Source organism: Streptomyces mayteni, assembly GCF_054783955.1.
This window is the reverse complement of record NZ_BAAGPR010000007.1, coordinates 57,543-140,260: the sequence shown is the minus strand read 5'-3', so window position 1 is coordinate 140,260 and position 82,718 is coordinate 57,543. Positions and strand designations below refer to the sequence as shown.

75 protein-coding genes, 1 tRNA gene, 1 pseudogene and 1 riboswitch (1 of these 78 only partly in view) are annotated in these 82,718 nt (G+C 73.7%); of the genes and pseudogenes, 39 read left to right on the top strand and 38 right to left on the bottom strand.

Translation table 11 applies throughout. From position 1 onward, the window contains the following. Nucleotides 1-443: 443 nt before the first annotated feature. Nucleotides 444-560: riboswitch (SAM riboswitch) on the top strand. 163 nt (nt 561-723) lie between these two features. After that, the gene (locus ACYVPE_RS05810) at nt 724-2,001 is read left to right on the top strand and encodes an aminotransferase class V-fold PLP-dependent enzyme (protein ID WP_461032307.1); all 1,278 of its coding nucleotides are present in this window, start codon (nt 724-726) and stop codon (nt 1,999-2,001) included. A 24-nt stretch (nt 2,002-2,025) separates the two neighbouring features. Here ACYVPE_RS05810 and ACYVPE_RS05805 read toward each other — a convergent pair whose 3' ends face one another. Then, nucleotides 2,026-3,216, bottom strand: a complete 1,191-nt coding sequence (locus ACYVPE_RS05805; protein ID WP_461032306.1) for a glycosyltransferase — start codon at nt 3,214-3,216, stop codon at nt 2,026-2,028. 325 nt (nt 3,217-3,541) lie between these two features. Beyond that, nucleotides 3,542-5,011 carry a helix-turn-helix domain-containing protein gene (locus tag ACYVPE_RS05800; RefSeq protein WP_461032305.1) on the bottom strand — a complete coding sequence of 490 codons (1,470 nt, stop codon included), beginning with the start codon at nt 5,009-5,011 and terminating at the stop codon, nt 3,542-3,544. A gap of 120 nt (nt 5,012-5,131) precedes the next feature. On the opposite strand from ACYVPE_RS05800, the gene ACYVPE_RS05795 reads away from it, so the two are divergent. Together ACYVPE_RS05795 and ACYVPE_RS05790 are read left to right on the top strand one after the other, a co-directional pair. Continuing rightward, nucleotides 5,132-6,535 (top strand): TIR domain-containing protein, encoded by a 1,404-nt coding sequence (locus tag ACYVPE_RS05795; RefSeq protein WP_461032304.1) that lies wholly within the window; start codon nt 5,132-5,134, stop codon nt 6,533-6,535. Next, nucleotides 6,535-8,322 carry an SPFH domain-containing protein gene (locus ACYVPE_RS05790; RefSeq protein ID WP_461032303.1) on the top strand — a complete coding sequence of 596 codons (1,788 nt, stop codon included), beginning with the start codon at nt 6,535-6,537 and terminating at the stop codon, nt 8,320-8,322. Before ACYVPE_RS05795 ends, ACYVPE_RS05790 begins: the two co-directional genes overlap by 1 nt. Here ACYVPE_RS05790 and ACYVPE_RS05785 read toward each other — a convergent pair. The 4 genes from ACYVPE_RS05785 to ACYVPE_RS05770 form a co-directional block, all read right to left on the bottom strand. After that, nucleotides 8,317-8,856 carry a toll/interleukin-1 receptor domain-containing protein gene (locus ACYVPE_RS05785; RefSeq protein WP_461032302.1) on the bottom strand — a complete coding sequence of 180 codons (540 nt, stop codon included), beginning with the start codon at nt 8,854-8,856 and terminating at the stop codon, nt 8,317-8,319. The two genes, ACYVPE_RS05790 and ACYVPE_RS05785, sit on opposite strands and share 6 nt — an antisense overlap. A gap of 9 nt (nt 8,857-8,865) precedes the next feature. Continuing rightward, on the bottom strand, nt 8,866-9,957 hold the full coding sequence (locus ACYVPE_RS05780) for a methyltransferase domain-containing protein (RefSeq protein WP_461032301.1): 1,092 nt from the start codon (nt 9,955-9,957) through the stop codon (nt 8,866-8,868). A 256-nt stretch (nt 9,958-10,213) separates the two neighbouring features. Further along, complete coding sequence (locus tag ACYVPE_RS05775) at nt 10,214-10,999, bottom strand: Fpg/Nei family DNA glycosylase (RefSeq protein ID WP_461032300.1); 786 nt, start codon at nt 10,997-10,999, stop codon at nt 10,214-10,216. A gap of 9 nt (nt 11,000-11,008) precedes the next feature. Further along, entirely contained in the window at nt 11,009-11,917 is a 909-nt protein-coding gene (locus ACYVPE_RS05770; RefSeq protein ID WP_461032299.1) for a S1 family peptidase, read from the bottom strand. A gap of 168 nt (nt 11,918-12,085) precedes the next feature. Between ACYVPE_RS05770 and ACYVPE_RS05765 the strand changes: the two genes are divergently transcribed. Then, entirely contained in the window at nt 12,086-14,269 is a 2,184-nt protein-coding gene (locus ACYVPE_RS05765) for an MMPL family transporter (RefSeq protein WP_461032298.1), read from the top strand. Here the strand turns inward: ACYVPE_RS05765 and ACYVPE_RS05760 are convergent. Continuing rightward, the gene (locus tag ACYVPE_RS05760) at nt 14,266-14,856 is read right to left on the bottom strand and encodes a helix-turn-helix domain-containing protein (protein WP_461032297.1); all 591 of its coding nucleotides are present in this window, start codon (nt 14,854-14,856) and stop codon (nt 14,266-14,268) included. The genes ACYVPE_RS05765 and ACYVPE_RS05760 overlap by 4 nt on opposite strands. A 92-nt stretch (nt 14,857-14,948) precedes the next feature. Between ACYVPE_RS05760 and ACYVPE_RS05755 the strand changes: the two genes are divergently transcribed. Both ACYVPE_RS05755 and ACYVPE_RS05750 read left to right on the top strand, forming a co-directional pair. Then, nucleotides 14,949-15,575 carry an SAM-dependent methyltransferase gene (locus tag ACYVPE_RS05755; RefSeq protein ID WP_461032296.1) on the top strand — a complete coding sequence of 209 codons (627 nt, stop codon included), beginning with the start codon at nt 14,949-14,951 and terminating at the stop codon, nt 15,573-15,575. After that, nucleotides 15,575-16,051 (top strand): DinB family protein, encoded by a 477-nt coding sequence (locus tag ACYVPE_RS05750; RefSeq protein WP_461032295.1) that lies wholly within the window; start codon nt 15,575-15,577, stop codon nt 16,049-16,051. The genes ACYVPE_RS05755 and ACYVPE_RS05750 overlap by 1 nt, the downstream gene beginning before the upstream one ends. Nucleotides 16,052-16,078: 27 nt before the next feature. On the opposite strand, the gene ACYVPE_RS05745 is transcribed toward ACYVPE_RS05750, so the two are convergent. The 7 genes from ACYVPE_RS05745 to ACYVPE_RS05715 form a co-directional block, all read right to left on the bottom strand. Beyond that, entirely contained in the window at nt 16,079-17,149 is a 1,071-nt protein-coding gene (locus ACYVPE_RS05745; RefSeq protein WP_461032294.1) for a serine hydrolase domain-containing protein, read from the bottom strand. After that, nucleotides 17,146-18,075 (bottom strand): DUF6895 family protein, encoded by a 930-nt coding sequence (locus ACYVPE_RS05740; protein ID WP_461032293.1) that lies wholly within the window; start codon nt 18,073-18,075, stop codon nt 17,146-17,148. Before ACYVPE_RS05740 ends, ACYVPE_RS05745 begins: the two co-directional genes overlap by 4 nt. An 11-nt stretch (nt 18,076-18,086) precedes the next feature. Next, nucleotides 18,087-18,785: a hypothetical protein gene (locus tag ACYVPE_RS05735; RefSeq protein ID WP_461032292.1), complete on the bottom strand. Its 699-nt coding sequence runs from the start codon at nt 18,783-18,785 to the stop codon at nt 18,087-18,089. Between the two features lie 13 nt (nt 18,786-18,798). Continuing rightward, nucleotides 18,799-18,996 (bottom strand): hypothetical protein, encoded by a 198-nt coding sequence (locus tag ACYVPE_RS05730; RefSeq protein WP_461032291.1) that lies wholly within the window; start codon nt 18,994-18,996, stop codon nt 18,799-18,801. Nucleotides 18,997-19,200: 204 nt separating this feature from the next. Continuing rightward, nucleotides 19,201-20,208 (bottom strand): sugar phosphate isomerase/epimerase family protein, encoded by a 1,008-nt coding sequence (locus ACYVPE_RS05725; RefSeq protein ID WP_461032290.1) that lies wholly within the window; start codon nt 20,206-20,208, stop codon nt 19,201-19,203. 14 nt (nt 20,209-20,222) lie between these two features. Then, the gene (locus ACYVPE_RS05720) at nt 20,223-21,389 is read right to left on the bottom strand and encodes a Gfo/Idh/MocA family protein (RefSeq protein ID WP_461032289.1); all 1,167 of its coding nucleotides are present in this window, start codon (nt 21,387-21,389) and stop codon (nt 20,223-20,225) included. 27 nt (nt 21,390-21,416) lie between these two features. Continuing rightward, a complete protein-coding gene (locus ACYVPE_RS05715) occupies nt 21,417-22,613 on the bottom strand; it encodes an ROK family transcriptional regulator (protein ID WP_461032288.1) in 1,197 nt (398 codons plus the stop codon). A 191-nt stretch (nt 22,614-22,804) separates the two neighbouring features. On the opposite strand from ACYVPE_RS05715, the gene ACYVPE_RS05710 reads away from it, so the two are divergent. From ACYVPE_RS05710 to ACYVPE_RS05700, 3 genes are read left to right on the top strand one after another with little or no spacing between them, the layout of a single operon-like run. Then, nucleotides 22,805-23,596 carry a VOC family protein gene (locus tag ACYVPE_RS05710; RefSeq protein ID WP_461032287.1) on the top strand — a complete coding sequence of 264 codons (792 nt, stop codon included), beginning with the start codon at nt 22,805-22,807 and terminating at the stop codon, nt 23,594-23,596. Between the two features lie 48 nt (nt 23,597-23,644). Next, a complete protein-coding gene (locus ACYVPE_RS05705) occupies nt 23,645-24,517 on the top strand; it encodes an aldo/keto reductase (RefSeq protein ID WP_461032286.1) in 873 nt (290 codons plus the stop codon). Between the two features lie 44 nt (nt 24,518-24,561). Continuing rightward, nucleotides 24,562-25,110 (top strand): snapalysin family zinc-dependent metalloprotease, encoded by a 549-nt coding sequence (locus ACYVPE_RS05700; RefSeq protein WP_461032310.1) that lies wholly within the window; start codon nt 24,562-24,564, stop codon nt 25,108-25,110. Between the two features lie 7 nt (nt 25,111-25,117). Here the strand turns inward: ACYVPE_RS05700 and ACYVPE_RS05695 are convergent, their stop codons facing one another. Both ACYVPE_RS05695 and ACYVPE_RS05690 read right to left on the bottom strand, forming a co-directional pair. Continuing rightward, nucleotides 25,118-25,372, bottom strand: coding sequence for a DUF397 domain-containing protein (locus tag ACYVPE_RS05695; RefSeq protein ID WP_461032285.1), 255 nt, complete (start codon nt 25,370-25,372; stop codon nt 25,118-25,120). Between the two features lie 11 nt (nt 25,373-25,383). After that, on the bottom strand, nt 25,384-26,238 hold the full coding sequence (locus ACYVPE_RS05690; RefSeq protein ID WP_461032284.1) for a helix-turn-helix domain-containing protein: 855 nt from the start codon (nt 26,236-26,238) through the stop codon (nt 25,384-25,386). Nucleotides 26,239-26,385: 147 nt separating this feature from the next. Here ACYVPE_RS05690 and ACYVPE_RS05685 point away from each other — a divergent pair, with 147 nt between their 5' ends. Then, a complete protein-coding gene (locus ACYVPE_RS05685) occupies nt 26,386-26,670 on the top strand; it encodes a hypothetical protein (RefSeq protein ID WP_461032283.1) in 285 nt (94 codons plus the stop codon). A 150-nt stretch (nt 26,671-26,820) separates the two neighbouring features. On the opposite strand, the gene ACYVPE_RS05680 is transcribed toward ACYVPE_RS05685, so the two are convergent. Beyond that, entirely contained in the window at nt 26,821-27,906 is a 1,086-nt protein-coding gene (locus ACYVPE_RS05680; RefSeq protein ID WP_461032282.1) for an S-(hydroxymethyl)mycothiol dehydrogenase, read from the bottom strand. A gap of 258 nt (nt 27,907-28,164) precedes the next feature. On the opposite strand from ACYVPE_RS05680, the gene ACYVPE_RS05675 reads away from it, so the two are divergent. Together ACYVPE_RS05675 and ACYVPE_RS05670 are read left to right on the top strand one after the other, a co-directional pair. Continuing rightward, nucleotides 28,165-28,983 carry an SAM-dependent methyltransferase gene (locus tag ACYVPE_RS05675; protein ID WP_461032281.1) on the top strand — a complete coding sequence of 273 codons (819 nt, stop codon included), beginning with the start codon at nt 28,165-28,167 and terminating at the stop codon, nt 28,981-28,983. A gap of 40 nt (nt 28,984-29,023) precedes the next feature. After that, complete coding sequence (locus ACYVPE_RS05670) at nt 29,024-29,593, top strand: GNAT family N-acetyltransferase (protein WP_461032280.1); 570 nt, start codon at nt 29,024-29,026, stop codon at nt 29,591-29,593. A 96-nt stretch (nt 29,594-29,689) separates the two neighbouring features. Here ACYVPE_RS05670 and ACYVPE_RS05665 read toward each other — a convergent pair whose 3' ends face one another. The 3 genes from ACYVPE_RS05665 to ACYVPE_RS05655 all read right to left on the bottom strand — a co-directional run bounded on the left by ACYVPE_RS05665 (nt 29,690) and on the right by ACYVPE_RS05655 (nt 32,928). Beyond that, a complete protein-coding gene (locus tag ACYVPE_RS05665; RefSeq protein WP_461032279.1) occupies nt 29,690-30,634 on the bottom strand; it encodes an HpcH/HpaI aldolase/citrate lyase family protein in 945 nt (314 codons plus the stop codon). Continuing rightward, nucleotides 30,624-31,862 (bottom strand): CaiB/BaiF CoA transferase family protein, encoded by a 1,239-nt coding sequence (locus ACYVPE_RS05660; RefSeq protein ID WP_461032278.1) that lies wholly within the window; start codon nt 31,860-31,862, stop codon nt 30,624-30,626. Before ACYVPE_RS05660 ends, ACYVPE_RS05665 begins: the two co-directional genes overlap by 11 nt. Nucleotides 31,863-32,004: 142 nt before the next feature. Continuing rightward, nucleotides 32,005-32,928: a LysR substrate-binding domain-containing protein gene (locus ACYVPE_RS05655; RefSeq protein WP_461032277.1), complete on the bottom strand. Its 924-nt coding sequence runs from the start codon at nt 32,926-32,928 to the stop codon at nt 32,005-32,007. 183 nt (nt 32,929-33,111) lie between these two features. Between ACYVPE_RS05655 and ACYVPE_RS05650 the strand changes: the two genes are divergently transcribed. The 8 genes and pseudogenes from ACYVPE_RS05650 to ACYVPE_RS05615 all read left to right on the top strand — a co-directional run bounded on the left by ACYVPE_RS05650 (nt 33,112) and on the right by ACYVPE_RS05615 (nt 45,754). After that, on the top strand, nt 33,112-34,461 hold the full coding sequence (locus ACYVPE_RS05650; protein ID WP_461032276.1) for a CitMHS family transporter: 1,350 nt from the start codon (nt 33,112-33,114) through the stop codon (nt 34,459-34,461). Between the two features lie 13 nt (nt 34,462-34,474). After that, nucleotides 34,475-36,601: a 3-hydroxybutyrate oligomer hydrolase family protein gene (locus ACYVPE_RS05645; protein WP_461032275.1), complete on the top strand. Its 2,127-nt coding sequence runs from the start codon at nt 34,475-34,477 to the stop codon at nt 36,599-36,601. A 166-nt stretch (nt 36,602-36,767) separates the two neighbouring features. Then, nucleotides 36,768-38,021 carry a formyl-CoA transferase gene (frc, locus tag ACYVPE_RS05640; RefSeq protein WP_461032274.1) on the top strand — a complete coding sequence of 418 codons (1,254 nt, stop codon included), beginning with the start codon at nt 36,768-36,770 and terminating at the stop codon, nt 38,019-38,021. A gap of 130 nt (nt 38,022-38,151) precedes the next feature. Next, nucleotides 38,152-39,117: pseudogene (locus ACYVPE_RS05635) on the top strand (2-dehydropantoate 2-reductase); the annotation flags it as partial. A gap of 89 nt (nt 39,118-39,206) precedes the next feature. Further along, the gene (locus tag ACYVPE_RS05630; RefSeq protein ID WP_461032273.1) at nt 39,207-41,162 is read left to right on the top strand and encodes a molybdopterin oxidoreductase family protein; all 1,956 of its coding nucleotides are present in this window, start codon (nt 39,207-39,209) and stop codon (nt 41,160-41,162) included. Nucleotides 41,163-41,373: 211 nt separating this feature from the next. Then, nucleotides 41,374-43,230, top strand: a complete 1,857-nt coding sequence (locus ACYVPE_RS05625; protein ID WP_461032272.1) for an NAD(P)H-dependent oxidoreductase subunit E — start codon at nt 41,374-41,376, stop codon at nt 43,228-43,230. Beyond that, nucleotides 43,227-44,213, top strand: coding sequence for a 2Fe-2S iron-sulfur cluster-binding protein (locus tag ACYVPE_RS05620; protein WP_461032271.1), 987 nt, complete (start codon nt 43,227-43,229; stop codon nt 44,211-44,213). The genes ACYVPE_RS05625 and ACYVPE_RS05620 overlap by 4 nt, the downstream gene beginning before the upstream one ends. After that, a complete protein-coding gene (locus tag ACYVPE_RS05615; protein ID WP_461032270.1) occupies nt 44,210-45,754 on the top strand; it encodes an aldehyde dehydrogenase family protein in 1,545 nt (514 codons plus the stop codon). Before ACYVPE_RS05620 ends, ACYVPE_RS05615 begins: the two co-directional genes overlap by 4 nt. 29 nt (nt 45,755-45,783) lie before the next feature. Here ACYVPE_RS05615 and ACYVPE_RS05610 read toward each other — a convergent pair whose 3' ends face one another. From ACYVPE_RS05610 to ACYVPE_RS05575, 8 genes are all read right to left on the bottom strand, one after another. After that, the gene (locus tag ACYVPE_RS05610) at nt 45,784-47,601 is read right to left on the bottom strand and encodes a glycoside hydrolase family 15 protein (protein WP_461032269.1); all 1,818 of its coding nucleotides are present in this window, start codon (nt 47,599-47,601) and stop codon (nt 45,784-45,786) included. A gap of 69 nt (nt 47,602-47,670) precedes the next feature. After that, nucleotides 47,671-48,222 (bottom strand): GNAT family N-acetyltransferase, encoded by a 552-nt coding sequence (locus tag ACYVPE_RS05605; protein ID WP_461032268.1) that lies wholly within the window; start codon nt 48,220-48,222, stop codon nt 47,671-47,673. Between the two features lie 173 nt (nt 48,223-48,395). Next, the gene (locus ACYVPE_RS05600; RefSeq protein ID WP_461032267.1) at nt 48,396-49,739 is read right to left on the bottom strand and encodes a S28 family serine protease; all 1,344 of its coding nucleotides are present in this window, start codon (nt 49,737-49,739) and stop codon (nt 48,396-48,398) included. 77 nt (nt 49,740-49,816) lie between these two features. Continuing rightward, nucleotides 49,817-50,254 (bottom strand): hypothetical protein, encoded by a 438-nt coding sequence (locus ACYVPE_RS05595; RefSeq protein ID WP_461032266.1) that lies wholly within the window; start codon nt 50,252-50,254, stop codon nt 49,817-49,819. Nucleotides 50,255-50,259: 5 nt separating this feature from the next. Then, complete coding sequence (locus ACYVPE_RS05590) at nt 50,260-50,649, bottom strand: hypothetical protein (protein ID WP_461032265.1); 390 nt, start codon at nt 50,647-50,649, stop codon at nt 50,260-50,262. Further along, entirely contained in the window at nt 50,603-51,115 is a 513-nt protein-coding gene (locus tag ACYVPE_RS05585) for an NADH-quinone oxidoreductase subunit A (protein WP_461032264.1), read from the bottom strand. The genes ACYVPE_RS05590 and ACYVPE_RS05585 overlap by 47 nt, the downstream gene beginning before the upstream one ends. Before the next feature lie 100 nt (nt 51,116-51,215). Continuing rightward, entirely contained in the window at nt 51,216-53,099 is a 1,884-nt protein-coding gene (locus ACYVPE_RS05580; protein WP_461032263.1) for a multicopper oxidase family protein, read from the bottom strand. A 235-nt stretch (nt 53,100-53,334) separates the two neighbouring features. Further along, nucleotides 53,335-53,769, bottom strand: a complete 435-nt coding sequence (locus ACYVPE_RS05575) for a hypothetical protein (RefSeq protein WP_461032262.1) — start codon at nt 53,767-53,769, stop codon at nt 53,335-53,337. Between ACYVPE_RS05575 and ACYVPE_RS05570 the strand changes: the two genes are divergently transcribed. The 8 genes from ACYVPE_RS05570 to ACYVPE_RS05535 all read left to right on the top strand — a co-directional run bounded on the left by ACYVPE_RS05570 (nt 53,738) and on the right by ACYVPE_RS05535 (nt 63,318). Beyond that, the gene (locus ACYVPE_RS05570) at nt 53,738-54,235 is read left to right on the top strand and encodes a tetratricopeptide repeat protein (RefSeq protein WP_461032261.1); all 498 of its coding nucleotides are present in this window, start codon (nt 53,738-53,740) and stop codon (nt 54,233-54,235) included. The genes ACYVPE_RS05575 and ACYVPE_RS05570 overlap by 32 nt on opposite strands. A gap of 58 nt (nt 54,236-54,293) precedes the next feature. Beyond that, complete coding sequence (locus ACYVPE_RS05565; protein WP_461032260.1) at nt 54,294-54,644, top strand: small secreted hydrophilic protein; 351 nt, start codon at nt 54,294-54,296, stop codon at nt 54,642-54,644. Beyond that, nucleotides 54,535-56,097: a sensor histidine kinase gene (locus ACYVPE_RS05560; protein ID WP_461032259.1), complete on the top strand. Its 1,563-nt coding sequence runs from the start codon at nt 54,535-54,537 to the stop codon at nt 56,095-56,097. Before ACYVPE_RS05565 ends, ACYVPE_RS05560 begins: the two co-directional genes overlap by 110 nt. Beyond that, a complete protein-coding gene (locus tag ACYVPE_RS05555; protein ID WP_461032258.1) occupies nt 56,094-56,762 on the top strand; it encodes a response regulator transcription factor in 669 nt (222 codons plus the stop codon). The genes ACYVPE_RS05560 and ACYVPE_RS05555 overlap by 4 nt, the downstream gene beginning before the upstream one ends. Nucleotides 56,763-56,847: 85 nt before the next feature. Next, complete coding sequence (locus ACYVPE_RS05550; protein WP_461032257.1) at nt 56,848-58,263, top strand: SLC13 family permease; 1,416 nt, start codon at nt 56,848-56,850, stop codon at nt 58,261-58,263. Nucleotides 58,264-58,308: 45 nt separating this feature from the next. After that, a complete protein-coding gene (locus ACYVPE_RS05545; RefSeq protein WP_461032256.1) occupies nt 58,309-59,520 on the top strand; it encodes a glycerate kinase family protein in 1,212 nt (403 codons plus the stop codon). 86 nt (nt 59,521-59,606) lie between these two features. Further along, nucleotides 59,607-61,991 carry a beta-L-arabinofuranosidase domain-containing protein gene (locus ACYVPE_RS05540; RefSeq protein ID WP_461032255.1) on the top strand — a complete coding sequence of 795 codons (2,385 nt, stop codon included), beginning with the start codon at nt 59,607-59,609 and terminating at the stop codon, nt 61,989-61,991. A 160-nt stretch (nt 61,992-62,151) separates the two neighbouring features. Then, the gene (locus tag ACYVPE_RS05535) at nt 62,152-63,318 is read left to right on the top strand and encodes an N-acetylmuramoyl-L-alanine amidase (protein WP_461032254.1); all 1,167 of its coding nucleotides are present in this window, start codon (nt 62,152-62,154) and stop codon (nt 63,316-63,318) included. A 13-nt stretch (nt 63,319-63,331) separates the two neighbouring features. On the opposite strand, the gene ACYVPE_RS05530 is transcribed toward ACYVPE_RS05535, so the two are convergent. The 4 genes from ACYVPE_RS05530 to ACYVPE_RS05515 all read right to left on the bottom strand — a co-directional run bounded on the left by ACYVPE_RS05530 (nt 63,332) and on the right by ACYVPE_RS05515 (nt 68,427). Further along, complete coding sequence (locus ACYVPE_RS05530; protein ID WP_461032253.1) at nt 63,332-64,861, bottom strand: fused MFS/spermidine synthase; 1,530 nt, start codon at nt 64,859-64,861, stop codon at nt 63,332-63,334. A 115-nt stretch (nt 64,862-64,976) separates the two neighbouring features. Continuing rightward, nucleotides 64,977-66,326 carry a flavin monoamine oxidase family protein gene (locus tag ACYVPE_RS05525; RefSeq protein WP_461032252.1) on the bottom strand — a complete coding sequence of 450 codons (1,350 nt, stop codon included), beginning with the start codon at nt 66,324-66,326 and terminating at the stop codon, nt 64,977-64,979. A gap of 63 nt (nt 66,327-66,389) precedes the next feature. Beyond that, a complete protein-coding gene (locus ACYVPE_RS05520) occupies nt 66,390-67,202 on the bottom strand; it encodes an IclR family transcriptional regulator (protein WP_461032251.1) in 813 nt (270 codons plus the stop codon). Further along, nucleotides 67,183-68,427 carry a flavin-dependent oxidoreductase gene (locus tag ACYVPE_RS05515; protein ID WP_461032250.1) on the bottom strand — a complete coding sequence of 415 codons (1,245 nt, stop codon included), beginning with the start codon at nt 68,425-68,427 and terminating at the stop codon, nt 67,183-67,185. The genes ACYVPE_RS05520 and ACYVPE_RS05515 overlap by 20 nt, the downstream gene beginning before the upstream one ends. A gap of 203 nt (nt 68,428-68,630) precedes the next feature. Here ACYVPE_RS05515 and ACYVPE_RS05510 point away from each other — a divergent pair, with 203 nt between their 5' ends. From ACYVPE_RS05510 to ACYVPE_RS05495, 4 genes are read left to right on the top strand one after another with little or no spacing between them, the layout of a single operon-like run. Next, nucleotides 68,631-69,653, top strand: coding sequence for an ABC transporter substrate-binding protein (locus ACYVPE_RS05510; protein ID WP_461032249.1), 1,023 nt, complete (start codon nt 68,631-68,633; stop codon nt 69,651-69,653). Next, complete coding sequence (locus tag ACYVPE_RS05505; protein ID WP_461032248.1) at nt 69,653-70,420, top strand: ABC transporter permease; 768 nt, start codon at nt 69,653-69,655, stop codon at nt 70,418-70,420. Before ACYVPE_RS05510 ends, ACYVPE_RS05505 begins: the two co-directional genes overlap by 1 nt. Continuing rightward, complete coding sequence (locus ACYVPE_RS05500) at nt 70,417-71,262, top strand: ABC transporter permease (protein WP_461032247.1); 846 nt, start codon at nt 70,417-70,419, stop codon at nt 71,260-71,262. The genes ACYVPE_RS05505 and ACYVPE_RS05500 overlap by 4 nt, the downstream gene beginning before the upstream one ends. Further along, nucleotides 71,259-72,077 carry an ABC transporter ATP-binding protein gene (locus ACYVPE_RS05495; protein WP_461032246.1) on the top strand — a complete coding sequence of 273 codons (819 nt, stop codon included), beginning with the start codon at nt 71,259-71,261 and terminating at the stop codon, nt 72,075-72,077. Before ACYVPE_RS05500 ends, ACYVPE_RS05495 begins: the two co-directional genes overlap by 4 nt. Before the next feature lie 8 nt (nt 72,078-72,085). On the opposite strand, the gene ACYVPE_RS05490 is transcribed toward ACYVPE_RS05495, so the two are convergent. Continuing rightward, nucleotides 72,086-72,754 carry a TetR/AcrR family transcriptional regulator gene (locus ACYVPE_RS05490; protein ID WP_461032245.1) on the bottom strand — a complete coding sequence of 223 codons (669 nt, stop codon included), beginning with the start codon at nt 72,752-72,754 and terminating at the stop codon, nt 72,086-72,088. Between the two features lie 58 nt (nt 72,755-72,812). Here ACYVPE_RS05490 and ACYVPE_RS05485 point away from each other — a divergent pair, with 58 nt between their 5' ends. Beyond that, a complete protein-coding gene (locus ACYVPE_RS05485) occupies nt 72,813-74,390 on the top strand; it encodes an MFS transporter (protein ID WP_461032244.1) in 1,578 nt (525 codons plus the stop codon). A gap of 64 nt (nt 74,391-74,454) precedes the next feature. Here ACYVPE_RS05485 and ACYVPE_RS05480 read toward each other — a convergent pair whose 3' ends face one another. Together ACYVPE_RS05480 and ACYVPE_RS05475 are read right to left on the bottom strand one after the other, a co-directional pair. Further along, nucleotides 74,455-75,129: a response regulator transcription factor gene (locus ACYVPE_RS05480; protein WP_461032243.1), complete on the bottom strand. Its 675-nt coding sequence runs from the start codon at nt 75,127-75,129 to the stop codon at nt 74,455-74,457. Then, a complete protein-coding gene (locus ACYVPE_RS05475; protein ID WP_461032242.1) occupies nt 75,130-76,314 on the bottom strand; it encodes a sensor histidine kinase in 1,185 nt (394 codons plus the stop codon). A 200-nt stretch (nt 76,315-76,514) separates the two neighbouring features. Between ACYVPE_RS05475 and ACYVPE_RS05470 the strand changes: the two genes are divergently transcribed. Beyond that, nucleotides 76,515-78,005, top strand: a complete 1,491-nt coding sequence (locus ACYVPE_RS05470; RefSeq protein ID WP_461032241.1) for an alpha/beta hydrolase — start codon at nt 76,515-76,517, stop codon at nt 78,003-78,005. A 21-nt stretch (nt 78,006-78,026) separates the two neighbouring features. After that, complete coding sequence (locus ACYVPE_RS05465; protein WP_461032240.1) at nt 78,027-78,245, top strand: hypothetical protein; 219 nt, start codon at nt 78,027-78,029, stop codon at nt 78,243-78,245. Between the two features lie 95 nt (nt 78,246-78,340). Here the strand turns inward: ACYVPE_RS05465 and ACYVPE_RS05460 are convergent. Continuing rightward, nucleotides 78,341-78,425 (bottom strand) — tRNA-Leu (locus tag ACYVPE_RS05460). A gap of 129 nt (nt 78,426-78,554) precedes the next feature. Between ACYVPE_RS05460 and ACYVPE_RS05455 the strand changes: the two genes are divergently transcribed. The 3 genes from ACYVPE_RS05455 to ACYVPE_RS05445 all read left to right on the top strand — a co-directional run bounded on the left by ACYVPE_RS05455 (nt 78,555) and on the right by ACYVPE_RS05445 (nt 81,259). Next, nucleotides 78,555-79,925, top strand: a complete 1,371-nt coding sequence (locus ACYVPE_RS05455; RefSeq protein WP_461032239.1) for a M20/M25/M40 family metallo-hydrolase — start codon at nt 78,555-78,557, stop codon at nt 79,923-79,925. A 150-nt stretch (nt 79,926-80,075) separates the two neighbouring features. After that, nucleotides 80,076-80,309 (top strand): chaplin, encoded by a 234-nt coding sequence (locus tag ACYVPE_RS05450; protein WP_461032238.1) that lies wholly within the window; start codon nt 80,076-80,078, stop codon nt 80,307-80,309. Nucleotides 80,310-80,458: 149 nt separating this feature from the next. Then, nucleotides 80,459-81,259, top strand: a complete 801-nt coding sequence (locus tag ACYVPE_RS05445; protein ID WP_461032237.1) for a chaplin — start codon at nt 80,459-80,461, stop codon at nt 81,257-81,259. A 118-nt stretch (nt 81,260-81,377) separates the two neighbouring features. Here ACYVPE_RS05445 and ACYVPE_RS05440 read toward each other — a convergent pair whose 3' ends face one another. Next, nucleotides 81,378-81,566, bottom strand: a complete 189-nt coding sequence (locus ACYVPE_RS05440) for a DUF5703 family protein (RefSeq protein ID WP_132816844.1) — start codon at nt 81,564-81,566, stop codon at nt 81,378-81,380. Nucleotides 81,567-81,613: 47 nt separating this feature from the next. On the opposite strand from ACYVPE_RS05440, the gene ACYVPE_RS05435 reads away from it, so the two are divergent. Continuing rightward, a complete protein-coding gene (locus tag ACYVPE_RS05435; RefSeq protein WP_461032236.1) occupies nt 81,614-82,270 on the top strand; it encodes a hypothetical protein in 657 nt (218 codons plus the stop codon). Between the two features lie 7 nt (nt 82,271-82,277). Here the strand turns inward: ACYVPE_RS05435 and ACYVPE_RS05430 are convergent, their stop codons facing one another. Beyond that, nucleotides 82,278-82,718, bottom strand: the 3' portion of a protein-coding gene (locus ACYVPE_RS05430; RefSeq protein ID WP_461032309.1) for a helix-hairpin-helix domain-containing protein. Its footprint extends 1,488 nt past the window's final position; 441 of the gene's 1,929 nt are visible here — the last part of the coding sequence; the start codon falls outside the window, past its right edge; it ends in the stop codon at nt 82,278-82,280.

Genomic DNA, 82,718 nt, shown 5'->3' with positions numbered 1-82,718 from the left:
GCTCGGCAGCGGCGGCCGGCGCCGCGGCGGTGAGGCCGGTGGCGGTTCCGGCGGCGGTCACCGCGCCGGCCGCCTGGAGGAAGCGGCGGCGGCCGAGGGCGGCGATCAGGGTGTCACGGGCGGCGGCCGGGTCCGTGGCGTGGCCTTCGGGGCTGTGCATGGTGGGGCTCCTGTTCTGCCACGGAACGAGCGGCCGTGCCGCGGCGGTGGTCACCCTAGGTGAGGATCGGGCCCCGGCCGGGTGCTGAGCGTGATTGACCCACGGTTCTCACTCGCGCGAAACATCCGGCGGTCCGCGCGCCGGGGCCCGACACACCGCGGAAACGAGGACAGGCTTGCCGCGGGCCCATCGCCGCCCATGTCGCGCCACCACGCCGAGCCCACGTCCGAGGAGTGAGACACCCCGGGTGAACCGCTGACCGCTGTGCCAGACTCCTCGGCGAGGTCACGAGTGACAGCGACAACGGCCCCGGCCCGCTGTCCGGCAACCCTCCGTCGTGGCGGGGTGCCCCGGGTGATGACCGGGCCGCGAGCAGCAGGGCTCGCGGCAAGTGCGGCCCAGGAGGAGTCCCTCGTGCGAATGCGAATGCGGTAGAGCGTCACGCTCCCCCCTCGCCCTTTCACCCCTCACCCCCTTTCCTTTCCCGATTCCCTTTCCTCGCCTTCTCGCGCCGCCGGCCGCCCGCCCGGCCCACGGTCGCGCCTGCCCAGGGAGACGTCGTCATGACCACCAGCTGTGCCCCCACCACCCCCGCCACCCTCGACGTGCTCAGCGCCGGCGTGCGCGCCCCGCTCGCCACCGGCGGCGACATCGAGTACGCGGCGCTCGACTACGCGGCCAGCGCCCCCGTGCTGCGCCGGGTGTGGGAGGAGGTCGCCGAGTACGCGCCCTACTACGGCAGCGTGCACCGGGGCACGGGGCACCTCTCCCGGCTCTCCACCGAGCTGTTCGAGCGCAGCCGCGAGACCGTCGCCCGCTTCCTCGACTGCCGCCCGGCCGACCAGGTCGTCTTCACCCGCTCCACCACCGACTCGCTCAACCTGCTCGCCGCCGCGCTGCCCGCCGGCAGCCGGGTGTTCGTCTTCGAGACCGAGCACCACGCCGCGCTGCTGCCCTGGGCCCACCACGGCCACCACGTCACCTACCTCGACGCGCCTGAATCGCCGGAACACGCCGTCGCCCTCGCCGAGTCGGCCCTGGCGACGCTCAGCGGCGGCCCCGCGCTGCTCTGCGTCACTGGCGCCTCCAACGTCACGGGCGAGCTCTGGCCGATCGCCGAACTCGCCGCCGCCGCCCACCGGCACGGCGCCCGGATCGTGCTCGACGCCGCCCAGCTCGCCCCGCACCGCCCGGTCAGCGTCCGCGAACTCGACGTGGACTGGGTGGCGTTCTCCGGCCACAAGCTCTACGCGCCCTTCGGCGCCGGCGTGTTGGCCGGCCGCGCCGACTGGCTGGCCGGCGGCGAGCCCTACCTGGCCGGCGGCGGCGCCACCCGGGTCGTCAACCGGCGCGCCGACGGCGGCCTCGCCGTGCGGTGGGCCACCGACGAGGCCAGGCACGAGGCCGGCTCGCCCAACGTCATCGGCGCCTTCGCCATCGCCGCCGCCTGCCGGGCGCTGACCGAGGCCGGCCACCAGACCCTGGTCGCCCACGAGCAGTGGCTCCTCGCCCGGCTGCGCGACGGCCTGGCCGCCGTCCCCGGCGTCACCGAACTCTCCCTCTTCGGGCCCGCCGCCGACCGCGTCGCCGTCGCCTCGTTCACCGTCGCCGGCCGCGACAACGGGCAGCTCGCCGTCGAACTCTCCGAGCGCCACGGCATCGGCGTCCGCTCCGGGATGTTCTGCGCCCAGCCGCTGGTCCGCAGGCTGCTCGGCGCCTCAGCCGACTCCGTCGAGGACTGCGACGGGCCGCTCCAGGCGCTCCGGGTCAGCTTCGGCGCCGGTACCCCCGAGGAGCACATCACCCGGCTCGTCGACGCGGTCGCCGAACTGGCCGCCTGAGAACGCGGCCCGGAGTCGACGACGTCACGCCGCCGCGCCGGCCACCAGCTCGGCCAGGTCGTCGGCGGCCGCCTCGACCGGGGGCAGGGCCAGGGAGGCGAGCCGCGCCCGCCTGGCCCGCCGCCGGACGGCCGGATCGGCGAGCAGCCGCCGGCAGTGGTCGGCGATCGTGTCCGGGGTCGGCGCCTCCACCCGGGAGCCGAGGCCGAGTTCCACGGCGCGCCGCGCGTTGTGCGGCTGGTCCCCGAACTGCGGCAGCACGGCCACCGGGGTGCCGGTGCGGATCGACTCCCGGATGCTGTTGTACCCGCCGTGCGTGACGAACAGGTCCACCTCCTCCAACAGCAGGGGCTGCGGCACCCGTTCGACGAGGTGCACATGGGGTGCCGGCCGCAGCCCGCCGACCGGAACCCCGCTGGTGGACACCACCGCCGTGCACTCCACCTCGGCCAGCCCGTCCACGATGGCCCGCAGCGTGGTCGCCGGATCCGCCACCCCGGGGATGGGGACGGAGCCGCTCCCGCTCGCGTCCGCCGCCAGGAACATCGGCAGGGCGGTCCCGATCGCCGCGTAGACGATGGGCCGGTCCGTGCGCAGCCGGCCGAGCCACGCCGGCAGCGCGGGACCGCGCTCCACGGTGGCCGACTGGCGGTAGCGGTGGCTGGTCGGCAGGTGCGCGGCGAAGGAGAACTCCTCGGGGACGCAGTCCACCCGCCCGAACCTGACCAGGGCGAGCGGGTCGTCACCGGTCGGCAGCCCCACCTGCTCCCGCAGCGCGTTGAGCGCCGGCAACGCGAGCGCGGGGTCGAGGACGTTGCTCCACCCCGAGGGGCCCGACAGGTGCGGCACGCCGAGCTTCTCGGCCACCAGCAGACCGGCCACGTCGGCGCCGTCCCTGATGATCAGGTCGGGCGGGAACTCCCGGGCCACGGCGCTCACCACCGCGAACGTGTCCGGCAGGCGGGCGTCTGCGAGCAGCGCGGCCATGGCGCGCGGCTCGGTGAGGTCGGCGAGGTACCTGACGCGGTCGTCGAAGACCTCACGGGGGACGGGGGCGGTCTCGACGACCGGGACGTCGTCGTCCGCGAGGACCGGCGACAGCCGCGCCGAGCAGACCACCCGAACCTGGTGACCGGCCCCGAGCAGGGCCCGTAGCAGCGGCAGTTGGGCCCGGGCGTGGGAGGGGGAACCCATCACGGTGGAGAGAACGCGCACGTCAGCAGCCTTCCTCGGCTCGACGGACCGTGGTCCTTCGTCACCGACGATGGATAACCCGACTGGCGGCGCGTACGCGCGTGGCCGAGGTGGCGCGGGAGCGCCGCCGGGGCGCGCGGGGCATGCCGGCGGCCGTGCGAAGGCCCGGGCGCTCCCTAGGCGCGCCCGGGCCGGTCTCCCCCTGACCGTTGTCCAACCCTCCCCCGAGGTGTCTCGAACCGGGCTGGACCGCGGCCGCACCACAAAACTAGAAGGCCGGAAAGGGGGGCGGCCACCGTGCACGCCGCCCAATTCGGCCGCGGGACTGGGCACGGCGCACCACCGGTCAGGACGGCGCGGTGGCGCGCAGCGCGTGCACCAGGTCGTGCACACCGGCCCCGGTGCTCAACAGGTCGCGGCCGAGCAGCCGTTCCGCCGCCCGGAGCCGTGAGCGCACCGTGTTCCGGCTGATCCCGAGGCGGTGCGCGGCCAGCCGCGCGTCGGTGTCGGCGTCGATCCAGGCGCTCAACGTGGCCCGCAACTCGCGGTGTTCCGAGTGCCGCACCGGATCGAGCAGGGCTCGCGCCCAGGCGACCGCGGCCGGGGTCCGCAGCAACTCCTCCAAGGTGCGCGGCGGATCCGCGTCCTCGCCGGCCCGCGGGACGTCGACGGCCAACGCCAGCGCGAGCGCCGCCCGCGAGCCGACGTCCCGCAGATCGAGACCCAGGATCCGCTCGACGTCCCTGAGGTGCGCGGTGACCGTGTTGCGGCTGATGCCCAACAGCCGCGCCACGCCGGCCCTGGGGAACGTCAGCGCCAGCCGGGTCACGTCGACCGTCAGCTTCGGGGCCGCGCCCAACGGCCGCAGGAACGACCGCGCCCATGCCTGGGCCTGCTCGCTCGGCAGCAGCGCCTCCAACGGCCCCTGCCCCTGGTAACCCGCCATCCGCTCCCGGGAGTTGCGGGCCACCGCCAGGGCGTGCCTGGCCTGGTCGTACGCCTCGGCGGTGGCCCGCTGGGGCAGCGCGGCGCTGAACCCCAGCGCGTATCCCGGACGCTCGCGCACCAACGCGGCGAGCCGCGCGTGGAGTTCGCCGCCGCCGCCTGACCCCTCGGGGACCAGGCAGATCAGGTGCTCCTCGTAGACCGGGCACCGCACCAGCAGCCCGGGGCCGTGGAAACCGGCCGGGTCCTGGTACCGCTGGGCCAGCCGGTCCCGCTCGTCCGGCTCGCAGCGCAGCAGCAGCACCCGCAGCGAATCGGCGTGGAGCAGCGCCGGCGTCCCGCCGGCCGTCACCCGCCTGGCGAGCGTCGGATCGCCCGCCATCAGCGCCATGAAGACGGCGAGTCGCACCTGCGCCGCCTTCCGGTGGTACGCGCCGGCCGCCGACCGCGCCTCGGCGAGGCCCCGTAACAGTGTGATCAGGCCGCCCGTCCGCGAGATCAGCCGGCCGGCCTCCGGCTCCGGCGCCCGGGCCCCCGCCACCAGCAGCACCCGGCGCGGCAGCTCCTGCCCCAGCCCCTCACACCGCAGCCACCACCCGTCGACCTCGGTGGCCGCCGCGGCCATCTCGCCCCCGGCCAGCCGGCCGAGCAGCGGACCGAGCGCTCCTGGCAGCCCCGGCGGGAACCCGCCGGTCGCCACCTCCACGGCCCCGTCGGGGCCGACCAGGGCGGCCTCGGCCCCGATCCGCCGCCCCAACCACTCGAGCACCCCGCCCACGTCAGGACCGGCCTCGAGCACCGCCTGCCGCCCCACCTCGCGTAACAGCTGGTCGGCCCACTCCGCCCGCACCCGCCACGCCCCCTTTCCCACCTCTGTTCCGCCCGCCATACTCGCGGTGGGCTCGACCACGGCCAGGAACTCCGCACCGGCGCTGGCGCGTCCACCACACAGCGCCCATTCTCTGCGGGCGAGCCGTCGGGGGAGGGCAGATTGGCAGACGTCTATATCTCGTACGCCGAGGCCGACGCGGAGTGGGCCCGGGCCCTGGCCGGCCGGCTCGGCGCCCACGGCGTGCGGGTGCTCCACGACCGGTGCACGCTGCGGCCCGGCCAGATCGTCGTCCACGCCGTCGAGGAGGCGATCCGGCGGGCCACCACCGGCATCCAGGTGCTCAGCCCGGCCGCCCGCGACGAGCCGTGGCTGTGGCAGGAGTACGCCGCGCTGCTCCACGCCTCCGTCGAGCGCGGGCTGCGGCTGATCCCCGTCCTCTACGGCGACGCGGAGCTGCCGCCCTTCGCCGCCACCCGCGTCCCCATGGACTTCCGCGCGCTGGACGCGGGCCGCCTGGAGGCGAAGGTCGCGGAGCTGGCCAGCCTGCTCCTCGACGGCGAGCCGAGCGCCGCGCCAGGCCCCTCGCCCGAGGTCCTCGACGCCACCAGGGCCGCCAGCCGGCCGCCACCGGCCGCGCCGACCGAACCCAACCTGGTGATCTGCTACGCGCGTTCGGACGCCGACTACGGGGAGCGCCTCGCGACGCACCTGCGGGAGCGCGAGCTCGCGGTCTGGACGATCGGGCGCCTCACCTGGGGTGACGACTACCTCTGGCGGATCAGGGAACAGCTGCGGCAGGCGCTCGCCGTCATCGTGCTGATGTCCGACGCCGCGCAGGACTCGGCCGACCTCACCCGGGAGATCCTGGAGGGGCAGCGGCACGGCAGGGAGTTCTTCCCCGTCCTGCTCGACGGGGACCGCCACTACCTGCTGGCGAGCAGCTGGTACTTCGACGCGCGCGGGGGCGCGCTGCCCGGCGACCCCGAACTGCGCCTGTTACGCCGCCTCGCGGGCGTCGAAGGACCGCCCGCGCCACCGCCGGCCCCGCCACCGCCCAGGCCGCGGCCGCCGGGCCCCGGGCCCGCGCCCGGCGAGGAACCGCTCGGCAGGCTGCGGCAGTTCCTCGCCGAGCGGGAGTACGCGCACGCCGACCTGCTCACCACCACGCTGCTGCTGGCCGCCGCCGGCCGCCAGGAGAGCGGCTGGCTGCGGCGGCGCGACGGCCAGCGGCTGCCGGCCGCGCTGCTCACCGAGATCGACGCGGCCTGGTCGGCCGCGACCGACGGCCGGCACGGCTTCCTGGCCCAGCAGGGGCGGGCCGCGCTGACCGGCCGCGGCCGGCACGCGGACTTCCTCGCACTCTCGGTGGCCTACGGCTGGCGCGGCTCGCCCGACGAGACGGTGCCGCGGTACGCCGAGTTCACCGCCGGGGGCGGGCCCGGCCGCTACCCGACGTTGCGGAACCCGCAGTGCGAGCAGTACCTGGACTGGTATGACCAGTGGACCGAGACCGTGCTCGCCGTGCACGCGCGGTTGCGGGAGTGGAAGGGGGAGGTGGCGTGATGGCGGTGGTGTTCCTCGTGGTGCTCGTCGGCCTTGCGGCCGGCGCCGGCTGGCTGGCCGTGGCGTCCCGCCGGCTGGTGCCGGCCGGCCGGGTCGGCATCGTGACCAGGCGGTTCGGCCGCGGCGACGGGCGGTTCAGGTGGGTGACCCCCGAGGACGCGCGGGGCGTGCAGGCCCGCGGCCTGGTCTCCGGCCGGACGTACTGGCTCGACCCGGTGCGCTACTCCGTCGAGTTCGTCGACGCGACGCGGGTGCCGGCCGGCCACATCGGCCTGGTCACCGCCCGCGACGGCATGGCCAGGCCGCCGGACCGCACGCTCGGCCGCGCCGTGGACTGCGACAACTTCCAGGACGGGGAGCGGTTCCTGCTCGCCCACGGCGAGCAGGGGCAGCAGGTCGCCACCCTCGCCGGCGACGCCACGTACCACATCAACACGGCGCTGTTCACCGTGGAGACGGTGCGGCGCACCCACGTCCCCGAGGGCACCGTCGGCCTGGTCATCGCGCGGGACGGCCGGGTCAGACCGCCCGACCGGCCGTTCGGGCGCTTCGTCGAGTGCGACAACTTCCAGAACGGCGACGCGTTCCTGCGCGGCGGCGGGGAGCAGGGCAGGCAGCTCGCCATCCTCACCGGCGGCACCTACTACGACATCAACCCGCGGCTCTTCGACGTCGTCACGACCGAGACGGTCGGCCCTGGCCGCCGCTCGGGCCACGGCCTCCGCGACGACGGCCTGACCGCGAGGCACCTCAGGACGATCTCGATCCCCGTCGGACACACCGGCGTCGTGGTGGTCCTGGACGGCGACCAGCAGCCGGCCGACGAGGAACAGGTCGGGCCCGTCGTGCCAGGACACCGCAACTTCCGGCTGCCCTGGGTGTTCCTGGCCGGCGGCGGGCGGCGCGGCGTGCAGCGGGAGACCCTGACCGAGGGCTCGGTCTACGCCGTCAACCCCTGGTTCGTGCGGGTGCTGCTGATCCCCACCCGGCTGCTGTCCCTGGAGTGGACGAAGCGGGACAGCGCCAAGGCCAGCCGCTACGACGCGGAACTGCTGCCGATCACGGTCAACATCCAGGGCTACCGGCTCAACGTCGAGCTCTCCCAGAACCTCCAGATCCCCGAGGCCGCCGCGCCCCTGCTGGTCAGCAAGTTCGGCGGCGACACCACGACCTCGGGCCTCGGCGGCCTGGTCGACGATCCGGTGCCGGTCCAGCGCTTCGTGGAGCGGGTGCTCGGCAGCACCGTCGAGACGTACTTCAACGCCATCGCCGCCTCCTCGACCGTCGAGGACTTCCTCACCGAACACGCCAGCAACCGGACCGACCTGGCGGCCCAGGTCCGCAACGCGCTGGCCGCCTGGTCGGTGCGGGCCGAGGCCACCAACATGGGCCTCGCGGAGGCCGAGGAACCGGAGCTCGACGCGATCCGGCAGCGGATCTTCGTGGCGCGGATGCGCGGCCAGGAGCTCGCCGAGCAGGAGGAGAACGCCGAACGGCTGTCGCGCATCCGGGAGATCGAGCAGCGCACCGAGAAGCGGCAGCGGCAACTGGACGCGGCCGTCCTGGAGCGGGAGATCGAGCTGCTCGGGCAGGACACCGTGGCGATGCGGCTGTTCCTCGCCGAGCTGAAGGTGATGAAGGTGCCCGAAGTGGTCAGCGGCAACGCCGACGAACTGCTCCGCTTCCTGCCCGTGCAGCGCGCCCTCGACCTGATCGACCGGGCCAAGCTACAGGCCAGGCCGCCCGCCCTGCCGAAGGAGGGGGACGCCGGCGGCGACCCGTCATGACGCGCGCAACGCCCGCACGACCTCGTCGAGGCGGCGGGCGTACGTCGCCTCGTCCACGCCCCGGAAGTCGGCCGCGAACCGGGTGGCGGCGAACTCGGGCAGCTCCGCGTCACCGATCAGCACCGGCACGAACAGCCGGCCGGTCTCGATCGACCGCTGCATCAGCGCGTGGTACTCCTGCCGCACCCAGCCGCCGGCCAACGCGGTGGGGCCGAACACCAGCAGGCCGTGCGCCGCGTCCCTGATGCCCTGCTCCAGGCTGTGCACCCGCACCCCGCCGGGCCGCGCCACCACCTCGTCGTACGCCACCCGCACCCCGGCCGCGGTCAGCCGCCGGGCGAACTCCCGCACCCAGTCCCGGTCGTCGTCGCCGTAGGCCACGAACGCGTCGTAGGCCCCGGAGGCCGGCGGGACCACCGGCGGGACGGGGGCCGGCCGCCGCCTGGTCCTGCGGACGCCCAGGTATCCGAAGTAGGTGCCGAGCACGCCGGCGAGCGTGCCGACCACGCTGAGGACCAACTCGGGCGCACCCACGTGCCCAGGCTAGCCAGTCGGCTCGCGCGGGGCGAGATCCACGGCCCGGCCCTCGGCCGTCACCGTGAGGCGGTACCGCGAACGCGCGGGGGAGCCGAGCGACTTCCAGCGGCGGTGTGCCGCCGCCACCTCGTCCCAGAGCCGGCGAGGGCCGTGCTGCTCCGTCGCGAACTCGGCGCGGCCTGGCACGTACTCCACCCTGGCCCAGGAGCGGCGGTCGTCGGCGAGCAGCCAGTACGTCCACTCGCCGGAGCCGTCGTCCTCCCAGGTGACCTCCGGCCAGGCGTCCGTGACGGTCAGCGAGATCGCGAACATCGCGTCCGGCGCGTTGAGTTCGTTCGGGTCGAGGTCGGTGGTGCCCAGGGCGCCGCGCTCGCCGTGGTGGACGTCGGCGAGGTCGGCCCGCCGGCCGGCCTGGGGGCGGGACCACATGAACGACGGTTGGCCGGAGAACCGGCCGGTTCCCACGCCGTCTCGAACGTCGAGCGTGAGGTAGGAGTAGGAGTGGAAGCTGCTGCCGAACGGCGTGACGATCCGCCCGCCGTCGCGGGTCTGGGCCAGCAGTTCGGGGCTGATCTCCCGCAGCGTGCACGTGCTGATGACGCGGTCGTAGGGCGCGCCGGCCACCCAGCCCTTCGCGCCGTCGCCGACGACCAGCCGGGGCGCGTATCCGGCGGCCGCGAGGCTGTGGCGGGCCTGGTCGTGCAGCCGTTCGTCGATCTCGACGGACGTGACGTGGTCCGAGCCGAGCCGGTGGCACAGCCACGCGGCGTGGTAGCCGGTGGCGGTGCCGATCTCCAGGACCCGCTGCCCCTCCTGGACGTTCAGCAGCTCCAACATCTCCAGCATCTGGGACGGTTGGGACGACGAGGACGTCGGGAAGCCCCGCCCGCCGTCGGCGCCGTCGTCCACCTGGGTGACCACCGACCGGTCGTCGTAGACGGTGGCCAGCCACTCCTCCTCGTCCACCGTGCGATCGAGCCCCGGGCAGACGTCGGGGACGAACCCGGCCCGGTCCACGGTGGCGACCGAGTCCTCCCACTCGGGCGGGAGCGATCCGCTGTCCCGCAGGGCCTCGACGAGCCGCCGCATGGTGGTCATTCGAAGGGGTCCCTTCCGTCTACCGCCCTTCAGGCGGGCCCGGCGGCGACGGCGGCGTGACCGGCCCCGGCCACTTGCTGTCGCTCTCGCGCGGGGACTGCTGCTTGTCGCCTTCCTCGCCGTTCTTGCCATCGCCGTGCTTGCCACCCATGGCGCCCTCCCGGCTGCGTGAACCCTACAACCGGGTGATGCCCGCCCGTCACCGACAGCAAGGAGGCGTGCGGAAGCGCGCTCCCCGCGCCCGGCGCCCCAGGGCCTACTCCGGTTGGCAGTGCGGGCACCAGAGGGTGGTGCGGCCGGCCACCCGGCCGTGGGCGAGGGTGGTGTCGCAGCGCGGGCAGCCGGCGGCCGGCGAGTCGCGGCGGGCGGTGAGCCAGCGGCCCTCGGTGGGGACGTGGCCGGCGGGGACCGCCCGGCGCAGCACGTCCCGGGTCGCCGCGTCGATCCGGCGCCGTTCCGCCGTGGACAGGTCGACGGCCCGGCGGGCCGGGTGGACGCGCGCCTGCCAGAGGATCTCGTCGGCCAGCAGGTTGCCGAGGCCGGCGACCGTCGACTGGTCGAGGAGCGCCGCCTTGACCCGGCGGCGCTGGACGGCCAGCAGGTCGGCCAGCTCGCCAGGGGCGAGCGCCAGCGCGTCGGGGCCCTGGTCGGCGAGCAGCCGGTCCACCTCGGCGGATGTGGCCGCGAACCAGATGCCGCGCAGCTTGCGCTGGTCGCGGTAGCGGAGCCGGCGGCCGTCGTCGAGGGTGAGGGTGACCCGGTCGTGCGGGGTGGGCGGCGCGTCGGCCGGGTCGCAGTGCAGGCCGCCCGTCATGCCGAAGTGGAAGAGGGCCACCGGACCCTCCTCGGTGGGGGCGAGCAGCCACTTGCCGTGCCGGCGCGGCTCGGCCAGGGTGCGGCCGGTCAGCTCCCTGCCCAGCCGGCGGGCCGTCACCCCGCGCAGTACGCCGGCGTCGGCGACCTGGACCCGCTCGATCCGGCGGCCCTGGGCACAGGACGCCAGGACGCGCCGGAATTCCTCGACATCGGGCAGTTCAGGCATAACGCCAGGTTAGGGCAGGGTCAGGCCGTACCTGTTGAGGACCTCTCCGATGGGTTGGAAGTAGCTGGTGCCGCCGACGGCGCAGTTGCCGCTGCCGCCGGAGAGGATGCCGAGCGCGAGGCCGCCTGAGGTGAACAGCGGGCCGCCGCTCTCGCCACCCTCGACGCAGATGTTCGTGCGGATCAGCCCGTTGACGATGTCGCCGCCGCCGTAGTTGATGGACGTGTTGACGCTGAGGACGGTGCCCGAGCGGCAGCCGCTGACCGGTCCCGAGAAGGTGGCGCTCGAACCGACGGCGGGGCTGCCGACGCCGGTGATCGGCACCGGCACGCCGTTGCAGATGATCCCGGGCGGCCAGGGCGACGGGGGGGTGGTGTAGCGGACGAGCCCGTAGTCGTCGTTCGGGAAGCTGGTGCCGGCGGTCTCGCCGACCGGGGTGCCGATTGACGGCCCGCTGTACCAGGTGCTGGCGAGCGCGGTGCAGTGGCCGGCGGTGACGAAGTAGTAGGCGCTGCTCGAGCGGACGTTGAAGCCGACGGCGCAGCGGGTGCCCGAGCCCGAGTAGATGGCCTCGCCGCCCCGCAGCCGCGGGGTGAGGGTGCCGGGCGTGTGCTCGACGGTCAGCGCGTCCGCCAGCGGCCCCGCCGTGCTCCGCAGGTGCGCGAGGTCGGCGGCCGAGACGGTGGCGTCCGCGGTGACCCGCACGGTGCCGGCGGCGTGGTCGACGGCCCAGGCGGTGCCCGCGACGTCGGCGGCGAGCACCGCGTCGCTCGCGGCGTCGAGTTGGTGCGCGGTGAACGCGGTCGGCGGCGCCGGTTCCGCCTGGGCCGGCAGCGCCAGGCCGAGGGCGGCGAGCAGTGGCGCGGCCAGCGTGATGACGAGGCGTCTGAAGGGGGTGGTGGTGCGGGCGGTGCTCATGGCGTCCTCCAGGGCGGAGATTCATGGGCATGACAAGAAGAGGGATTCTCCCACGTGCCGGCCGTGCGTGTCGCGGAGCGCGTGCCCAGCGGCCCAGGTGAAGGATCGACCGGTGACCGGACGCGCACTCCCGGTCACTCCGTCCGCCGCCGGCCAGGAGGAAGCGCGATGTCCCACGTACTGTTCAGGCTCGGCCGGTGGGCCTATCGGCGGCGGCGCCTCGTCCTCGGCGGGTGGCTGCTGCTCGCGGCGACCATGGTGGCGCTGGCCATCGGCAGCGGCGGACAGACCAACGACGTCTTCACCATCCCCGGCACCGAGTCCCAGCGCACCACCGACCTGCTCAAGCGCGAACTGCCCGCCTTCGGCGGCGGATCCGCCCAGGTCGTCTTCGCCACCGACGGGGACACCAAGGTCACCGACCACCGGCAGCGGGCCGCCATCGAGAAGACCATGCGGCGGCTGCGCGACGTGCCGCAGGTCGGCGCCGTCTCCGACCCGTTCCAGGCCCACGCCGTCTCGCGCGACGAGCGGGTGGCGCTCGGCAGCGTGGACTTCACCGAGGAGCCTGGCGAGGTCCGCGAGTCCACGCTCGACGACGTGGAACGCGCCGTGTGGCCGGCCCACGACGCGGACGTGCGGGTCGAGTACTCCGGCAGCGTCTACCCGGGCTGGCGCACCGAGGTCTCCGAGACGCCGGAGATCGTCGGCCTGCTGGTCGCGTTGGTGATCCTGCTGATCACCTTCGGCGCGCCGGTGGCCGCCGGCGTGCCCATCGTGACCGCGGTGCTCGGGGTGCTGACCACCCTGATGGGCGTGACCGCGCTCGCCGCGTTCGTGAACATCGCGTCGGCCTCCACCACCGTCGCCATCATGCTGGGCCTCTCCTGCGGCATCGACTACGGCCAGTTCATCCTCTTCCGGCACCGCAACAACCTCCTGGCCGGGATGGACGGCGAGGACTCGGCGGGCATGGCGGCCGGCACGGCCGGCGGCGCGGTGGTGTTCGCCGCGCTCACCGTGATCATCGCGCTCTGCGGGCTCTCCGTGGTGGGCATCCCCTTCCTCACCGTGATGGGCCTGTGCGCCGCGGCCGCCGTCCTGGTGGCCATGGCGATCGCGCTGACGCTGCTGCCCGCCGTGCTCGGCTTCGCCGGCGACCGCGTCGTCCGCTTCCTCCGGCTGCCCGGGCGGCCCGGCTGGACGGAACGGGTGGCCAGGACCGCGGCCGAACACCCGGAGCGCACCAGGGGCGCCGCCTGGGCCCGGTTCGTGGTGCGCCACCGGGTGCCGATGCTGGTCGGCGGGGTGGTGCTGCTCGGCGTACTCGCCATCCCCGCCACCCAGTTGCAGCTCGGCCTGCCCAGCGGCTCGGCCAAGCCCACCTCGGAAACCCAGCGCCGGGCCTACGACCTGATCTCCGACGGCTTCGGCGTCGGCGCCAACGGGCCGCTGCTCGTGGTCGCCGACGGGGTGCGGGGCGACCGGAACGTCGACCGGATCGCCGAGGCCGTGGGGAAACAGCGGGGCGTCGTCTCCGCCAGGACCATCGCGACCCGCGACGACGTCGCCGTGGTCGAGGCCGTGCCCTCGACCGGCCCCAACGACCCGGACACCGCCGACCTGGTGCACCGCATCAGGGACCACCGGGGGGAGGTGGCCGCCGGCACCGGCGCCCACGTGACGGTCGGCGGCACCACCGCGTCCAACATCGACGTCTCCGCCAAACTCTCCGGCGCGCTGCCGGTCTTCCTGGTCGTGGTGGTCGGACTCGCCTTCGTGCTGCTGACGTTCGCGTTCCGGACCTTTCTGGTGCCGCTCAAGTCGGTCGTCGGCTTCCTGCTCTCGGTGGCCGCCGCGTTCGGCGCGCAGGTCGCCATGTTCCAGTGGGGCTGGGGCGAGCACCTGTTCGGCATCACGCCGACCGAGACCATCAGCTTCCTGCCGATCATCATGCTCGCCATCATCTTCGGACTCTCCAGCGACTACGAGGTGTTCGTCGTCTCCCGGATCAAGGAGGCACACGGCGAGGTCGGCCCGGCCGGCACCAAGGAGGACGAGCGGGCGGCCGTGGCACGCGGCACCGGGCTCGCGGCCCGGGTGGTGACGGCGGCGGCGCTCATCATGTTCTCCATCTTCGTGGCCTTCATGGCCAGCGACGACCCGACCATCAAGGCCATCGGCTTCGCCTTCGCGGTGGGCGTGCTGCTCGACGCGTTCGTGGTCAGGCTGACCCTGGTGCCGGCCGTGATGGCCATCGCCGGCGCCCGGATCTGGTACCACCCGGGGTGGTTCGGCCGGCTGGTGCCCGACCCGGACATCGAGGGCCGGCGGCTGGAGGACAGGACCTAACCGGCCGGTCGGGCGCGGTCGCCGCGGACGTGGGCCCGCACCCCCTGGGTGTCGAAGAGGACGAGCAGCTCCACCGCGCCGCCGTCCGCGCTGCCCAGCCAGTGCGGCACCGCGGTGTCGAACTCGGCGACGCTGTCCGCCCCGAGCGTCAGATCGCGCTCGCCGGCCACCAGCCGCAGCGTGCCGCTCAGCACGTACAGCCACTCGAAGCCCTCGTGGGTCTGAGGCGTCGGTTCGGCCGGCACCGACCTGGCCGGGATGATCAACTTGAACGCCTGCGTTCCGCCCGGCCGCCTGGACAGCGGAAGGAACGTCATACCGAACCGCCGGATCGGCCGCAGATGGACCCGCGGGTCGCCGGCGCGCGGGGCGCCCACCAGATCGTCGAGCGGCACGTCGTAGAACTCCGAGAGCCGCAGCAGCAGGTCGAGGGTCGCCCGGCGCAGACCGCCCTCCAGGCGGGACAGGGTGCTCTCCGACACCCCGGTGGCCAGGGACAGCTCGGCGAGGGTGACGCCGCGGGCGTGCCGCAGCGCCCGCAGCCGCGGTCCGACCGCGTCCAGGACGTCTTCCACCTGAGGACTCATGGGGACAGCTTGCCGAAACGGCATGAACCCGCGCCACTCCGCGCCCCGCCGGCCGAGACTGGCCGCCAGGAAGCGCCGGAGAAGGGAAGACCATGGAGCGCGTCGAGGCGGCACGGTACTGGGACGAGATCTACGCGGCGCGGCCGGCACCCGCCGACCCGCGGCCGAACGACCGGCTCGTCGAGGTGGTCGGCGCGCTGCCCCCGGGGGACGCGATGGACCTCGGATGCGGTGGTGGCGGCGACGCCCTGTGGCTGGCCGGCCGGGGCTGGCGGGTCACCGCCCTCGACGTCTCGACGGTGGCCGTCGCCCGGCTCACGGAGCTGGCCCGCGCCCGCGGCCTCGGCGACCGGATCACCGCCGCGCCGCACGACGCCCGCGACCCGTTCCCCGGCGGCGAGTTCGACCTGGTCACCGCCCACTACCTCCACACCCCCTACGCCCAGGACCGGCCGGCCGTCCTCCGCTCCGCCGCCCACCTGCTGCGGCCCGGCGGCCGCCTCCTGGTCGTGGACCACGGATCGACCGCGCCGTGGTCGTGGAACCAGGACCCGGACGTGCGCTACCCGACGCCCGAGGAGGTCGCGGCCGGGCTGCGGCTCCCCCCTTCCCGGTGGACGGTCGAACGCGCCGACGCCCCGCGCCGGATCGCGGTCGGTCCCGACGGGCGCACCGCCGAGGTCGTCGACCACGTCCTCCTCGTCCGCAGGGACGCCTGATGGCGCCCCGCCGGGCGCGGCGCGACACCCCGCCGCCCCGCACCGCGAACAACGAGGCCGACGTGCTGCGCGGCTTCCTCGACTACCTGCGCGCCTCGATCGCCGCCAAGGTCGACGGCGCCCCGGAACCCCAGGCCAGGACCCCGGCGGTGGACTCGGGCACCAGCCTGCTCGGCCTGCTCAACCACCTGATCGCCGTCGAGAGCGCGACGTTCCTCGGCGCGCGGGTCACCGACTGGCAGGCCACCTTCAGGCCCGACCCGGCGGACGGCGTCGCCGACGTCGTCGCCCGGTACCTGGCGACCGTCGAGCGGGCCAACCGGGTGCTCGACGGCTGCGCCGACCTCGGCGCGCCGCTGCTCCGCCAGGGACCGAGCGCGCGCTGGGCACTCACCCACCTGATCGAGGAGACCGCCCGCCACGCGGGCCACGCGGACATCCTCCGCGAACTCGCCGACGGCACCACCGGGCGCTGACCCGCCCCGCCACCCCGGCGGCCGGGCTCACGGCAGGGCCAGCGCGCGGAACAGCCGGCGGCCGGCGCGGAGCACCGGCTGGGCGCGGGTGGGCCGGGTGTTCGCCAGCACCACGACGCCGGCCTCCGCGTCCGGGCTGAAGCCGATGAACGCCGTGAAGCCGCCGGTGCCGCCCGTGTGCCAGAGCAGGGTGCGGCCCTCCACCACCCGGATGTCCCAGCCGAGCCCGATCCCGTTGGGGCCGCGCCGGTGCGCCCGCCTGGGCCACTGGGAGTCGACGACGGCCGAGGAGAGCGCGGCCGCCGCGACGGTGGCCGGGGAGATCTGGGCCCGTAGGTAGCGCAGCATGTCGGCGGCGGTCGAGTAGAGCGCCCCGGCCGGCGCGAGCGCGTCGAAACGCCAGTGCGGGACCGGCCGGCCGTGGCGGTGGCCGTGCGCCGCCAACTCGGTCAGCGTCGGCTCGTCGGGCACCAGTGTGTCCCGCATCCCGAGCGGGCGGAGCACCCGCTCGGTCAGCAGGTCGGCGTAGCCGATGCCGACGGCGTTGGCGAGCAGCTGGCCCAACAGGCCGACGCCGAAGGTGGAGTAGCGGACGGTGGCGCGCCGCGGGCTCCTCGGCAGCCGGGTGGTGGCCCGGTAGAGGTCGAGCGGGCGGTAGGCGGCGTACGGGTCCGTCCGCCACTGACGCAGCGCCCGCGGGTAGAGGTTGCCAGGCAGCCTGGGCAGCCCGGCGCTGTGGGTGGCGAGGTCGACCAGGGTGCGCGGGGCGCCGGGCCCGGGGCGCGGGGCGGCACCGGGCGGTAGGAAGCGCTCGATCGGGTCGTCGTAGGCCACCTCGCCGCGCGCCACGAGCTCGGCGAGCAGCAGCGTGGTGAACGTCTTGGTGAGCGAGCCGAGCGCGAACAGCGTGTCGGGAGCCACCGGGTGCCGGTCGCGGTGCCGGCGGGCGCGACGCGGCCGGAGCCGGTCACCGGCGACCGCGACCGACTGGTCGGCGCCGCGGATCGCGGCGCCGACCGCGGCCGGGGCGTGCCGATCGGCGACGAGTGCGCCGATGTGCCTGCTCAGCAGCCCCGCGGTGGTGGCCGGGTCGCTCATGCCCGGCTCCCGCCTGCCGTCGCGGCGGACAGCGCCCGGGAGACGGTGAGGGTGCCGGCGACGACGGCCACGATGGTCGGATGGTGGTGGTTGAGCCAGGCGCGCTCGGGCTCGACGGGCGGCGCGGTCAGGCCGTTCGGCATCATCCCGTCCGGCCGCTGGGCCTCGGCGACCCGCTCCCAGACCTCGGGGAAGAACATCGGCTCGGGCAGGCAGACCCCGACGACCAGGAACTCGAGCAGCAGGTCCCAGAACCGGGTTTCGCGGAACACCTCGACCCAGACCGGCAGCCAGCGGTGCAGGTAGTCGCACAGCGGCTCGGGCAGGCCGGCCGGATCCTCGCCCCAGTCGGTGAGGTGGAAGACGGTGTGGGTGACGCCGTAGGCGTTGTTGGCGTCCATCATCCACGGTTCCGGCATGCCGCCGAGCCAGGTCCCGGCGAGCAACGCCTCCCGGTCGCCCGGCGGTCGGGCGCCGATCCGGCGGGCGGCGGCCCAGACGGCGAGCCGCCGGTTCGGCACGTGCTCGACCACCGAGGCGGCGCGCAGCGACAGCAGGTGGCCGGCCAGCCGGTCGAGTTGGGGGTGCCGGTGGCCGGCCGCGACGAAGTGCGAGTAGATCTCCACCGGGTGGGTGGCCGCCGGGGTGTGCGCCTGGAGGCGGTAGAGCAGCGCGCCCTCGTCGAACTCCCGCCAGGCGAAGTCCAGGAGGGAGCGCGCCGCGTCGGCGCTGCGCGGCCCGGCCACCGCCTCGCGGACCACCACGCCGACGGCCAGGGCGAGTTCGCTGAGCGCCTTGATGGCGTCGGCGCCGATGTCGTGGTCGGGCACGTCGCGGTCGAGCGCGAAGCTGGTGCGCAGCCGTCCGAGCCAGTCCATGGCCCGCTCCCCGACGTGCTGGGCCAGGCGGACCGCCGTGGCGTCCATGCTGTCTCCTCTCAGCGGGTGTCGCTCAGAAGGCGGGCGATGGCGGCCTCGAACCGCACCCGTGGATCGTGTCGGCCGGCGATCTCCAGGTGGTCGAGCGTGGAGGACGCCAACTCCCCGGGGGCGAGCGTCAGCAGCCAGCGGGTCAGCCGGGCCGCGCTGAGCAGGTCGCGGCGGAGCATCGCGCGCACCAGGCCGCGTGCCACGTCGAGGCGGCGGTCGAGCAGCCGCCCGCGGAGCTCCGGGTAGAGCGAGGGGTGCGCCGCGGTGGAGAGCCTGACCAGGTCGGCGGCGAGCGTCACCCAGTCGTCGGCCAGTGGTCCTGGGGGCCGGGGCTCGGCGAGCCCCTCCCAGTCGGCGGCGTCGACCCCGAGCCGGGCGAGCGCCGCCGTCAGGACGGTGTCGCGCACGCCCCACAGGGCGGCCTCCGGAGTGTGGCCACGCGGTGCGGGATGGTCCCGCACCGCGGCCCGCACCAGCCAAGCCTCCTCCTGCCGCAGGGGCTGACCCGTCAGCAGGAACGGGGCGAGCACGTCGGCGCCCAGCACCCGGATCGCGGCCAGGCCGCCGGCCCGCCGGTCCCAGGAGTCGAGGTGGGGACGAGCTCCGACGCCGTCGGACGCGCCCCGCAGGGCCCTGGCCAGCGAGCCGGCCAGGGCGCCGGTGGCCTCCTCGACGGAGCCCGGTGTCGGCTGGTGCGTGAGGGACATCTCGGCGCGAACCTCAGAACGCGGACGCGCAGGCGAGGTTCTGGACCGCGCCGTGGAACGAGTCCTCGACGGGCTCGTTCCTGCGCGGGTTCGCGGACAACAGATTAACGAGCAGCAGGATCCCGACGTTCTTCGCCGAGCCGCCGCCGTGGCCGGTCGGCGCCTCGCCCTCGGCGATCAGTCTCCCGACCTCTTCGTGGAACACGGACATGGGATTCCCCTTTCGTTCCAGGAATTCCTGGCAAGGGTGCTTATCCCGGGTCCGGTGAGCGGGAAACCGATTCTCCGTATAACGGAATGGATGGGACGGGAGACGGGAATTGATCCGCTCAGGCTTGCTGGCCGGGAATCCCTGTTCCGGTGCCACCACGGTAATATCGCACAGATAATGCGATATTACCGTGGTATCTGTCGCTCAGTCGCCGGTGTTGAACGCCGCGTCGAAGGCGAGCGCCGGCGGCTCGATGGCCACCAGCTCACGGACGCGCGCCAGCGCGTCGGGCGCGCCGATCAGGCGGTCCATGCCGGCGTCCTCCCACTCCACCGAGATGGGCCCCTCGTAGCCGATCGCGTTGAGCACCCGCACGATGCCCTCGAAGTCCACGTCGCCGTGGCCCAGCGAGACGAAGTCCCAGCCGCGTCGCGGGTCCGCCCACGGGAGGTGCGAACCCATGCGCCCGTTGCGGCCGTTGAGCCGCTTCTTCGTGTCCTTGAGGTCGACGTGGTAGATCCGGTCCCGGAAGTCCGAGATGAATCCCAGATAGTCCAGGTCCTGCCACACCATGTGCGACGGGTCGTAGTTCAGGCCGAAGGCCGGCCGGTTGTCGACGGCCGCCAGGGCGCGCTGCGTCGTCCAGTAGTCGTAGGCGATCTCGCTCGGGTGCACCTCGTGCGCGAAACGCACCCCCTCGGCGTCGAAGACGTCGAGAATCGGATTCCAGCGGTCGGCGAAGTCCTGGTACCCGGCCTCCACCATCGCCGCCGGCACCGGCGGGAACATCGCGACCGTGTGCCAGATGGACGAGCCGGTGAACCCGACCACGGTGTTCACGCCGAGCGCCGCCGCCACCCTTGCGGTGTTCCGCATCTCCTCGGCCGCGCGCTGCCGCACGCCCTCGGGCTCGCCGTCGCCCCAGATCCTGCCGGGCAGGATCCCGCGGTGCCGCTCGTCTATCGGGTGGTCGCAGACCGCCTGGCCGACGAGGTGGTGCGAGATCGCGAACACCTTCAGGCCGTGGCTCTCCAGCAGCGCCTTCTTGGCGGGCAGGTAGTCGGGCTCGGCCACCGCCCGGTCGATCTCCAGGTGGTCGCCTGAACAGGCGATCTCCAGGCCGTCGTAGCCCCAGCCTGCCGCCAGTCGGCAGACCTCCTCGAAGGGCAGATCGGCCCACTGACCGGTGAACAGAGTGACGGGACGTGCCATCGCGGCTCAGCTCCTTACGGGTTCTGCGGGGATTGCTCGGATTCGATCCGGGTGTAGCGGCTCTCGTTCGCGGCGCTCGCCTCGACCGCGGCCAACACCCGCTGCACATGCAGCCCGGACTCGAAGCCTGGCTCCGGGTCGGTGCCGGCCGCGATCGCCTCGACGAAGTCGCGGGCCTGGTGGGTGAAACCGTGCTCGTAGCCGAGGCCGTGGCCCGGCGGCCACCAGGCGGCCAGGTAGGGGTGGTCGGCCTCGGTCACCACGATCCTGCGGTAACCGGCCGTGGCGTCCGGCTCGTTGGCGTCGTAGAACCACAGCTCGTTCATCGACTCGAAGTCGAACGCCAGGCTGCCGTCCGTGCCGTTGAGTTCGATGCGCAGCGCGTTCTTGCGGCCGGCGGCGAACCGGGTGGCCTCGAAGACGCCGAGCGCGCCACCGGCGAACCGGCCGGTGAACACGGCCGCGTCGTCCACGGTGACCTCGCCCCTGGTGCCCTCGGGGGCGCCGGGGACCGGGCGGCTGTCGACGAACGTCGCGGTCTGGCCCGACACCCCGTCGAGCCGGTCGCCGATCAGGTGCTCGGCGAGGTCGGTGATGTGCGAACCGATGTCGCCGAGCGCCCCCGAGCCGGCCCGCGCCCGGTCCATCCGCCAGGTGAAAGGCGCCTGCGGGTCGTGCAGCCAGTCCTGGAGGTACGACGCCCGCACCTGGAGCACCCGGCCGATCCGGCCCTCGGCCACCATCTCCCTGGCCAGGGCGAGCGCCGGGGTGCGGCGGTAGGTGAAGCCCACCATCGACCGGATCCCGCGCTCCCGCGCCCGCCGCGCGGCGGCCACCATCGCCTCCGCCTCGGCGACGGTGTTCGCGAGGGGCTTCTCGCACAGCACGTGCTTGCCGGCCTCGAGCGCGGCGATCGCGATCTCGGCGTGGCTGTCCCCGGGGGAGCAGATGTCCACGACCTGCACGTCGTCCCGGTGCACGGCCTGCTGCCAGTTGTCCGTGGCGTGCTGCCAGCCCAACCTGGCGGCCGCCGCCTCCGTTCTGGCGCGGTCGGTGCCCGCCACGATGGTCATCCTCGGTTCGAGCGACAGGCCGAAGACGGCCGACACCGAGCGCCACGCGTGGGAGTGCACCCGGCCCATGAACGCGTGGCCGATGAGTGCGACACCGAGATCCTGCATAGTCCGTCCGATCAGTGGAGTCTGGGGTCAGGGGAGGTGCGGGGGCTCGGGCAGGTAGGCGAACACCCGGTCGCTGACCAGGGCGGCGGCGCCCACCACCCCGGCGCTGCCGCCGAGTTCGGAGAGCACGACCGGCAGGTCGCTGGTGGCCAGCGGCGTGGAGCGGCGGTAGAGCTCGCTGCGCACCTCGGCGAGCAGGGTATGGCCGAGCCCCGCCACGCCGCCGCCGACCACGATCATCGAGGGGTTGAAGAAGTTGACCAGGCCGGAGAGCACCCGGCCGAGGCGCTGTCCGCCACGCCTGACCAGGTCGAGGGCGGCCGGGTCGCCGGAGGCCAGCGCCCAGGACACGTCCCGTGCGGAGAGCCCGCCGCGCTCCGCCAGCCGCTCGGCGAGCAGCGGCGAGCCGCCGTCGCCCGCCAGCGCCCGCGCGTCCCTGGCCAGCGCCGCGCCGCCGAACCACGCCTCGAGACAGCCCGTCCTGCCGCAGGCGCAGACCGGCCCCGCGTCCTCCAGCGCGATGTGCCCGATGTCGCCGGCGCTCCCGGTGCCGCCGCGGTGCACCCGGTGGTCGGCCACCACGCCGCAGCCGATCCCGGTGCCGAGCTTGACGAAGAGGAAGTCGGGCACCCCGCGCGCCAGGCCGACCTGGCTCTCGGCCAGCGCCATGGTGTTGGCGTCGTTGTCCACCAGCACGGGGCAGCCGAGACGCTCGGCCAGCGCGTCCCGGACCGGGAAGCGGTCCCAGCCCGGCATGATCGGCGGGGTGACCGGGCTGCCGTCCCGGAAGCTCACCGGGGCCGGGATGCCGACGCCCGCGCCGTGCAGTTCCGTCATCAGACCCGACGCGCGCATCCGGCTCACCAGCTCGACCACCCGGTCGAGCACGGCGTCCGGGCCCGCCCGGACGTCGCAGGGCTCGGCCAGGTGCTCGAGCACCGAGAGCCGGCCGTCGGTCACGGCGACGTCGAGCGAGGTCGCGCCGATGTCCACGCCGACGAACCGCAGCCGTGAGGAGAGCCGCACCAGGCCGGAGCGGCGGCCGCCGCTCGACGCGGCGTGCCCCGCCTTCTCGACGAAGCCCAACTCCTCGAGCCGGCCGAGCTCCTGACCGATCTTGGAGCGGGAGAGCCCCACCCGGCTGCCGAGGCTCGCCGGCGGCAGCGGGCCCTCGGTGCGCAACAGCGTCAGGATCCGCGGCTGGTGCGTGTTCTCCACTCGCATGCGCGCCCCCGACCTAGTTCTTGCATTCTATGTAAGAAGTTCGTCCCGTATTTAATCCTGGCCGTCCGTGACCTGGCAATAGTGCCGGGGCGACGGCGGTGACCCGGCTGGACCGGTCGGCGGGCGATTGTCAGTGGTGGGTGTCAGGCTGACTTCCGGGGAATGCGACGGACGCGGCGGAAGGAAGGCCCATGATCACCACCGACTACGTGACCGGATCGCCGTGCTGGCTGGATCTCGGCGCGCCCGACCAGGCGGCCGCGACCGCGTTCTACGGCGCCGTCCTGGACTGGGAGTTCCGCTCCTTCGGCCCCGAGGCCGGCGGCTACGGCGCCTTCACGCACGAGGGCAAGGTGGTCGCGGCCGGCGGCAAGCTCACCGAGGAGGGCGCCAGGCCGGCCTGGATGCTCTACTTCCGCGTGCCGGACGCGGAGGCGGCGGTCTCGGCGGTCGAGCAGGCCGGCGGCTCCGTGCGCGCCCCCGCCACGGGCTCCTCTGAGTGGGGCAGGATCGCCCAGCTGAGTGACCCGCAGGGCGCCCAGTTCGCCGTCTGGGAGGCGGGCGGGAACCAGGGCCTGGAGAAGGTGGACGCGCCAGGCAGCCTCTCGTGGACGGAGCTGTACACCACCGACGCGGCCGCCGCCAAGGAGTTCTACGGCCGGCTCTTCGGCTGGGAGACCCAGGACATGCAGTTGCCCGGTGGCGGCGGCACCTACGCGCTGATCAGCCCGGCGGGCGGCGGCGAGGAGCGGATGCAGGGCGGCATCATGCAGGTCACCTCCGACCTGCTCACCCTCACCGGGGGCCGGCCCTACTGGCACCCGGTGTTCGACGTGGCGGACTGCGACGCCACGGTCGGCCGGATCACCGCGCACGGCGGCACCGTGCAGATGGGCCCGGAGGACGCCGAGGGGGTCGGCCGCCTCGCCGTCTGCGTCGACCCGTCGGGCGCCGACTTCGTCGTCCTCACCCCGGCCCGCTGAGCCGCGCCCTTCCGCATGGATATCGACCAGGACTCACCAGGGAGCAGCATGAGCACGCACTCCGCCGGCGGACCCGCCGCCGGCTCCGGCACCCTGACCATCGGCGGCGACCTCGTCGTCAACCGGCTCGGCTTCGGCGCCATGCAGCTGACCGGGCCCGGCGTCTGGGGCCAGCCCCGCGATCCGGACGAGGCGGTCCGGGTCCTGCGCCGGGTCGTCGAACTCGGCGTCACCTTCATCGACACCGCCGACTCCTACGGCCCCTTCGTCAGCGAGCAGCTGATCCACAAGGCGCTCTGCCCCTACCCGGAGGAGCTCGTCATCGCCACCAAGGCCGGGCTCACCAGGGCCGGGCCCGACGACTGGCGGCCGGTCGGCCGGCCCGAGTACCTGCGCCAGCAGGCCGAGTTGAGCCTCCGCCACCTCGGCGTGGAGCGGATCGACCTCTTCCAGCTCCACCGGATCGACCCGAAGGTGCCCCTGGAGGACCAGCTCGGCGAGCTGGTGCTGCTGCAACGCGAGGGGAAGATCCGGCACATCGGGCTCTCCGAGGTCAGCGTGGCCGAGATCGAGCAGGCCAGGCGGATCGCCCGCGTCGTCTCGGTGCAGAACCTCTACAACCTGGCCACCCGGCAGGCCGAGGACGTGCTGGAGTACGCGGAGCGTGAGCAGTTGGCGTTCATCCCGTGGTTCCCGATGGCCACCGGCGAGCTGGCCAGGCCGGGCGGCCCGCTGGACGCGATCTCCGCGCGGCACGGCGCGAGCCCCTCCCAGCTGGCGCTCGCCTGGCTGCTGCGCCGCTCCCCGGCGGTGCTGCCGATCCCCGGCACCTCCCGGGTGGGCCACGCGGAGGAGAACGTCGGGGCGGCCGGGATCACCCTCACCGACGCCGAGTTCGCTGAGCTGGCCGACGCAGTCTGAGGGAGTGAATGGAAGGGGCGGCCGAGGGGCAGATGTGGCATGTCATGTCATGCCCATGTCCCCCCTTTTCCCTGTGGAGGTTGATCGTGACATTAGCCAAGGCGGTCAGGGTGCTCGTGACCGCGCTGGCGGCGTCGCTGCTGTGGACCGTCGGCGGTCAGGCGGTGGCCGCCGACTCCTCGCAGGAGGCGGCGGCTGCCGTACTGACCTACGACGCGAGCGGCAGCGCCGAGTTCGCCTCGGCCGTGGCCAGCGGCGCCGCGATCTGGAACGAGACCGTCACCAACGTCGACCTGGTGCCGGCGCAGTCCGGCCAGCGCGCCAACATCCGCATCGTCGCGGACAACGGCTGGCCGCGCGCCCAGACCACCAGCCTCGGCAACGGCACCGTCTGGATCGGCCGGGAGGCCGTCAACGAGGGCTACAACACCATCCGGATCGCCGCCCACGAGCTGGGCCACATCCTGGGCCTGCCCGACATCAAGCCGGGCCCGTGCAGCAGCCTGATGTCCGGCTCCACGGCCGGGGTCTCGTGCACCAACCCCTACCCGAACAGCAGTGAACGCTCCCGCGTGGAGAGCCTGTTCGGCTGACGCCGCGTCAACGGCGGCCCGTGCCGAGCGGGCCGCCGTCCGCCGTCTTGACGGCGCCGAGCAGCGCCGCGAGGCGGCTCGGGGTGGTGGTGAGTATCGCCTCGGGCTCGTCACTCTCCCGGAGGCGGAGATCGGTGGTGGCGGCAGCGACTTCGAGGCAGTTGCCGGCGTCGCCGCTGGAGGTGGACTTCTGCCAACGCAACTCGACGCAGTTGGCGGCGTCGGCGCTGAACGAGGACTTCTGCCAGTCGTTGGTGAGCATGCGGCTTCCTCTCAGGTGCTCTGCGCGATGTGATGGATCAGGTCGCGTGATTCCTTCGGCCCGAGTGCGCATGCATGCATCCGATCCAACACCGTCCGGTACTTGACCAGGTGGGGCTCGGTGTCCACGAAGGCCGGGCCGTGATCGGTATCGAGTTGGACAGTGTCCAACTTGGGCACGTCCCCCTCCAAATAGATGATGCCATGGCCTGAGCTTGGGAAGGCGCCCGCGCCGAAGGGGACGGTAAGTACGGTGATGTGTTTCCGCTCGCTCATCTCGACCAGGTGCTCAAGTTGCTTGCGCGACACGACTGTTCCGCCAAAGCCCATGCGTAGCGCCGCCTCATGGATGATCGCGGTGAACGGGGTGGGGGTGTCGCCGTAGATCACGCCTTGGCGTTTGATCCGGTGCGAGACTCGGTGTTCGACTTCGGGCGGCGTAAGCGGCGGAACGACCTCATCGAAGACGGCCCGGGCGTGCTCCCTTGTCTGGAGCAGGCCTGGCATATGGATGACGGAGCCCACTCGGATGCCGGTGGCGTGGTGCTCCAGTTCCGCGAGGTCAAGCCAGTCTCCGGGCAGGATGTCGCGGTACTCCTCCCACCATCCCCGGCTCCGGCCGCCTGTCATCATGGCGAGCCCCGCGATCAGGGCTTCGTCCGAGCAGTTGTAGGCGCGAGCGGTGGCACGTACCCGGTCTGCGCTCACGGCATAGCTACCGGACTCGATGCTGCTGACGCGGGATTGCGATGAGCCCAGCAGCCTCGCGGCGTCGGTTGTCGTGAGTTCCGCGTGATTGCGCATGCGTCGTAGCTCGACCCCCAAGCGGCGCTGGCGAATCGAGGGCGGAAGCTTGCTTTGAGCCATCCTGCTCTCCATCTCGGATCCCAGTGGGTAACCCACACGAGTGGCGTTGAGAAATATATCGAAGTTCTATGGAAGGTGACGCTCGACCACTCTATGGTTCACGTAGGGCAAGGTATCAAATCCCCTACGTGACGGGAGACTTCCGTGATGGTTCCTGACCTGCTCAATGACCCGGCCAGCTACGAGCGCGAGTTGCGCGCACTCGTCGTGGAGACGGCGCCCAAGATGTTCGGCGTCGTGGCCGAGGAGACGTTGGAGGACGGCGGTCGAGACGCGGCCGTGGTCGCCTGGGGACTGGAGTACGAGGACGGCAGGGCGCTCGTGTTGGGGGAGGGGGACCAGCGGACGCTGCGGTTGTCGTCGGCGGATCGGGCCGTCACCTGGTACTCCCGGTTCACCGGGTGCGACATCCGGCTGGTGCGGGTCGACTGAACCGCCGACGGCCCGCCCCGTTCGGGTGTTGAGTGTGACGCTGTGCCCATCAGCTACCGGTCGACGTGGGCCTAACGTCACGCTGCCGGGCCAAGTCCGGGGCGCTGGCACGGGCGGCCACGGTTGCCTGCCCGCACCTCCAGCGGAGCGTTACAGCAGCACGACGGAGCGCAGCACCTCGCCGGTGCTCATCCGCGCGAAGGCCGGCTCCACCTCGTCGAGCGCGATCGTCTCGGATACGAAGGCGCCCAGGTCGAGCCGGCCTTGCAGGTGCAGATCGATCAGCATCGGGAAGTCCCTGGACGGCAGGCAGTCGCCGTACCAGGAGGACTTCAACGCCCCGCCCCGGCCGAACACGTCGAGCAGCGGCAGCTCGATCGTCATCTCCGGCGTCGGCACGCCCACCAGCACCACCGTGCCGGCCAGGTCGCGGGCGTAGAACGCCTGCCGGTAGGTCTCCGGGCGGCCCACCGCCTCGATCACCACGTCGGCGCCGAAGCCGCCGGTCAGCTCGCGGATCGCCTCGACCGGGTCGGTTTCGCGGGAGTTGACGGTGTGGGTGGCGCCCAACTGCCGTGCCCAGGCCAGTTTTCGATCGTCGATGTCCACCGCGATGATCCGGGCCGCGCCCGCGAGCCGGGAGCCGAGCACCGCCGCGCTCCCCACCCCGCCGCAGCCGATCACCGCCACACTGTCCCCGCGGCCGACGCCGCCCGTGTTGATCGCGGCGCCGATCCCGGCCATCACGCCGCAGCCCAGCAGCCCGGCCACCGCCGGGGACACCGAACCGTCCACCTTGGTGCACTGGCCCGCGGCCACCAGCGTCTTCTCGGCGAAAGCCCCGATGCCGAGCGCCGGTGTCAGTTCTGTGCCGTCCTCCAGGGTCATGCGCTGGGTCGCGTTGTGGGTGTCGAAGCAGTACCAGGGCCGCCCGCGCCGACACGCACGACAGCGACCGCACACCGCACGCCAGTTGAGGATGACGAAGTCGCCGGGTGCCACCTCGGTGACCCCGGGGCCGACCGCCTCGACCGTGCCGGCCGCCTCGTGCCCGAGGAGGAAGGGGAAGTCGTCGGTGATGCCGCCCTCCCGGTAGTGCAGATCCGTGTGGCAGACCCCGCAGGCGAGCACCCGCACCACCGCCTCGCCCGGGCCAGGGTCAGGTACCAGCACCTTCACGATCCGGACCTGCTCGTTCTTCCCCGGTGCGATGACGCCCCGCACTTCCTGCGCCATACCTGACCGCCCTTCCGCAGCGATATCGCGTTCGTCCGCATACATTTCGCTCCCTGGGAAGGTATCCGGATCCGGGGTGGAACCCCCGTCGGGAACCGGCCACGCTGAACGCCCGTAACCTGCCGTGAAACGTGGGGCGTTACGGTTGCTCGAACCCGACGAACCCCGGGCCTTGGCCTCACTCGTTCGGGTTACTCTGACCGGGCACGAACCCATGGGTAACAGCGGCAACTCCAGAGACTGAGAGACGGAGCTTCGGTGGTGGAGCAGGATGGCGGCTCGGCGGCGGGCCAGTCGGCGGACATCGACCTGAGCAGGCCGAGCATCGCCCGCGTCTACGACGCGGTGCTCGGCGGCAAGGACAACTACGAGGTCGACCGGGTGGTCGCCGACCAGGTGCGGCTCGACATGCCGCACATCAGCGACGTGGGCTGGTTCAACCGCGCGGTGCTGGGCAGGGGCGTGCGCTTCCTCGCCGCCGAGACCGGCATCGACCAGTTCCTCGACCTCGGCGCCGGGTTGCCGACGCTGGAGAACACCCACCAGGTGGCGCAGCGTCACGACCCCGAGTCCCGGGTGGTCTATGTCGACATCGACCCGATCGTGCTCGCCCACGGCCGGGCGCTGTTGGAGGAGAACGAGCACACCGCCGTCGTCACCGCCGACCTGCGCGAGCCGGAGAAGGTCCTCGCCCACCCCAGCGTGCGCCGGCTGATCGACTTCGACAGGCCGGTCGGCGTGCTGCTGATCGGGATCCTGCACCACCTGCACGACGACGAGGACCCGAAGGGCATCGTCGACGCGTACATGGACGCGGTGCCGGCCGGCAGCCACCTGATGATCACCGCCTTCTGCGACACCGGCCCCGAGGCCCGCGCCGTGGAGGAGACGATGCTGGAGTTCCTCGGCACCGGCCGCTTCCGCACCATGGAGGAGATCACGGCCTACTTCGACGGGTACGAGCTGCTCGACCCCGGCGTGGTGGCACTGCCGATGTGGCGTCCCGACGGACCGGTCGCCACGCCGCTCTCCATAGCCCAGCGCCTGATGGTCGGCGGCGTCGCCCGGAAGAACTGACCGGCGAGGGCACGCCGCCGCCTGCTGCGATGATGCGGACATGCACAACGGCACCGCGGGGATCGCGGACCTCGGCGGCGGCGTACGACTCAGGCCCGCCCGGGCGGACGACCATGTCGCCCTGAGCGCCGCCCTCGTGCGGGACCGCGCCCATCTGGCGCCCTGGGAGCCGCACCGGCCCGACTTCTTCTACACCCCGGAGGGCCAGGCCGCGCGGCTCCGCGAGCAGGCCGCGGAGGCGGCCGCCGGCCGCGTCGTGCCCTGGCTGCTGGAGGACGGCGACCGGGTGGTGGGTGTCGCCACCCTGACCGGCATCGTGCGCGGCCCGCTGCAGAGCGGAAGCCTCGGCTACTGGGTGGCCGCCGACCACGCCGGCCGCGGCCTCGCCGGGGCGGCCGTCGCCCACGTCCTCGCCGACGCCCGCGACCGGCTCGGGCTGCACCGGGTCGGCGCCGGCACCCTGCCGCACAACGTGGCGTCCCAACGGGTGCTGGCGAAGAACGGGTTCGAGCGGATCGGCCTCGCCCCCCGCTACCTGCACATCGCCGGCGACTGGCGGGACCACGTGCTGTTCCAGCGGATCCTGCACGACGCCCCGCCGGGGGCTTGAGCGCACGGTTCTCGCGTGGCCGGGCCTACGCGGCGGAGCCACACCCCGGCGCCGCCACGGCGCGGAGCGCCGTGCGGCGGCGGCCCCCGGGCGGCCTCACGGCCTCGCGGCACGCGTGTCGTGCCTGGCCAGCAGCAGGCGGGCGGTGGCGGCCATCGCCTCGTCCACCATCTCGCCCTCGAACACCACCGCCCCGGCCCCGGCCGCCTGCCCGGCCGCCACGGCGGCCACCAGCCGTGCGCAGCGGGCCAGTTCGTTCTGGCTCGGCGAGAACACCGCGTTGATCACCGGGACATGGGAGGGGTGGATCGCCATCAGCCCCGCGTAGCCGAGGCCGCGGTTCTGCTCGGCGAAGGCCCGCAGCCCCGCCAGGTCGGCGATCCGGGTCCACAGCCCGCCGACCGGATGCGCCACGCCGGCCGCTCGGACGTCGAGCAGCACCCGGGAGCGCAGCGCGCGGGTCTCCTCGCCCTCCGGGGTCCAGCGGTAGCCGACCGCCCGCTCGACGTCGCCGCCCGGCGCGGTGAGCGCGCCGGCGTAGCCGACGCGGGGGGCGGCCGCGGCGATCTCGAAGGCCGAGCGCAGCCCGCGGGCGGTTTCCAGCAGCGGCACCAGCGCGAACGCCCCGTCCGGCAGGCCGTGTTCGCGTTCGCACCAGGTCAGCAGCCGGTCCGCGAACCGCACCTGCTCCGGTTCTGCCACCTTCGGCAGCACGATCCCGGCGAGCCCCGGGCGCGCCACCGCCCGCAGCTGCTCGGCCGCCCGCCAGCGGTCCAGCGGGTTGACCCGGACGAACAGCGCCATGCCGTCGCCGGCCGCTTCGACGGCCTCGGCGACGCGCTCGGTGGCTGCCGTCTTGTCGGCCTCGGCGACCGCGTCCTCCAGGTCGAGGATCGCGGCGTCCGCACCGGCGGCCGCCGCCTTGGGCAGCCAGTCGGTCCTGGTGCCCGGCACGAAGAGCAATGAGCGCAGCGGCGGCCGCGCCAGGTGGGTCGTCGGGTGGGTCGTCCGGTGGGTCGTCGGGTTGGGTTCAGATGACACCGTTCCGCTCCAGTTCCGTCAGCTCCGCCTCGGCGATCCCCAACCACTCGCGGTAGACCAGCCGGTTGTCCTGACCGAGGGCCGGCCCGGTCCGCCACACCTCGCCCGGCCGTTGCCTGAAGTGCGGGAGCACCGCCTGCATCCGCACCGGGCCCAGGTCGCGGTCGGGGACGGTGACGATGTCGCCGCGCTCCGCGTAGACCGGGTCCTCGGCGATGTCGGCCGCGCTGAACACCCGGGAGGCCACCACCTCGGCCTCGGCGAACGCCGCCAGGCAGACGTCGGTGGAGCGTTCACCGACCCACTCCCGCAGCCCGGCGTCGAGCCGGGCGCGGCCGGCGTGTTGGGCCTCGACGGTGGCGAACTCCTCGTCCGGCAGCCCGAGCAGCCGGGCCACGTTGCGCACCGAACGGAGGGTGGCCGAGGTGACGGTGATCCACTCGCCGTCCGCCGACCGGTAGGTGTTGATCACCGCGGCCGGCGCCACGGCGAGTTGGTTGCCCGACCGTTCCGGGGCCTCGCCCAGCTGGTCGTGCACGATGACCTGCCACTCCACCAGCCTGAACAGCGGCTCGAACAGGGCCAGATCGATCCACTCGCCGTCGAACTCCCGGTCGGTGGACCTGCGGTGCAGCGCGGCGAGCACCGCGTAGGCGCCCATCAGCCCGGTCACCGCGTCGCCGTGCGAGAAGCCGGTGTGCACCGGCGGCCCGTCAGGGAAGCCGGTCAGATGGACGACGCCGCTCCTGGCCTCGCCCATCTTGCCGAAGCCCGGGGCGTCGGCCCGCGAGGAGGTGGCGCCGTAGCCGGATATCTGGAGCAGCACCGCCCGGGGGTTGAGCCGGTGCACGGCCTCCCAGTCCAGGCCCCAGGAGCGCAGCCTGCCGGCCCGCATGGTCACGATGACGACGTCGGCCCACGCGATCAGCCGGCCGGCCACCGCCCGGCCCGCCTCGCGGTGCAGGTCGAGCGTGACGGACCGCTTGTTCCGGCCGGCGACCTTGAACCACAGCGGCACGCCGTCCCGGCGCGGCCCCATGGCGCGCGCCGGGTCACCGGCGCCCGGCGGTTCGACGTGCACCACCTCGGCGCCCTGGTCGGCGAGCATCGAGCCGGCCAGCGGACCGGCCACCACATGGGCGAACTCGACCACCCGCAACCCGCGCAACTGCCCCTGCCGGGGCCCGCCCGCCGGCTCCCGCCGTGCTTCAGCCTGTTCGTCCGGCACCCGCGCTCCTCACACCGTCGACCTCCGCTCCGCCCTTCGACGGAGCGGGCCTCCTCAGCGTGCCCAGCTCCAGCGATGCCCGTCCAGCAAAAGACGTGCCTGAATCCATGCGTATCTCGCATGAATCGGGGATCCGTGGCGTTCAGGCCCAGGAGACGCCGGCCGGGAGTTCGTCCCCCGAGGCGCGGAACTCCTCGATGGTGCCGAGGAACCGCTCGGCGGCCAGCGGCACCGTGCGCCGGGTGCGCAGCGCGAGGTCGAGCCGGCGGTCCACCGCGGGTTCGACCAGCGGCCGGGTGACGACGGGCCCCGCGCCGAGCAGCGGCAGCACCAGCGCGGGCAGCGCCGTGACGCCGAGCCCCGCGGCCACCAGGCCGCCGACCGTGGCGACGCTGACCGCCTCGGCGGCCGGCGCGGCCGTCGCGTCGATCTGGCCGAAGGCCGCGTCGGTCAGCCGGCGGACGCTGGAGTCGCGGCCGACGGCCAGGAACGGGCGGTCGGCCAGGTCGCGCCAGCGCACCTCGGCGCGCTCGGTCAGCGGGTCGCCGGCCGGCAGCACCGCCACGAACCGGTCGCGGATCAGTGGCCGTCCCAGCAGGTGGTCCGAGGGGCGGCCGACGGTGGTGATCGCGAAGTCCGCGTCGCCGTCCGACACCCGCCCCAGCACGGCGCGTTCCAGCCCGTCGAGCAGCCGCACGGAAACCCGGGGGTGGGCCGCGCGGAAGCCGGAGATCACCCGCGGCAGCAGTACCGCGGCGACCGAGGGCAGGGTGGCGACGGTGACCGTGCCCGACTCGCCCTGCAGGAAGCGGCGTAGCTCGGTCATGCCGGCCCGGTGCGCGGTGATGACCTGCTCGGCGACCCGCAGCGCCTCGACGCCGGCCGGGGTCAACCGCACGTTGCGGGTGTTGCGTTCCAGCAGCTGCGCGCCGAGCAGCCGCTCCAGGTCGGCGACCACCCGGCTGAGCGAGGACTGCGAGACGTGCAACTCGGCGGCCGCCGCGGTGAAGCTGGCGGCGCGGGCGACGGCGGCGTAGGCCGCGAGCTGGCGCAGCGTGGCATCCATGGCTGGCGAGCATAGGCCGATCCCACCGCAATGATGCGTAGATCGCATGAATGAATCTCGGTTTGATGCTGGACTCTGATCTGTCGCTGCTCGGACACTCTCCAGCAACGCGCCGGGGCCGCCCCCGTGGCGCCGCCCCGTCCGCCGCCGCCGGGGGCCGTAACCCGAGAAAGCGAGCCACCCATGCTGGCAACCCTGGGCTTCGCCACGATCGCCGTCTTCCTGCTGCTGACCATGACCAAACGGGTCTCCGTGCTGGTGGCCCTGGTGCTGGTGCCGGTGCTGGCCGCGCTGGTCGGCGGCCACGCGGGCGAGCTCGGCGACCTGATCCTGGAGGGGCTGACCCGGGTGGCCCCCACCGGCATCATGATCGCCTTCGCCGTCCTCTACTTCAGCCTGATGGTGGACGCCGGCCTGTTCGATCCGCTGATCCGCCGCATCCTGCGGTTCGCGCAGGGCGATCCGCTGCGGATCACGGTCGGCACGGCGGTGCTCACCATGTGCGTGGCCCTGGACGGCGACGGCGCCTCCACCTTCCTGATCACCATCTCGGCGCTGCTGCCCGTCTACAAGCGGCTCGGGATGAGCCCGCTGGTGCTCACCGGCGTGGTCTGCCTGGGAGCGGGGGTGATGAACATGATTCCCTGGGGCGGGCCGACGGTGCGGGCGATGGCCTCGCTCGACCTGGAGAGCTCCGACATCTTCACCCCGGTGCTGCCGGCGATGGCGTTCGGCATCGGCTGGGTGCTGCTGGCCTCCTGGCTGATCGGCCGCCGCGAGCGGCGCCGGCTCGCCGCCCTCGGCCCTGACGAACGGCCGGCGGTCACCGAGGAGTTCGACCAGCCCGAGGGGAAGGCCGGCGCCCGGGTGGGGGAGGGGCCCGGCACCCTGCGGCTGCCCGAGCCGACGACGCCGACCTGGCTCACCGTCGTCAACCTCGTCCTCACCGTGACCCTGATGGTGGCGCTGATCGCCGAGGTCATGCCGCTGCCGGTGCTCTTCGTCCTCGGCTTCACCGTCGCCCTGGTCTTCAACCACCCCACCTGGGAGGGGCAGCAGGCGCTGCTCGAACGGCACGGCAGGAACGTCGTGTTGGTGACCACCATGATCTTCGCGGCCGGCGTGCTGACCGGCGTCCTCACCGGCACGGGGATGATCGACGAGATGGCCAGGGCGCTGGTCGACGTCATACCCGGCTCGCTCTCCGGCCACCTGCCGGTGCTGGTCGCCGTCACCGGCATGCCGCTCAGCCTCGTGTTCACCCCGGACGCCTACTACTTCGGCGTGCTCCCGGTGCTCGCCGAGACCGCGGCCGGTTCCGGCACCGATCCGGCCGAGGTCGGACGGGCCGCCATCCTCGGCCAGATGACCACCGGCTTCCCGCTCAGCCCGCTCACCGCCTCCACGTTCATCCTGGTCGGCATGAGCGGGGTGTCCCTCGGCGAGCACCAGCGGTTCATCTTCCGCTGGGCCTTCGCCACCACCCTGGTGATGACCGCGGGCGCCCTGCTGACCGGCGCCTTCGCGCTCTGAACGGAGTCCGACCATGGTGCACGTCTCCCGCCGCCGGTGCCGCGCCGGTGTGCTCGCCGGCCTGCTGCTCGCCGCCGTCTTCCTCACCCCGGCCGCCCAGGCCGCGCCGGCCGGCGGCGAGGCCCGACTCCCCTCCTATGTCACCTCGTTGACCGCCCGGCACCTCGACGGTGTGGGCGACGACCTGCTCACCGCCGGCCTCGGCCTCGACGGGCTGCGCGACCCGGAGCCGCCGTCCTTCGCCGACCCGGACCACCCCACCCCGGCCGAGCTGCGGCGGCGCGCCGTCTGGGGCGCGGCGGGCCTCGCCGGCGACGACTCGGGCGGACTCGGCCGCCTCTACGGGCCCGATATCGGCCCCGACGGGCGCCCGGTGCCGGGCGACGGGCGGATCGCGGGCACCGAGTACACCGCCACCGCCGGCACCGGGTCGGCGTCCGTCACCTTCGTCGTCCAGGTGCCGGACGACCTGAACAGGGCCAGGCCCTGCGTGGTGGCCGCGCCGTCCGCCGGGTTGCTCGGCGCCTACCAGGCCCTCGGCGGCGCCGGCGCCTGGGCGCTGCACCGCGGCTGCGCGGTGGCCTACACCGACAAGGGCATGGGCCCCGGCTTCCACGACCTTGGCTCCGACACCGTGATGGCGGTCGACGGCACCACCGGCCCGCGCGCCGAACTCGGCGACCGCGCCGTCTTCGACGCGGGTCTGAACGCGGCCGAGCTGGCGCGCTACGACGCGGACAGCCCGCACCGGGTGGCGTTCAAGCAGGCGCACTCCGGCCGGAACCCGCAGGCCGGCTGGGGCCGGGACACGGTGCGCGCCGTCGAGTTGGCGCTGGCGCTGCTCAACCGCGACCACCGCGCCGGTGGCCCCACCGCCGGCTACACCGCGGCCACTACTACGGTGATCGCGGCCGGCGTCTCCAACGGCGGCGGGGCCGTCCTCGCGGCCGGCGAGGAGGACCGGCGTGGCCTGATCGACGCCGTGGTCGCCGCCGCGCCGCAGCTCAACGTCGAACCGCCGCGCGGCAGCACCGTGCGGCAGGGCGGCGTCCCGGTGCCGGCCGCCGGGATGCCGCTGATCCGCTACGGCGCGCTGGCCGCGCTGCTCCAGCCCTGCGCGATCCTCGCCGAGCCGGACGCCCCCGGCTACGACTCCTTCGACCAGGCCGCCGCCGAGCGCCGCTGCGCCGCCCTGGTCGGCGACGACCCCCGGCTGATCTCCCGCTGGGACGCGGCCGCCGCCGGGCCCGATGGGCTGCCGGAGCTCGCCCAACGGGCCCTGGTCCGCGCCGGGTTCCAGCCGCGCTCCGGGTATCTCCAGGCCAGCCACTACGACCCGCAGACGCCGGTGTCCTACGAGATGAGCTTCGCCCGTGCCTCCGCCGCCGACGCGCTCTGCGGCTACAGCTGGGCCGCCACCGACGCCGAGGGCCGCCCCGCCCCCTACCCGCGGGACCAGCTCGCCGCCGCGTTCGCCACCAGCGGCGGCCGGGCCCCGGCGCCCGGCACGCTGATCAATGACGATTCGTTCGGCGGCCCGGTCGCCGACCGGCGCTCCCTCGGCCCCGACGGCCGCCCCGACTACAACCTGGCCGGCGAACGGTGCGTCTACCGGCTGGCGTTCGGCACGGGCGCCGGCGCCGGCACCGGCGCCGGCGCCGACCCGGCCGAGCGGGCCTGGGCCGACCGGGTCGCCAGGGGGCTCGATCAGACCAGGCGGGACGGCGACCTGCACGGCAGGCCCGCGCTGATCGTCCAGGGCCGGGACGACGCCCGGGTGCCCGTCAACCACAGTGCCCGCCCCTACCTGGGCCTCAACGCCCGGGCCGAGGGCGGCGCGAGCGGTCTCTCCTACCTGGAGGTCACCAACGCCCACCACAGCGACAGCACGGCGGCCGGCTTCGACAACCGCTACGTCCCGCTCGGCTACTACTACCAGCAGGCGCTCGACCTGATGTGGGAGCACCTGACCGAAGGCCGCCCGCTGCCGCCCAGCCAGGTCGTCCGCACCACCCCGCGCGGCGGCGAGCCCGGCCGGGCACCCGAGCTGACCCTCGCCAACGTGCCGCCGATCGCGGCCGATCCGGCGGCCGGCGACCGGATCAGGACCGACGGGACCGGGGTGGACGTGCCCGACTGACGGCCCCGCGGCCCGCCCCCCCCACCCCAACCCCCCGGCCTCAAAAATATGCCCCTGCCGAACCCTGGACAGCCGCCGTCGACAGCCGCGACCATATGGGCTACTGCATACGGTATGCAATCTCCAATCGCGCCACGTCGGGACAGACCAGCGAGGGGACGCCCACATGACCGAGGCAGCCGGCACCGAAGCATCCAAGGCCCTGGCGGGGGTGCGGGTGCTCGACATGACGCACGTCCAGTCGGGCCCCTCCGCCACCCAGCTGCTCGCCTGGCTGGGGGCCGACGTGATCAAGCTGGAGACGCCGGGGCGCGGCGACATCGCGCGCGGCCAGCTGCGCGACGTGCCCGACGTCGACAGCCTCTACTTCGCCATGCTCAACTGCAACAAGCGCAGCATCACCCTCAACCTCAAGACCAGCCAGGGCAAGGAGCTGTTCCGCCGCCTGGTCGCCAGGGCGGACGTGCTGGTCGAGAACCGCGGCCCCGGCGTGGTGGACCGGCTCGGCTTCCCCTGGCCCGAGCTGCGCCGGCTCAACCCCCGGCTGGTGTACGCCAGCATCAGGGGCTTCGGCCCCGGCCGGCACGCCGACGTCCGGGGGTACGAGATGATCGCCCAGGCGATGGGCGGCGCGATGGCCACCACCGGCTTCCCCGACGGCCCGCCCACCGCGAGCGGCGCCGGGATCGGGGACTCGGGCGCCGGGATCCACCTGGTCGCCGCGGTCCTCGCCGCGCTCTACCAGCGCACCGTCACCCGGCAGGGCCAGCGGGTCCAGGTCACCATGCAGGAGGCCGTGCTCAACCTCTGCCGGGTCAAGCTCCGCGACCAACAGCGGCTGGACCGCGGCCCGTTGGCCGAGTACCCGGGCCGCCCCTCGGGGTCCGAGGTGCCGCGGGCCGGCAACGCCTCGGGCGGCGGCCAGCCGGGCTGGGCGCTGCGCTGCGCGCCCGGCGGGCCCAACGACTACGTCTACGTTATCGTGCAGCCGCAGAGCTGGGCGACGCTGGCCCGGCTGATCGGGCGGCCCGAACTCGCCGACGACGAGGGCTGGTCGACACAGGAGGCCAGGCAGGCCAAGCTGGACAAGGTGTTCGCGCTCGTCGAGGAGTGGACGGAGCGGCGCGACAAGTGGTGGGTGATGGACGTGCTCACCGAACGCGGCATCCCCTGCGCGCCGGTGATGTCCACCCGGGAGCTGATCGACGACCCGACGCTGGCCGCCGTCGGCGCCGTCGTCGAGGTCGAGCACCCGGAACGGGGCGCCTTCCGTACGGTCGGCTCCCCGCTGCGGCTCTCCGACTCCCCGGTGGAGATCAGCCGGCCGCCGCTGCTCGGCGAGCACAACGACGAGGTCTATCGGGAACTCGGCTACACCGCACGACAGGTGGCCGGCCTTCGGGCGATCGGCGTGATCTGAGGCCGGAGTTGGGAGAAACCGGCGCGGGTCCGTGCCGTCCGGGACCTGTCCCGGCGCGATGATCTCTGGAATACTGTATGCAATCCCTGCCCCTCAGGGGCCCACACCCGACCGAGATCGGGGGCAGCGAATGAGAGTGGCAGTGCTCGGCGCCGGAGCCATCGGCGCCTATGTCGGGGCGGCGCTGCACCGCGGCGGCGCCGACGTCCATCTGGTGGCGCGTGGCGCCCAGTTGGCCGCGCTCACCGAACGCGGCGTCACCGTCCTCAGCCCGCGCGGCGACTTCCGCGCCCACCCGCCCGCCACCGGCGACCCGGCCGAGGTGGGCCCCGTCGACTACGTCTTCCTCGGCCTGAAGGCCCAGCAGTACGCCAACTGCGGCGCGCTGCTCCAGCCGCTGCTCGGCCAGGACACGGCGGTGATCGCCGCCCAGAACGGCATCCCCTGGTGGTACTTCCACGGCCTGGCGGGGCACGCCCTCGAAGGCCGCCGCATCGAGGCCGTCGATCCGGGCGGCACCGTCAGCACCGTGATCGAGGCGCGCCGCGCCATCGGCTGCGTCGTCTACTGCTCCACCGAGATCGCCGAGCCGGGCGTGATCCGCCACCTGGAGGGCACCCGCTTCGCCATCGGCGAGCCGGACGGCCGGATCTCCCGCCGCTGCCTCGACTTCAGCGCCGCCATGGTCGCCGGCGGCCTCAAGTGCCCCGTCGAGGCCGACCTGCGCAACGACATCTGGATCAAGCTGATGGGCAACGTCGCCTTCAACCCGCTCAGCGCCCTCACCCGCGCCACCATGGTGCAGATCGCCACCCACCCCGGCGCCCGCCGGCTGGTCGGCACCATGATGGCCGAGACCCTCGCCGTGGCCCGGGCCACCGGCAGCGCCCCCGGCGTCTCCATCGACCGCCGGATCGCCGGCGCCGAACGCGTCGGCCACCACAGGACCTCGATGCTCCAGGACCTGGAGGCCGGCAAGGAGATGGAGACGGGCGCCATCCTCGGCGCCGTCGTCGAACTCGCCGAGCTCACCGGCGTGCCCGCGCCCACCCTGCGCGACGTGCACGCCGCCGTCGACCTCCTCGCCCGCACCAGCACCACCGGCGCCCTCGCCGGCGCCGCGACCGGCCACGCCACGGCCGCAGCACAGGAACTCACCACACCAGCACGGAAGGCCGAACCGACATGACCGCCAACCAGCCGGGCCAGCGCGCCCGCCAGGACCGGAAGCGCCGCCGGGAGCACTACACCCGCCTCACCCAGCCACTCGTGCGTGACGCCGGCGTGCTGCGCCCGGCCTCCTGGGAGGAGGCCATGAGCCGTGCCGCCGAGGGCTTCAGGCGCAACACCGAGCAACACGGTCCGAACGCCTTCGGCATGTTCTCCTGCGCCCGCTCCACCAACGAACTGAACTACCTGGCGCAGAAGTTCACCCGCGCCGTGATCGGCACCAACAACGTCGACTCCTGCAACCGCACCTGCCACGCGCCGAGCGTCGCGGGACTCGCCCACGCCTTCGGCAGCGGCGGCGGCACCTCCTCCTACCAGGAGATCGAGGACACCGACGTCATCGTGCTCTGGGGCTCCAACGCCCGCGAGGCGCACCCCATCTTCTTCCAGCACGTGCTGCGCGGCATGCGCAACGGCGCCCGGCTCTTCGTCGTCGACCCGCGCCGCACCACCACCGCGCAGTTCGCCGAGCGCCACCTGCCGCTCAACGTCGGCACCGACATCCCCCTCGCCTACGGCATCGCCCGCGAGATCATCCACGCCGGCCTGGCCAACCGCACCTTCATCGAGCGCGGCACCGAGAACCACGCCGCCTACGCGGCCGCCGCCGAGCCCTGGACCCTGGCCCGCACCGAGGAGGTCACCGGCGTCCCCGCGGAGCTGATCCGCGAACTCGCCCACGTCTACGCCCGCGCCGACCGTGCCCAACTGTGCTGGACCCTCGGCATCACCGAGCACCACAACGGCACCGACAACGTGCTCTCGCTGATCAACCTGGGCCTGCTCACCGGCCACGTCGGCCGGTACGGCGCGGGGCTCAACCCGCTGCGCGGCCAGAACAACGTGCAGGGCGGCGGCGACATGGGCGCCATCCCCAACCGGATGCCCGGCTTCCAGGACATCCTCGACCCCGCCGTGCGCGAGAAGTTCGGCCTCGCCTACGGCCGCGCCATCCAGCCGCGCTACGGCTGGAACCTCACCCAGATGCTCGACCACATCGAGCGCGGCGACATGACCACCTGCTACATCATCGGCGAGAACCCGGTGCAGTCCGAGGCCGACTGCCAGCACACCGTGAAGCGGCTCTCCAACCTCGACCACCTCGTCGTCCAGGACATCTTCCTCACCAAGACCGCCCAGCTCGCCGACGTGGTGCTGCCCGCCAGCGCCGCCTGGTGCGAGACCGACGGCACCTTCACCAACAGCGAGCGCCGGGTCCAGCGGGTCAGGAAGGCGCTCAACCCGCCGCCGGGCGCCCGCGACGACATCGCGATCCTCTGCGACATGGCGCGCCGGCTCGGCCACGACTGGCGGTACACCCCCGAGCAGGCGTGGGACGAGATGCGCTCCCTCGCGCCCAACCACGCCGGCATCTCCTGGGCCCGCCTGGAGCACGGCGGCATCCAGTGGCCCTGCTACGACGAGGACACCGTCGAACCCTCCTACCTGCACGCCAGGCTGTGGGAGGAGGACCCCGAACTCCGCGGCCGGCCCGCCCCGTTCACCGTCCTCGAACACCGCCCCCCGGTCGACGAGCTCACCGACGAGTTCCCGCTGCGGCTCACCACCGGGCGCCGCCTCGACTCCTACAACACCGGCGTCCAGTCCGGCGGCTTCGACTCCCCGCGCCGCCGCGGCGAGACCCTCGACCTGCACCCGGTGGACGCCGAGGCGCTGGGCGTCGCCGAGGGCGAGGAAGTGCGGATCAGCTCCCGCCGCGGCTCCATCGTCGCGCCCGTCCGGCTCGACTCCGGGCTCAGCCCCGGGCTCGCCTTCATGACCTTCCACTTCCCCGACGAGGTGGACGTCAACGCCATCACCATCGAGGCCACCTGCCCGATCGCCGGCACCGCCGAGTACAAGGCCAGCGCCATCCGCGTCGAACGCCTCGACCCCGTCCCGGCCGTCTAGGCCCTGTCCTGTCGGTCTTGCCGGGCCCGCGACTCCCCCAGGCCTGGCGGCCTGGGAGGCGCCCCCAAACACGGCACCTCGCTGCGTTACCGAATCGCGCGAATACGGCCAAGTATGAGCTGCGATCCGGCGCCTTGCGATGCACCGCGTCTGACGCCGCGGGCTGATCCGACAAGACCAACAGGACAGGACCTCCCACCAGGAGCGCACCATGGAACTGCACTTCAGCGGCGCCACGGCCACCGAGCCGGAACGCGACGCGGTCGACGCCGCGCTCGCCGCCCAGCCGGACGACCCCGAGGCGCCGGCCCACCGCCGCGACCTGCTGCTGCCCGCCCTGCACGCGGTGCACGAGCGGATCGGCTGGATCAGCCCCGGCGCCCTCGAACACCTCTGCCACCGGCTGGAGATCCCGCCCGCCAGCGCCTACGGCGTCGCCAGCTTCTACTCGCTGTTCTCCCTCACCCCCCGCCCCCGCCGGGTGCTCCACGTCTGCACCGATCTCGCCTGCAAGACCGCGGGCGCCGACGGCCTCGCCGCGGCCGCCGAGCGCGAACTCGGCCCGGCCGGGCAGGAGACCGGCGACCTCCAGTGGCTGCGCAGCCCCTGCCTCGGTGTCTGCGAACGCGCCCCCGCCGCCCTCGTCTTCCAGGCCGGCGAGGTCGCCGCCGAGGAGGTGCTCGCCCCCACCGACGCCGACGAACTGCTGGCCGCCGCCCGCACCGGACCGCGCGTCGGCCCCGACCCCACAGGACTCGACCTCATCGAGCGCGAGCCGCCCGTCGCCGCCTCCGTGCCCCAGGCCGGCGAGGCCGGGCTGCGGCTGCTGCGCCGGGTCGGCACCGTCGACCCGGGCAGCCTCGACGCCTACCGGGCCGCCGACGGCTACGTCGCGCTGCGCCGCGCCCTGACGATCGGCCCGGGCGCCGTCATCCGCGAGGTCACCGACTCGGGGCTCACCGGCCGGGGCGGCGCCGCCTTCCCCACCGGCCGCAAGTGGTCGGCCACCGCCGCCCAGCCGGAGACCCCGCACTACCTGGTCTGCAACGCCGACGAGAGCGAGCCAGGCACCTTCAAGGACCGGGTGCTGCTGGAGGGCGACCCCTTCGCCGTCGTCGAGGCCATGACCATCGCCGGGTTCGCCATCGGGGCCCGCCGCGGCTACCTCTACCTGCGCGGCGAGTACCCGCGCGCCCTGCACCGGATCAGGCACGCCATCGCCGAGGCCAGGCGCCGCGGCTTCCTCGGCCGCGACGTCATGGGCCACCCCGGATTCCACTTCGAGATCGAGATCCGGCGCGGCGCCGGCGCCTACATCTGCGGCGAGGAGACCGCCATCTTCAACTCCATCGAGGGCTTCAGGGGCGAGCCGCGCAGCAAGCCCCCGTTCCCCGTGGAGAAGGGCCTGTTCGGCAAGCCCACCGCCGTCAACAACATCGAGACCCTGGCCAACATCCCGCTCGTCCTGACGGAGGGCGGCGCCGCCTACGCCAGGATCGGCACCGAACGGTCCACCGGCAGCAAGCTGTTCTGCCTCTCCGGCGCCGTCCGCCGACCCGGCGTCTACGAGGTGCCGTTCGGCACCACCCTCGGCCAACTCCTCGACCTGGCCGGGGGAGTGGCCGACGGCCGCGACCTGCGCGCGGTGCTGCTCGGCGGCGCCGCCGGCGGCTTCGTCCGCGCCGACGAACTCGACCTGCCGCTCACCCTGGAGGACGCCCGGGCCGCCGGCACCACCCTCGGCTCAGGCGTCGTGCTGGCCCTCGACGACCGGGCCGACCTGGCCGACATCCTGCTCCGCATCGCCGCCTTCTTCCGCGACGAGTCCTGCGGCCAGTGCGTCCCCTGCCGGATCGGCACCGTGCGCCAGGAGGAGGCCCTGCACCGGCTGGTGCGCTCCCGCGACCCGGCCGACACCTCGCTGCTCCGCGAGGTCGGCCAGGTGATGCGCGACTCCTCCATCTGCGGCCTCGGCCAGACCGCGTGGAACGCCATCGAGTCCGCCCTCGACCGCCTCGGCCTGCTCGCCGACCCGGACGGCAAGGCCCCCACGGGAGGAACCACATGACCGCCATCGACCTCGGACTCCCGCGCCGCATGGTGGAGTTCACCCTGGACGACACCACCGTGCTGGTCCCGGAGGGCGCCACCATCCTGGACGCCGTCCGCGCCACCGGCGGCGACCTGCCCACCCTCTGCCACGGCGACACGCTCACCCCGGCCAACGTCTGCCGGCTGTGCATGGTCGAGGTCGAGGGCTCCCGCACCCTGGTGCCTTCCTGCTCCCGCAGGGCCGAGCCCGGCATGGTGGTGCGCACCGCCACCGAGCGGGCCAGGCACAGCCGCAAGCTGGTGCTCGAACTGCTCGGCTCCGCCTCCGACCTGTCCACCACGCCGAACGTCGCCGAGTGGATGGCCGAGTACGGCGCCGAGCCCGCCCGCTTCGGCCCGCCTGCCCCACCGCGGACCGGCCACGCGAGGCCGGGCGAACACGAGGAGACCGACGGCGCCGCCGCGGCCACCGTCGCCCAGCCGGCCAAGGTCGACAACGACCTCTACGTCCGCGACTACGGCAAGTGCATCCTCTGCTACAAGTGCGTCGACGCCTGCGGCGACCAGTGGCAGAACACCTTCGCCCTCACCGTCGCCGGGCGCGGCTTCGACGCCGGCATCTCCACCGAGTACGCGGCCCCGCTGCCCGACTCCGCCTGCGTCTACTGCGGCAACTGCATCGAGGTCTGCCCCACCGGCGCGCTCAGCTTCAAAGCCGAGTACGACCACCGGGCCGCCGGCACCTGGGACGAGTCGGCGCAGACCGAGACCACCACGCTGTGCACCTTCTGCGGCACCGGCTGCTCGCTCACCCTGCACGTCCAGGAGATGACGGACGGCGCCCAGGAGATCGTCCGGGTCACCTCCCCGCACGACAACTCCGTCACCCACGGCAACCTCTGCATCAAGGGCCGCTTCGGCTGGCAGCACGTCCAGCGCACCGGGCCGCCCGTCCAGGACGTCTCCGACGTCGAGACGGGCCAGGGGGCCGAGCTGTGACCGGCTACCGGCTCAAGCGGGGCGCCGACTGGACCGACGCGCTCGCCCACGCCCTGCGCGTCGCGCCCGAGGCGTTCCACGACGACCGGGCGCTCAACCTGCACGGCGGCGGCTGGCACCCCGACGGCGTCCCGGCCCCCGCCACCAGCCCCGTCGACGGCCGCCCCATCCTCGGCCCGCCGGCCCTGGACGCGGCCGCCGCCCGCGGCGCCGTGCTGGCCGCCCTCGACCGACACCGGGACTGGAGCCGGCTGCCGCTCGCCGAGCGGCGCGCCAGGGTCGCCGGCGCCGTCGACGAACTCGCGGCCCACCGCGACCTGTTGGCGCTGCTGCTGGTCTGGGAGATCGGCAAGCCCTGGCGGCTGGCCCGCGCCGACGTGGACCGCTGCCTCGACGGGGTGCGCTGGTACCTGGACGAGATCGAGCCCATGCTGGCCGGCCGCGCCCCGCTGGCCGGCCCGGTCTCCAACATCGCCAGCTGGAACTACCCGATGAGCGTGCTGATGCACGCCATGCTGGTGCAGGTACTGGCCGGCAACGCCGCCATCGCCAAGACCCCCACCGACGGCGGCACCGCCTGCCTCACCCTGGCCTGCGCCCTGGCCGCCCGGCACGGCCTGCCGCTCACCCTGGTCAGCGGCGCCGGCGCCGAGCTCTCCCCGGCGCTGGTCGGCGCCCCGGCCGTGGGCTGCGTCAACTTCGTCGGCGGCCGCGGCGCCGGAGGCCGGGTCGCCGCCGCGCTGGCCGCCACCCGCACCCGGCACATCCTGGAGCAGGAGGGCCTCAACTGCTGGGGGGTGTGGGAGTTCAGCGACTGGGAGCTGCTCGCCGGGCACGTCCGCCGGGCCTTCGAGTACGGCAAGCAGCGCTGCACCGCCTACCCGCGCTACGTCGTCCAGCGCGACCTCTTCGACGCCTTCCTCGCCGCCTACCTGCCGGCGGTCAGGGCCGTGGAGTTCGGCCACCCACTGGCCGTCGAGCACCCCGAGGACGAGCCACCCGAGCTCGCCTTCGGCCCGCTGATCAACGACGCCAAGGCCAAGGAACTGGCCGGCTTCGTCGCCGAGGCGGTGTCCCGCGGCGGCGTCCCGCTGCACCGCGGTCGGCTCACCGACGGCCGCTTCCTGCCGGGACAGGACACCGCCGCCTACCTGCCGCCCGCCGCCGTGCTCTCCCCGCCACCCTCCTCGCCGCTGCACCACCAGGAGCCGTTCGGCCCGGTCGACACCATCGTGCTGGTCGACACCGAGGCCGAGCTGCTGGCCGCCATGAACGCCAGCAACGGCGCCCTCGTCGCCTCCCTGGCCTGCGACGACCCGGCCACCGCCGGCCGACTCGCCGGCCAGCTCCAGGCGTTCAAGGTCGGCGTCAACGCGCCCCGCTCGCGCGGCGACCGCGCCGAGCCGTTCGGCGGCCGCGGCGCCTCCTGGCACGGCGCGTTCGTCGGCGGCGAACTCCTGGTGCACGCCGTCACCCAGGGCCCGCCGGGCGAACGACTGCACGGCAACTTCGCCGACTACGCGCTCTACCCGCCCATCTGACACCACCTGACACCACCTGGGCCGCCGGCTCAGCCCAGGGCGCGGTCCAGGTTGAACGCCGCGCTGATCAGGGCGAGATGGGTGAACGCCTGCGGGAAGTTGCCGCGCTGCTCGCCGGTGTGCCCGATCTCCTCGGCGTACAGGCCAAGGTGGTTGGCGTACGTCAGCATCTTCTCGAACGCCAGCCTGGCCTCCTCGGGCCGCCCGGCCCGCACCAGCGCCTCCACGTACCAGAAGGAGCAGATGGAGAACGTGCCCTCCTCGCCGCGCAGCCCGTCGGGGCTGACCCGCGGGTCGTAGCGGTAGACCAGCGAGTCGGAGACCAGCTCCTCGCTCAACGCGTCAAGCGTGGACAGCCACTTGGGGTCGGTGGGGGAGATGAACTTGGCCAGCGGCATCATCAGCACCGAGGCGTCGAGCACGTCGTCCTCCTCGTGCTGCACGAAGGCCCGGCGCTCCGCGGACCAGCAACGGCGCATGATCTGGTAGTAGATGGCGTCCCGGCTCTCCCGCCACCGCGGGATGTCGGCCGGCAGCCCGCGGTGGATGGCCATCCGCATCGCCCGCTCGATGGCCACCCAGCACATCAGCCGCGAGTACAGGAACCGCTTGGGCCCGCCCCTGGTCTCCCAGACGCCGTCGTCCGGCTGGTCCCAGTTGCCGCAGACCCACTCCACCAGCACGGTGACCTCGTCCCAGCGGTCGCTGGAGATCGGCTGCCCCCACTTGTCGTAGAGGTAGATCGAGTCGATCAGCGCGCCGTAGATGTCCAACTGGAGCTGGGCGGCGGCCGCGTTGCCCACCCGCACCGGGGCGGAGCCCATGTACCCCTCCAGATGGCCGAGTTCGCGCTCCGGCAGCTCGGTGCGCCCGTCGATGCCGTACATGATCTGGAGGGGGCCCGTCGGCCCCGGATCGCGCTGCCCCCGCCGCTGGGAGAGGAAGGCCATGAACGAGTCGGCCTCCTCGGTGAAGCCGAGCCGCAGCAGCGCGTAGACCGCGAACGCGGCGTCCCTGATCCAGACGTACCGGTAGTCCCAGTTCCGCTCGCCGCCGATCTGCTCCGGCAGGCTGGTGGTGGGCGCGGCCACGATCGCGCCGGTCGGCGCGTAGGTGAGCAGCTTCAGCGTCAGCGCGGAGCGGTGCACCATCTCGCGCCACCGACCCCGGTAGCGGGACGACGAGAGCCAGCGCCGCCAGAAGTCGACGGTGGTGGCGAACTCCTCCTCCGCCTCGGCGCGCGGGCAGGCGCGCGGCGGCTCCCCGCCCTCGATCCGGTCCAGCGCGAACACCTCCGACTGGCCCTCCAACAGCGTGAACCGCGACCACACGTCGCGCTCGTCGCCCTCGATCGGGGCCGTGGAGGTCAGCGCCAGCGTCAGGTCGGGGGAGGAGAAGACCGCCTGCCCGTCCAGCATGCGCAGGGTGTGCGGCTGGGCGCCGTAGTCGAAACGCGGCGCGACCCTGGCCCGGAACGGCACCGTGCCGCGCACGCACACCACCCGGCGGAGCAGCCGGTGCCGGTCGTCGTGGCCGTCCGAGCTGCCGGTGACCGGCATGAAGTCCTGCACCTCGCCGACCCCGTCGCTCGCGAAGAACCGGGTGATCAGCACGTTGGTGTCGGGGAAGTAGAACTGCTTGGTGCGGGCCGGCACGTCGGTCGCCAGCTCGAAGCTGCCGCCGCGGTCGGCGTCCAGGATGGCGCCGAAGACGCTGGGGGAGTCGAAGCGGGGGCAGCAGTACCAGTCGATGGTGCCGTCGATGCCCACCAGCGCGATGCTCCGCAGGTCGCCGATCAGGCCGTGGTCGGCGATCGGCAGATAGCGCGACCCGGGTCGCTCGGTCATGACCGACCTCCTCCCGCTCCGTCTTCGAGCGTAGAACGGGACGGGCGGCGCGGCCTCCGGACGACCTCCTCAGCCCGTCACCCCCGGTCGATCGATCCGGTACACGTAGTGGTCGCGGTCGTCGATCGGGTTGTCAGGAGTCAGCTCCCCCTCACCGACGCGGCGCAGCCCGGCCCGCTCCAGCGCCCGCCAGGACGTCGGGTTGGCGACCACCACCGGCACCAGCAGGCAGCGCGCCGCCGGCAGCTCCTCCCAGGTCAGCGCGGTGGCGGCGGAGATCATGGCGGAGCCGAGGCCGCGGCCCACCAGGGCAGGATCGCCGATCAGGTAGTCCAGGGTCACCGCGCCCTCGGGCACCGGCACCACGGCGGCGAGCTCGGCCCGGTACTCCGGGTAGTCGGCGAACGCGCACCGCTGCACCAGGCCGATCGGCCGGCCGTCGAGCAGCGCCAGCAGGTCGTCGGACGGCTCCTCGCCCCTGGCCGCGGGACCGAAGTCGCGGGCCACCGCCTCCGGCGTGGTCTCGTGGTGCCACCAGCGGGCCACGTGCGGCTCGGCCAGCCAGCCCCGCAACAGCGGGAAGTCCGACTCGGTGACCCGGCGAAAGGCGAACGACGGCATGCTGCTGCTCCGTTTCCCGACGTGGAAAGGGGACGCGCGCCGTGGCCTCCGGAGGCCACGGCGCGCGCCCCACCCCGACCGAACCCATGCGTTCGGTCGGGGGTGGCATGGCTCAGCGGGCCGGCGGGACCGGCGCCCCGGGGGTTGTGCCATGCCAGGTAGTGTGCCGACGCCTACGGCGCGTCGAGGCCCGCCCAGTCGAGCAGCGTGGTCGTGGCCAGCTCCCGGTCCTCGGGGGCCAGCGTTCCGATGCCGGCGGTGGCGTGGTTGGCGTCGGGCGCGGTCAGCACGTACGAGTCCTCGCTGCCGGGGCCGAGCTCGAACGGCTTCGCGCTCCAGGGGTCGTCCTCCCCGTTGACGAACAGCAGCCGCTCACCCTCGTGCCGCACCCAGCGGTCCACCTCGGTCACCGCGCCGTTGTCGAACTCGGGCAGCTCGATGTCCGGCGGCACGAACGCGGCCGAGTAGAACAGCTCGGGATGCCGCACCAGGCCCGCCAGGTGGTCAGCCGAGTACAGCGGGTTTCCCAGCTGGGTAGCGGCCTGGTAGTAGTACGGCGCCATGGCGTCCAGCTCCTGGTCGGAGCCCCAGCCGGTCGTCGACTCGAAGTAGTCGTAGAGCTCGGCGGAGGACACCGAGGTCTCCGGGATGTCGGCGCAGGCCGCCTCGCCCGAGTACTGCCAGAACATGAAGCGCAGGTTGATCGGGCCTGCCTCGAACGAGGCGTCCACGCTGCCCACCGTCTCGAAGGTGGCGCCGGTCTCCTCGGCCCACGCCTCGTGCAGCGCCACCAGCTCGTCGCGGCGCAGCAGGGCCTCCCGCTCCAGGTCGGCGAGCGCCTGGCGGCACTCGGCGGTCCCCACGGTGTCGAAGAACGCGTCGTAGGGCGCGGTGTCCTCCCGGTCGGTGTTGTTCGGTGCCACGTAGGCGACGGTGCCCGCCATGTCGTCCGGGAAGAAGTGGCGGTAGAAGGCCGCCGTCATCCCGCCCTTGCTGCGGCCGCCGGAGATCCACGGCACGTCGTAGATCTCGTCGAGCGCCTCGTGGACCCGGTGCTGGTCGCTGGCCGCCTGCCAGATGTCCAGCGTGGACCAGTCCTTGGGATCGGGCACCGACTCCCCGAAGAAGCGGTGTTCCAGGCCGACCTCGTTGCCGCCGAGCAGCTGGGTGGGCTCGCTCCGCGCCGGGTTGGGGTTCAGCCAGTAGCCGTTGGTCCAGAAGACCGTCGGGCGGTCCTCGTCGTGGTGGAGCAGCGAGAGGCGCTGCTGGAACGTCTCTCCCCCGGGATCGCGGTGGTCCACCGGCTGGGTGAAGTTCAACAGGAAGAAGCGGTCGCCGTCGTCGGCCGGCCGCTCCTCGATCAGGCTCATCCCGGGCACCGCGAGCAGGCGGTCCAGGATGTCCTCCTCCGTGGTGGCCGTGGCCGCCGTGGCCGGCCCCGCCGCCGGCAGCACCAGGGCGCCGGCCAGCACCACGGCGGCCAGCGGCGGGCGGCGTCGGAATCCGCGCTTGAGCATGACGTCAACTCCCCTTTGAAGAAAGCTCTGTTGCGGAAGCTACTCGGCGGGGCCCGTGGTGCGGGAGTGTCGCGTCCTCAGTTGAACAGCGCCAGCACCGGGCCGCCGGCCAGGCCCAGGGCCAGCGAGCCGAGCGCCGTCGCGTAGGCGGTCACGGCGGCCGACCGCACCGCCGCACCGGTCCCGGCGGCGGGCGGTGGGCCGAGGAGCGCGGGTGCCAGCCAGCGCAGGTAGTAGAAGAGCGAGGCGACGGTGTTGGCCACCGCGAGCGCGGCCAGCCAGGCGTAGCCGCCGTCGACCGCCGCGCCGAACACCACGAGCTTGCCGAGGAAGACCGCGGTCGGCGGCCCCCGGTCCCCCCACGCCCAGGCCGCCGCGGCGCCCGCCACCGCCACGCCGCCGGCCACCACCGGCTCCCAGGGGCGTACGGCCTCCGGGCCGCCGAGCACCGACGCGACGCCGCCGCGCAGCGGCGGCAAGGCGGCGGCCGTCAGACCGAGGCAGGCCGTGGCCAACAGGATCAGTGCGACTGCCGCCGGTACCGAGACCCGGGGCCCCGGCCGGCGCGGCGCCGGCGGCGCGGCCGGCCCCGGGCCGGCCCCGGCGGTTCGGCGGTGCGGCAGCCACCGCGCCCGACGGCGGTACCGCCTGGCGCCTCCGGCGGTGCCGGGCCCCCGCTCCTGGTGCCGGCTCCGGCCGCCGCTACGGCAGGGCCGGCCGGCCAGTCGAGCAGCACAGGACCGAGCGGCAGCCGCAGCACGTCGAGCCGCAGCCCGTCCCGGTCGTCGCCGCGCTCGGCCAGCGGTATCCCCGCCACCACCGGGCCGGTGACACGTCCCGCGTCCCCGCCGGCGCGCAGCAGGTCACGCCCGGCCGCCAGCGCCCGCGCCGCCTGCTCGGGCGCGGCCACCGAGACCCGGGCGCGCGGCCCGGGCAGCCGGCCGAACAGCTCGTCGAGCCAGCCGGCGGCGCCCGGGCCTCGCCGGCCCGCCACCACCAACAGGTCGGCCGCCGCCGGCCCCTCGACCAGCGGCCACCACCGCGCGCTCCACCGCGAGCCGGCTCGCCGTGCCGCCGGGCACCGTGGCGAGCAGCACCGCGGGCCGTGCCACCGCCCGCCGCCGCAGCGCCGCCGCCCCGACCTCCGCCACCACGACGGCCCACGGGTACATGAAGAGCATCTCCATGTCGAAGGCCAGGAAGACCATGGCCACCGCGTACCACCGCACATGGAACCGGGAGGTGGCGTGCTCGGCCGGGGCCAGGCCACCGGCGAACGCGCCCGCCGGGGCCGGCTCGGCCGGGCCGGCCAGCCAGCGGCCGGCCCCGTACAGCGCGGCCACCCCGGCGAGCGCCACGCCGAGCACCACGAACACCGGCTGCCAATCCGCTCATGCCACCGATCGTGCGTCGCCCGGCGGGCGGCCCCATCCCGGCCGGGGGAGACGGGGGAGGCCCGCCGGCCCGGCCGCCGGCTCAGTGGTCGCCGTGGTCGCCCCGGTGGTGGTCGAAGACGAGCACCTCGGCCGGTACCACCGTGAACGCCCGCATCATCCCCATGTCCTCGTGCTCCAGCAGGTGGCAGTGGTACATGAACCGGCCCTGCGCCCCCTCGTAGGGGCCGAGCACCCGCACCATCTGGTTCCTCGGCACCCTGACGACGTCCTTCCAGCCCCGCTCGTTGGGCTCCATGGGGATGGCCGCCTCGGGCGAGGTGTCGAACACCACCGGGGTGCGGGTGCCGCCGAGTGCCGGGTCGAAGCCCGCGGTGAGGTACGGGTCACGGCCCATCAGCTGGAACGCCGTCAGGTGGATGTGCATCGGGTGGGTGGGCCCGTTCAGGTTGAGGAAGGACCACTGCTCGTAGTCCCCGTGCTCCACCTTGAAGTTGAGCGTGTCGTCGTACCGCCTGGCGACCCGGCGGTACGTCCTGGTGACGCCCTCGGCGTCGGTGACCTGGATGATCCCGTCCGACGGGATCTCCACCGACGCCGCGTCGACCTCGGCCATCTCCCAGATCTCGGGGTGGCCGCCGCCGCCCACGGTGCTCGTCGGGGTCAGCACGACCAGCCGGTGCTCGTGCGGGATGTCGTGGGTCAGCTCGCGGAAGGACGCCGAGACCACCTCCGGCAGGGTGAAGCGGTCGCGCACCGGGCGCGCCCCCACCCGGAACTCCATCACCTGCGGGAACGGCACGTCGCTCGCCGGGTCGGGCTCGCCCGGCACCCCGTCCTCCACGTTGACCAGGCGCAGCCGCCGGCCGCGCAGCGCCGAGAAGTCGATCAGCAGGTCCATCCGCTCGGCCGGGGCGATGGTGAGCCGCGGCAGCTCACCCTCGAAGTCCACCGGCACCGGCCTGGGCAGCAGCCCGGCGTCCGTGCCGATCTGCTTCACGGCGCCCGGCACCAGCCGCCCCTCCTCGTCGATCAGGGCCAGGTTGAAGATCCGGGCGTTCGCCGCGTTGAGCAGCCGGAACCGGTACCAGCGCGGCTCCACCGCGAGGTGCGGCCACACCACCCCGTTGACCAGCGTGTAGGGGCCGCTGAACGGCAGGGTGACCGGCTGGTCGGTCTCCGGGTTCGGGGTGGGCAGCCGCCGCACCTTGTGCAGCTGCTCGCCGGTGGGCCGGCCCTCCGCGTCCACCACGAAGTTGCGGTCGGAGAGCACGAGTGGGATCTCGTACCGGCCGGCGGGCAGCCGCAGCGCGGCCTCCTCGTCGTCGCGGACGAGATACATGCCGGCCAGCCCCGCGAAGACGTTCCAGCGGGTGATGTGCATGGCGTGGTCGTGGTACCAGAGCGTGCCGGAGCGCTGGTCGTTCGGGTACTCGGAGAGCTGCGCGTCGCCGTGCGAGACCGCGTTCTCCGTCCAGCCGTCGTTGCCGCCGCCGGTCACCGCGCCGTGCAGGTGGGTGACGGACCAGCCGGGCAGGTCGGCGACCTCCTTGACCTCCTCGAAGCCCTCGCCCGTGCCGGGCACCGCCGAGGACGGCACCGACACCTCGCCCTGCCGCGTGGTGAGCGGCGCCATCCCGGCCAGCACCGGGAACTCGCCCGTCAGCCGGTTCGTCCAGGCCACCCGGATCCGCTGCCCACGCCGCACCTCGAAGGTCGGCCCCGGGTAGTGGCCGTCGTACGCCCAGACCAGGGTCGGCGCCATCTGGGAGTGCATGCGCACCCAGGTCGCCTCCAACTCGACGGTCACCGCCTCGCCCTGGCCGCCGCGCCCCGGCCGCAGCACCGGCGGCACCCGCAGCGGGTCCAGAAACGGAGTCAGCCCCCCGAGCCGCTCCGCGTCGCCCCCGACCCCGTCGTCACTCGGGTCGTCGTTCGTGTTGTCGGTCGTGTAGTGGTCGTTCACGTGATAGCCCCCCCGGGCTCCCCCAAGCCACCGACCGGTCGAGGCCGGCGGCGCTGATGTTCCTCAGCCCATCATGCGGTGACCGTTCACCGATAACGGACGTTTACCGGCCATCTCATCCGCACACGCCATGAACGCTGGCAACACCCTCACCTCGTGCCAAGTGGGGCGATCCGGCGGCGTGACATGGCCGAAAATGACGGGCGTCCGGGGGAGCGGGCGGGGGAGCGCACCGTCAGCCGCGCGCCGTGGCGCCGCCGTGGCCGGCCGCCCGCCCGTTGATCTCGTCGATCGCCTGCTGGGCCTGCTCACGCGGCGAGCGCCCGGAGAGCTGCGACACCGAGGCGGTCGCCTGCGGCTGCCGCTGAGCCGCCGCCGCGGCCTGTGCCTGTGCCTGTGCCTGGGCTTGGGCCTGGGCCTGGGCCTGCGTCTGTGCCGACGGCTGGCCAGGATCCGCCGCCGGCCTGGCGTGGGCCGCGGCCCGGGTCCGCAGCCGGTGGGCGGCCGCCTCGTCCAGGCTCACCGGCCGCTGCGCCTGGGCGGCCAGCCGGCTCGCCTCGGCACCCAGCGCGGCCACGTCCTCCCAGCTCAGCCGCACCACAAGCCGCAACTCGGCCTCGCCGCTGGCCAGCGCCTGGATGGGAAGGGAGGTGCTGACGGAGTCACTCACGACTGGGTCCTCTCGGTCACGGGCTCGCCGGCCGCTGATCGGTTCACCGGATGACACGAGACGCCGCCCCGTTCCGTTCAACGCGCCGCGAGAGCTGCCGGGAGTCGCTGGCCCTCTGCCGGGCGCACGGCCACCGCGAGGGGGAGGCCGCCGCCTGGGACAGCCTCGGCTCATCGCGAGCCGGGTCGGCCGGCACGCCGACGCCCTCGACCACTACCGCCACGCGCTCGCCCTCCGCCGCGACCTGGGCGACACCTACGAGGAGGCGGACGCCCTCGGCTGCCTCGCCGAGGCCCACCTGGCCCTCGGCGACCCCGCCGAGGCCCGCGCCACCTGGCGTCAGGCGCTGGCCTCTACCACGCCCAGCACCGCGCCGACCAGATCCGCGAGACCGAGGCCTGCCTCGGGGCGCTCGAACCCTGAGCGGAGGGCGCCGGGAAGGGCCCCCGGGGGTGGGGCTTCATGAGAGGCCTTTCATCATCGCTTCATGTTGTCGTGCGGTGTGATGCCGAATCCTGGTCGCCATGACCTTCTCGCGCCGCGTGGCGACGCTGACCGCCGTCGTCCTCATCCCGATCGGCATAGCCGGCACCAGCTTCCTGCTCGGCGACGACCTCGAGACCCCGTCCGTGCCCGCCGAGGTCGACCTCGAACAGACCCCGGGCGGGGGAGCGGAACCGACCGCGCCCGACGCCCCGCCCTCCGAGCCCTCCGAGCCTCGCGAGGACGTCGTGCCCAGACCGTCACCCACCGAAGGATCCGTCGATGACCAGCCGGGCGACGACGACCTCGACGACGACCCGGCCGACGACGCGGACGACCCCGACGACCCGGCCACCGACGACGACGGCCGCGACGGAGCGGACGACGGCTGACGGCGCCCGCCGCCGGTTCCGGCTCTCGGCCCGGCTGCGCATCCTGCTGTGGCTGCTCGTGGTGATGGCCGTCGCCCTCGCCACCGTGGTCCTGACCACCCGCTCGATCCTGCTGCGCGACGCCGAGCAGCGCGTCGGCCAGCTGCTCAGCCAGGAGACCTCCGAGTTCGAGAGCTTCGTCGACCACGCGCGCGATCCCGAGACCGGCCGTCCCTTCACCGAGCCGCGCCGGCTGCTCGGCGTCTATCTGGAGCGCCAGTACCCCGAGCCCGACGAGGAGTTGCTCGGCTACATCCGCGAGGAGCCGTCGCCCCGGGTCATCCGCCAGGACCGCGACATCGCCTCCCGGCTGCCGCTCCACCAGGACGGCGCCTCCCTCGAACGAATGTCGGAACACCCCGCGGGCACCGGCACCCTGCGCCGCGCCGACGGCGTCGTCCACTGGGCCAAGGTCCGCATCCGCTACGGCGAAGGACAGCCGGAGGCGATGTTCCTGGTCGCCGTCCACGACGACCCCTCCGGGTCGTCAGCCGAGAACGCCGTCCGCATCCTGCTGGTCATCTCCGGCGTCGCGCTGCTGATGAGCTGCGTCATCGGCTGGGGCGTCGCGGGCCGCATCCTCCGCCCCGTCAGGCTGGTCCGCGCCACCGCGGCCCAGCTCACCGAGCAGGACCTGACCCGCCGCATCCCGATCGACGGGCACGACGACATCTCCGCACTCGCCGAGACGTTCAACGCCATGCTCGACCGCCTCGAACGCGCCTTCGGCACCCAGCGCGACTTCGTGGACGACGCGGGCCACGAACTCCGCACCCCCATCACGATCGTCCGCGGCCACCTGGAGCTGATGAGCGCCGGCGAGGGCCCGGCGGCCGCCGCCGAGCGCCGCGAGACGCTGCGCCTGGTCACCGACGAGCTGGACCGCATGAGCCGGATCGTCGAGGACCTGCTGCTGCTCGCCAAGGTCGAACGCCCCGACTTCGTCAGGCCCGCGCCCGTCCAGGTCGCCGAACTCACCGCCGACGTCTACGTCAAGGCCAGGGCCCTCGGCGACCGCCGCTGGGAGCTGGCCGAGGTCGCCGAGTGCGAGGCGACGGTCGACGCCCAGCGGATCACCCAGGCCATGGTGCAACTCGCCCAGAACGCGGTCCAACACACCGGCCCCGGCCAGCGGATCAGGATCGGCTCCCGGCCGGCGGCCGGGCACGTCGAACTGTACGTCGCCGACAGCGGGCCGGGGGTCAGGCCGGAGGAGGCCGAGATGATCTTCGAACGCTTCCGCCGCGGCACCACGCGACGCGGCGGCGAACGCAGCGGCGCCGGGCTCGGGTTGTCCATCGTCCGCGCCATCACCCGGGGGCACCACGGCCGGGTCGAGCTCCGCCCCACGCCGGGCGGCGGCGCCACCTTCGTCCTCGTCGTACCGGCCCAGGAAGTCCAGGAGACCCAATGAACCGCATCCTCATCGCCGAGGACGAGGCGCGCATCGCCGCCTTCGTCGAGAAGGGCCTGCGGGCCAACGGCTTCAACACCACCGTCGCCTCGGACGGCGACACCGCCCTCGACTACGCGAGCACCGGCGCGTTCGACCTCGTCGTCCTCGACATCGGCCTGCCAGGCAGGGACGGCTTCACCGTGCTGCGCGAACTCCGGGAGACCCGCGTCACCATGCCCGTGATCGTGCTCACCGCCCGCGACTCGGTCCGCGACACCGTGGCCGGTCTCGAGGGCGGCGCCGACGACTGGATGACCAAGCCCTTCCGCTTCGAGGAGTTGCTCGCCCGGGTCCGGCTCCGGCTGCGCACCGCGGCCCGCGCCCCCGAGGTGACGGTGCTGCGCTGCGGCGACCTCGGCCTCGACCTGCGCACCCGCCGCGCCCGCGCCGGCTCGGCCCTGGTCGACCTGTCGGCGCGCGAGTTCGTGCTCCTCGAACTCTTCCTGCGCCACCCGGGACAGGTGCTCTCCCGGGAGCAGATCCTCTCCCACGTCTGGGGCTACGACTTCGACCCCGGCTCCAACATCGTGGACGTGTACGTCAGGGCGCTCCGCAAGAAGCTCGGCGCCCACCGGGTGGAGACCGTCCGCGGCATGGGCTACCGGCTGCCGCATCCCTCGTGAACCGGCCGCCGTGGCGGGCGATTTCATGAAACGTCTCTCATGAGCGGTTCATCGGGACCTCACCGCCCGTTCCGAGACTGGTCGGGTGATCCTCACCAACCGACAGGCCGTCACCCTCTGCGTGGCGCTGAGCGTCTGCGGCCTGCTCGCGGTCCCGACGAACTTCCCAGGGCTCGACGGTGACGCGCGCCTCACCCTCGCCGTGTTCGTCCTGGCCACCTGCGCCTGGATCGGCACCCCGGTCGACGACACCTATGTGGCACTCGGCGCCGGCCTCGCCCTCGCCGTCACCGGCGTGGTCAGCGCCGACACGCTCTTCGGCACCCTCGGCGACCCCACCGTCTGGCTGCTGATCTGCGCCTTCGTGCTGGCCGCCGCCGTCGCCCGCAGCGGCCTCGCCGCCCGGGCCGCCGCGTTCCTCGTCAGCGGGGCGCGCACCGTACGGCAGTTGGCGCACCTGACGACGGCCGCGCTGGTCGTCTCCGCCTTCGCGATCCCCGCCACCTCGGGGCGCGCCGCGCTCGCGCTGCCCGTCTTCCTGGCGCTGGCCCGGGCGTTGGCCCAGCACAAGCGGCTGGTGGTGGCGCTGGCGCTGCTCTTCCCCACCGTCATCCTGCTGTCGGCCGTGGCCACCCTGATCGGCGCGGGCGCCCACCTGATCACCGTCTCGGTGCTCTGGGAGACCACGGGGGAGCGCATCGGCTTCCCCCAGTGGCTGCTGCTCGGCCTGCCGCTGGCCGTGGTCTCCTCCCATCTCGCGGCCGAGGCCGTGCTGTTGACGACGACCAGGCGCGAGGACCGGCGCGTTCCGGTGCGGATCACCGCGGCCGAGATCGAGGAGCACGGCGGGCAGCGGGTCACCGGCCCGCTCAGCCCGGTCGAGACCCGCTGCCTCGGGCTGCTCGCCAGCGTCGTGGTGCTCTGGTGCAGCGAGCCGCTGCACCAGGTGCCGCCGGCGCTCGTCGCGCTCATCGGCGCGGTCGTCGTCACGGCCCCGGCCCTGGGCACGATCCGCCTCAAGGAGGCCCTCGGCACCGTGCCCTGGTCGCTGCTGCTCTTCATGGCGGCCACGATGGCGATGGGCGTGGCCCTCTCGGACTCCGGCGCCGCCGACTGGTTGGTCTCCGGCCTGCCGGACGACAGCACCGTGCCCGCCTGGGCGTTCCTCGCCGTCGTCGTCACCGTGAGCGCCGCGGCCCACCTGGTGCTCCAGTCGCGCTCCGCGCGCTCCAGCGTGCTGGTGCCGCTGGTGGTCGCCTCCGCGGTGGCCTGCGGGGTGGATCCGGTGGCCGCCGCGCTGGCCTCGACGGCGGCGGCCGGCTTCTGCCACACGCTGCCCGCCGCTGCCAAGCCGGTCGCGCTCTTCGCCGACGTGCCTGGCACCCCCACCTACACCCCCCGCGACCTGCTGCGGCTGTCCGCCGTGCTCGGGCCGCTGACCGCCGCCCTCGTGCTGGCGTTCGCGCTCGCCGTGTGGCCCCTGCTGGGCGTCGCCCCGTGAAGAACCCCGAGAGACCCGAGAGCCCCGTGAGAGAAGGAGAAGTCCGTGTACCGAATCGTGGTGGCCCCCAGCGGCCTCAAGGAGTCGCTGTCGGCCGCGGAGGCCGCCGAGGCCATCGCCGAGGGGCTGGCGCGGGCGCTGCCCGACGCCGCCGTCGAACTGCTGCCGCTGGTGGACGGCGGCGAGGGCACGGCCAGGGCGCTGGCGGCCGCGGGCGGCGGGCGCGTCGTGCCGTGCCTGGCCACCGGGCCGGTCGGCGAGCCGGTGAGCACGCACTACGCGCTGCTCCCCGAACCCCACGGCGGCCCCGGCACCGCCGTGGTGGAGATGGCGGCGGTGGCCGGCCTTGCCCTGGTGCCGGCCGGCCGCCGCGACCCGGCGCGCACCACGACCCGGGGCGTCGGCGAGCTGATCCGCGCCGCCCTGGACGCCGGGGCCCGGCGGGTCCTCGTCGGCTGCGGCGACTCCGGCACCTCGGACGGCGGGGCCGGCGCGCTGCAGGCGCTCGGCGCGCGGCTGTTGGATGCCGAGGGCCGGGAACTGCCGCCGGGCGGCGGCGCGTTGGCGCGGCTCGACCGGATCGACGGCGCCGGCCTCGATCCCCGGTTGGCGGCCACCGACCTCACCGTCGCGGTCAACCCGTTCAACGTGCTGTGCGGGCCGCGCGGCGTGGCCCGGGTCTTCGGCCCGCAGAAGGGCGCCACCCCCGCGCAGGTGGACGAGCTGTCCGCGGCCCTCGAACACTGGGCGGACGTCCTGGGGCGCGACCTCGCCCCGCCAGGCGCCGACCTCCGCACCGGCCCGGGCACCGGCGCCTCCGGCGGCCTCGGGGCCGGCCTGGCCGCGCTCGGCGCCCGGCTGCGGCCGCGGTTCGAGGTGTTCCTCGACCACCTCGACCTCGACGCCCGGCTGGCCGCCGCCGATCTGGTCATCACCGCCGAGGGCGCGCTCGACGCCCAGACGCCGTTCGGCAAGATCCCCGGCGAGGTGGCCCGCCGCGCCAAGGCGCTCGGCGTGCCGGTGCTGGCGCTGGCCGGCACCCTCGGCGAGGGCGCCGGGCAGGTCCATCTGACCGGCGTCGACGCCTACCACGGCATCCTTCCGGCGCCCGTCGCGTTGCCCGAGGCGCTGGCGCGCGCCCGGGAGTTCCTGACCGACGCGGCCGAGCGCGCCGCGCGCATGCTGCTGCTCGGCAGCCGGCTCCCGGCCAGGGCGGGGGTGGTCGACCGGCCGGTCCGCCCGCGCCGGATGCATTGACATGCCCTCGTCCCCTTCCTATCTTCCGTTCGACCCTCGGTTCGGCGTTCGACAGGTCGGACGCTTCGGAGTTGGAAAGGGTGCGAATGTCTTCCACCGCGTCATCTTCCGAGCCGCCGCCCGGCGCGTCCCAGGTCAGCCGCCGGCGGCTGTTACGGGCCGCCGGGGCCGCCGCGGTCGGCTCCGCCGCCGGATCGGCCCTCGCCGGCACGCCGGCCCTGGCCGCCACTCCCCGGGCCCCGGCCGCCCCGGCCCCGGCCCCGGCCCCGGCCGACTTCGGGGTGCTCGCGCGCCCCTTCGGGCTCGGCCAGGTCCGGCTCACCGCGAGCCGGTGGCTGGACAACGAGAACCGCACCCGCGCCTACCTGCGGTTCGTGGACGTCGAACGGCTGCTGTACAACTTCCGGGCCAACCACCGGCAGTCCACCAACGGCGCCGCGCCCGGCGGCGGTTGGGACGCCCCCTCGTTCCCGTTCCGCAGCCATGCGCAGGGGCACTTCCTCACCGCGTGGGCGCAGGTCTACGCCGTCTCGGGGGACACCACCTGCCGGGACAAGGCCGAGCGCATGGTCGCGGAACTCGCCACGTGCCAGGCCAACAACGCCGCCGCCGGCTTCAACACCGGCTATCTCTGCGGCTTCCCCGAGTCGGAGTTCACGGCCCTCGAGAACCGCACCCTCACCAACGGCAACGTGCCCTACTACGCCCTCCACAAGACGCTCGTCGGCCTGCTCGACGTGTGGCGGCACCTGGGCAGCACCGCCGCGCTCGACGTGCTGCTGCGGCTCGCCGGGTGGGTCGACTGGCGCACCGGCCGGCTGAGCACCCAGCAGATGCAGACCATGCTGGGCACCGAGTTCGGCGGCATGAACGCCGTACTGACCGACCTCCACCTCCAGACCGGCGATCCGCGGTGGCTCACCGTCGCCCAACGGTTCGACCACGCCACGGTGTTCGACCCGCTGGCGGCGGGCCAGGACCGGCTCAACGGGCTGCACGCCAACACCCAGGTGCCCAAGTGGATCGGCGCCGCCCGCGAGTACCAGGCCACCAGCACCACCCGCTACCGGGACATCGCCACCAACGCCTGGAACATCTGCGTCGACGCCCACACCTACGCCATCGGCGGCAACAGCCAGGCCGAGCACTTCCGCCCGCCGAACGCCATCGCCGGCTACCTCGACCAGGACACCTGCGAGAGCTGCAACACCTTCAACATGCTCGTCCTCACCCGCGAGCTGTTCACCCTCGACCCCGAACGGGCCGCGCTCTTCGACTACTACGAGCGGGCCTGGCTCAACCAGATGATCGGCCAGCAGAACCCGGCCGACGCCCACGGCCACGTCACCTACTTCACCCCGCTCAACCCGGGCGGCCGGCGCGGCGTGGGCCCCGCCTGGGGCGGCGGCACCTGGAGCACCGACTACGAAAGCTTCTGGTGCTGCCAGGGCACCGGCCTCGAGATGCACACCCGGCTGATGGACTCCGTCTACTTCCACCGCGACACCACGCTGATCGTCAACCTGTTCGCGCCGTCCGTGCTCGACTGGACGGAGCGCGGCATCACGGTCACCCAGACCACCTCGTACCCGGTCGGCGACACCACCACCCTGCGGTTCACCGGCACCGTGAGCGGCACCTGGTCGCTGCGCGTCCGCATCCCGAGCTGGACCACCGGCGCCACGGTCAGCGTGAACGGCACCGCGCAGAACATCGCCACCACGCCGGGCAGCTACGCCACCCTGACCCGCGCCTGGACCTCGGGCGACACCGTCACCGTGCGCCTGCCCATGCGCGTCGTGCTGCGCCAGGCCAACGACAACCCCGCAGTCGCCGCCGTCACCTACGGGCCCGTGGTGCTGTCCGGCAACTACGGCAACAGCGCCCTCGGCTCGCTCCCGGCGCTGGACACCTCCTCGATCACCAGGACCGGCACCGGCTCGCTCGCCTTCACCGCCAGGGCCAACGGCGCCACCGTCAACCTCGGCCCGTTCCACGACGCGCACGGCCACAACTACGCCGTCTACTGGAACACGGGCGGCGCGAGCGCCGGCACCGTCCGCCTCGTCAACGTGGCCAGCGGCCTGGTGCTCGGCGTCCAGGACATGTCCACGGCCGACGGCGGCCGCGCCCTCCAGTGGCAGGACTCGGGCACCGCGGACCACGACTGGGAGCCGATCCCCGACGGAACCGCGGTCCGGCTCCGCAACGCCCACAGCGGCAAGGTGCTCGGCGTCCAGGACATGTCCACCGCGGACAACGCGACTGTCCTGCAGTGGGCCGACAACGGCACCGCCGACCACCGGTGGACGCTGCTCGACCAGGGCGACGGCACGTACAGGATCCGCAACGAGCACAGCGGGAAGCTGCTCGGGATCCAGAACAACTCCACCGCCGCCGGCGCCTTCGCCGTCCAGGCCCCTGACGACGGCACCCCCGACAACCGGTGGCGGATCCAGCGCGACGGGTGAGGGCCAGGCCGCCGACCACCGCCCCACCAGGCCCGATCGGGCACCCGGGCACGAAGCGCGGATGAAGGACGCGACCGGCGCGTGGAGAGTCGGTGGAGCTGTTTCGCGCGGCGCGCCCGCCGGCCATGCCGGCGGGCGCCCGCCCCTTAGCCTTCCGAACGTGCCAACTCCCCACACGGACACCACAGAACCCATAAGCCCCACGCACCGCAGGGCGTCCCGGATGCCGCGCCGTGCCGTGATCGGCGCGGCGAGCGGCGTCGCCGCCGCCGGCGTGCTCACCCCGGCCGTCTTCGCCGTCACCGGCGGCTCCGACGACGGCGCGCCGGAGGCCGCGCCGGCCGCCGGCACCGACGACTCGGGACCGACCGAGCGATTCGCCACCACCCGCACCGAGGACACCTCGGGCGTCACGGAGGCCGCCGTCGACTTCCCCCTCACCTACGTCGGCCTCCGGCTGCCGGCCGGCGGCGACGCCGCCATCCGCTTCACCGACGCCGAGGCCGGCCAGGAGTGGCAGGCCCTGGACCGCACGGCCGACTGCGGCGGCGCCAACGAGGGCGCCACCCTGGTCGCCGCGCGCGGCGCCTCCCGCTTCGAACTGCGCCTCCCCGACGGCGCCCAGGACGTCGCCGGCCTCGCCGTCGACACCGAGCACGGCACCCAGCGGGCGCGGCCGGTGCCCGGCTCGCCGCAGCGGATGCGCGGCACGCGGTACCTCTCCCGGGCGGAGTGGGGCGCGGACGAGTCGCTGCGCTTCGACGAGAACGGCGAGCCGATCGGGGAGTTGACGTACTACCCGGCGCAGGTCATCACCGTCCACCACACCGCGACGACCAACGACTACACGGACGCCGCCGCCGAGATCCGCGCCATCTACACCTTCCACATCCAGACCAACGGCTGGACGGACATCGGCTACCACTTCCTGATCGACCAGGAGGGCCACATCTACGAGGGCCACTACACGGGCGACGACGGCATCCCGGCGCACGACGCCGAGGGCGACGTGATCACCGCCACCCACGTGGGCGGCATGAACTCCGGCAACATCGGCATCGCGCTGCTCGGCGACCTGGTGGACCAGCCGGCGACCGACGCGGCCCGCGAGTCCCTGGCCACCCTCATCGGGGTGTTGAGCCGCTTCCACGGGCTCGACCCGCGGGGCCAGACCCGGTTCGTCAACCCGGTCAGCGGCGCCGAGCGCGACGTCAGCGTGGTGAGCGGGCACCAGGACTGGATGGAGACCGAGTGCCCGGGCGCCACGCTGTACGCCGAACTCGACGCGATCCGCGAGGCCGCGGCCCAGGCCGGCGGCCTGGGCTAGGACCCGTCGGAACCTAGGACGACCGCCCCGCGTAGGGCGTCAGCAGCTGGTCGACCGGCGCGAAGTCGTCGGTCAGCACCTGGGCGTCGCCGATCCACTCCGCCACCTCGGCGCCGGTGACGACCTCCCAGTTCTCGCCGCGCTCGGCGATGCGCTCGCCCCACGCCGCCGTGTCGAGGGCCCGGTCGGAGGCCGCCGCCACCAGGTTGCCGCCGCCCGCGCCGTCGAACGCTCCGGGCTCCGCCGCCACCGCCACGTGCTCGAACTCCTCGAGCATCGTGGCGACGGCGGCGCGGGCGAAGGCGAGTTCGCCGTGGTCGATCATGTTGACGACGTAGGCGCCTTCGGGGCGCAGCACCCGGTCGATGTCCGCGACGGCCTCCCGGGTGGTCAGGTGCCACGGCACGCTGACGCCGCCGAACGCGTCGCCGACCACCAGGTCACGGGAGTCCGTGTCGATCCGCCGCAGGCCCAGGCGGCCGTCCTCGACCCGCACCCGCAGGTCCTCGTCGAGCTCGGCACCCAGCCACTCGCGGTCGACCTCGACCACGCCGGGGTCGATCTCCGACACCACGCTCCTGGACCCGGCGCGCACGGTGTCCAGGTAGGTCGGGATCGAAAGGCCGCCGCCGCCCAGGTGGTAGGCGTCCAGCGCCTGGCCGGCCGGGTACGCGGTGTCGATCACGGAGGCGATCGCCCGGACGTAGGCGAAGTCCAGGTGCTCGGGGTCCTCCAGGTCGACGTACGAGTGCCGCAGCCCGTCCAGCACCAGCGTCCGGCCGCTCTCCCGCTCCGGGTCCTCCCGCACCGTCGCGCAGTGGTAGCGGGTCTCCGCGTCGCAGCCGCTCGGCACCGCCGCGCTCGCCGTCACGCCGCCGCCGACGACCACGCTCGCCACCAGCGCCTGGCGGCCCAGCCGCCAGCCCCGCGTCGCGGCGTCCACCAGCACGCCCGTCACCACCAGGAGCACGCCGAGGCCGATCAGGATGCCGCTGACCGGCACGACCGAGATCAGTACGAAACCGGTCAGCACGGTGCCGGCGATGCCGCCCGCGGTGCCGATCCCCGAGAGTCGCCCGACCACGGTGCCGGTGGTCGACAGGTCGACCAGCAGCAGCTTGGTGACCATGGGGGTCACCGCCGTGAGCAGCGCGGCCGGCAGGAACAGGCAGGCGCCGCCGACCAGCAGCGCCAGATCGCCCTCCGCCGTGCCGACGAACCGCACCAGGGCCGGTGTCACCGCCACGGCCACCCCGGACAACACCAGCAGCGGACCGAGCGCCCGGCGCGGCGCGACGACGTCCGCCGCGCGCCCGCCGGCCCACGAGCCGAAGGCGATCGCCGTCAACGCGATGCCGATCACCATGGTGTTCATCTCCATGGTGAGCCCGACGTACGGCGCCAGCAGCCGCAGCGCGACCAGTTCGACGACCAGCACCGCGGCCGAAGAACCGAAGACGAGCACCGCGCCGACCCGAGCCCCGATCCCCGGCGCGCGCGCCGCCGCCTCCTCCTCCGCCACGACGCCCTCGCTCGTCACCATGCCCGTTCCTCTCAGCCGCCTGCCGCTCACTCACCGCGAACCTACAGGCAGCGGCGTGCCGTGCGACAACGGGGGCGACGCGGTCCTGGGGCGACGCGGTCCTGAGGCGCGCCCGCTACAGCGCGGCCCTGACCTCGACCGCGGCCCGCTCGCCGGACCGCACCGCGCCGTCCATGAAGCCGCCCCAGCGGTCGGCGGTCTCCGAGCCGGCCCAGTGCAGCGGTCCCACCGGGCTCGCCAGCCAGGGGCCGTAGCGGGTCCAGGCCCCCGGCGGCACGGCCGCGGTCGGCCCGCCGCCGGTGAACGGCTCGGCGCCCCAGCAGTGGTCGGTGTAGCCGACCGGTCGGCCGGCCTCGGGCCCGAACAGGGCGCGGAGGGCGCCGAGCGCCGCCCGCCGCCGCTCCTCGGCCGGCAGCGCGAAGAACGCCCTGGCGTGGTCGCCGCCGACGAAGCCGAGCAGGATGCCGGGGCCCAGCGGATCCCGGCCGACGTCGAAGGTGGACGACACGGGGCCGGTGTCCGCGAGGGTCTGCCCCGAGAGGCCGCGGGCGCGCCAGAACGGCCGCTCGTAGACCGCGTACACCTTGCCGAGCACGCCCTGCGGCCAGCGCTGCGCCAGCTGTTCGTGGCGCGGCGGCAGCGCGGGCGCGAAGGCGATGGTGCCGCGCAGCGCCGGCGGCACGGCCACCACGGCCCGGCGGGCGACGAGATCGCCGCGCGGCGTGTGGACGGTGACGCCCTCGCCGCGGCGCCACGCGACCCGCCGCGCGGGGGCGTTCAACAGCACCCGCTCGCCGAGCCCTTCGGCCAGCCGCTCCGCCAACGTGTGGGCGCCGCCGGCGAAGTGCTCCCGCTGGGCGCCGTCCGCCGTGTCCAGCATGGGGGAGAAGCCGCCGCAGCCGCGCACGTGGTGCAGGGCGTGCAGCAGCGAGAGTTCGCCCGGTTCGCAGCCCCAACTCGCCCTGGCCACCACGGCCATCAGCTCCCGGGTGGTGCGGCCGGCGCCGATGGCGCGCAGCCAGGACTCCAGGGTGCCGGCGTCGAGCCGGCGGGCGCGTGGGGCGAGCCACGGCCGTCCGGGCGGGACGCGGTGGGCCAGCCACTCGAACTGCCGCATGGTGCGGTCGAGATCGAGCAGCGCGAGCGGCGCGAGCCGGGGGATCAGCCCCGGGTAGGAGCGCAGCCGGCCCCGCCAGCGGAGCAGTTGGCGGCCGGTGTGGTGGGTGGGGACGGTGGCGACGCCGAGCTCCTGGGCCAGCCGCCGCACCCGCTCCTGTCCCGGGCCGACGAACGTGCCGCCCAACTGGACGGTCACCTCGCCGAGTCGACGGCTCCTGGTGCGCCCGCCGACCCGGTCGCCGGCCTCGGCCACCAGCACCTCGTGCCCGGCGGCCGCCAACTCCCGCGCCGCCACGAGCCCGGCGAGCCCGGCTCCGACCACCACCACATCGGCCCGCAATGTCATGCGCAGATCATGGCCCGGGTGGCGTTCGGTGGCTAGGTGTGTCGACCCCGGGCGTCGCCGCCGCTAGCGCGGCGCGGTCATGGCGTCGGTGATGGCGTGGCTTGTGCGGTGCATGCGGATCGCGATCAGCGGGATCCGCACCGGCTGGAGACGCTCCGCGGGCGCGGCCACCGCGAGGGCGGCGACCGGGGCGCGGGTCGGGTTGCGGATCACCACGCCCACCGCCGCCACGTCGTCCGCGCTCTCCCGGTGGTTGGTGGCGTGACCGGCGCGGGTCACTCCGGCGAGGTGCCGTTCGATGTCCTCCAGGGTGCGCAGCGTCCGGTCGGTCAGGGTCTGCACGCCCCTGGGATACAGGTCCCGCACCTGTTCCGGCGGCAGCGCCGCCAGGATCGCCTTGCCGGCCGCCGTGGCGTGCGCGGGGAGCACCATGCCGACGCGCAGGCCCACCCGGAGCGGCTGGCCGCTCTCCACCCCGTCGACGAACCGGGCGCCGTTCCCCTCCAACACCACCAGGTGGACGGTCTCGCCGGTCTCCTCGGAGAGCGCGCGCAGGTGCGGGCGGGCCACCTGGCGCAGGTCGAGGCGCGAGATCGCCCGCAGCCCGGCCTCGGCCAGGGCGGGCCCCGGCCGGTAGACGTGGCCGCTGTCCGGCTGCGCGGCGAAGCCCCGGAAGACGAGGGTGGAGAGCAGCCGGTGGGCGGTCGAGCGGGCCACGCCGAGCAGCTCGGCCGCCTCGTAGACGCGCAGCTCGCCGCGCTCGTCCAGAGCCCTGATCAGCCGCAGGGCGTTGTCGACCGAGGCCAGGGAGTACGGCGGCGCGGCGACCCACTCGTCGCCCGGCTCCTGCCCGGGGTCACGTGGGGCGGTTGACACGGTCTCTGTCATAGGCGGCGACCCTCTGGTAGCTCGCGGAGATCTCGGCCATCTCCTCGGTGCTGATGACGTCCTCGACGCGGGCGAACGGCCGATCACCGGTCCGCTCGTACACCTCTCGCAGGATCGTATCCGGCGGCCGGGTCCGGTTCGTCTCGACGACGGCGGCGGTCGCGGGCCGCCGTTCCGCCTCGTAGCGGAGCAGCGCCTCGCGCGGGTCCTCGCACCCGGTCAGCGCCACCCGCAGGGCGTGGGCGTCCAGGATCGCCTGCCCGGCGCCGTTCGAGCCGCGCGGCACCATCGGGTGGGCGGCGTCGCCGAGCAGCGTCACGGCGCCGAAGGTCCAGCGCGGCAGCGGGTCCTGGTCGACCATGGGGTACTCCAGGATCGTCTCCGCGCCGCGGATCAGGGCCGGCACGTCGAGCCAGTCGAAGTGCCAGTCCGCGAAGACGTCGATGAAGTCGTCGAGCCGCCCGGCCCTGGTCCAGTCGCGGCGGGGCGAGCGCGGCCGCTCGACCTCGGCCACCCAGTTGACGAGTTGGCGGCCGGCGGCGTCCACCCGGTCGCGCACCGGGTAGATCACCATCTTCCCCGAGGCCAGCCAACCGGCCCGCACCATGCTGGCGCCGCTGAGGAACGGCTCCCAGGGCGTCACCCCGCGCCACATCGTGACGCCCGAGTACCGCGGCTCGCCCTCCCCTGGATGGAACTGGGCGCGCAGCGCCGAGTGGATGCCGTCGCAGCCGACGACCACGGTGGCGCGCTCCTCGGTGACGGCGCCGGTCGCGGCGTCGGCCACCGCGAGACGCACCTGGTCGCCGGCGTCCTCCACCGAGACGACCCGCCGCCCCAGCGCCACCGCGTCCGCGCCGAGCCGCTCCCGCACGGCGGCCAGCAGCGTCAGCTGCACGTCGCCGCGGTGGAGCGAGAGCTGGGGGTGGTCGTAGCCGGCCCGCCTGCCGAGCGGCTCCCGGTAGACGAGCTGGCCGAAGCGGTTGAAGAACACCGCCTCCGCCGTCTCCACGCCCGCCGCGGCGAGCCGGTCCTCGACCCCGAGGCCGTGCAGCACGCGCATGGCGTGCGGCAGGAGGTTGATGCCGGCGCCGACGGGCTCGAGGCGCGGGACCGCCTCCAGCACGCGGCAGGGGATCCCGGCCTGGTGGAGTTCGAGCGCGAGGGTCAGGCCCCCGATTCCCGCGCCCACGATGACGACGTTGGTCTCCACTGCTCCTCGATTCCTCTCTGCGGAACGCGCCCTGCGCCGTGGGAACGACGTCCCCGGTGCCTTGACCGTAGGCATCGTGCCGAGCTGGACGGCGGCCACCGGAGCAAGATTCGCCATAGAAGAATTCCGCTGGCCGGTAATCCTCGTCGTCTCGGCGGCCACCTACGTTGCTCACACCCGGGCCGAGAGCGAAGGGGAGAACAATGATGTTTCGGGCGAGCGGCCCCACCGCACTGAGCGCCGTGCTCGTCGCCACGCTGTTCGGCGCCACCGGATGCGGCGTCGCGGCGGGCGGCGATTCCGGCACCGACGGCACCAACGTGGTCCGCGTCGGCGAGACCGACGGCATGCCAGCCGCGTTCCTGCGCTTCGGCCAGGAGCGCGGCATCTTCGCCGACCACGGCATCCAACTGGAGATCGACGCCTCAGCCGGCGGCGCCGCGGCCATCCCCGCGCTGGTCGGCGGCAACCTCGACGTGGCCGGCTCCAACGTCGTCAGCGGCATGCTCGCCGGCCACCAGGGCCTGCCGGTGCGGATCATCGCACCAGGCACCTTCGCCACCGACGACCCCCAGCGCGACTTCTCCGCCGTCCTGGTCTCCGAGGACTCCGACATCGAGGGGCCCGAGGACCTGGCCGGCGCCTCGATCGCCGTCAACACCCTCCAGAACATCGGCGACATCAGCATCGTCGCCGCCCTGGAGGAACAGGGCGTGGACACCTCCGACATCCAGTTCACCGAGATCGGCTTCCCCCAGATGCTGCCCGCGCTGCACAGCGGCCGGGTGGACGCCGCCTGGGTCATCGAGCCGTTCCTGTCCATCGGCGGACAACAGGGCCTGCGCCCCGTGCTGCGGCCCTACACGGAGGCCCGCGAGGGCCTCCAGGTCGGCTGCTTCCTCGCGACCGAGGACTTCCTGCGGGAGAACGGCGAGAAGGCCGAGGCCTTCCGCGCGGCGGTCGCCGACGTCGCGGAGTTCATCACCGAGCACCCGGAGGAGTTCCGGGCCGCACTGCCGGAACTCGAGGAGATGGCCCCGGCGCTCGCCGAGTCCATGGTGCTGCCCGCCTACCACGACCGCGTCGACCCCGAGTCGCTGCGGTTCGTCGCCGACCGGATGCTCACCAGCGGCTTCACCGACGAGGAGATCGACGTGGACTCCCTGATCGCCACCCCAGACGCCACCGCAGACGCCACCGCCGCGCCCGACGGAGGAGACGAGTGATGCGCAACGCACTCCTCGGCCTCGCCGGCGTGGCCGCCTTCCTCCTCCTGCTGGAGCTCGTCCCCCACACGGGACTGGTCGACGACCGCTACCTGCCGCCGTTCTCCGAGATGGCCCGCGCCCTCGGGGACAGCGCCGGCACCGCCGAGTTCTGGCAGGCGCTCGGCGACACCCTGCGGACCTGGGGCACCGGGCTCGCCCTGGCCTTCGCCGCCGGCACGGCCGCCGGCATGGTCATCGGCTCCGTCCCCGCGCTCCGCGACGCCACCGCCTCGACCATCGAGTTCCTGCGCCCCATCCCGGCCGTGGCGCTCATCCCGCTGGCCGTGCTGCTCTACGGCACCGGGATGGAGGCCACCCTCATCCTCGTCGTCTACTCCGCCTTCTGGCAGGTGCTGATGCAGGTGCTCGCCGGCGTCGGCGACGTCGACCCGGTGGCCCGCGACACCGCCAGGTCCTTCCGCTTCCGCCACCGCACCAGGGTCCTGCGCCTGGTGTGGCCCACCACCCTGCCGTACGCCGTGACCGGCTTCCGACTCGCCGCCAGCGTCGCGCTGATCCTCACCATCACCGGCGAACTCATCATCGGGACCCCGGGCCTCGGCCGCCTCATCGCCGTCGCGCAGTCCTCCGGCGCGGTCGCCCCGCTCTACGCGCTCGTCATCGTCACCGGCCTGCTCGGCGTGACCGTCAACCTGTCGGCCAGGCTGCTCGAACGCCGTGTGCTGCGCTGGCACCCCTCCGTGCGGCAGGAGGCCGCCCGATGACCTCACTCACCGCACGCACCGCCGTCACCCCCGCCCCCTCCCGGTCCCTCGCCTCCCGGCTCCGCCGGCACGGCCGACGTCTCGCCGCCCTGCTCGGCCTGCCCGCCGTGCTGGCCGCCACCTGGTGGATCGTCTCCGAACGCGCGGGCAACTTCTTCTTCCCGCCGCTCAGCGAGATCCTCTCCGAGTTCGGTCCCACCTGGTTCGACGGCCGCCTCGGCCACGACCTGCTGCCCTCGCTCGGCCGCCTCGCCGCCGGCTACACGCTGGCGCTGGTGCTCGGCGTCGCCCTCGGCGTCCTCATCGGCACCCGGCCCGCGCTGCGCGCCTTCGCCGAACCCGTGCTCGAGTTCTTCCGGGCCATCCCCCCACCCGTGATGGTGCCGATCCTCATGCTCCTCCTCGGCATCGGCACCACCATGAAGGTGGTCGTCATCGTCTCGGGCGCCGTCTGGCCGGTGTTGCTCAACACGGTCGAGGGCGTGCGCGGCATCGACGGACTCCTGCACGACACCGCCCGCGTCTACCGGCTCCGCCCGCTCACCAGGCTGCGGACCGTCGTGCTGCGCGGCGCCAGCCCCCAGATCGTCACCGGCGCCCGACAGGCGCTGTCCATCGCGATCGTCCTCATGGTGATCTCCGAGATGTTCGCCGCCAACAACGGCCTCGGCTTCTCCATCGTCCAGTTCCAACGCGGCTTCGCCCTGCCCGAGATGTGGACGGGGATCATCCTGCTCGGCCTGGTCGGCCTGCTGCTCTCCCTGATCTTCCGCGCCGTCGAACGCGCCGTCCTGGCCTGGTACCGCGGCCAGCGCCAGGCCCAACGAGGAGGTTCCCGATGACCACCACCGCACCCACCGAAGAACTGCTCAGCGTGCGCGGCCTGCGCAAGGTGTACGGCGCGGGCGACGGCGCCACCGAGGCCGTCCGCGACCTGACGTTCGCCACCAGGCCGGGCGAGATGGTGTGCATCGTCGGCCCCTCGGGCGCCGGCAAGACCACCCTGCTCCGCTGCATCGCCGGGCTGCTGCCGCCCACGTCTGGCGAGGTCACCCTGGACCGGCACCCGGTCTCGGGACCGCCCGAGGGTATGGCCGTCGTCTTCCAGGACTACGCCCGCAGCCTCTTCCCCTGGCTGACCGTCGCCCAGAACGTCGACCTGCCGCTGCGCGAGAAGGGCGTGCCCAGGGCCGAACGCCGCCGCCTCGTCAGCGAGTCGCTCGACGCCGTGGGGCTCGCCGACGTCCCGGGCTCCTACCCGTGGCAGCTCTCCGGCGGCATGCAGCAACGCGTCGCCATCGCCCGCGCCGTGGCCTACGAACCGCGCATCCTGCTGATGGACGAGCCCTTCGCCGCGGTGGACGCCCAGACCCGCGCCGACCTCGAGGACCTGGTCCGCGACCTGTGGCACCGGCTCGGCATCACCCTGCTCTTCGTCACCCACGACATCGACGAGGCGATCTACCTGGGACAGCGCGTCCTGGTGCTGTCCGCGCGCCCCACCGTGATCCTCGAGGACGTCACCGTCGACCTGCCGGAGACCCGCGACCAGCTCACCACCCGCAACGACCCGCGCTTCCACGCTCTCCGCACCCATGTGCACGGGCTCGTCCAACAGGCCAAACGCGGAGAGGCGGCCCGCAGGGCGGCCGCGTGACGTGACGATCAGCGGTGCCGCGGGTGGTGGTGCTCGGCGCGGTGGTCCGCTTCCGCGTCGGCCTGGGCCCGAAGAGCGTCGAAGTCCCGCGCGACGCCGGCGAGAAGCGTGTCGATGGCCTGTTCGACGGCCGCCTCGTTCACCGGCGCGTGCCCGAACAGCAGGCGGTAGTGGACGAGCGAGGCGAGCGAGTCGACCACGAGGGTGAGGTCGGCGTCCGCACGGAGGTCTCCCCGGGCCACCGCGCGGGCGAGCGTGGTGCGCACCGCCTCGCGCGGTGGCTGGAACAGGGTGTCCATGAACTCCTGGCGCAGGGCGGGGTCCGCTGAGCAGTCCGCCAGGAGCGGGCTGAAGAACTCGGGTCCCATGCAGGTGAAGGTCCGCACGATCATCCCCAGCGCCTCGTTGAGGTCGCACAGCGTGCATCCGGTGTCCACCGGCCCCACGTCGCCGAGCCGCCGCTGGAGCTCGGCGAGGACGAGCTGCTGCCGAGTCGGCCACCGCCGGTAGACCGCGGTCTTGCTCACCCCCGCGTGCCGGGCCACCTTCTCGACCGCCAGCGCGCCGTATCCCGACTCCTCGAGCAGTTCGGAGACCGCGTCGAGCACGGCGGTGTCGATGTGGGCGTCGCGCGGACGCCCGACGAGCCCTCTTCCGGTGGTCATCCGCTCCGCCATGCCCCTCATTCTCGCCCAGGATTAGAATACGATACGTATCGTATGTTAACGTCGGCGCATGCCGTTACCTCCCCTGAACGAGCCTGGTTCCCGCGCGGGACGACGCGAATGGCTGGGCCTCGCGCTGCTGGCACTGCCGCTGTTCGTCCTCGCGACGGACGCCAGCGTCCTCTTCCTCGCGGCGCCGCACATCGGCGCCGACCTGGACCCCAGCCCCACCCAGTGGTTGTGGGCGCTCGACGTCTACGGGTTCGTGATCGCCGGGTTCCTGGTCACCATGGGCGCCGTCGGAGACCGCATCGGACGGCGGCGGCTGCTGCTGATCGGCAGCCTCGCCTTCGCGGCGGCGTCGACCTGGGCGGCGCTGGCCACCACCCCGGAGGAGTTCGTCGGAGCGCGCGCGGTGTTGGGCTTCGCCGGCGCCACGCTGATGCCTTCCACGCTCGCCCTCATCCGCACGATGTTCCGCGACGACCAGCAGCGCACCTTCGCGATCGCCGTCTGGATGACGACGTTCTCCGTCGGGGTCGCCGTCGGCCCGCTGATCGGTGGAGCGCTGCTACAGGCCTTCTGGTGGGGGTCGGTGTTCCTCGTCGCCGTCCCGGTGATGCTGCTCGCCACCGCCCTCGGGCCGATCCTGCTGCCCGAGAGCCGGGACCCCGCCCCGGCCAGGGTCGATCCGCCCAGCGTCGCGCTCTCCGTCATCGCCCTGATCGCCGTCGTCTACGCGGTCAAGGAACTGGTCACGGTCGATCCCGAGCCCTCGATCCTGGGCGTCCTGGCGGTGGGTCTCGTCTCCGGCGCGGTCTTCGTCCGTCGTCAGCGCGGCATCGCCAACCCGCTCGTCGATCCCGCGCTGTTCCGCTCCCGGGCGTTCCGGACGGCGCTGCTCGTTCTGACCGTCGGCATCTTCACCGTCACCGCGGTGAACTTCCTGGTGCCGCGGTTCCTCCAGTCGGTCGCCGGCCTCGCGCCGCTACCGGCCGGGCTGCTGACCGCGCCGATCGCGCTGTCGGCGATCGCCGGCTCCCTGGCCGCCCCCGGCCTCGCGCGCCGCTGGAGCCCGGCCGCGGTCATCGTCGCCGGAGCGGCGCTCTCGCTCGCCGGCTATCTCGTGCTCGCCCAGGCCACGCCGGAGAGGCCACTGTGGATCGTCGTCGTCGGTGGCGCGCTCGCGGTGCTCGGCCTGAGCCCGGCCACGGTCCTGACGACCGATCTGGTCGTCACCTCCGCACCTGAGGAGCGCGCCAGCTCGGCGGCCGCGCTCTCCGAGACCAGCGGCGAGCTCGGCGTCGCCCTCGGGATCGCGATCATGGGAACGATCCTCACCGCCCTGTACCGCTTCGGGCTCACCGACGGCCTGCCCGCCGACCTCGAACCCACCGCGGGGGACGCCGCCCAGGACGGCCTCCCCGCGGCCGAACGCGCCGCCGAGGCACTGCCACCCGAGCTGGCCGACACCCTCATGACAGCGGCACGCGAGTCCTTCGCCTCGGCGTTCGGCACCGTCGCCCTCCTCTGCGCCGGCATCACCGTCGCCCTCGCGGCGGCCGCCGCCCGCTGGCTACGCCGACCCACCGCCGACCGGTCGAGCACCCCACCGCCGCGTGACGACCGGGCGGCGAGCCACGGCTGAGGCGGAACGCGCCACGCGGCGCCGTCTCCGGCCGGTTCCCGGCCCGTGCCCGGACCAGGGCGCGCTACTCCGCGTCGCGGACCAGGAGCGCGATCTGCACCCGGTTCTCGACCGCCAGCTTGGCGAACAGGTTGCCCGTGTGCGCCTTGACGGTCGCGACGCTGATGCTCAGCCGCTCGGCGATCCCCGGATTGCCGAGGCCGTCCGCGATGGCCCGAGCCGTGTCGCGTTCTCGCTCGCTCAGCGCGGCCAGCCGTTCCCGCGCGGCCCGGCGGGACGCGTCGCGGGCGTCGGACGACCCAGGACCGGTGGCCGCCGCGATCACCCGTGCCGTGGCGGCCGGGGACAGCGCGGGATTCCCCTCCGCGACCGCCCGCACCGCGTCGACGATCCGCGCCGGCGGGGTGTCCTTGAGGACGAACCCGAGCGCTCCGGCGCGCAGCGCGCCGAGCACCAGATCGTCGGAGTCGAAGGTGGTCAGCACGAGCACCCGCGGCGGCGCCGGGCGGGCCAGGATCTCCCGGGTCGCACTGAGCCCGTCACGGCCGGGCATCCGCACGTCCATCAGCACGACGTCCGGCCGCCGCTCGTCCACCACGCCGATCGCGGCGTCCCCGTCGGCCGCCTCGGCGACCACCATCAGGTCCGGTTCGCCCTCGATGACGAGGCGCAGCGCCATCCGCACCAACTGGTCGTCGTCGACGATGACGATGCGCACCGGCTCCCGCTCGCTCTCCACTCACGCTCTCTTCTCTTCGGTGTGCCTCGGCCAGGGGAGGCGTGCGGTGAGGACGTACCCGCTGTCCGGCGTCGGGTGGTGGTCGAGCTCCCCGCCGGCGAGGGCGAGGCGTTCGGCGACGCCGAGCAGGCCGAACCCCGAGGACGGCGGTGGCGCGGCTCCCGTGGTGGCCCGGGAGTTGCGCACGATGACCCGCAGTTCTCCGCCGGCCTCCCCGTCGACGGAGATGTCCACGGCTGCCCCGGGGGCGTGTTTGGCGGCGTTGGTCAGCCCCTCCTGGACGATCCGGTAGCAGGTTCGGCCGACGACGTCGGACGGCTTGCCCGTCACGGTGGTGCCGAGCGTGACGTCCATCCCGGACGCGCGGGCGTCGGTCACCAGCTCCGGAACGTGGTCGAAGGACGGCTGCGGTGGTTCCGGCCGGCCCGGGGCGGCGCGGAGCACACCGAGGACGTCCCGTAGTTCTTCCAGCGCCTGGTGCGAGCTGTCGGCGATACTGCGGACCAGCGCGCGGTTCTCCTCGGCTGAGAGGTCGCCGCGGTGGTCGAGCACCCCGGCCTGCAGGGCGACCAGCGAGATCCGGTGCGCGAGCACGTCGTGCATCTCGCGGGCGATCCGGTTCCGCTCCAGCGCCCGCGCCTGAGCGGCCCGGGCTGCCTGTTCCCGTTCCGCGCCCTCCGCCCGCTCCCGCAGGGACCGCACCTCGGCGCGCCGCGCGCCGACGGCCACGCCCGCGGCCACCGCGACCCCGGCGGCCAGCGTCGGCAACGCGAGCAGGAGCCACCACGGGCCGGCCGGGTCCGCCACCGGGTAGAGCCCGGGGGCGAACTGCGACGAGGCCACGAGGGCCAGCACCACGACGCCGATCTCCAGGGGGCGGCGTCGGGCGGCGATCGAGCCGAGCGCCAGCAGCGCCGCGCCGGTGGCGAGGGCCGACGCGGTGGAGGCGATCGCGACCATGACGGCGACGGCGAGCGGGAAGCGCCGCCGCAGCGTAAGCACCGTCAGACACCCCAGGGCGACCAGCGGATCGCCGACTTCCCACCAGAATCCCGGCCCCGTCGCCCGCTCCCGGGCCAGCAGCACTCCGGTGGCGAACCAGAAGGGGACGCCGAAGGCGGCGGCCGCCGCCAGCCTCCCCGCCTGCTGCCACCCGCCGAGCCGTGGCGCCACCTCCGTGTTCACCCGATCAGTATCGCGGCCGGCCGCGGCCGGCGAATCAGACCGGAGGACGACCTCCCTTCGACGAAAGTCGAACCGTCACCTCGCCCCGGGGCGAAGCCGGTTCGAGCCGCCGGGCCGATGTGCCCGGGGCGGCCGCTGGACAGACTCGGTTCCCGCGGTGCCCCTTACCCGTCCCCGCACACCCCTGAGGAGAACACCACATGCGCAGAAGCCTGTCCTCCCTCGCCCTCGCCGCCACGGCGATGGCGGCGACCGCCGTTCCGGCAGCCTCGGCGGCGACCCTCGACACGGAGACGGAGACGGAGACGGAGACGGAGAGGCCGGAGAGCGTGGCATGGGGCCCGTGCCCCGAGGAGGTGAACTCGCCCCGCCTGGAGTGCGCGACGCTCGACGTCCCGCTGGACTACCGGGATCCGGACGGCCGGCGGATCGAGATCGCCATCTCCCGGCTGGCGAGCGACGAACCGTCGCGGCGCCGCGGCGTGCTGCTGACCAACCCGGGCGGCCCCGGCATCTCGGCCCTCGGCTACCCGGCCGTGCTCGCCTACGTGGGACTGCCGCAGGAGGTGCTCGACTCCTACGACGTGATCGGCTTCGACCCGCGCGGTGTCGGTCACAGCACGCCGGTGACCTGCGACCTGACGCCGGAGCAGCAACAGCGCGGGACCTTCCTCCGCCACGCGCGCGACGCCGCCGACGTCACGCGCGAGGCGGAGTACGCGCGGACCCTCGCCGAGCAGTGCGCCACCTCGTCCACCGCGTGGATGCTGCCGCACACCACCACCGCGAACACCGTGCGCGACATGGAACGGATCAGGGCGGCGCTCGGCGAACCGAGGGCCTCCTTCCTCGGCGGCTCCTACGGCTCCTACCTCGGCGCGGCGTACGCGACGATGTTCCCCGAGCGCGGCGACCGGATCGTGCTCGACAGCAACCTGGGCCCCGGTGGCTACGACGTGACGGCCATGCGGAGGTTCGCCCCCGGTCTCGAGGAGCGCTTCCCGGACTTCGCGGCGTTCGCGGCAGCGCGCCCCGAGTACGGTCTGGGCACCACTCCCGAGCAGGTGACCGCGACGTTCTTCGAGCTCGTGGAGCGGTTGGACGAGGAGCCGGTCCAGGGCGTCGACGGGAACTGGTTCCGCGGGGTCACCTTCGACCGCCTCTACAGCGACGCGACGATGCCCGAGCTCGCCGAGATCTGGCAGGCGCTGGACACGGACCAACCCCTGCCGCCCGTCCCGCCGATGCCGAACATGGAGAACGCCATGTCCGCCCGGATGCATGTGATCTGCGCCGACTCGCGCTGGCCTGACACGGTCCGGGAGTACCAGCGGAACGTCGCGCACGACCGGCAGCGGTACCCGATGCTCGGCGGGTCCTCGGCCAACATCGGACCGTGCGCGTTCTGGCCGACCGAGGGCATAGAACGGCCGCTGGAGATAGGCGACCGGGGCCCGTCGAACGTGCTCATGGCGCAGAACGAACGCGACCCGGGTACGCCGCTGGCCGGCGCCAGGGAGCTGCGGCGGGCGCTGGGGGACCGGGCCACGATGGTGACGGCCGACCAGGGCGGGCACGGCGTCTACCCGTTCGGCGCCAACACCTGCGCGAACGACGCGGTGACCGAGTTCCTGACCACCGGCCGACGCCCCGCGCGGGACCTCGCCTGCCCGGCGGAACCGAACGAGTAGACGGGAGCCGGGGCATGCTCGATGAGTGGCGACGGCGTCGAGGCGGCCCTCCTCGTCCTGCGGATCGTCGGACCGATCACCCAGGTGGAACCCGTCGCCCAGCGCGTCCGGACCCTCACCTCACCCGTCGATCCGCCGGTCCGGCTCAACATCGCGATGGTGCTCGGCACCGTGGCGGCCAGCACGGAGCGGGCACTGCGCCTTCGCTACAGCCGGATCCTCGACGGCACGGCGGGCTGACCCCGCCTCCCGGGACCGGCCGGCGCCACGCCCACGAAACACAGATGGTGCCGGCCGAGAGTCGACCGGCACTATCAGGTGTGCGCGTACTGATGTGTCCGAGGGGGGACTTGAACCCCCACGCCCTTAAACGGGCACTAGCACCTCAAGCTAGCGCGTCTGCCATTCCGCCACCCGGACGGGGTGTGTGTCGACCGGAGCGCGGTGCGCGCGGCGACGTGGGAAACCATAGCAAAGTCCGGGCGTTGGTGATCTCCACGGGAGTCGGGAGGCGATCGGCCTTGGGCCGGTCGCGTGGGTGGAGGCAGGATGGGGGCACCCATCGCAGGAGGAGGCAGCGTGAGCCAGTCGAGCCCCACCCAGGGCCGTGCCGAAGCCGGACAGCGTGCCGAGGACGAGGTCGTCGGCATCTGCCGCGACCTGATCCGGATCGACACCAGCAACTACGGGGACCACTCAGGTCCTGGCGAGCGGGCCGCCGCCGAGTACGTGGCCGAGCAGCTGGCCGAGGTGGGCCTGGAACCGCGGATCTTCGAGTCGCACCCGGGGCGGGCCTCGACCGTGGCCCGGATCGAGGGCGACGACCCGTCCCGCCCCGCGCTGCTCATCCACGGGCACACCGACGTGGTGCCGGCCAACGCCGCCGACTGGACGCACCACCCGTTCTCCGGCGAGATCGCCGACGGCTGCGTCTGGGGCCGGGGCGCGGTGGACATGAAGGACATGGACGCGATGACGCTGGCCGTGGTGCGGGACCGGCTGCGCTCCGGCCGGAAGCCGCCGCGGGACGTCGTGGTGGCGTTCCTGGCCGACGAGGAGGCCGGCGGTGTCTACGGCGCCCGGCACCTGGTCGACAACCACCCGGATTTGTTCGAGGGCGTCACCGAGGCGATCAGCGAGGTCGGCGGCTTCTCGTTCACCGTCAACGAGAACCTGCGGCTCTACCTGATCGAGACGGCCGAGAAGGGCATGCACTGGATGCGCCTCACGGTCGACGGCACCGCGGGCCACGGCTCGATGACCAACGACGACAACGCCATCACCGAGCTGTGCGAGGCCGTGGCGCGCCTCGGCCGGCACAAGTTCCCGGTGCGGGTGACCAAGACCGTCCGCTCCTTCCTCGACGAACTCTCGGACGCCCTGGGCACCGAGCTCGACCCGGAGAACATGGACGAGACGCTGGCCAAGCTCGGCGGCATCGCCAAGATCATCGGCGCCACACTGCAGAACACGGCGGCGCCGACCCAGCTGGGCGCCGGCTACAAGGTCAACGTGATCCCCGGCCAGGCCACCGCCCACGTGGACGGGCGGTTCCTGCCCGGCTTCGAGGAGGAGTTCCTGGCCGACCTCGACCGGATCCTCGGCCCCCGGGTGCGGCGCGAGGACGTGCACTCCGACAAGGCGGTGGAGACCAGCTTCGACGGCGCCCTGGTGGAGGCCATGCAGTCCGCGCTGGTGGCCGAGGACCCGATCGCGCGGGCCGTGCCCTACATGCTGTCCGGCGGCACCGACGCCAAGTCCTTCGACGACCTGGGCATCCGCTGCTTCGGCTTCGCCCCGCTGAAGCTGCCCCCGGAGCTGGACTTCGCCGGCATGTTCCACGGCGTGGACGAGCGGGTGCCCGTCGATGGACTGAAGTTCGGCGCCCGGGTGTTGGACCGTTTCCTCGACCAGTGCTGAGCTGACACCGCCGACTCGAAAGACCGGACGCGGGTACGAAACTCATCCGAGTGGGTGAAAGTCCGTGCCCGCGAGTACCCATGATCTGAGGGCCTCGTTACAACCGGTGCGGCCCCCGGCCGGGGCCGCGTTGTCAACGAGGAGGAAATAATGATCAAGAAGGTTGTCGCCACCGCGGCCGCCGCCGGCGGCCTGGTCATGGCGGGTGCGGGGCTCGCCTCGGCCGACTCCGACGCGGCCGCCGCCGCGATCGGCTCCCCCGGCGTGATCTCCGGGAACAACATCCAGGTGCCGATCGACCTCGCGGTTCAGCTCTGTGGCAACACGATCGACATCGTCGGCCTCCTGAACCCGGCGTTCGGCAACTTCTGCGCCATCAAGTGATGCTTCGCCCCACACTTTGAGGGCCTGGTCGGGCGGTCCCGCGGCACGTGCATCGCGCCGCCGGGGCCGCCCGGCCGTAGTTCGGTCGTGGGTGCCCTCATCCCCCCACCCCGCGACCCACTCTCACGACGAGGCAGGGAAAACGACAGATGCGTCAGGTCAGAAAGAAGGGCCTGCTCACCGTGGTCGCCGCCGGCGGGGTCTTCGCGATCTCGGGCGGCACCGCGTTCGCGGACTCCGACGCCGCCGGGGCGGCCGTCGGCTCACCGGGGGTGGCGTCAGGCAACAACGTCCAGGTGCCGGTCAACGTGCCGGTCCAGGTCTGCGGCAACACGATCAACGTGGTCGGCGTGCTCAATCCGGCGTTCGGCAACAAGTGCGTGTCCGAGGGCGGCTCCCACGGCGGGCACGGCGGCCACCAGGCCGGCGACGGGGCGGAGGCCGGGGCTGCGGCGGTCGACTCACCGGGTGTCGGCTCGGGCAACAACGTCGAGGTCCCGGTGGACGTGCCGGTCCAGGTCTGCGGCAACAGCGCGGACGTGGTCGGCGTGCTCAACCCGGTGTTCGGCAACGAGTGCCAGGAGGGCGGCGGCCCGGAGCGGCCGCGCGACCCGCAGGGCCCTGAGCAGCCGGGCCCCGAGCACCCGGGCGAGCCGGGTCACCCGGGGCAGCCCGGCAACCCGGGCCCGGGCTCCGAGGAGCCCGAGGGCCAGACGCCGCACGACCCGACGGCCGGCGACCCCGAGACCGCCGAGCCCGGGCCGCGGCCCGCGGGCTCGGTGGCCGAGGCCCCGGCCGAGGAGAGCGCGGCGGAGGAGAGCGCGGCGGAGGGTGAGCTGGCCGAGACCGGCAGCGAGCTGCCGCTCGGCGCGATCCTCGCGGTCGGCGGCGGGCTGCTGCTCGGCGGCGGCGTGCTCTACCGGCGGGCGCGGGTGGCACACCGGGGCTGAGACCGGCCCCTCCGGGCGGGCGAGCCGTCCGGAGTGAACCGTCAGGAGTGGGTTCCGTGTCACACGGGGCCCACTCCTCTCGTGTGTGGGGGATGGCGCGGACGGGAGGCGGCGCCGCCTACCAGGTGGCGCGGAGTTGGCGGATGATTCGCCGGCGCAGCCGAACCTGGCGGCTGCCGTCGGGGTACAGGCGGAGTTGGGCCAGCTCCCAGTGACCGTACTCGGCGTGTTCGGTCAGCAGGCGCGTGGCGGCGGCACGGGAGACCCCCCGCGGAACATACACATCGCGAAACTCGTATTCCGGCATCGAATCTATTGTGCGGGCAAGCCCCGGATGCCGATACCGTCTGCACCATGTCTGATGCTGTGCAGCCCACCGCTGCCGAAGTCCGCGCCGCCGCCGACGCGCTCAAAGCGGCGATCGACCGGCACCTCGCCGCCATCGAAGGCCGCACCGCGGCCCCCGAGGCGGCCGCCGCGGACGCCGCGGTGTTCGCCGCGTTCAACGAGCTGGCCGCCGCGGGCGAGGTGTATGACGAGCTGCTGTACGACGTCTATGACGAGGTGACCCCGTTCGAGGTGCCAGGCACCGAGAACGGGGTTCCCTATGAGGGCCCCGAGGTGCCGGAGGCCCTGAGCGTCTTCATCCGCCGGGACTACACGGTGGTCGACCCGAGGCGGCTGCTGGCCCAGGCCCAGCGGGTGGCCGACCTCGATCCGGAGGCCGGCGACCTCGGTTTCGCGGACACCGACGAGGGGCCGGCGCGGGGCATGCAGCCGGCGCTCGGCGTGCTCTTCGGCGAGTTCGACCCGGACGAGCTGGCGTCCCGGCACAAGGAGTTCGGCCTTGAGGAGGGGGACGCCACGCTCTGGGTGACCGCCGGCGACGAGCCGTCGGAGCCGGGGGAGTGGCTGGCCGCCCCCTTCGACTCGGTGGATCCGGAGCGGGTGGTCTGCCGCTTCGATATCAGTGAGGCGTTCGAGGAGGACGACCTGGACAGCGTCGGCTGACGCGCCGCTACTCGACGGGCGCCTGCGGTGCCTGCTCGCGCAGCAGCGCGCGCAGGCGGGTGGTCGGCTGGCCCGGCGGTGGCCCGGCCACCGCGGTGGCCAGCGCGGGCCCGGCGCCCTGGACCACCGAGAGGTGCGAGGCGCCCCGGCCGAAGGCCGTGTACACCCAGGCCCGGTCGACGACGCCGGCCGCGTCGCCCGGGACCACCACCACGGCCGCCGGCCAGCGGCCGCCGGCCGCCTGGTGGGCGGTGATCGCCCAGCCGTGCCTGAGCGTCTCCGCCAGGAGCTGCCTGGCCACGAGGAACCTGCCGTCCTGGTCCTCCAGCCACAGCCCGGCCGCGTCCGCCTCGACCACGGTGGCCAGCCTGGTGCGCCCGGGGGCAGGCGAGTGCGCCACCCGGTCGCCGGGATCGAAGCCGTCGAAGCGGCCGGGGCCCGGGTTGAG

Excerpts from the sequence above, each read along its gene's own strand:
- ACYVPE_RS05735 (WP_461032292.1), bottom strand. The coding sequence starts at position 18,785 with ATGTCCCTCACGCACCAGCCGACACCGGGCTCCGTCGAGGAGGCCACC.
- ACYVPE_RS05600 (WP_461032267.1), bottom strand. The coding sequence starts at position 49,739 with ATGCTCAAGCGCGGATTCCGACGCCGCCCGCCGCTGGCCGCCGTGGTG.
- ACYVPE_RS05470 (WP_461032241.1), top strand. The coding sequence starts at position 76,515 with ATGCGCAGAAGCCTGTCCTCCCTCGCCCTCGCCGCCACGGCGATGGCG.
- ACYVPE_RS05780 (WP_461032301.1), bottom strand. The coding sequence starts at position 9,957 with ATGACCACCATGCGGCGGCTCGTCGAGGCCCTGCGGGACAGCGGATCG.
- ACYVPE_RS05490 (WP_461032245.1), bottom strand. The coding sequence starts at position 72,754 with ATGGCGGAGCGGATGACCACCGGAAGAGGGCTCGTCGGGCGTCCGCGC.
- ACYVPE_RS05685 (WP_461032283.1), top strand. The coding sequence starts at position 26,386 with ATGGTTCCTGACCTGCTCAATGACCCGGCCAGCTACGAGCGCGAGTTG.
- ACYVPE_RS05730 (WP_461032291.1), bottom strand. The coding sequence starts at position 18,996 with ATGTCCGTGTTCCACGAAGAGGTCGGGAGACTGATCGCCGAGGGCGAG.
- ACYVPE_RS05710 (WP_461032287.1), top strand. The coding sequence starts at position 22,805 with ATGATCACCACCGACTACGTGACCGGATCGCCGTGCTGGCTGGATCTC.
- ACYVPE_RS05745 (WP_461032294.1), bottom strand. The coding sequence starts at position 17,149 with ATGAGCGACCCGGCCACCACCGCGGGGCTGCTGAGCAGGCACATCGGC.
- ACYVPE_RS05680 (WP_461032282.1), bottom strand. The coding sequence starts at position 27,906 with ATGGCGCAGGAAGTGCGGGGCGTCATCGCACCGGGGAAGAACGAGCAG.
- ACYVPE_RS05465 (WP_461032240.1), top strand. The coding sequence starts at position 78,027 with ATGAGTGGCGACGGCGTCGAGGCGGCCCTCCTCGTCCTGCGGATCGTC.
- ACYVPE_RS05740 (WP_461032293.1), bottom strand. The coding sequence starts at position 18,075 with ATGGACGCCACGGCGGTCCGCCTGGCCCAGCACGTCGGGGAGCGGGCC.
- ACYVPE_RS05775 (WP_461032300.1), bottom strand. The coding sequence starts at position 10,999 with ATGCCTGAACTGCCCGATGTCGAGGAATTCCGGCGCGTCCTGGCGTCC.
- ACYVPE_RS05790 (WP_461032303.1), top strand. The coding sequence starts at position 6,535 with ATGGCGGTGGTGTTCCTCGTGGTGCTCGTCGGCCTTGCGGCCGGCGCC.
- ACYVPE_RS05650 (WP_461032276.1), top strand. The coding sequence starts at position 33,112 with ATGCTGGCAACCCTGGGCTTCGCCACGATCGCCGTCTTCCTGCTGCTG.
- ACYVPE_RS05505 (WP_461032248.1), top strand. The coding sequence starts at position 69,653 with ATGCGCAACGCACTCCTCGGCCTCGCCGGCGTGGCCGCCTTCCTCCTC.
- ACYVPE_RS05645 (WP_461032275.1), top strand. The coding sequence starts at position 34,475 with ATGGTGCACGTCTCCCGCCGCCGGTGCCGCGCCGGTGTGCTCGCCGGC.
- ACYVPE_RS05445 (WP_461032237.1), top strand. The coding sequence starts at position 80,459 with ATGCGTCAGGTCAGAAAGAAGGGCCTGCTCACCGTGGTCGCCGCCGGC.
- ACYVPE_RS05655 (WP_461032277.1), bottom strand. The coding sequence starts at position 32,928 with ATGGATGCCACGCTGCGCCAGCTCGCGGCCTACGCCGCCGTCGCCCGC.
- ACYVPE_RS05750 (WP_461032295.1), top strand. The coding sequence starts at position 15,575 with ATGGCGCCCCGCCGGGCGCGGCGCGACACCCCGCCGCCCCGCACCGCG.
- ACYVPE_RS05510 (WP_461032249.1), top strand. The coding sequence starts at position 68,631 with ATGATGTTTCGGGCGAGCGGCCCCACCGCACTGAGCGCCGTGCTCGTC.
- ACYVPE_RS05620 (WP_461032271.1), top strand. The coding sequence starts at position 43,227 with ATGACCGCCATCGACCTCGGACTCCCGCGCCGCATGGTGGAGTTCACC.
- ACYVPE_RS05770 (WP_461032299.1), bottom strand. The coding sequence starts at position 11,917 with ATGAGCACCGCCCGCACCACCACCCCCTTCAGACGCCTCGTCATCACG.
- frc (WP_461032274.1), top strand. The coding sequence starts at position 36,768 with ATGACCGAGGCAGCCGGCACCGAAGCATCCAAGGCCCTGGCGGGGGTG.
- ACYVPE_RS05555 (WP_461032258.1), top strand. The coding sequence starts at position 56,094 with ATGAACCGCATCCTCATCGCCGAGGACGAGGCGCGCATCGCCGCCTTC.
- ACYVPE_RS05500 (WP_461032247.1), top strand. The coding sequence starts at position 70,417 with ATGACCTCACTCACCGCACGCACCGCCGTCACCCCCGCCCCCTCCCGG.
- ACYVPE_RS05625 (WP_461032272.1), top strand. The coding sequence starts at position 41,374 with ATGGAACTGCACTTCAGCGGCGCCACGGCCACCGAGCCGGAACGCGAC.
- ACYVPE_RS05525 (WP_461032252.1), bottom strand. The coding sequence starts at position 66,326 with ATGACATTGCGGGCCGATGTGGTGGTGGTCGGAGCCGGGCTCGCCGGG.
- ACYVPE_RS05495 (WP_461032246.1), top strand. The coding sequence starts at position 71,259 with ATGACCACCACCGCACCCACCGAAGAACTGCTCAGCGTGCGCGGCCTG.
- ACYVPE_RS05435 (WP_461032236.1), top strand. The coding sequence starts at position 81,614 with ATGTCTGATGCTGTGCAGCCCACCGCTGCCGAAGTCCGCGCCGCCGCC.
- ACYVPE_RS05760 (WP_461032297.1), bottom strand. The coding sequence starts at position 14,856 with ATGAGTCCTCAGGTGGAAGACGTCCTGGACGCGGTCGGACCGCGGCTG.
- ACYVPE_RS05530 (WP_461032253.1), bottom strand. The coding sequence starts at position 64,861 with ATGGTGACGAGCGAGGGCGTCGTGGCGGAGGAGGAGGCGGCGGCGCGC.
- ACYVPE_RS05765 (WP_461032298.1), top strand. The coding sequence starts at position 12,086 with ATGTCCCACGTACTGTTCAGGCTCGGCCGGTGGGCCTATCGGCGGCGG.
- ACYVPE_RS05565 (WP_461032260.1), top strand. The coding sequence starts at position 54,294 with ATGACCTTCTCGCGCCGCGTGGCGACGCTGACCGCCGTCGTCCTCATC.
- ACYVPE_RS05630 (WP_461032273.1), top strand. The coding sequence starts at position 39,207 with ATGACCGCCAACCAGCCGGGCCAGCGCGCCCGCCAGGACCGGAAGCGC.
- ACYVPE_RS05610 (WP_461032269.1), bottom strand. The coding sequence starts at position 47,601 with ATGACCGAGCGACCCGGGTCGCGCTATCTGCCGATCGCCGACCACGGC.
- ACYVPE_RS05725 (WP_461032290.1), bottom strand. The coding sequence starts at position 20,208 with ATGGCACGTCCCGTCACTCTGTTCACCGGTCAGTGGGCCGATCTGCCC.
- ACYVPE_RS05705 (WP_461032286.1), top strand. The coding sequence starts at position 23,645 with ATGAGCACGCACTCCGCCGGCGGACCCGCCGCCGGCTCCGGCACCCTG.
- ACYVPE_RS05440 (WP_132816844.1), bottom strand. The coding sequence starts at position 81,566 with ATGCCGGAATACGAGTTTCGCGATGTGTATGTTCCGCGGGGGGTCTCC.
- ACYVPE_RS05755 (WP_461032296.1), top strand. The coding sequence starts at position 14,949 with ATGGAGCGCGTCGAGGCGGCACGGTACTGGGACGAGATCTACGCGGCG.
- ACYVPE_RS05810 (WP_461032307.1), top strand. The coding sequence starts at position 724 with ATGACCACCAGCTGTGCCCCCACCACCCCCGCCACCCTCGACGTGCTC.
- ACYVPE_RS05455 (WP_461032239.1), top strand. The coding sequence starts at position 78,555 with ATGGGGGCACCCATCGCAGGAGGAGGCAGCGTGAGCCAGTCGAGCCCC.
- ACYVPE_RS05720 (WP_461032289.1), bottom strand. The coding sequence starts at position 21,389 with ATGCAGGATCTCGGTGTCGCACTCATCGGCCACGCGTTCATGGGCCGG.
- ACYVPE_RS05570 (WP_461032261.1), top strand. The coding sequence starts at position 53,738 with ATGGGAAGGGAGGTGCTGACGGAGTCACTCACGACTGGGTCCTCTCGG.
- ACYVPE_RS05695 (WP_461032285.1), bottom strand. The coding sequence starts at position 25,372 with ATGCTCACCAACGACTGGCAGAAGTCCTCGTTCAGCGCCGACGCCGCC.
- ACYVPE_RS05540 (WP_461032255.1), top strand. The coding sequence starts at position 59,607 with ATGTCTTCCACCGCGTCATCTTCCGAGCCGCCGCCCGGCGCGTCCCAG.
- ACYVPE_RS05700 (WP_461032310.1), top strand. The coding sequence starts at position 24,562 with ATGTCATGCCCATGTCCCCCCTTTTCCCTGTGGAGGTTGATCGTGACA.
- ACYVPE_RS05715 (WP_461032288.1), bottom strand. The coding sequence starts at position 22,613 with ATGCGAGTGGAGAACACGCACCAGCCGCGGATCCTGACGCTGTTGCGC.
- ACYVPE_RS05485 (WP_461032244.1), top strand. The coding sequence starts at position 72,813 with ATGCCGTTACCTCCCCTGAACGAGCCTGGTTCCCGCGCGGGACGACGC.
- ACYVPE_RS05605 (WP_461032268.1), bottom strand. The coding sequence starts at position 48,222 with ATGCCGTCGTTCGCCTTTCGCCGGGTCACCGAGTCGGACTTCCCGCTG.
- ACYVPE_RS05670 (WP_461032280.1), top strand. The coding sequence starts at position 29,024 with ATGCACAACGGCACCGCGGGGATCGCGGACCTCGGCGGCGGCGTACGA.
- ACYVPE_RS05690 (WP_461032284.1), bottom strand. The coding sequence starts at position 26,238 with ATGGCTCAAAGCAAGCTTCCGCCCTCGATTCGCCAGCGCCGCTTGGGG.
- ACYVPE_RS05450 (WP_461032238.1), top strand. The coding sequence starts at position 80,076 with ATGATCAAGAAGGTTGTCGCCACCGCGGCCGCCGCCGGCGGCCTGGTC.
- ACYVPE_RS05560 (WP_461032259.1), top strand. The coding sequence starts at position 54,535 with ATGACCAGCCGGGCGACGACGACCTCGACGACGACCCGGCCGACGACG.